The sequence below is a fragment of the Candidatus Sodalis endolongispinus genome, assembly GCF_018777395.1.
Taxonomy (GTDB): domain Bacteria; phylum Pseudomonadota; class Gammaproteobacteria; order Enterobacterales; family Enterobacteriaceae; genus Sodalis_B; species Sodalis_B endolongispinus.
The window spans coordinates 518437-633779 of record NZ_JAFJYC010000001.1 but is presented as its reverse complement, the minus strand read 5'-3'; the positions used below and the strand labels follow the sequence as shown (position 1 = coordinate 633779).

At 57.7% G+C, this 115343-nt stretch carries 85 protein-coding genes, 1 tRNA gene and 29 pseudogenes (1 of these 115 running past the window's edge); 74 read left to right on the top strand and 41 right to left on the bottom strand.

Features of this window, described 5'->3' with window-relative positions:
- Positions 1 to 1261: 1261 nt before the first annotated feature.
- Positions 1262 to 1657: a hypothetical protein gene (locus tag JZM24_RS03135; protein ID WP_215668530.1), complete on the top strand. Its 396-nt coding sequence runs from the start codon at positions 1262 to 1264 to the stop codon at positions 1655 to 1657.
- Between the two features lie 14 nt (positions 1658 to 1671).
- The gene (locus tag JZM24_RS03130) at positions 1672 to 2040 is read left to right on the top strand and encodes a hypothetical protein (RefSeq protein ID WP_215668529.1); all 369 of its coding nucleotides are present in this window, start codon (positions 1672 to 1674) and stop codon (positions 2038 to 2040) included.
- A gap of 206 nt (positions 2041 to 2246) precedes the next feature.
- On the opposite strand, the gene JZM24_RS03125 is transcribed toward JZM24_RS03130, so the two are convergent.
- On the bottom strand, positions 2247 to 3170 hold the full coding sequence (locus JZM24_RS03125) for a LysR family transcriptional regulator (RefSeq protein ID WP_215668528.1): 924 nt from the start codon (positions 3168 to 3170) through the stop codon (positions 2247 to 2249).
- Between the two features lie 153 nt (positions 3171 to 3323).
- On the opposite strand from JZM24_RS03125, the gene JZM24_RS03120 reads away from it, so the two are divergent.
- Entirely contained in the window at positions 3324 to 4082 is a 759-nt protein-coding gene (locus JZM24_RS03120; protein WP_215668527.1) for an SDR family NAD(P)-dependent oxidoreductase, read from the top strand.
- Between the two features lie 545 nt (positions 4083 to 4627).
- On the opposite strand, the gene JZM24_RS18310 is transcribed toward JZM24_RS03120, so the two are convergent.
- Complete coding sequence (locus JZM24_RS18310; RefSeq protein WP_246580053.1) at positions 4628 to 4786, bottom strand: hypothetical protein; 159 nt, start codon at positions 4784 to 4786, stop codon at positions 4628 to 4630.
- Here JZM24_RS18310 and JZM24_RS03115 point away from each other — a divergent pair.
- Positions 4758 to 6771: pseudogene (locus JZM24_RS03115) on the top strand (TonB-dependent receptor). The gene JZM24_RS18310 and the pseudogene JZM24_RS03115 overlap by 29 nt on opposite strands.
- A 250-nt stretch (positions 6772 to 7021) precedes the next feature.
- Positions 7022 to 8705, top strand: a pseudogene (locus JZM24_RS03110) (Na+/H+ antiporter).
- A 135-nt stretch (positions 8706 to 8840) separates the two neighbouring features.
- Here JZM24_RS03110 and JZM24_RS03105 read toward each other — a convergent pair.
- The gene (locus JZM24_RS03105) at positions 8841 to 9758 is read right to left on the bottom strand and encodes a LysR family transcriptional regulator (RefSeq protein ID WP_215668526.1); all 918 of its coding nucleotides are present in this window, start codon (positions 9756 to 9758) and stop codon (positions 8841 to 8843) included.
- Between the two features lie 104 nt (positions 9759 to 9862).
- Here JZM24_RS03105 and JZM24_RS03100 point away from each other — a divergent pair, with 104 nt between their 5' ends.
- Entirely contained in the window at positions 9863 to 10276 is a 414-nt protein-coding gene (locus JZM24_RS03100) for a CidA/LrgA family protein (protein WP_215668525.1), read from the top strand.
- A pseudogene (locus JZM24_RS03095) lies at positions 10266 to 10946 on the top strand (LrgB family protein). Before JZM24_RS03100 ends, JZM24_RS03095 begins: the two are co-directional and overlap by 11 nt.
- A 229-nt stretch (positions 10947 to 11175) precedes the next feature.
- Here JZM24_RS03095 and JZM24_RS03090 read toward each other — a convergent pair.
- The 3 genes and pseudogenes from JZM24_RS03090 to acs all read right to left on the bottom strand — a co-directional run bounded on the left by JZM24_RS03090 (position 11176) and on the right by acs (position 15137).
- Positions 11176 to 12834 (bottom strand): cation acetate symporter, encoded by a 1659-nt coding sequence (locus JZM24_RS03090; protein ID WP_215668524.1) that lies wholly within the window; start codon positions 12832 to 12834, stop codon positions 11176 to 11178.
- Positions 12824 to 13110, bottom strand: a pseudogene (locus tag JZM24_RS03085) (DUF485 domain-containing protein). The gene JZM24_RS03090 and the pseudogene JZM24_RS03085 overlap by 11 nt, the downstream one beginning before the upstream one ends.
- Before the next feature lie 62 nt (positions 13111 to 13172).
- Positions 13173 to 15137: an acetate--CoA ligase gene (acs, locus tag JZM24_RS03080; protein WP_215668523.1), complete on the bottom strand. Its 1965-nt coding sequence runs from the start codon at positions 15135 to 15137 to the stop codon at positions 13173 to 13175.
- Between the two features lie 533 nt (positions 15138 to 15670).
- Here acs and gltP point away from each other — a divergent pair.
- Complete coding sequence (gltP, locus tag JZM24_RS03075; protein ID WP_215669983.1) at positions 15671 to 16969, top strand: glutamate/aspartate:proton symporter GltP; 1299 nt, start codon at positions 15671 to 15673, stop codon at positions 16967 to 16969.
- 319 nt (positions 16970 to 17288) lie between these two features.
- Here gltP and JZM24_RS03070 read toward each other — a convergent pair.
- The 9 genes and pseudogenes from JZM24_RS03070 to JZM24_RS20020 form a co-directional block, all read right to left on the bottom strand.
- Positions 17289 to 20418 (bottom strand): annotated as a pseudogene (locus JZM24_RS03070) (efflux RND transporter permease subunit).
- Positions 20415 to 21926, bottom strand: a complete 1512-nt coding sequence (locus JZM24_RS03065) for an efflux RND transporter periplasmic adaptor subunit (protein WP_215668522.1) — start codon at positions 21924 to 21926, stop codon at positions 20415 to 20417. The pseudogene JZM24_RS03070 and the gene JZM24_RS03065 overlap by 4 nt, the downstream one beginning before the upstream one ends.
- On the bottom strand, positions 21923 to 23098 hold the full coding sequence (locus JZM24_RS03060; protein ID WP_246579982.1) for a TolC family protein: 1176 nt from the start codon (positions 23096 to 23098) through the stop codon (positions 21923 to 21925). The genes JZM24_RS03065 and JZM24_RS03060 overlap by 4 nt, the downstream gene beginning before the upstream one ends.
- 90 nt (positions 23099 to 23188) lie before the next feature.
- Complete coding sequence (locus JZM24_RS03055) at positions 23189 to 23590, bottom strand: copper-binding protein (RefSeq protein WP_246579860.1); 402 nt, start codon at positions 23588 to 23590, stop codon at positions 23189 to 23191.
- 189 nt (positions 23591 to 23779) lie between these two features.
- The gene (locus JZM24_RS03050) at positions 23780 to 24241 is read right to left on the bottom strand and encodes a hypothetical protein (protein WP_215668520.1); all 462 of its coding nucleotides are present in this window, start codon (positions 24239 to 24241) and stop codon (positions 23780 to 23782) included.
- Between the two features lie 161 nt (positions 24242 to 24402).
- Positions 24403 to 24739 (bottom strand): annotated as a pseudogene (locus JZM24_RS03045) (4Fe-4S cluster-binding domain-containing protein); the annotation flags it as partial.
- A 6-nt stretch (positions 24740 to 24745) separates the two neighbouring features.
- Positions 24746 to 26885: pseudogene (gene nrdD / locus JZM24_RS03040) on the bottom strand (anaerobic ribonucleoside-triphosphate reductase).
- Between the two features lie 716 nt (positions 26886 to 27601).
- Positions 27602 to 29113: a DNA methyltransferase family protein gene (locus tag JZM24_RS03035; RefSeq protein ID WP_215668519.1), complete on the bottom strand. Its 1512-nt coding sequence runs from the start codon at positions 29111 to 29113 to the stop codon at positions 27602 to 27604.
- Positions 29114 to 29115: 2 nt separating this feature from the next.
- Positions 29116 to 29652 (bottom strand): annotated as a pseudogene (locus JZM24_RS20020) (type II restriction-modification system restriction endonuclease); the annotation flags it as partial.
- A 398-nt stretch (positions 29653 to 30050) separates the two neighbouring features.
- Here JZM24_RS20020 and JZM24_RS03025 point away from each other — a divergent pair.
- On the top strand, positions 30051 to 30299 hold the full coding sequence (locus tag JZM24_RS03025) for a helix-turn-helix domain-containing protein (RefSeq protein WP_215668517.1): 249 nt from the start codon (positions 30051 to 30053) through the stop codon (positions 30297 to 30299).
- Here the strand turns inward: JZM24_RS03025 and ridA are convergent.
- From ridA to pyrB, 3 genes are all read right to left on the bottom strand, one after another.
- Positions 30280 to 30666, bottom strand: a complete 387-nt coding sequence (gene ridA, locus JZM24_RS03020) for a Rid family detoxifying hydrolase (RefSeq protein ID WP_215668516.1) — start codon at positions 30664 to 30666, stop codon at positions 30280 to 30282. The two genes, JZM24_RS03025 and ridA, sit on opposite strands and share 20 nt — an antisense overlap.
- Before the next feature lie 80 nt (positions 30667 to 30746).
- A complete protein-coding gene (gene pyrI, locus JZM24_RS03015) occupies positions 30747 to 31211 on the bottom strand; it encodes an aspartate carbamoyltransferase regulatory subunit (protein WP_215668515.1) in 465 nt (154 codons plus the stop codon).
- 219 nt (positions 31212 to 31430) lie between these two features.
- Positions 31431 to 32375 (bottom strand): aspartate carbamoyltransferase, encoded by a 945-nt coding sequence (gene pyrB / locus JZM24_RS03010; RefSeq protein WP_215668514.1) that lies wholly within the window; start codon positions 32373 to 32375, stop codon positions 31431 to 31433.
- A gap of 358 nt (positions 32376 to 32733) precedes the next feature.
- Between pyrB and JZM24_RS03005 the strand changes: the two genes are divergently transcribed.
- Positions 32734 to 33201, top strand: coding sequence for a NanQ anomerase/TabA/YiaL family protein (locus tag JZM24_RS03005; protein WP_215668513.1), 468 nt, complete (start codon positions 32734 to 32736; stop codon positions 33199 to 33201).
- A gap of 118 nt (positions 33202 to 33319) precedes the next feature.
- Here JZM24_RS03005 and argF read toward each other — a convergent pair whose 3' ends face one another.
- Positions 33320 to 34336, bottom strand: coding sequence for an ornithine carbamoyltransferase (gene argF / locus JZM24_RS03000; protein WP_215669981.1), 1017 nt, complete (start codon positions 34334 to 34336; stop codon positions 33320 to 33322).
- 172 nt (positions 34337 to 34508) lie between these two features.
- On the opposite strand from argF, the gene rraB reads away from it, so the two are divergent.
- Positions 34509 to 34949, top strand: coding sequence for a ribonuclease E inhibitor RraB (gene rraB, locus JZM24_RS02995; protein ID WP_215668512.1), 441 nt, complete (start codon positions 34509 to 34511; stop codon positions 34947 to 34949).
- Positions 34950 to 35035: 86 nt separating this feature from the next.
- Here the strand turns inward: rraB and JZM24_RS02990 are convergent.
- Positions 35036 to 35380 (bottom strand): annotated as a pseudogene (locus JZM24_RS02990) (GNAT family N-acetyltransferase); the annotation flags it as partial.
- Positions 35381 to 35718: 338 nt separating this feature from the next.
- Positions 35719 to 36716, bottom strand: a pseudogene (locus JZM24_RS02985) (IS3 family transposase); the annotation flags it as partial.
- A gap of 314 nt (positions 36717 to 37030) precedes the next feature.
- Between JZM24_RS02985 and JZM24_RS02980 the strand changes: the two are divergent.
- The 4 genes and pseudogenes from JZM24_RS02980 to JZM24_RS02965 all read left to right on the top strand — a co-directional run bounded on the left by JZM24_RS02980 (position 37031) and on the right by JZM24_RS02965 (position 41033).
- A pseudogene (locus tag JZM24_RS02980) lies at positions 37031 to 37786 on the top strand (DNA adenine methylase).
- A 108-nt stretch (positions 37787 to 37894) separates the two neighbouring features.
- Positions 37895 to 38395: pseudogene (locus JZM24_RS02975) on the top strand (NAD(P)-dependent oxidoreductase); the annotation flags it as partial.
- 211 nt (positions 38396 to 38606) lie between these two features.
- Complete coding sequence (locus JZM24_RS02970) at positions 38607 to 39608, top strand: AI-2E family transporter (protein ID WP_215668511.1); 1002 nt, start codon at positions 38607 to 38609, stop codon at positions 39606 to 39608.
- A gap of 226 nt (positions 39609 to 39834) precedes the next feature.
- Positions 39835 to 41033 (top strand): annotated as a pseudogene (locus tag JZM24_RS02965) (valine--pyruvate transaminase).
- A gap of 232 nt (positions 41034 to 41265) precedes the next feature.
- Here the strand turns inward: JZM24_RS02965 and ibpB are convergent.
- Both ibpB and ibpA read right to left on the bottom strand, forming a co-directional pair.
- A pseudogene (ibpB, locus tag JZM24_RS02960) lies at positions 41266 to 41722 on the bottom strand (small heat shock chaperone IbpB).
- Between the two features lie 105 nt (positions 41723 to 41827).
- Positions 41828 to 42217, bottom strand: a pseudogene (gene ibpA / locus JZM24_RS02955) (small heat shock chaperone IbpA).
- A gap of 331 nt (positions 42218 to 42548) precedes the next feature.
- On the opposite strand from ibpA, the gene JZM24_RS02950 reads away from it, so the two are divergent.
- Positions 42549 to 42863, top strand: coding sequence for a YceK/YidQ family lipoprotein (locus JZM24_RS02950; protein ID WP_215668510.1), 315 nt, complete (start codon positions 42549 to 42551; stop codon positions 42861 to 42863).
- Positions 42864 to 43043: 180 nt separating this feature from the next.
- Positions 43044 to 44996 (top strand): ankyrin repeat domain-containing protein, encoded by a 1953-nt coding sequence (locus tag JZM24_RS02945; protein WP_215668509.1) that lies wholly within the window; start codon positions 43044 to 43046, stop codon positions 44994 to 44996.
- Between the two features lie 390 nt (positions 44997 to 45386).
- Here JZM24_RS02945 and JZM24_RS02940 read toward each other — a convergent pair.
- Both JZM24_RS02940 and dgoD read right to left on the bottom strand, forming a co-directional pair.
- A pseudogene (locus JZM24_RS02940) lies at positions 45387 to 46682 on the bottom strand (MFS transporter).
- A gap of 135 nt (positions 46683 to 46817) precedes the next feature.
- Positions 46818 to 47950 (bottom strand): annotated as a pseudogene (dgoD, locus tag JZM24_RS02935) (galactonate dehydratase).
- Positions 47951 to 48460: 510 nt separating this feature from the next.
- Between dgoD and JZM24_RS02930 the strand changes: the two are divergent.
- Positions 48461 to 49659: pseudogene (locus JZM24_RS02930) on the top strand (IS3 family transposase).
- Positions 49660 to 49955: 296 nt separating this feature from the next.
- Here the strand turns inward: JZM24_RS02930 and JZM24_RS02925 are convergent.
- Together JZM24_RS02925 and JZM24_RS02920 are read right to left on the bottom strand one after the other, a co-directional pair.
- A pseudogene (locus JZM24_RS02925) lies at positions 49956 to 50168 on the bottom strand (hypothetical protein); the annotation flags it as partial.
- 167 nt (positions 50169 to 50335) lie between these two features.
- On the bottom strand, positions 50336 to 50935 hold the full coding sequence (locus JZM24_RS02920) for a DcrB/PsbP domain-containing protein (RefSeq protein WP_215668507.1): 600 nt from the start codon (positions 50933 to 50935) through the stop codon (positions 50336 to 50338).
- A gap of 224 nt (positions 50936 to 51159) precedes the next feature.
- On the opposite strand from JZM24_RS02920, the pseudogene fdhD reads away from it, so the two are divergent.
- Together fdhD and sodA are read left to right on the top strand one after the other, a co-directional pair.
- Positions 51160 to 51946 (top strand): annotated as a pseudogene (fdhD, locus tag JZM24_RS02915) (formate dehydrogenase accessory sulfurtransferase FdhD).
- A 116-nt stretch (positions 51947 to 52062) separates the two neighbouring features.
- Positions 52063 to 52680 (top strand): superoxide dismutase [Mn], encoded by a 618-nt coding sequence (sodA, locus tag JZM24_RS02910; protein ID WP_215668506.1) that lies wholly within the window; start codon positions 52063 to 52065, stop codon positions 52678 to 52680.
- Between the two features lie 268 nt (positions 52681 to 52948).
- Here the strand turns inward: sodA and JZM24_RS02905 are convergent, their stop codons facing one another.
- From JZM24_RS02905 to glyQ, 6 genes are all read right to left on the bottom strand, one after another.
- Positions 52949 to 53497: an MltR family transcriptional regulator gene (locus JZM24_RS02905; protein WP_215668505.1), complete on the bottom strand. Its 549-nt coding sequence runs from the start codon at positions 53495 to 53497 to the stop codon at positions 52949 to 52951.
- Between the two features lie 58 nt (positions 53498 to 53555).
- On the bottom strand, positions 53556 to 54704 hold the full coding sequence (locus tag JZM24_RS02900) for a mannitol-1-phosphate 5-dehydrogenase (protein ID WP_215668504.1): 1149 nt from the start codon (positions 54702 to 54704) through the stop codon (positions 53556 to 53558).
- 98 nt (positions 54705 to 54802) lie between these two features.
- On the bottom strand, positions 54803 to 56728 hold the full coding sequence (locus JZM24_RS02895) for a PTS mannitol transporter subunit IICBA (RefSeq protein ID WP_215668503.1): 1926 nt from the start codon (positions 56726 to 56728) through the stop codon (positions 54803 to 54805).
- Between the two features lie 763 nt (positions 56729 to 57491).
- Positions 57492 to 58217: a DUF3053 domain-containing protein gene (locus tag JZM24_RS02890; RefSeq protein WP_215668502.1), complete on the bottom strand. Its 726-nt coding sequence runs from the start codon at positions 58215 to 58217 to the stop codon at positions 57492 to 57494.
- 157 nt (positions 58218 to 58374) lie between these two features.
- Positions 58375 to 60444, bottom strand: a complete 2070-nt coding sequence (gene glyS / locus JZM24_RS02885; RefSeq protein ID WP_215668501.1) for a glycine--tRNA ligase subunit beta — start codon at positions 60442 to 60444, stop codon at positions 58375 to 58377.
- 9 nt (positions 60445 to 60453) lie between these two features.
- The gene (gene glyQ / locus JZM24_RS02880; protein WP_215668500.1) at positions 60454 to 61368 is read right to left on the bottom strand and encodes a glycine--tRNA ligase subunit alpha; all 915 of its coding nucleotides are present in this window, start codon (positions 61366 to 61368) and stop codon (positions 60454 to 60456) included.
- Between the two features lie 237 nt (positions 61369 to 61605).
- On the opposite strand from glyQ, the gene JZM24_RS02875 reads away from it, so the two are divergent.
- From JZM24_RS02875 to JZM24_RS02770, 25 genes and pseudogenes are all read left to right on the top strand, one after another.
- On the top strand, positions 61606 to 62058 hold the full coding sequence (locus JZM24_RS02875) for an N-acetyltransferase (RefSeq protein WP_215669979.1): 453 nt from the start codon (positions 61606 to 61608) through the stop codon (positions 62056 to 62058).
- 149 nt (positions 62059 to 62207) lie between these two features.
- A pseudogene (locus tag JZM24_RS02870) lies at positions 62208 to 62537 on the top strand (bifunctional glyoxylate/hydroxypyruvate reductase B); the annotation flags it as partial.
- Positions 62538 to 62677: 140 nt separating this feature from the next.
- Positions 62678 to 63160, top strand: coding sequence for a phage virion morphogenesis protein (locus JZM24_RS02865; RefSeq protein ID WP_215668499.1), 483 nt, complete (start codon positions 62678 to 62680; stop codon positions 63158 to 63160).
- A 248-nt stretch (positions 63161 to 63408) separates the two neighbouring features.
- A complete protein-coding gene (locus tag JZM24_RS19085; RefSeq protein WP_215668498.1) occupies positions 63409 to 64137 on the top strand; it encodes a phage protease in 729 nt (242 codons plus the stop codon).
- On the top strand, positions 64134 to 64499 hold the full coding sequence (locus JZM24_RS19080) for a phage protease (RefSeq protein ID WP_215668497.1): 366 nt from the start codon (positions 64134 to 64136) through the stop codon (positions 64497 to 64499). The genes JZM24_RS19085 and JZM24_RS19080 overlap by 4 nt, the downstream gene beginning before the upstream one ends.
- Positions 64496 to 64924 (top strand): hypothetical protein, encoded by a 429-nt coding sequence (locus tag JZM24_RS02850; RefSeq protein WP_215668496.1) that lies wholly within the window; start codon positions 64496 to 64498, stop codon positions 64922 to 64924. The genes JZM24_RS19080 and JZM24_RS02850 overlap by 4 nt, the downstream gene beginning before the upstream one ends.
- 13 nt (positions 64925 to 64937) lie before the next feature.
- Positions 64938 to 65834 carry a Mu-like prophage major head subunit gpT family protein gene (locus JZM24_RS02845; protein ID WP_215668495.1) on the top strand — a complete coding sequence of 299 codons (897 nt, stop codon included), beginning with the start codon at positions 64938 to 64940 and terminating at the stop codon, positions 65832 to 65834.
- Positions 65835 to 65836: 2 nt separating this feature from the next.
- Positions 65837 to 66265 carry a gp436 family protein gene (locus JZM24_RS02840; protein ID WP_215668494.1) on the top strand — a complete coding sequence of 143 codons (429 nt, stop codon included), beginning with the start codon at positions 65837 to 65839 and terminating at the stop codon, positions 66263 to 66265.
- Complete coding sequence (locus JZM24_RS02835; RefSeq protein WP_215668493.1) at positions 66265 to 66741, top strand: phage protein Gp37; 477 nt, start codon at positions 66265 to 66267, stop codon at positions 66739 to 66741. The genes JZM24_RS02840 and JZM24_RS02835 overlap by 1 nt, the downstream gene beginning before the upstream one ends.
- 191 nt (positions 66742 to 66932) lie before the next feature.
- A complete protein-coding gene (locus JZM24_RS18300) occupies positions 66933 to 67115 on the top strand; it encodes a hypothetical protein (RefSeq protein ID WP_246579859.1) in 183 nt (60 codons plus the stop codon).
- Entirely contained in the window at positions 67102 to 68376 is a 1275-nt protein-coding gene (locus JZM24_RS02830; protein WP_312884890.1) for a phage tail sheath subtilisin-like domain-containing protein, read from the top strand. Before JZM24_RS18300 ends, JZM24_RS02830 begins: the two co-directional genes overlap by 14 nt.
- Positions 68377 to 68387: 11 nt before the next feature.
- Positions 68388 to 68618, top strand: a complete 231-nt coding sequence (locus JZM24_RS18295; protein WP_246579858.1) for a hypothetical protein — start codon at positions 68388 to 68390, stop codon at positions 68616 to 68618.
- A 140-nt stretch (positions 68619 to 68758) separates the two neighbouring features.
- Entirely contained in the window at positions 68759 to 69139 is a 381-nt protein-coding gene (locus tag JZM24_RS02820) for a hypothetical protein (RefSeq protein ID WP_215668492.1), read from the top strand.
- A 633-nt stretch (positions 69140 to 69772) separates the two neighbouring features.
- Positions 69773 to 71116 (top strand): phage tail tape measure protein, encoded by a 1344-nt coding sequence (locus JZM24_RS02815; protein ID WP_215668491.1) that lies wholly within the window; start codon positions 69773 to 69775, stop codon positions 71114 to 71116.
- Between the two features lie 148 nt (positions 71117 to 71264).
- Positions 71265 to 71609 carry a DNA circularization N-terminal domain-containing protein gene (locus JZM24_RS18290; RefSeq protein ID WP_246579857.1) on the top strand — a complete coding sequence of 115 codons (345 nt, stop codon included), beginning with the start codon at positions 71265 to 71267 and terminating at the stop codon, positions 71607 to 71609.
- Positions 71552 to 72583, top strand: a complete 1032-nt coding sequence (locus tag JZM24_RS02810; protein WP_246579856.1) for a DNA circulation protein — start codon at positions 71552 to 71554, stop codon at positions 72581 to 72583. Before JZM24_RS18290 ends, JZM24_RS02810 begins: the two co-directional genes overlap by 58 nt.
- A 64-nt stretch (positions 72584 to 72647) precedes the next feature.
- The gene (locus JZM24_RS18285) at positions 72648 to 73022 is read left to right on the top strand and encodes a phage baseplate assembly protein (RefSeq protein WP_246579855.1); all 375 of its coding nucleotides are present in this window, start codon (positions 72648 to 72650) and stop codon (positions 73020 to 73022) included.
- A 66-nt stretch (positions 73023 to 73088) separates the two neighbouring features.
- Positions 73089 to 73678, top strand: a pseudogene (locus JZM24_RS18280) (hypothetical protein).
- A complete protein-coding gene (locus JZM24_RS02800; RefSeq protein ID WP_215668490.1) occupies positions 73671 to 74333 on the top strand; it encodes a phage baseplate assembly protein V in 663 nt (220 codons plus the stop codon). The pseudogene JZM24_RS18280 and the gene JZM24_RS02800 overlap by 8 nt, the downstream one beginning before the upstream one ends.
- Positions 74334 to 74474: 141 nt before the next feature.
- Positions 74475 to 74825 (top strand): phage GP46 family protein, encoded by a 351-nt coding sequence (locus tag JZM24_RS02795; protein WP_215668489.1) that lies wholly within the window; start codon positions 74475 to 74477, stop codon positions 74823 to 74825.
- Positions 74826 to 74838: 13 nt separating this feature from the next.
- Entirely contained in the window at positions 74839 to 75909 is a 1071-nt protein-coding gene (locus JZM24_RS02790; RefSeq protein WP_215668488.1) for a baseplate J/gp47 family protein, read from the top strand.
- Complete coding sequence (locus JZM24_RS02785; RefSeq protein ID WP_215668487.1) at positions 75906 to 76493, top strand: YmfQ family protein; 588 nt, start codon at positions 75906 to 75908, stop codon at positions 76491 to 76493. Before JZM24_RS02790 ends, JZM24_RS02785 begins: the two co-directional genes overlap by 4 nt.
- Positions 76490 to 76924, top strand: coding sequence for a hypothetical protein (locus JZM24_RS02780; protein ID WP_215668486.1), 435 nt, complete (start codon positions 76490 to 76492; stop codon positions 76922 to 76924). The genes JZM24_RS02785 and JZM24_RS02780 overlap by 4 nt, the downstream gene beginning before the upstream one ends.
- A 26-nt stretch (positions 76925 to 76950) precedes the next feature.
- A complete protein-coding gene (locus JZM24_RS02775; protein ID WP_215668485.1) occupies positions 76951 to 77712 on the top strand; it encodes a tail fiber domain-containing protein in 762 nt (253 codons plus the stop codon).
- On the top strand, positions 77713 to 78525 hold the full coding sequence (locus JZM24_RS02770) for a phage baseplate protein (protein WP_215668484.1): 813 nt from the start codon (positions 77713 to 77715) through the stop codon (positions 78523 to 78525).
- 179 nt (positions 78526 to 78704) lie between these two features.
- Here JZM24_RS02770 and JZM24_RS02765 read toward each other — a convergent pair.
- Positions 78705 to 79911: pseudogene (locus JZM24_RS02765) on the bottom strand (IS3 family transposase).
- A 366-nt stretch (positions 79912 to 80277) separates the two neighbouring features.
- On the bottom strand, positions 80278 to 80598 hold the full coding sequence (locus tag JZM24_RS02760) for a hypothetical protein (protein WP_215668483.1): 321 nt from the start codon (positions 80596 to 80598) through the stop codon (positions 80278 to 80280).
- Positions 80599 to 81289: 691 nt separating this feature from the next.
- Between JZM24_RS02760 and JZM24_RS02755 the strand changes: the two genes are divergently transcribed.
- On the top strand, positions 81290 to 81484 hold the full coding sequence (locus JZM24_RS02755; protein ID WP_215668482.1) for a hypothetical protein: 195 nt from the start codon (positions 81290 to 81292) through the stop codon (positions 81482 to 81484).
- Between the two features lie 16 nt (positions 81485 to 81500).
- On the opposite strand, the pseudogene fur reads toward JZM24_RS02755, so the two are convergent.
- Positions 81501 to 81967 (bottom strand): annotated as a pseudogene (gene fur, locus JZM24_RS02750) (ferric iron uptake transcriptional regulator).
- 252 nt (positions 81968 to 82219) lie between these two features.
- Between fur and JZM24_RS02745 the strand changes: the two are divergent.
- Positions 82220 to 83427, top strand: a pseudogene (locus tag JZM24_RS02745) (IS3 family transposase).
- A 211-nt stretch (positions 83428 to 83638) separates the two neighbouring features.
- Here the strand turns inward: JZM24_RS02745 and fldA are convergent.
- The 3 genes from fldA to JZM24_RS02730 form a co-directional block, all read right to left on the bottom strand.
- Positions 83639 to 84154, bottom strand: coding sequence for a flavodoxin FldA (gene fldA / locus JZM24_RS02740; RefSeq protein ID WP_215668481.1), 516 nt, complete (start codon positions 84152 to 84154; stop codon positions 83639 to 83641).
- A gap of 497 nt (positions 84155 to 84651) precedes the next feature.
- A complete protein-coding gene (gene ybfE, locus JZM24_RS02735; RefSeq protein WP_215668480.1) occupies positions 84652 to 84939 on the bottom strand; it encodes a LexA regulated protein in 288 nt (95 codons plus the stop codon).
- 169 nt (positions 84940 to 85108) lie between these two features.
- Positions 85109 to 85885, bottom strand: coding sequence for an alpha/beta fold hydrolase (locus JZM24_RS02730; RefSeq protein ID WP_215668479.1), 777 nt, complete (start codon positions 85883 to 85885; stop codon positions 85109 to 85111).
- Between the two features lie 212 nt (positions 85886 to 86097).
- Between JZM24_RS02730 and seqA the strand changes: the two genes are divergently transcribed.
- From seqA to pxpC, 7 genes and pseudogenes are all read left to right on the top strand, one after another.
- Complete coding sequence (gene seqA, locus JZM24_RS02725; RefSeq protein WP_215668478.1) at positions 86098 to 86652, top strand: replication initiation negative regulator SeqA; 555 nt, start codon at positions 86098 to 86100, stop codon at positions 86650 to 86652.
- A 20-nt stretch (positions 86653 to 86672) separates the two neighbouring features.
- A complete protein-coding gene (pgm, locus tag JZM24_RS02720; protein WP_215668477.1) occupies positions 86673 to 88316 on the top strand; it encodes a phosphoglucomutase (alpha-D-glucose-1,6-bisphosphate-dependent) in 1644 nt (547 codons plus the stop codon).
- 358 nt (positions 88317 to 88674) lie between these two features.
- Positions 88675 to 89634: a 2-thiouracil desulfurase family protein gene (locus JZM24_RS02715; RefSeq protein ID WP_215668476.1), complete on the top strand. Its 960-nt coding sequence runs from the start codon at positions 88675 to 88677 to the stop codon at positions 89632 to 89634.
- Between the two features lie 15 nt (positions 89635 to 89649).
- Positions 89650 to 91092: a deoxyribodipyrimidine photo-lyase gene (gene phrB / locus JZM24_RS02710; RefSeq protein WP_215668475.1), complete on the top strand. Its 1443-nt coding sequence runs from the start codon at positions 89650 to 89652 to the stop codon at positions 91090 to 91092.
- A 13-nt stretch (positions 91093 to 91105) separates the two neighbouring features.
- Positions 91106 to 91849 (top strand): type 2 GTP cyclohydrolase I, encoded by a 744-nt coding sequence (locus JZM24_RS02705; protein WP_215668474.1) that lies wholly within the window; start codon positions 91106 to 91108, stop codon positions 91847 to 91849.
- A gap of 115 nt (positions 91850 to 91964) precedes the next feature.
- Complete coding sequence (gene pxpB, locus JZM24_RS02700) at positions 91965 to 92621, top strand: 5-oxoprolinase subunit PxpB (protein WP_215668473.1); 657 nt, start codon at positions 91965 to 91967, stop codon at positions 92619 to 92621.
- Positions 92615 to 93536, top strand: a pseudogene (gene pxpC, locus JZM24_RS02695) (5-oxoprolinase subunit PxpC). Before pxpB ends, pxpC begins: the two are co-directional and overlap by 7 nt.
- Positions 93537 to 93564: 28 nt before the next feature.
- Here the strand turns inward: pxpC and JZM24_RS02690 are convergent.
- Positions 93565 to 94845, bottom strand: a complete 1281-nt coding sequence (locus tag JZM24_RS02690) for a citrate synthase (RefSeq protein ID WP_215668472.1) — start codon at positions 94843 to 94845, stop codon at positions 93565 to 93567.
- Between the two features lie 615 nt (positions 94846 to 95460).
- On the opposite strand from JZM24_RS02690, the gene sdhC reads away from it, so the two are divergent.
- From sdhC to JZM24_RS02590, 20 genes and pseudogenes are all read left to right on the top strand, one after another.
- Positions 95461 to 95850 (top strand): succinate dehydrogenase cytochrome b556 subunit, encoded by a 390-nt coding sequence (sdhC, locus tag JZM24_RS02685; RefSeq protein WP_215668471.1) that lies wholly within the window; start codon positions 95461 to 95463, stop codon positions 95848 to 95850.
- Positions 95844 to 96191, top strand: a complete 348-nt coding sequence (sdhD, locus tag JZM24_RS02680) for a succinate dehydrogenase membrane anchor subunit (RefSeq protein WP_215668470.1) — start codon at positions 95844 to 95846, stop codon at positions 96189 to 96191. The genes sdhC and sdhD overlap by 7 nt, the downstream gene beginning before the upstream one ends.
- Positions 96192 to 96194: 3 nt before the next feature.
- On the top strand, positions 96195 to 97961 hold the full coding sequence (sdhA, locus tag JZM24_RS02675) for a succinate dehydrogenase flavoprotein subunit (protein ID WP_215668469.1): 1767 nt from the start codon (positions 96195 to 96197) through the stop codon (positions 97959 to 97961).
- Positions 97962 to 97976: 15 nt separating this feature from the next.
- Positions 97977 to 98693 carry a succinate dehydrogenase iron-sulfur subunit gene (locus JZM24_RS02670; protein WP_215668468.1) on the top strand — a complete coding sequence of 239 codons (717 nt, stop codon included), beginning with the start codon at positions 97977 to 97979 and terminating at the stop codon, positions 98691 to 98693.
- Between the two features lie 215 nt (positions 98694 to 98908).
- A complete protein-coding gene (gene sucA, locus JZM24_RS02665; protein ID WP_215669977.1) occupies positions 98909 to 101716 on the top strand; it encodes a 2-oxoglutarate dehydrogenase E1 component in 2808 nt (935 codons plus the stop codon).
- Between the two features lie 15 nt (positions 101717 to 101731).
- Positions 101732 to 102952 (top strand): 2-oxoglutarate dehydrogenase complex dihydrolipoyllysine-residue succinyltransferase, encoded by a 1221-nt coding sequence (odhB, locus tag JZM24_RS02660; protein WP_215668467.1) that lies wholly within the window; start codon positions 101732 to 101734, stop codon positions 102950 to 102952.
- Positions 102953 to 103066: 114 nt separating this feature from the next.
- Positions 103067 to 104233, top strand: coding sequence for an ADP-forming succinate--CoA ligase subunit beta (gene sucC / locus JZM24_RS02655; RefSeq protein ID WP_215668466.1), 1167 nt, complete (start codon positions 103067 to 103069; stop codon positions 104231 to 104233).
- Entirely contained in the window at positions 104233 to 105105 is an 873-nt protein-coding gene (sucD, locus tag JZM24_RS02650; protein ID WP_215668465.1) for a succinate--CoA ligase subunit alpha, read from the top strand. Before sucC ends, sucD begins: the two co-directional genes overlap by 1 nt.
- 1129 nt (positions 105106 to 106234) lie before the next feature.
- A complete protein-coding gene (gene cydA / locus JZM24_RS02645; RefSeq protein WP_215668464.1) occupies positions 106235 to 107803 on the top strand; it encodes a cytochrome ubiquinol oxidase subunit I in 1569 nt (522 codons plus the stop codon).
- Between the two features lie 17 nt (positions 107804 to 107820).
- The gene (gene cydB, locus JZM24_RS02640; protein WP_215668463.1) at positions 107821 to 108960 is read left to right on the top strand and encodes a cytochrome d ubiquinol oxidase subunit II; all 1140 of its coding nucleotides are present in this window, start codon (positions 107821 to 107823) and stop codon (positions 108958 to 108960) included.
- A gap of 16 nt (positions 108961 to 108976) precedes the next feature.
- Positions 108977 to 109090, top strand: coding sequence for a cytochrome bd-I oxidase subunit CydX (gene cydX / locus JZM24_RS02635; RefSeq protein ID WP_070108744.1), 114 nt, complete (start codon positions 108977 to 108979; stop codon positions 109088 to 109090).
- Positions 109087 to 109385, top strand: a pseudogene (ybgE, locus tag JZM24_RS02630) (cyd operon protein YbgE). Before cydX ends, ybgE begins: the two are co-directional and overlap by 4 nt.
- A 132-nt stretch (positions 109386 to 109517) precedes the next feature.
- Complete coding sequence (ybgC, locus tag JZM24_RS02625; protein WP_215668462.1) at positions 109518 to 109922, top strand: tol-pal system-associated acyl-CoA thioesterase; 405 nt, start codon at positions 109518 to 109520, stop codon at positions 109920 to 109922.
- Complete coding sequence (tolQ, locus tag JZM24_RS02620; RefSeq protein ID WP_215668461.1) at positions 109919 to 110605, top strand: Tol-Pal system protein TolQ; 687 nt, start codon at positions 109919 to 109921, stop codon at positions 110603 to 110605. The genes ybgC and tolQ overlap by 4 nt, the downstream gene beginning before the upstream one ends.
- Positions 110606 to 110620: 15 nt before the next feature.
- Positions 110621 to 111043 (top strand): colicin uptake protein TolR, encoded by a 423-nt coding sequence (gene tolR, locus JZM24_RS02615; protein WP_215668460.1) that lies wholly within the window; start codon positions 110621 to 110623, stop codon positions 111041 to 111043.
- Between the two features lie 54 nt (positions 111044 to 111097).
- Positions 111098 to 112156 (top strand): cell envelope integrity protein TolA, encoded by a 1059-nt coding sequence (gene tolA, locus JZM24_RS02610; RefSeq protein ID WP_215668459.1) that lies wholly within the window; start codon positions 111098 to 111100, stop codon positions 112154 to 112156.
- Between the two features lie 158 nt (positions 112157 to 112314).
- Entirely contained in the window at positions 112315 to 113607 is a 1293-nt protein-coding gene (gene tolB / locus JZM24_RS02605) for a Tol-Pal system beta propeller repeat protein TolB (protein WP_215668458.1), read from the top strand.
- A gap of 43 nt (positions 113608 to 113650) precedes the next feature.
- A complete protein-coding gene (gene pal, locus JZM24_RS02600) occupies positions 113651 to 114169 on the top strand; it encodes a peptidoglycan-associated lipoprotein Pal (protein ID WP_215668457.1) in 519 nt (172 codons plus the stop codon).
- Between the two features lie 9 nt (positions 114170 to 114178).
- Positions 114179 to 114961 (top strand): annotated as a pseudogene (gene cpoB / locus JZM24_RS02595) (cell division protein CpoB).
- Positions 114962 to 115138: 177 nt separating this feature from the next.
- Positions 115139 to 115214: transfer RNA gene (locus tag JZM24_RS02590), tRNA-Lys, on the top strand.
- Positions 115215 to 115245: 31 nt separating this feature from the next.
- On the opposite strand, the pseudogene JZM24_RS02585 reads toward JZM24_RS02590, so the two are convergent.
- Positions 115246 to 115343, bottom strand: a pseudogene (locus JZM24_RS02585) (tyrosine-type recombinase/integrase); its annotated part runs 118 nt beyond the window's last position; the annotation flags it as partial.

The window sequence follows — 115343 nt, the reverse complement described above, 5'->3', positions numbered from 1 at the left end:
TAACTGAGCATCCGAATGTAATCGCTGGCGTTGATTCAGGTCACTGGCCTGAGGGGAAATGCGTCGTTCCTGCTTGGCTGTTCCTGCATCGTTAATGGTGGTAAGGGATCGCAAACAGGGGTGATGCTTCGATGTGTTACGAAGAGGATGTGTGGACCAATTGATGGGGGGCGGCGTTTCGTCAGTATTCAGCAACGTTTTGGCAAATTCAATGCTAGCTGCGGTGTTGGCAGTAAATCTAACCGTCGCTGGTGATGTTTATGCAGGAGGTTGGCTATTATGTTGGTGGGTATTTTTAGTCAGCGGAAAGGATTTATCTTGGCTAACAACCGAGCCTAGGTATTTGCGCGTTGGCGTTAAGATGTTCAATGTGCCGCTGGAGCGGTAAATAGCAGTTTTCAACACGGCATTCGCATTATTGTCGCACCTATAAGACTGAAATAATGTCCCGTGCCGATTGATTGATGGGGATGCTTTATTAACTTCCCGCTGGGTGCTGGTATGAGCGGAATGAAGCGTTTTGTGAAGAGAGGTTATGCATGTCATAAATTGCACCTTAATAAAATTTAACGAATTTATGGCTGGTAAAAAATAGCGCTGAAACTGGGTGACCCCTATATTGACACTGAGTCAGTAAATTCTCGTGGCCACAATTTTATTAGTTCTAATTTACCTTATATTCAGAAGGCATTCATGTAGTGATTCCCTGAAGTTCATTGGTTTTAGAGTGATGCTTTATATAATTTCGATGCCGTGTCGACTTCGCCTTTGCATCTCGAAATATTTTACACCTCTAGGCATTTGTCATGGTTTATAGTCATGCTCGTGTTAGATCCCTTAATGGATTCAAGATGATTAATGTGCTTGATCCCGCGAGTAATCCCCTAATTAATTATTGTGCGCAATATGAGATGATGAGTTGAATATTGACGATGTCATTTTCCCGGCCGCCGGCTGTAAACGGGCGTGGCGTAAGGTGATAAAGCGCAGGAGGTGACTGGCCTTCGTTTTCATCATGCCGCCACTACGGCGCTTATCGGGGCAAGGTTTATCGGTAACACATGGATTATCGGTAACAAAAGACAGCGTTACGCTAGCTGTCGCCCATGGCCGTCCTGCGTCATACTATGGCTTATGCCATCGCCGCTGCCGACCATCTTTAGCGGCAGTAAAAGCGCGCGCCGTCTGGCTGGTCGCGGCGTTGATCATTAACTTTATCTTCTGGATGGTTATGAACTCATGTATTAGGCCTGGTTGGCCGTTGATAGTATTAACGCTGGCATGGCCGGACGGTGCGCAGGACAGCCATGCTTCTCAAGAGACCGATGCCGCTGCGTGGCAGATTAGGATCGCTGAGGTGCAGACGCCGGCTGATGGCGCCGCCGCCGCGCTGGATTCAGATGTTGCGGCTGCAGTGCCACGCCTGGTCGCCGCCGTGCAACACCCCTCCTCAGTCGCGAACGTTGAGCCCGCGGCCGATGCGGTAATGGCACCGCCAACGGCCGCCGCGCCGAATGTCGCGGCGCAACCGTCCCATGAGGCGCTACAACGCTACCGCAAGACTCAAGGTCTGGCGCCCGATGCTCAGATGCCCCCGGGGGGGCGAACGAAGCGGCTCCCTCTGCCGCCCCCCAACGCCTCATGCCGCGCCCGCTGATGCCGGCGGCGCCGATGGATATGCCAATGCGTCAGGAAGTGGGGGATGAGGTTAGCGTGTACACCGGCCCTGACGGGATAGATGTCCTGGTGTTGCGCTATGGGCCGACACGGGTTAGTGAAGCGCTGGTGCAATTCAGCGGCAGCAAGCATGCTTGGGAGGGCAAGATCCAAAAGCTGGAGGTGAAGAAAACCGCCGCTGAAAACCTTTACTGGCTCAACTTGCAGGGCAAACGTTTTGTGGCGCTCACTGTTGCCAAAGACGGCTCAGGACGTATCACCCTGCCGGGTGGGGCAAAGGCCTATCCAGTCGCCTATGATGCGGCACTGTCGGCGCAGCTTAACCCGCACTATTTTCTGGCCGATTACCTGAGCCGCAATTAATCTTGCCTGTCAAGGCGGCAAGGCGGCAAGGCGGCAAGGCGGCAAGGCGGCAAGGCGGCAAGGCGGCAAGGCGGCAAGGTCAGGGCGTGACGCGATAGGGCCTGAGATACTCTGGTTCAGGGGCCACAGGCGCCGCGTTACGGTCTGGCTTGGCGCGACAAGCCAGAGAAAGTAGGCGTGTCGGGTAGACGGAGCGGTGCCGAAGATCACTGCGCTGCGTTGGGCGACGCTGAATAAACGCCCGGAGCAATCAGGTCCGCCAGCCAGTCCATAAACACTTTTACCCGCGGAGGCAGATGGTGACGGTGGGCATAGAGCAGGGTGATGTCCATGGGCGGCGGCAGGTAATCGGGCATAATTTCCACCAGTAGACCGCGGGTGAAAAGTTCTACGTAACGGGCGACGGGCACCTGAATAATCCCCAATCCGTTCAGGCAGGCCGCCTCATAAGCATCGGCATTATTCACCGTGACCCGGACGGGCATTTGGCGGCTGACCCGGCGGCCGTGGTGCTGATAAACGAAACCTTCCGATTGTGAGCCTAATATTTGGATGTAATCAATCAACACATGGCGGTCAAGGTCATCGGGGGTGTCGGGCACGCCATACCCCCGCAGGTAAGCCGGACTGGCGCAGTTGACCATGCGCAGTTTTCCCAGGCGGCGCGCGACCAGATTGTCGTCGTTTAATTGCCCGATACGTACCACGCAATCGAATCCCTCGCGCACCACATCGACCAGCCTGTCGGTGCAGCTTATCTCCACCTGAATCGCCGGATGCGCCTGTAAAAACTCGCCAAGGCGCGGGAACACCTCAATCCGGGCGAAGGCGGTTGGCATGTCGACGCGCAGCCTGCCGGCCAGTACCGGTCCTTGCTGACGGAATAAGCCGTCCAGTTCTTCCATGGAAGCGAGCACGTCTCGCGCCCGGTCATAGAGGACCAGACCATCCTGCGTCGGCGTCACCCGGCGGGTGGTACGATGCAGAAAGCGAGCGCCCAGCACACCTTCCAACGTTTGAATATGCTGGGACACGGTAGATTTAGGCAAACCAAGCGTGTTGCCCGCCTGAGTAAAACTTGCCAGTTCGACCACCCGCACAAAGCTTTGCAGCAGCGCCAGTTTGTTCATCGTTGCTCTCTTGATTGTTTGCTGATATTGAACAGTCTTTCCGGTTTAACGCTCTTTATCCCCTCCGCCCCGGTCAATATCCTTAGTAATACAGCGATCGTTCTGCGTCAACCGACGCAGTGTGTATCCATCACAAACCCCAGGAGTTTCGCTATGAGTCGTCCCATTGCGTTAATTACCGGCGCCAGCCGAGGGCTGGGCTATCACACCGCTATTCATCTTTCGACCGCCGGCTACGATATTATTGGCACTTATCACTCCCGCAAAGAGGAAGCGCAGGCGCTGGTGAAGGAGATCGAATGTAGCGGGGGCCGTGCGGCCATGCTGCAACTGGATACTGGCGATAGTCGCCGTTTTGCCGGTTTCGTTAGCGAACTGCAGCAGGTGTTGAGCGACACGTTCAACCAGACGCAGTTTCACCATCTGATAAACAATGCCGGAATTGGTATTCATGCCGCGTTCGCCGCGACCGACGAAGAGCAGTTTGACCAGTTGATGCGCATCAATTGCAAAGGCCCGTTTTTCCTGACCCAAGCGTTGCTGCCGCTGCTGGCCGATGGCGGCAGTATCTTGAATATGTCGAGCGGACTTACGCGATTCACCACGCCCGGTTTTGCCGCCTATGCGGCGACGAAAGGGGCCATGGAAGTGTTAACGCGTTATCAGGCCAAAGAGCTGGGCAGTCGCGGGATTCGGGTTAATATCTTGGCGCCCGGCGCGATTGAATCGGATTTCTCCGGTGGCACGGTACGGGATAACAAGCAGGTAAATCAGGTTATCGCTGACAATACTGTTCTCGGCCGGGTTGGGTTGCCCGATGATATTGGTGCGGCGATCGTTGCGCTGCTGAGCGATAATTGTCATTGGATGACCGCTCAGCGCGTTGAAGCGTCCGTCGGGATGTACCTGTAAGGCGGCCGTTAGCGCTGACGTGAGCGGCCAGGCCGCACGGCGCAGTCTGGGCGGTGCGGTGCTGGGGTCTTGGTAATGCACGCCCAGGCAATATCAGCCTCAATAAGACCAACTTTGGCGATACCCGCCGGCGCTCGCCCTCGACCAGCCCGGACCTGCGCTTACTCATTGAATGCCAGGCCGGTGCAGGTCGCTGTTGATATGTGCCCGCGCGCCTATCACTACGCGCGCCCGCAGGTGCTTTCACGATAGCACCCCGGCTCCCGCCGGGCGGGGGTTGATTCTCTATGCCCGCGTTACACTTTCTTAACGCCTGTTATTTTCCTTTAATAAAACTTTTCATTAAAAATAGTTAACAACCTCTTGCAATATTGACCTGAATTTACATAATCAATAACTCTTATAATAACTATTATCATTCACATTTAACCGAGTAATGATTATATGTGCACCGCGCGTCTCGTTTTCCCTGCGGCCAAGGTTTCTTCGCCGCGCCTGCTGGCGTTATTCATCAGCGCCTGCTGTGGTTCTATGGCCGTACCGGTTTATGCCGCGACCACCACAACCGCCACGACCACCGCCACCGCCGCTAACACCAGCACGACTGCCGCCCCGGCGGCGACCGGCGGCGGCGCTCCCGCTGCTGTAGTCGGTAACGGCACGGAAACCATTACCGTGGTAGCGAAACCGGACAACGTCTTCACGCCAGGTGGCGATCGGCTGGTGCCGGCTTATCTGGATGGTCAAATCGCCAACGGTGGCCGGTTGGGTCTGCTGGGTGAGCAGTCGGCGCAAGATGTGCCGTTCAACGTGGTCGGCTATTACCGCCAAGCTGATGCAGGATCAGCAGACGCGCTCCCTGACCGATGTGTTACGAAACGACGCCTCGGTGCAAACCACCTACGGCTACGGCAACACCCAAGAGTCGTTCCGGGTACGTTTATAGCGAAGATATTGCTTACGGCGGCCTCTATGCGTCCTGCCGCGCCAATTTGTCGCTACCGGCGTGGGGGGCACCGTTAATATTGAACCGAAACGGGCCGGCGACGAGCCGCTGAACCGTGTTTCTGTTGACTATACCTCTAAATCCCAGATCGGCGGCGCCTTTGACGTTGCGCGCCGTTTCGGCGACAACAACCAATGGGGCGTGTGGGTGAGTGGCGTGCATCGCGAGGGCGAGACGGCGGTCGACAATCAAAATCGCCGTTTGACGCTCGGTACCATTGGCCTGGATTACCGCGGCGACCGTTTCCGCGCCTCACTGGATGCGGGCGCCGAGAAACAAACGGTGCACGGTGCGCGTGGGGTGGTGTATACCTCCGGTATGGATAAAATTCTCAAGGCACCTTCCGCCACAACCAACTACGGTCAAAAGTGGGCGTTCACTGACACTGAAAGCCAGTTTGGCGCGCTGCGCGGCGAATACGACCTGACCGATGACTGGACGGTCTATGGCGCGGTCGGCGGCAACCATACCCATGAATACGGTTCCTATTCCAACGCCACGCCCTTTAACGATGATGGTGATGCCACCATGGGCCAGATGCGGGTACCTTACTTCTCCGACAGCATCTCCAGCCAGGCGGGCATTCGCGGTAAGTTTGACACCGGTTTTATCGACCACAGCGTCAATCTGGGTTATTCCAGCACCTACCGCCGCGTACGTACCGCCTATCAAATCTCGTCCAGCAGCCTCGCCACCAATATCTACGATCCGAGCTATTCCGATGAGCCGACGGACGCGACCTATGCGGGCGGTAAGATGGGCAACCCCGGCGTCACCAACCGTACTTATAACAGTGGCGTGAGTCTGTCGGATACCTTGTCGATGCTTGACGATCGCCTGAAGCTGATAGCCGGTCTGCGTCGCCAGAGCGTCAATGTGACCAACTACGCTTACACCGGCGAAGAGACCACTAAGTTTGAGCGTACCAGAGTAGTGACGCCGGCCTTCGGTCTGGTGGTCAAGCCTTGGGAGCACATCTCCTTGTACGCCAACCATATCGAAGCGCTGCAGGCCGGTGAAACCGCTGGCACGACCTATAATTCCGGCACCGTGGTCAACGGCGGCCAGGTTACCGGCGTCGAAACCTCGAAGCAAAATGAAGTGGGCGTGAAAGCGGATTACGGCCGTGTCGCCGGCTCGCTGGCGGTGTTTGAAATTAAAAAACCGGTGGCCGCCTATCGCTATTTGGGCACCAGCAACGGCAATGCGCAATATGAATACGGCAACTACGCCGAGGAACGCAACCGCGGCATTGAACTTAACCTGTTCGGTGAGCCGGTGGTCGGCGTGCGCCTGAACGGCAGCGCGACCTGGATGGATCCTGAGTTGACCAAAACCCAGGACGGCACCAATGACGGTAATGACGCCATCGGCGTGCCGCGCTATCAGTTCGTGCTGGTCGGCGAATGGGATCTGCCGGGGCTCAGCGGCTTCGCCGCCACCGGCCGTGTCATTCGCACCGGCGCCCAGTATGTTGACGAAGCCAACGATCTGAAGGCCAGCGGCTGGACCCGTCTGGATTTAGGCGTGCGTTACGATATGCAGTTGCCGAAAAACAACATCGTTTGGCGTGCCAACGTGGAAAACGTCACCAACGAGAACTACTGGGTGTCGGCCAGCGATGGCTACCTGACCCAGGGAGACCCGCGTTCGCTGAAACTTTCGATGACCGTGGATTTTTAAATCTCCCTCTGGCGCTTGCCGTCCAGGGGTAAAAAAGCACCGGCTTGCCGGTGCGTTTTTTTTCGCCTTATCAACTGCGAGTCGACGGCCGTTATTTATAACGGTTAAAAATTCTATTAGACAGGCCGATAGTTGATAACGGCTTTTTAACTGCCGGGAAAATGATCTACTATCATCGGGGTTCGCGTTTGCGGGGAGATTTTCTCGCGCGTCCCGCACATTGCCGCAAAAGCTAGAGACTAAGGAAAGCATGGAAATTTTTTTTACGATTCTTATCCTCACCCTTATCGTGTCTCTTTCCGGGGTAGTGACACGGATCCTACCGTTTCGAATTCCGCTGCCGCTGATGCAGATAGCACTCGGAGCGCTGCTTGCCTGGCCGAAATTCGGCTTGCACGTGGATTTCAACCCGGAGCTTTTCCTGGTGCTGTTCATCCCGCCGCTGTTGTTTTCCGATGGCTGGAAGACGCCAACGCGCGAATTTTTGCGCCACGGCGGCGAGATTGTGGCGCTGGCGTTAGTCTTGGTGATTATCACGGTGGTCGGTATCGGTTATCTGATTTACTGGATGGTGCCGGGTATCCCGCTGGTGGCGTCGCTGGCGCTGGCGGCGGTGCTATCGCCCACCGATGCGGTCGCGCTGTCGGGGATTGTCGGCGAAGGGCGCATCCCGAAGAAGTTGATGGACATTCTGCAGGGCGAGGCGCTGATGAACGACGCCTCCGGTCTGGTGTCGCTAAAATTTGCTATCGCGGTGGCAATGGGGACGATGGTGTTTTCCGTCGGCGGCGGCTTCGCTCGAGTTTGTCAAAGTGGCGGCGGGCGGTCTGCTGGCCGGCGTGGCGGTGACCTGGGGTTATAGCAAGTCCCTGCGGCTGATTACCCGTTGGAGCGGCGACGACGCGGCGACGCAGACGGTATTGCTGCTGCTGTTGCCGTTCGCCGCCTATCTGATTGCCGAGCATATCGGCGTTTCCGGCATCCTGGCCGCAGTGGCGTCCGGCATGACCATCGGTCAGTCGGGCATTATCCGCAATGCGCCGCTGGCAATGCGGCTGCGCGGCAACAGTGTCTGGGCGATGCTGGAGTTTGTCTTCAACGGTATGGTCTTTATCATGCTGTGACTACAACTGCCGGACATTCTGGAGACTTCCATTACCCAGGAGGAACTGGATCCCACCATCCAGAACTGGATGCTGTTTACCGATGTTATTCTTATCTACGCTGCGTTGATGGTGCTGCGTTTCGGCTGGCTGTGGCTGATGAAACGCATAAGTTTGCGTTTTATGACCAAGCGGCCGATGGTCTTCGGCGACTATAGCACGCGCGAAATTCTGATAGCCTCTTTCGCCGGCGTGCGCGGCGCCATTACGCTTGCGGGCGTGTTGTCGATTCCCTTGCTGCTCAGCGACGGTTCAGCGTTTCCCTCGCGTTACCAACTGGTGTTTATCGCCACCGGCGTGATTCTGTTCTCCCTTATCTGTGGCGTGATTGTTCTGCCGCTGCCGCTGCCGCTGCCGCTGCCGCTGCCGCTGCCGCTGCCGCTGCGCGGTATTCAAGTGTCCGACAAAACGCAGCACCGTCAGGAAGAACGTATGGCCCGTGCGGCGGCAGCGGAAGTGGCCATTGAAAGTCTGCATAAAATGGAAGAGCGGCTGGCCAATAGTCAGGAAGAGAATATCGACAGTCAAATTCTCAACGAAGTCAGCGCCCGGGTTATCGGCAATTTACGCCGCCGCATTGACGGCAACGACGACGCGTACAGCGCCCTGTTGATTGAGAATCTGGAGCGGCGCATGCGGCTTAACGCGCTGCGCGCCGAGCGCGGCGAATATTATCATTTGCGCGCGCAGCAAAAAATCAGCAATGAAACGCTGATGAAGTTACTGCACGATTTGGATTTGCTGGAAGCGCTGCTGGTCGAGCACGAATAGGCCGCGCTGCCGGCACGTGACTGGGGAGCGCTTCGAGCGGGGGATAAATCGCGTCCACGCGGCAGGGCGCGCCTGGCGCAATGGCCGCTTGCCGGGGGCAGCGCTCGCTGCTGGAGATGAACCGCGTCCAAGTAACTAGGGCGCGTCTGGCGCGATGGCTCGTGGCCGCTCGCCGGGGGGCCCGCGTTCGTGGCAGGCGACGATCCACGCCTGAGCGCCATGGGACAAATAGCTGTTCTGGCGCCAGATAAGCCCTAATTGCCACAGCATTTGCGGCATCAGCGGCAACCACAGCAGACGTTGGCTATCCAGCCGGCGGCAAAGCGGTTCCGGCAGCACGGCTATACCAATGCCCGCCGCCGCCATCGACGCCAGAAAATCCCACTGTCCGCTGCGCACCGCAATTTGCGGTTCAATCCCGGCCGCGTCGAAAGCGTTAAGCAATTGCCGGTACAGCGAAAAATCTTCGTTATATATTAATACCGGCCACTCGCCCAATGCCGTAAACGGGACCTGGCGCCGCGTCAACCAGGGCGCGCGCCGCGGCACGACTGCACACAACGGATGGCTAAATAGCGGCAGCGCGGCTAGATCGGGATCGACCTCGGCAGTCAGCGCGGTCAGCGCCAGATCCAAATCGCCGGCCAGCACCGCCTGTTGCATGGTGACGCCGCCAAATTCGGCTATCTCCAGCTCGATACCCGGGTAGCGCTGGCGGAAATCGCCGATAAGCTCCGCCATTTGCGTCCCCACCATCGGGGGGATGCCCAGCCGCAGCCGTCCCTTGCGCAGGGCGTTAACATCCTCGAGCTCCGCCTGTAATTGCCCGAACTCATTGAGGATCGTCAAACCGCGCTGATAAAGCGCCCGGCCGCTATCGGTCATCTTTAACGTGCGCCCTTCACTTACGATTAGCCGGCAATCCAGCTCATCTTCCAGATGTTTGAGCATTTTGCTGATGGTGGGTTGGGTGACATAGAGTTTGGCGGCCGCCCGGGTAAAGCTTTGTTGCCGGATTACCTCGACAAAATAGCGCAGCGTACGAATATCCATGAACTATTCCTACAGGGCATGATTCCCATGATATTAATTCATTTTCAGCAATATTTACCAGCCGCCTATACTGTGAGCAATCTCACATTGTTAAGGGTAGTGTTATGTCGCTGACCGGGCGCCTCGTTGCCCCACCGCGTTGGTCTCGCGTGCAGGTGCCGCTGCAGGTCGCGCTATACGTCGGACTATTTCTGCTGGCGCAGCAGCTGGTGCTGCGTTTTCATTTACCGCTGCCGGCCAATATCGTCGGCATGTTCCTGTTGCTGGCCTTGATTTTATTGCGCATTCTTCCCCTGGGGTGGGTGCGCGACGGCGCACGCTGGTTACTGGCGGAAATGTTGTTGTTCTTTGTGCCGGCGGTGGTGAATTACAGCCAATTATTGCGCGTGGAGGGCTGGCGTATCTTTCTGGTTATCGCGTTGAGCACCGCGCTGGTACTGGGGATCACCGCGCTGGTAGTGGACCGGGTCTACCGTTTTGAGCTGTGGCTGGCGCGCAGGAAACGGCATGAGCAGTGATTTTATGCTGGGCGCGCTGTGTCTGTTGGTGACGCTGCTGCTGTATTTCTTCAATAAACAATTGTATCGCCGTTTTCACCATTTACCGCTGATGCCGCTGATTTTTACCCCGGCGGTGCTGGCGTTGTTGCTGGTGCTGACCCATGTCTCATACCAGCACTATATGGGGGAGAACCGCTGGTTGCTATGGCTGTTGGGGCCGTCCACCATCGCTTTTGCGGTGCCGGTTTATGAAAATATGGCCATTATCCGCCGCCACTGGCTTTCGTTAAGCGCCGGCGTCATTACCTCAACCGTGGTGGCGGTGGCGAGCTCGGTCTGGCTGGCGCTGTCGGAAGTGGTGCAACGCAGTCTGTCGGTACGCTAGATTACCACGCCGTTTGCGCTGGCCGCGGCGGAGCAAGTGGGCGGTCAACCGGATCTGGTGGCGCGGTTCGTGGTGATAACCGGCGTATTCGGCATGGCGGTTGGCGATATCTTGTTTTTGCGTCTGGCGGTACGGGCAGACGTGGCGAGAGGAGCGGGGTTAGGTGCGTCGTCCCACGGCGCCGGCACCGCCCGCGCTTATGAGATGGTGCAACGGGAAGGGGTGGTGTCCAGCCTGGTAATGATGCTGGCCGGGGTGGTTACGGTGCTGTTTGCGCCGGTGATCGGCCATATCATGTGGTAGTGGTCAACTGAGTCATCCCGGTGCGGCTACCGTTACGCTACGGTGTTATCTATCATCCTCCAGCCCGTCACCCGCAGTGATCCCGGGCGAACCATCGCCCTCCATCCCGGCTCCCTCAACGAATGTTACCCTTACGCGGCTCCATCAGACAGAGTAAGCACTCCCAGGCTTCTTATCGAGGCCGCGCCATGACGGGCGCGACCAAAGCTGCGTGTTGCGGGATGAGCGGCTAATGGTCCGCGCCAGTGGAAATGCCGATACCGGTCTGGGAACGTATAAATTGCGGCATAAACAGCTCGCGCTCCCTGGCACCCTGCGCCGAATGATCGGTAATGGAAAACAGCCAAGTGCCGATAAATGCCACCAGCATCGAGAACAGTGCCGGGTATTCATAAGGGTAAATCGGTTTGGCGTGCCCCAACACATGCACCCAGATTGTCGGACCGATGATCATCAGCACCACCGCGGTGATGAGCCCCAGCCAGCCGCCGATCATTGCGCCGCGAGTCGTCAGGCGGCGCCAATACATTGACAGCAAAATGATGGGGAAATTACAGCTGGCGGCGATGGAAAACGCCAGACCGACCATAAAAGCGATATTTTGATTCTCAAACAAAATGCCGAGACCAATAGTCACAAAACCCAGCACCACGACGGTAATTTTCGACACCCGCAGCTCGTCGCGCCCCGTTGCTTTTCCCGCTTTTATCACGCTGGCGTACAGATCGTGCGACACCGCCGAGGCGCCGGCCAGCGTCAACCCCGCCACCACCGCCAGAATAGTGGCGAAAGCCACCGCCGAGATAAAGCCCAGGAAGAAATTGCCGCCGACGGCGTTAGCCAGATGCACCGCCGCCATATTGTTGCCGCCTAGCGGCGCGCCGACGCTGTCTTTGAAGGCGGGGTTAGCGCCCACCAACAAAATCGCACCGAAGCCGATGATGAAGGTCAGAAAGTAGAAATAGCCCATAAACCCGGTGGCATAAAACACGCTTTTACGCGCCTCGCGGGCATCACTGACGGTGAAAAAGCGCATCAGAATATGCGGCAGGCCCGCCGTGCCGAACATCAGCGCCAGACCCAGCGACAGCGCCGAGACGGGGTCGGCCACCAGGCCGCCGGGGCGCATAATTGCCGCGCCTTTGCCGTGTACCGCCATGGCGTCGGCAAACAGCCGGTTAAAGCTGAAACCGACGGTCTTCATCACCATCAGCGCCATGAAACTCGCCCCGGCCAGCAGCAGCACCGCCTTGATGATTTGTACCCAGGTCGTGGCCAGCATGCCGCCGAACAGGACATACAACACCATCAGGATGCCCACCAGGACCACGGCGATATGATAATTAAGGCCGAAAAACAGCTGTATCAGCTTGCCTGCGCCCACCATCTGGGCTATCAGGTACAGCGCCACCACCAGCGAGCCGCAGGCGGACAGGGTGCGGATCGGTTTTTGCTGCAACCGGTAAGAGGCGACGTCGGCGAAGGTATAACGCCCCAGATTGCGCAGCCGTTCGGCTATCAAAAATAAAATGATCGGCCAGCCCACGAGAAAACCGAGGGAATAAATCAGCCCGTCATAGCCCGACGTGTAGACCAGCGCCGAAATGCCGAGGAATGACGCGGCGGACATGAAATCGCCGGAGATGGCCAGGCCGTTTTGCAACCCGGTGATATTGCCGCCGGCGGTGTAATAATCTTTCCGCGAACGGGTGCGTTTCGACGCCCAATAGGTGATATACAGCGTGGCGGCGACGAACAATACAAACAGTATGATGGCCTGAATATTCAGCGGTTGGCGCTGGACCGCGCCATTAACCGTTTCTGCCTGAATCAGTAGCGGACAGGCCGCCAGCGGCAGCGCCAATGTCCAGCGGGCGTTATTGGTCATGCTGCACCTCGCGCAAAAGCTGTTGGGTCAGACGGTCGAACTCGCCGTTGGCGCGAATGAAATCAACCAGATGCCGAGCGGTATGCCGCGGGTTACGCTGGTGCCGGGGTGCAATGGCGTTCCCAGCCAATCTGGCGCGAAAGCAATAAGCAGGATGAAACCGTAATACAGCACCAGCATGATAAGGGCAAGCAACCAGGCGAAACGCTGGCGTTTGCTCACCAGTTCTTGAAAACGCGGATTGCTCTGTATCCGTTGATAAATGATCTCATTCATCAGGGATCCTCCAGTAGGGTCAGAGGTACGATAGAAAAAAGCCACCCGGAGGTGGCGGAGGGTTACGAAGGCAAGGTAAGACTATGTTTTTCTTCCAGCAGTTTTTCGACCACGCCAGGATCGGCCAGCGTTGAGGTGTCGCCCAGATTGCCGGTGTCGCCGGCGGCAATCTTACGCAAGATGCGGCGCATTATCTTTCCGGAGCGGGTTTTCGGCAGCGAATCGGTCCAATGCAGAACATCGGGGGTGGCGATCGCGCCGATTTCTTTACGCATCCAGGCGCGGACCTCGTTATACAGCTCAGGCGTCGGCGTTTCGCCCGCGTTGAGGGTGATATAAGCGTAAATCGCCTGGCCTTTAATGTTGTGCGGGATCCCCACCACCGCCGCTTCAGCAATTTTCGGATGTGCCACCAAAGCCGATTCGATCTCGGCGGTGCCGAGGCGGTGGCCGGAAACGTTCAGTACGTCATCGACGCGGCCGGTTATCCAATAATAACCGTCTTCATCGCGCCGGACGCCGTCCCCGCTGAAATACATGCCTTTGAAGGTGGAGAAATAGGTCTGCTCGAACCGATCGTGATCGCCATAGAGCGTACGCGCTTGACCGGGCCAGGCGTCGGTGATGACCAGATTGCCTTCCCCGGCGCCATCGACAGGCGTGCCGGCGTTATCTACCAGCGCGGGCTGGACGCCGAAAAACGGCACCGCCGCCGAGCCGGGTTTCAGCGCCATGGCGCCCGGTAGCGGGGTGATCATGAAGCCGCCCGTTTCGGTCTGCCACCAGGTATCAACAATCGGGCAGCGGCCGTTACCAATCTTATGGTAATACCACTCCCAGGCTTCAGGATTGATGGGTTCACCCACAGAACCCATGATCCGCAGCGACGAACGATGCGTACCGGTTATCGCCTTGTCACCTTCGGCCATCAGCGCGCGAATGGCGGTGGGCGCGGTATAGAGAATATTCACCTGATGTTTGTCCACCACCTGCGCCATGCGGCTGGCGTCAGGCCAGTTGGGCACGCCCTCGAACATCAGGGTAATAGCGCCGCAGGCCAGCGGGCCGTACAGCAGATAGCTATGCCCCGTTACCCAGCCGACGTCGGCGGTACACCAATAAACATCGCCGGGGTGATAGTCAAATACGTATTTAAAGGTCGTGGCGGCGTAAACCAGATAGCCGCCGGTAGTATGCAGCACCCCTTTCGGGGTGCCGGTGGAGCCGGAGGTATAGAGAATAAACAGCGGATCCTCCGCCCCCATCGCCTCGGGCGGGCAGGTATCGTCGGCGCCGTCGATGGCATCGTGCCACCACACATCCCGCTCGGGTTGCCAGTCAATCTCATTGCCGGTGCCGGTACGGTGGAAGACGATGACCCGGTTAACGCTTTTCACCGCCGGATGCTTTAACGCATCGTCGATGTTTTTCTTCAAGGGTATTTTCCGACCGGCGCGCAGCCCCTCGTCGGCGGTTACCACCAGTTTGGCGCTGGAATCGATGATGCGACCGGCGATCGCCTCCGGCGAAAAACCGGCGAAAATGACCGAGTGAACGGCGCCGATGCGCGCACAGGCAAGCATCGCCACCGCCGCTTCCGGCACCATTGGCATATAAAGGGCCACCACATCCCCTTTGCCGATCCCTTGCGCCTTTAAAACATTGGCGAAGCGGCACACCGCCTGATGTAATTGCCGATAGGTCAGGGTTTTGCTTTGACTGGCGTCATCCCCCTCCCAGATAATGGCGGTCTGGTCGCCCCGCTCCTGCAAATGCCGATCGAGACAGTTGGCGGCCACATTGAGTGTGCCGTCTTCAAACCAGCGAATATTGACATGGCCAGGATCGAAGGTGGTATTTTTCACCGTCCGAAAATGGGTTATCCATTCCACAATCTGGGCGTATTCCCGCCAAAAGGAATCGGGATCGTTGATAGACTGCTGATATAATTTCCGATATTGCTCCGCAGAGACCAGCGTACGTTCCGCGAGGCTGGCGGGAATCGGGTAACGATGGGGTTGGCTCATAGTTTCCTCCTTGTATTTGTTAATAATATGTCAACCCTTGGTTAATTAAACCTCCTTGAATTGGCTTTGTTTCTTTTTTGCGCGACAGATCACGCATCACCTGCAGGGTCACTGCGTCAGCAAAAAAAACATACCCCCGTCAGCACTGGGATAACAGGCGCTAATGACCTTCTCAAGGTAATTTCAGCGATATTTATCATTTTCTTCTGTTTAAAAAGCGTATATAAAGGCGGGTAGCGTGTCTGATAGCAGCAATTTCAGCGCGTTTTCTATTAATTAACCCTTTAATAACAGAGAGTTAAAGTTAATCTCTTGTAAAATGCAGGGAATAACGGAAAAAATTGTCGAAAGCTCTTATAAATCAAGTCTTAAGCAGACGCCCGCATGTACAATGTTTTTGAGATTTTCGATTTAGACCAACTTTTTAAAGCGCCCCCGCTTCATATGATCATAAGCGGTAAATAAGTGAAGCCGGTGACGGAGATGGACAGGTGTTCGTCACGGTGGGGCCTACTATGGAAAGCACTATTGTTATGAAAAAGTTAAAGATAACGCTCGCCTGGCAAATTCTTGTTGCCTTAATCCTCGGCATTCTCCTTGGTGCAGTACTTCATAACCAGGGCGAATTACGTGATTGGATGATAACCAACATACTTTCGCCGGCCGGGGATATTTTTATCCGCATGATTAAAATGATCGTGGTGCCCATCGTGGTGGCTACGCTGGTTGTCGGCATTGCCGGGATTGGCGATGCTAAAAAGCTCGGTAGCATCGGATTTAAGACTATCTTGTATTTCGAGATAATCACCACCCTGGCGATTATTCTGGGGATTACCCTTGCCAACGTGTTCCATCCCGGCCATGGGATCGACATGTCGACGCTGGCGGTAGTGGATATCTCAAAATATGAACAGACCACTGTCGCAGTGCAATCGGGTGGTCATAGTCTGGTGAGTACTCTCTTATCGCTTATTCCGGCAAATATTTTCGCCTCGATGGCGAAGGGTGATATGCTGCCGATCATCTTCTTCTCCGTATTATTCGGCCTGGGCCTGGCCTCACTGCCGGAAAATACCCGCGCGCCGTTACTTAATGTGTTTAATGCGGTGGCGGAAACAATGTTCAAAGTCACGCATATGGTGATGCGCTATGCGCCGGTAGGGGTATTTGCGCTGATTTCGGTCACCGTGGCGACCTTTGGTTTCGCCTCGCTACTGCCGTTGGCCAAACTGGTAGTGCTGGTGTATGGCGCGATTATCTTTTTTGCGCTGGTGGTGCTTGGGGCCGTGGCGCGGCTTTGCCGATTGCGTATCTGGACATTGATTTGCATTTTAAAGGAAGAGTTAATTCTGGCCTTTTCTACCGCCAGTTCGGAAAGCGTATTGCCACGTATTATCGAAAAAATGGAGGCCTACGGCGCGCCGGCGGCCATCACCGGCTTCGTGGTACCGACCGGTTATTCGTTCAATCTGGACGGTTCTACTCTATATCAGAGCATTGCCGCTATTTTCATCGCCCAGCTCTACGGCATTGAGCTGTCTCTGGGCCAGGAGGTGGTGCTGGTGCTGACGCTGATGGTCACTTCCAAAGGGATCGCGGGGGTACCGGGCGTGTCCTTTGTGGTGCTGCTGGCGACATTGGGTAGCGTTGGTATTCCGCTGGAGGGGCTGGCGTTTATCGCCGGTGTCGACCGTATTCTGGATATGGCGCGCACCGCGCTCAATGTGGTGGGGAATGCGCTAGCGGTATTGGTGATTTCCAAATGGGAAAATCAGTACGACAGCGTACAGGCGCTGGCATATGAAAAAGAGATGTTGGGAACCCGGGACTGACCTTTATGCTCCGGCAAACGACCCTTACGCTTTGGCAACGGGGGCAATGCTCGCCCCTGTCAGCCGGACGCGGAGCCGGGGCCTGCGTGAGAGCCCCCGTCGCGCGGCGCGGTGAAGTGCTAAGTTCGCGAAGCAGAAGCCTGCGGAAGAGGGGTTGTTGCGCTCGCCGGTCTGGCGACGCGAACGCGGAGCGGGGCACCTGCCAAGCCTGATGTTAATGACATCAGGCTTTTTTTGCTGCGCAACCAGTGAAGGTGAAGATGTACGGCAGTATGTGCTTTCACGGCGGACAGTTCACCCGCCGGCCCGCAAGCTTCCGTCACGTCTTTCGGCCATGGCGATGCAACAGCTTATACAGCGCGGGAATGACCAGCATCGACAGCAGCGGCGCGCTGACCATCCCACCGACCATCTGCGCGGCGATGCGCTGCATGACCTCCGAGCCCACGCCGCCGCCCCACATGATCGGTAGCAGACCGGCCATGATAGTCGCCACCGTCATCACTTTCGGCCGCACACGCAGTACCGCGCCATCGCGGATAGCCGCCAGCAAAGCCTGCTCGTCCAGCCGCCCGTTTTCATCGCGGTGCTTGACCAGCGCATGGTTGAGATACAGCACCATGATCACGCCAAATTCCGCCGCCACGCCCGCCAGCGCAATAAAGCCCACCGCGTCCGCCACCGACAGATTAGTGCAGCAGATAGAGCAACCACACGCCGCCTATCAGCGCAAACGGCAGCGTGCCCATGATAAGCAGCGCATCGCGCACTCGATTGAAAGTGATATACAGCAGAACAAAGATGATCGCCAAGGTGAAGGGCAGCACAATTTTCAGTTTGGCGCTGGCGCGCTCCAGATACTCAAATTGCCCGGACCAGCTTAGCGACACGCCATCGGTCAGCTTGACCTGTTGCGCCACCACCTTCTGCATCTCCAGAACGGCCGATTTCAAATCCCGGCCACGCAGATCCACATAGATCCAGTTCGAGAGCCGGGCATTCTCGCTTTTCAACATCGGCGGCCCGTCATTGACGCGGATAGAAGCCAAATCACCCAAGGTGACCTGTGCGCCGGCGGCGGTAATCACCGGAAGATCGCGCCGCTTTTGCACCGAATCCCGCAGCTCGCGCGGATAACGCACATTAATCGGATAACGCTCGCGCCCCTCGATCGTTTGGCCGATATTCTCGCCGCCGCCGACCGCGGCGACCAACGATTGCAGCGCCTGCACCGTCATGCCATAGCGTGCCGCGCTCACCCGGTCGATATCAACATCAATATAGCGGCCGCCCTTCAATTGTTCAGCCAGGGCTGAGGTGACGCCTGGCACCTGGCGCACTACCCGCTCGATTTGCTGTGCCACCGCTTCTATCTGGTCAATGTTATTGCCGTTAACCTTGATGCCGACCGGGCTCTTGATACCGGTGGCCAGCATGTCCAACCGGTTGCGGATGGGTGGCACCCACACGTTGGCAATGCCGGGCAGTGAGACGGTGTTATCCAACTCGCGCACCAGTTTTTCCATGGTCATTCCCGGTCGCCACTTAACTTTGGGTTTGAAATGGATCGTTGTTTCCAGCATGGTCAGCGGCGCCGGATCGGTGGCGGTGTCGGCCCGCCCCGCTTTGCCGAACACCGTCTCCACTTCCGGCACGGTTTTAATAAGCCGGTTGGTTTGCTGCAGAAGCCGCCGCGCGACTTCGCGCGCTGAGATGCCGGGTAGGGTCGAGGGCATATACAGCCGATCCCCTTCGTCCAGTGGCGGCATGAACTCGCTGCCGAGCCGGCTCAGTGGAAAGAGGGTAATGACCAGCAGCGCCAGCGACAGGCCAAGCGTGGCCCAGGGCCAGGCCAGCGCCAGATTGAGCAAGGGGCGATAAAGTGCGATTAGCCAGCGGTTGAGCGGATTGGCCCCCTCGTCGGGAATGCGGCCGCGGATAAAATACCCCATCAGTACCGGTACCAGCGTAATGCCGAGCCCAGCAGCGATCGCCATGGAGTAGGTTTTGGTGAACGCCAGCTGGCTGAACATCCGACCCTCTTGTGCCTCCAGCGAGAAAACCGGTATGAACGATAACGTGATGATAAGCAGACTACAGAACAACGCCGGACCCACTTCGGTCGCGGCGCGGGCGGAGATCCGCCAATAATCGTCGTTTGATGGCGTCTTACCGGGATGGTCATGGCGCCATTGTTCCAGCACCTTATGCATATTCTCGATCATCACGATGGCGGCGTCGACCATGGCGCCGATGGCAATGGCAATTCCGCCGAGCGACATGATATTGGCGTTAATCCCCTGATAGCGCATGACGATGAATGCGCCGAGTATGCCGAGCGGGAGCGTGATTATCGCTACCAGCGCCGAGCGGAAGTGGAACAGGAACAGGCTGCACACCAACGCCACAACGATGAACTCTTCCAGCAGTTTATGTGATAAAGAGTCAATCGCCTGCTCAATCAGGTGGGCTCGGTCATAGACCGGCACAATTTCGACGCCAGGCGGCAGGCTGCGGCGGATTTCCGCCAGCTTGTTTTTGACGCCGTTGATGGTATCGAGGGCATTTTTGCCATAGCGCATAACCACGATACCGCCGGCGACCTCTCCTTCGCCGTTCAGCTCCGCGACGCCGCGGCGCATCTCAGGCCCGAGCCGGACCTGCGCGACATCGGACAACAACACCGGCACACCGCCGCGGGCGTCGATGACAATGTGGTTAAAATCATTCAGCGTTTTGAGATAGCCGGAGGTGCGCACCATATACTCGGCTTCGCTCATCTCAAGCACCGAACCGCCGCCTTCCTGGTTGGCCTGCTGAACCGCCTCGATGATTTGCTGATGGCTGATATTCAGCGCGCGCATTCTGTCCGGCAACAACACGATTTGATATTGCCGCACCATCCCGCCCAGGCTGGCGACTTCCGCCACGTTGGGCACGGTTTTCAGCTCGAATTTGATTACCCAATCCTGTAATGCGCGCAGCTCCGCCAGATTATGCCGGCCGCTGCGATCTACCAGCGCGTATTCATAAACCCAGCCGACGCCCGTGGCATCAGGCCCCAGGCCGGCACGGGCTTCCGCCGGTAGCGTCGCTTGCGTCTGACTCAGATATTCCAGCACCCGCGAGCGCGCCCAGTAGGGGTCGGTGCCATCGGCGAATAGCACGTAGATATAGGCGTCGCCAAACATGGAAAAGCCGCGCACGGTGGTCGCGCCAGGCACCGACAGCATGGTGGTCGTCAACGGCCAGGTGACCTGATCCTCGACGACCTGCGGCGCTTTGCCGGGATAATTGACCCGGACGATGACCTGGACATCGGACAAGTCCGGCAGCGCGTCCATCGGTGTCAGTTGCAAAGACCAAATGCCCCAGACCGCCAGCAGTAGCGCCGCCAAGATGACCAACAGCCGATTTCGCAGTGACCAGCGAATGATAAAGGCGATCATTGGCCGCTCCTTACCGGAGCGATGTCGGTAAGCTGCGCGCCGTTGTCGTCTAGCGTAAACGCGAATTGCACCCGGCTACCGGTGTTGATCGCCGGCGGCATACCGCTCTTGAGCAAAATAAAATCCATGGTCATCGCCGGCCAACCCAGCGCCGCGATGGCGCCGTGGGCGAGGGTAACCCGTTGACCGTGACGCGCTTTCAGCGTGCCATCCCCGCGGTAGATTTGCGGCGTGGTTGTACCACCGCCGCCGGCGGACTCTGCTGGCGCCGCCGCGCCTGCCAACTGCGGTAAAGCGCCACGCAGACTGGCTTCGGAGTCAATCAGGAATTGTCCGGCGGTGACTACCTTATCGCCGGCATGCAGTCCGTTGATGATTTCCACCCGATCGCCCAAACTGCGCCCGGCGGTGACCTCAATAGGCCGGAAATAACCGTTACCCTCGGCCAGCAGCACGGTATTACGGCTGCCGGTTTGCACCAGCGCGTCTTGCGGAACCGTCAGCACGGTTTCACTCTGACCGCGGCCGTCGGCCCGCTGTACCCGCATGTACATCCACGGCTGCAGGCGAGCGTCATGATTATCGATGGCGATACGTGCCCGGTAGGTACGGGTACTGTTTTCTACCAGCGGCAGCAACTCCTCGACGCGTCCGTGAAAACGCCTGCCCGGCCAGCGCGCGCTGGTAGCGATAATTTCATCGCCCGCCGCGACGGCGCTGGCCTGCGCCTGCGGAAAATCGGCCACCAGCCACAGCGGATCTAACGACGCCAGCTCAAACATCGGCTGCGCGGCGGTGACCTGGCTGCCTTCGCGCACCGACAATTTGTTGATGAAGCCGCTGGCCGGCGAACGCAGCGTGAGGCGGGTCTGAGGTTGTCCGCTGCGCTCAACCGCGCGGACGACGTCTTCCGGCATTAACAGTAATTGCAGTTTCTGGCGTGCGGCGGCCGTTAATTGACGGTCTCCCAATTGCCTTATCGCCAAATATTCCTGCTGTGCGGCGCTCCATTCGGGGATCCACAATTGCGCCAGCGGCTGATTTTGTGTTACGCGCTGCTGTTCGGCGCGCACGTACAATTTATCCACCAGTCCGCCGGCGCGTGCCGGGATTATACGTAAGCTGCGCTCATCGATATTGACGGTACCGAAGGCGTCCAGGTCCTGCGACAACGTGCTTTGCTGCACCGCGGCCACGGCCACCCCCAGGTTTTGCTGCTGGCGGGCGCCAATGGTGATGCCGCCTTGGTCTGGTGTCTCGTCGGCATAGCGGGGCGTCAGCGGCATATCCATAAAGGGCGATTTGCCGGGTTGGTCGAAGCGTTGACCGGGCACCATGGGATCGTACCAGTACAGCACTTTGCGATTGCCGTCACGGGGGGCCTGTTGCGCAGTGGCGGCCTGTTCCGGCGCGGCCGGATGCAGCGCGTAACCGGCGGCGAATGCCGCCATTAGCCCGGCCACCGCCAGCGCGATGGCGCCGGTACGGCGGGTAACAGAGGGGGTCATAACCTGTTCTCCTCGGGAATCAAATAGCGGATGGCGGCCCAGTCCTGGGCCAATTGTCGGGCGGCGCGGTTTTCCTCCAGTTCGCTGCTTAAGAGCGCCTGTCGCGCCTCAAGTAGCTCCGCCAGACCGGCGCTACCGCTGCGATACTGCGCCTGGGTCAGCGCAACGCGCTGGCGCTGTAGCGGCAGAACGTCCTGGGTTTGCCGTCGCCAGCGGCTTTGTGACGCCTGGTAGCGGGCGACCAGCGCCTGTAATTGCGCGGTATGATCGCGGATGGCGAGCGCCAGCCGATCGTTGGCTTCAAAGGTGCGCGCCCGGTCGGCCGCATGGTCTTTATCCTGGCGCTGCGATTGGAATAGCGGCAGATCGACCGTGAACATGACGCCGGCCATATCGTCATAGCCGCTTGCGCGCTGGGCGTGATACACTTCAACACCGACATCGGGCAGCGCGGCCACGGCCGATTGGGCCGAGCGGGCCTGCGCGACGTCCGCTTCCCGGCGTGCCTGCAAAATTTCCGGGTGCGAAGAAATCCCCTGGGTGAGCACATTCAAATCCGCCGGCAGGCGCTCGAAGTGCGGCCATGCGCCCGCAGGTTGCACTTGAGTGACGCCGGTTAACTGCGTGAGACGCGCTTGCGCCAGCGCCACATCGCGCCGGGCATCGGTGACGGTATCGCGCATGGCGCTTAACGCCAGACGCGCATCCAGCACCGCGGCCGCATTCGCTCCGGCTGCTACGCCGGCGCGCCTGACGCTGAGTTGTCGCTCGCTTTCCGCCGCCAGCCGGACGGCGCTCTCCACGGCGCGCTGCGATAACGCCAGATCCAGCCAGGCTTGTGCGGTGTCGCGCTGGAGCTGCGCGCGCAGACGCTGATAATTGGCCGAGACGGCGTCCGCTTCGGCGCGAATGGCGTCTGATTTGCGATCGCGTTTGGTCTGGCTGATATAGTCTTGCATGATGCCCACGCGCTTCATGGTCATCCCTTCCCGAGTAAAGCGGCGATCGTTACTGCCGCCCACCGGGACATTTTCAATACCGAATTTGAGCTGCGGATCCGGCAATTGGCTGGCGGTGTCGGCCTGCTTCTCCAGCGCCTGACGTTGATAAACGGTGGCGGATAAATCCGCTGAGTAGCGTTCGGCACGGACCAGTGACTCAGACAATCCCATCTCTTCGGCGTTGGCAGCCGTCGAGAACAGGAGCGCGAGAACCAGCCATGCCCGAGAGTATCGGCACGGTAACAGCATGATTTTCCTCGCTCAGGGCTGGACGGGCTGAATATCGCTAACGGTATAGGTGCCGTCTTGCAGGCGGAAACTGAAGTTCACCGCGCTACCCTTGGCCAGCGGCCTGGACGCCAGCGCGTCCGGCAGCGCAAAGGTCATCGTCATCGGTGGCCATCTGAGGGCGGGGATCGCCTGGTGGGCGATGGCGACTTCGTGATCTCCCCAGCGCGCGATAGCGCCCTGGGCGCTATAGGTGGCTGTGGCGGTATCGACAGCGGCCTGCTGTATCTCCCGGGCGTCGGCGGTGGTCATGGGGGGAGTAGCGAGGGTAGCGGGGTGGATGTGCACCGTCTGCGCCATAGCGGCAGCATCCTCGGCGGTGGTCATGTGCGAGGTGGCGAGGGTAGCGGGGTGGTTGTACATCGTCTGCGCCATAGCGGCAGCATCGTCGGCGCAGGCGGGCGTTACGGCTGCGGCTGCGGTCAGCGGTGAGAAAACAAAAAATAAGCTTACAACAGCGCTAGCGCTGAGCAATAAAATACGCATGAGAATAATTCCTGAGCAAAAGTCATTTCCTGCCGGCGCAAAGTTTGCGACGGCAACCCGTGGCGTTTGGTCAGGTGGTTATTCCCGGTAACGGCAGAATTTCTCTTCCGCCGGCGGTCCCGCAATGGGGGGCATTAGCCAGGCAACGGTATGCAGCTGCGGCGGCTCATGCCGGTCGATAAGACTCAGTCTGGCGCTGTTCGGCAATGCGATCAGCGGGGCGTGTTGATTATCCTGCTGCACCGAATCCGGCACGCAGTGTTTATCACAGATCGGTTCGGAGGTCAGGGTGTGGCCCGGCTGCGGAATGACACTGTGTATCATGCCTTCGCTATGCTGAATGCTGGGCGGCAGCGAGATGGGTTTCAGATTGCAATCGTGGCTGGCCAGCGCCAGTTGCGCGTTCATCCACAGCCAGATAAACAGCATGCACTGCCAGGCAATCCGCCGGCGGCGGCTGCGAAGCCTGACAATGGCGGTTTCCGTCGCTTCGGTTGTTGCCCTCACCATGGCGGTTTCCGTCTCTTGGGCTACAGCCATCGCGGCGGTTGTTTCCGCCGCTTGGATTACTGCCTGGGGGCGGTGACGTCGCCCATGGCTGTGACGGTATTAATTTCTACAATGGCTATCTTCTCGACGGCGCTTGCTACGCTTGGCGCCGCATTGGGCGGTGCTTCGCCGCGTGCCGCGCGCAGCGTATTCAAATCGTGGATCACCTGATTGCTACTGCCGCGCCAGATAAGCGCAGGATCGTGCAGATCCTGCATAAACTTTCCGTCTACCAGCACATCGACCAGCGTAATTACCTGTTGCTGCGCCAGACTTAGTGTCCCGAGGGTGTAGCCGGTCCACATCCAGACATCTTTGCCGGGACATTCACGGCGCACGCGCTGCAATAACCGGCTGACCGGAATTAAGCCGCCAGGTGCTTTTGTTGTAGCACCCCGGACACTGATGTTCGCAACCAGAGACAAACAGCGTACAGCGAGTACCGGGGCCGTTGATGACATCCACCGGGTAGTACTGGTGATAATTCATCGCCGCTTAGCCAAGCTCGCCGGTCGAAAGATGCTTAACGCGCCGTTTGACTTCCTCCTGCTTACCGGCATTGAAGGGGCGCGCATCCGGGCTGCACAGATAGCCGCAGACCCGCCGGGTTACCGAAACGCGTGCCGGGTTATGGTTGCCGCATTTCGGACAGGTAAAGCCCTTGCTGGTGCAGGCAAATTCCCCGGTAAAGCCGCACTCGTAACATTCATCGATAGGGGTATTGGTACCGTAGTAAGGTACGCGCTGATAGCTGTAATCCCAGACATCTTCCAGCGCCAGCCAGATTGTGCTGCAAATTGGGATACTCGCCATAACAGATAAAACCGCCGCTCGCCAAAGGGGGATAGGGCGCCTCAAAGTCCAGTTTGTCATAAGGGTTGACATTCTTTTCCACATCTAAATGGAAACTGTTGGTGTAATACCCTTTATCGGTCACCCCGTCGATAATACCGAACTGGGCGGCGTCAAGCCGGCAGAAGCGGTCGCACAGGTTTTCGCTCGGGGTGCTGTACAGGCTGAAACCATAACCGGTTTCCTTCTTCCAGCTGTCGGTCGCCGCCTGCAACCGCGCGACGATCGCCAGCGCTTTCTCCCGTAGCTCAGCGCTGTCGTAAACGTGGGTCCGATTGCCAAACAGCGCATTAATAGTTTCATGAATGCCGATATAGCCCAGCGAAATGGTGGCGCGGCCGTGTTTGAAAATTTCGGCGATATTGTCATCCGCCCTCAGCCGCACACCGCAGGCCCCTTCCATGTAGAGGATCGGCGCAACACGCGCTTTTACTCCGTCCAGGCGGGCGATGCGGGTCATTAACGCTTTTTTGGCGAGTAGCAGCCGTTCGTCCAGCAATTGCCAGAAGCGCGCCTCGTCCCGGTTGGCCTCCAGCGCGATGCGCGGCAGATTGAGGCTGATGACGCCGAGATTGTTGCGGCCGTCATGGACCAACTGCCCCTGTTCTTCATATGGCCCCAGGAAACTGCGGCAGCCCATCGGCGTTTTAAACGAGCCGGTGACCTTCACAACCTGTTCATAGTTGAGAATATCGGGGTACATCCGCTTGCTGGCGCACTCCAGCGCCAGCTGTTTAATATCGTAATTAGGATCGCTGAATTTGTGATTTACGCCGTCGCGAATAGCGAACACCAGCTTCGGGAACACCGCGGTTTTGCGGTTTTTACCCAGTCCGGCGATACGGTTGCGCAGTATTGATTGTTGGATAAGCCGTGATTCCGCGCTGGTGCCCAAACCGAAGCCAAAGGTGACGAAAGGCGTCTGGCCGTTGGCGGTATGCAGCGTATTAACTTCATACTCCAGCGATTGGAAGGCATCGTAACACTCTTTCTCAGTGCGGGAGCGCGCGTAGCCTTCCGCGTCAGCAATATGCCATTCGCTGGCGATAGTACGGTGCTTGTCATAACTGGCGGCGACATAGGGCGCCAGTATCTCATCTATCCGGTTGATGGTGGTGCCGCCGTAAATATGGCTGGCGACCTGAGCGATAATTTGCGCGGTGACCGCGGTGGCGGTAGAAATAGAACGCGGCGGCTCTATTTCGGCATTGCCCATTTTAAATCCCTGGGTGAGCATGCCCTGTAAATCGATCAGCATGCAGTTGAACATCGGGAAAAATGGCGAGTAATCCAGGTCGTGATAATGAATTTCGCCGCTCTCGTGGGCCAGTACCACATCACGCGGCAGGATATGTTGGCGGGCGTAATGTTTGGCGACAATACCGGCCAACAAATCGCGCTGGGTAGGAATGACTTTGCTGTCTTTATTGGCGTTTTCGTTTAGAAGCGCCATATTGCTTTGTTCCACCAGCCCACGGATTTCCTGGTTTAATCTGCCGCGCTGCTCGCGGGCCACATCGCGATCATGACGGTATCCGATGTACAGCCGCGCCAGGGTTTTGTAGGGGCCCGCCATCAGCTGATTTTCCACGGCGTCTTGGATATCGCGGATGTCCACATGGGATCGGGGCGCCATTTGCTGCGCCACCAGCGCGGCGACGGTGGCGCAATAATCTGCGTCGTTTACGCCCGCCGCTTGCGCAGCGTGCAAAACCGCCTGGAAAATACGCTGTTCATCGAAATTGACCTGACATCCGTCCCGTTTGATCACTACCGGTTGCACGATGTGACTCCTTGTATGCCGAAAAAGGTTTAAGCGCCGCGCCTGCGGGCAACGCCTGAAAAAAACACGTGTTTCTGGTTGCCGATGACCGGCCAATCCCTGGGCGCATCAACGGCGCGCACACTGCGGGCCTCGGTCTGTCATTATTCATCACAGCGACGGCGGGACGATTGCCGGGGGCATGTCACTCACCGTCCGGCAGGCACCAAAACCGCAGGCTCCGGCCCGTCATTATCCATCACAGCAACGGCGGGCCGATTGCCGGTAGTATGTCACTTATCGCCCGGATGGCACTATATGTAGTCACTATGCTGTGATTCTGGCACAAGATGTAGAGAGGGGTCGTAACGATCGCACTAAAAATTGACCTTGCGCAATAAAGTTTATGTTCGGATGAATTGCTGGACAGCACGATTTTTACCCGCCTGCGCGGTAACGCTTGAAATTGCAGGAAAAAGGAGAGTAAGGCGGATTTTGCCCATTTCCCGGGCAAAAATTCGGACTTGACGGCGTGATTAACTGGCGCACCCCTACACAGCACAGCGTCATCCCACGTAATGCGGCAGAACACAGGACGACATGGGTATCAGCACCTAATACTGCGATGCAGCGCACCCAATGCCGTATAACGCCGTACGACGCGGCGCCAGGCAGTATGACCTTAAGCCATGGCGCTGCGCACGGGCAATGCAATGAGTCGCTTTACCGGTCAGCGATTACGACTGCGCGGCGGTTTGCTTAAGGTGATGGTGTGCCGGTAGCGGCTGTTGAGTATACGCGTAATATTCTTCGATTTTACCCAACTTGTCCGCCACCCGCTCAAGGGAGATGCGTTTTAACAGCTCAGCGGTGATGGGCCGTTTTTCGTCGTTGAAGACCATGGCGCCAAGCAGTTCCATGAAAGAGGGTGATCGCACCAGGCCCATAATGAAGTCCGCCTCCGCTTCATCCCGGCAAGGCAGGAAATAGAGGGTGTCGTCCAATACCACGGCCTTGCCATTCATCGGTTCCACTTTCATAAAATTGATCGGTTTATAGAAACCTGAGATGGCGACTTTCCATGGCGCGAAAGTATAAGCACCGACGCCAAATATCGAAAAGCGGGGCTTGCCCCGATAAATAACGCTGCCCCGGGCATCGAGTTTGTCCGCGTTGGCCAGAAGGTAGCGCCACGTTTTCGGCACGGTGTCGGCAAGTAAAGCGGTGTCCTCTCCAATTTGTTTTTGGGTGATAATCATGAAGCGATCCGCTCTTGACCTGCCTTTCGCCACATCCGAGCTTTTAAGCAGTGTAAACAGAAGCTCAGGTTCGAGGTACACCTGCTCCCCAAGCCCATTGGTCAGCCGGCCGTCAGTCGTTTCTGCCAGCTCCATGACTTTTGAACAATCGTGTTTTACTCCCGAGCGCCAAATGTAATGCGAGTTGCTGGCAATAAGATCGCGGTGACGGGTGTAGGACTGTACATCGGACACCAGGAAACCGTCGTGGAAACCAATGGTGGCATCAGGATCCGCAGCCTGCAGGCTGGCGAATACATCGCAGTCTTGCGATGAGGCACCCATGGCTACCGGCAGGATAAACAGGCAAGCCTCGACGGCCGCACCAAAATGCTGCATGGCGTCGATCTTGTAGATGGCGGCCCGACCGACCGGATCAGCCCGCCGCCACGCCTGGCGCAAAAGCTTGCGCGCCACCGACGTCTTGACGAGCATCGCGATCCAGCCGGCGCGTTCGCGCAGCCATTCGAGCTGATTGAGCAGCATCCATTCGGAAATGTCGAAATTCGCCTTACCGGTAAGCGCTTCCAGCCCCTTATGGCCTTGGAAATTGCATTTGATGGGCAGGTTGGTGCTCTTGAGCAGACCCAGTTCGGCGTTGGTAACCCAAGGCGGGTTGCCCAGCACCAACCAGGGTCCCGGACAGCCGGCCAATACCGCATCCCAGTCGACGCTGAAGAAGTCGCCTTGCTCCACCCGGGCGGCATTCTCCAGGCGCAGCAGGGCATCCATTACGTACGCCGCGTTAATCTCCACGCCCAGCAGATGCCGCGCTGCGGTGAAATGTTCGGCGGCAGCCTGCAGGAAAGTACCCTGTCCGCAAGTGGGTTCCACGATTGCACCCGGTGAGATACCGCGCCGAGTTAGAACGGCACAGACGTCACGCGCCAGGCCAAGCGGGGTTTGAAAATCCCCAAATTGCCAGACGTTTCGCTCTTTTCTCCCGGCCATCGTCAGCGCACCCGTTCCAGACCGTCTACGGCACCCGCCTGTAATATGACCCGGCTATACTGCAGCCGCCATTGCAGCGCGTTTGAAATGGTGAGATAGCCTTGCAGCGGCGGTTCGTGCAGTACCGCTTCCGCGATGTTGCGCGCCTCTATTTCGTCAACGGGCAGGTTCTTATCCTGAATGAAAGCAACGATATCGTCCGCATTACCGTCATTGTCTATGATTTGACGCAGGCCGCGCGTCATCTGAAAGTCCGCGGTACGGTTCTTATCGACGAAAATGGTGTGCATCATGTTCAGCCGGCCGGTGCGCGCGGCCGGATCATCCATTTTCTCATAAACAAACACAATGAGATGGTAGCCGAGCCCGTAAATTTTCTGCCGCGCTGACTTATAAGGGCAGGAGGATTGCGGTTGTCGGATACTCGTAACCTTAATGTCGACGTTCAGGCTCGGGAGATCGATACCGTTGGCGGAATTACCTGCCCCGAAGCGATAACGTTCCATTAGATGAGAGGTAAATTTGTGCTCAAGGTAAGTGCCGACCGACTTTCAGTCCGTCACTCCGAATAGCGCCGGTTCATCGTACTTGCTCTCAACCGCAGCGAAGTTGGCGGCTTCTGCCCACAAATGCTCAAGTGTTAGTTCTATTTTATCGGCGAACACGGCTTTTCCATCAATATTGTCACCTGTGGCGTTCAACCTACCACAGAGCGCGTTGCCGCTCCATCTCGTTTCAGGGGTTAACCGTGGCTGTTGTTAGGGCGCGTGGGAGGTGCGCGCCGCCTGACGCCCATCGTCTGGGCAAACGACCCGGATTATCCTGGCCGGGCACAGTGCAAAGCGGGGCGGCATTGACGGCATTGACGCCGTGGCGCCAATGCGCGTAGGTGCCCGGGTAAAGAAAGCGTGTATGGGCTGATGCTCGTCAAAGCAGTTTGTTAGCGCCGGGCAGATCAATACATGAGTACTTACCAACCCGACGTGTCAAGCGCGCCTGCGAACTGTTACGCGGTAGCAACAGCGTGGCGGCGGAGAACACCCGCCAGGCCGGTTTTGCCGACAGCCAATATGTCATTACCTGCTTTAAAAAGATGATGGGTCAGACGCCGCTTGCCTACCACATGAGCGGCCGTCATGCATGTAATCGCCCTGTCGGCGCTCTGCCTAGCGGCGTACGGCGATAGCTTCGATCTCGATTTTCACATCTTTCGGCAGACGGGCGACTTCCACGCATGAGCGGGCCGGAAACGGCGCGTTGTGTTCGGTAAAAAAGGCTTCATAGGTGGCGTTAACCGTTGCAAAATCATTGAGGTCTTTGACAAACACCGTCGTTTTTACGATGTCCGCTACCTGCAAGCCCGCCGCTTCGACGATGGCTTTAACATTTTCCAGGGATTGGCGCGCCTGATCGGCAATGGCTTCCGCGACCTGGCCGCTTTTCGGGCATACCGGGATTTGGCCGGAGGTGAGGACCATATTGCCCAGATCAACCGCCTGTACATAAGGACCGATGGCTGCCGGCGCGTTTTCCGTATTGATAATGCGGGTCATGGCTACTCCTGATGATAAGACATTCAACAAAATCACGGCGGCCGGTCAGTTTGGGAACGTGACCGGCCGCTGCACGGCGGTCAGGCGTTTTGAATCACCGCCTGGTGTTCAAATTCCTTCTCGCAATATTTGCACTGTAAATGCACCTGCTGACCGCGGACCTGCACGCGAAAACCGGACGCTACCGGCTCGCTGCGGCTGATACAGTTACTGTTGGGACAGGTAAGCACGCCGTCGATACGCTCCGGTAGCGAAAGCGTTTGTTTACGCACCACATCGTAATTGTCAATCCGGTTGACGGTGGCGAGCGGCGCATAAATGGCCAGCTGATTGGCCTGCTCTTCGGTCAGGAAAACATTTTCCAGCTTGATAAGATCCTTTTTGCCCTGCTGGTTGGAGGGCAAGTTAAGACCAATGGTGATCCGTTCATCGGTGGCGGTCAGTTTAAACAGGCTGAGCAGTTTCATGCCCACCTGTGTCGGGATATGGTCGATGACCGTGCCGCGGCGAATGGCTTCAACCTGTAATTTATTATCGTGCGTCATGGGTGGTTCCCCTCATGCGGCCTGTTGTTGTTCAGGCGGTTGACTCTTAGGCAGTATCGCGGCCGCTGGCCCGGCGCGGAAACGGCGATACGCGGCCGGATGGTGTCCGGGTGTCTATCGGCAATCGCGCTCTCGCAAGCGGCGCCGCCAGGCAAGGCAGAGCGGCGGCGGCGCAAGGCCGGCGAGAGCAAAAACGGCTGACCCTCTCACCGAGCTCCCTTACGACGTCGGTTGATCCGGATTGTGGCCCAGCACCGCGGCTAGCAGCGCCTGACGGGCGAAAATGCCGTTACCGGCCTGCTGGAAATAATAGGCGTAGGGCGTATGATCCACTTCAATGGCGATTTCATCCACCCGCGGCAGCGGATGCAGCACCTTCAGATTGGCGCGCGCTTGCAGCAAATCGCCGGCATGCAGAACAAATTGCGCTTTTACGTTGGCGTACTCCGACGGATCCAGCCGCTCTTTTCGCACCCGAGTCATATAGAGGATATCCAGCTCCGGGATCACGTCTTCAATGCTGGCGTGAAGACTGTACGCGATGCCCTTTTCCTCCAGCATATGCAGGATATGGGCCGGCATCGCCAGCGCCTGCGGGGCGATAAAATAGAAGCGGTTACCGTCGAATTTGGCCAGCGCCTGCGTCAGGGAATGGACGGTGCGGCCGTATTTCAAATCGCCCACCATGGCGACGCTGAGGTGATCCAAACGGCCCTGGGTTTCCTGAATAGTGAACAGATCCAACAGAGTCTGGGTCGGGTGTTGGTTAGCGCCATCGCCGGCGTTAAGAATCGGTACCTGCCCGGAAAATTCGGTGGCGAGGCGGGCCGCACCCTCTTGAGAATGACGCATAACGATGGCATCGACATAGGTGCTTATCACCGAGATGGTATCGTCCAGCGTCTCGCCTTTTTTGCCCAAAGAGGTATTGTCGGCATCGGGGAAGCCCACCACCGAGGCCCCCAAACGGTGAATGGCGGTTTCAAACGACAGGCGGGTCCGGGTCGATGCCTCGAAAAAACAACTGGCAATAACCTTGTGTTTGAGTAATTCCGGCTGCGGCCGGGCCTTGAGCGCCGCGGCGGTGGTTAATACCATCTCCAGCTCCTCGCGGCTCAGGTCGTTAATAGAAATGATATGCTTTTGATAAAGGGGATTGACCATCTTTCCTTCCTCCTTATGAGCGCCGGTCATGCCGCCGGATGCCGGGTTGCGTGCAAAAAAAAGCCCCTCATTGAGGGGCGATAATAACATTATATAACGAGAGCAGCCGCGGCGCCTGGCCGCCAGCGTGAAACGTTTGCAGCTGAATATAGGCCAACGTGCTGATGCTGTGCATGGTTCCTCCCGGCAAATTGCCCGGCATTATACGCCGGTGAATTTCTACTTCAAGCCTAAATAATGTCCAGCGACGTCGAAGGGGCCGTTTTGCCGCCGGAGTAAAATAACTGATGAATTGTGCTCACCGTTCACCCGTTTCTTGCTTTACACTAAAACGACTTTTCATTTTCAGGGAAATATCATGATCACCGGTAACGTCAATCATCTCGAATTCATTCCGTATCTGCCCGCCAAACTGCGCGCCGCCATCGATTACGTCAAACGCCACGTCAACGATGAGACGCCGGCGGGTAAACATGATATCGAGGGTAATGAAGTCTTTGTCATCGTTTCCAACGATGTGACGGAGCTGCGGCAGGCGCGCCGCGCCGAATATCATGCCAAATACCTAGATATCCAGATTTTGCTGCACGGTACCGAAGCACAGTGCTATAGCACGCTGACGGCGGGTAAACCGGAGACTGACAAGCTGGTGGAAAAAGATATTGCGTTTCTGCCGGCGGGCCAGCAGAAAAAACAGGTGGTGCTACAGGCGGGGGATTTTGTCGTGTATTTCCCGGGTGAAGTGCATACGCCGCTGTGCGCCGTGGGCGAGCCGGCGAATATTCGCAAGGCGGTGGTGAAGATTGATGCGGCGCGGGTGGTCTGAGCCGCGCGCGGCGTTAACTTCCGCGGTTGAAACCCTGGCCTGATAGCACGTTAAGCCTCGGCGGCGCAGGCGGTGGACGAGAATCTACTGGCGGCGGCCATCAAGCGCCGCGCGAACGTTACCCGGCTAACGGCGGTGCGAGCGTTGCCACCATCACCGCTTTGATGGTATGCAAGCGGTTTTCCGCCTGATAGAAGACCACGCTATGGGGGGATTCAAACACCTCATCGGTCACCTCCATGCCGCCAGACAGGCCATATTGCGCCGCCATCTGCTTGCCGAGCGTGGTCTGATCGTCATGAAGTGCGGGCAGACAGTGCAGGAATTTCACCTGTGGATTGCCGGTCTGATGCAGCAGGGCCATATTTACCTGATAGGCGCGCAGCAGCGTGATACGTTCCTGCCATACTCCTTTGTCCTCGCCCATGGATACCCACACATCGGTATAAATAAAATCCACCGCTTTCACGCCGGCGGCGATATCCTCGGTCAAGGTGATATTACCGCCGTTTTGCTGCGCCTGACGGCGGCAGGCGGTCACCAGCTCCTGATCGGGCCAACAGGCGCTGGGGGCGACAAGCCGCAGATCGAGGCCGGTCAGCGCCGCCGCTTCCAGCAGCGTATTGCCCATGTTATTGCGAGCATCGCCGACGTAGGCCAACTTCATTTGGTTAAAGGTTTTTTCCGGTAGACATTCCTGCATGGTCAGCAGATCGGCCAGCAGCTGGGTCGGATGGAACTCGGTTGTCAGCCCATTCCATACCGGCACGCCGGCATAGCGCGCCAACGTCTCGACGATCCCCTGTCCGTAACCGCGGTATTGAATGCCGTCATACATGCGGCCCAGCACCCGGGCGGTATCCTTAATGGATTCTTTATGGCCAATCTGGCTCCCGCTCGGCCCCAAATAGGTCACGCGGGCGCCCTGATCAAAGGCGGCAACCTCGAAAGAGCAGCTAGTACGGGTCGAATCTTTCTCGAAGATGAGCGCAATATTTTTACCGGCCAGCCGCGGCGTCTCGCCGCCAGCGCGCTTCTGCCGCTTGAGGTCGGCGGCCATCGCCAGCATCTGATTAATTTCGGCAGAGGTAAAATCCATTAACCGCAGGAAATTGCGTTGAAACAACTGATTCATCATCCATTTCTCCCTCAATACTCTGTCAAACTGGTTGAATTAAAATTCACTTTATATGTATGAATATTCAAATTAAAGTGATGGCGGCAAATCTTTTACCATTAAGCTGGAGCCGCACCCGCCGCTGTGTGAAAATAGCCGTCCTACAGGCCGACGTATTGAGGACAGGGGCATGGCACATTCATTTCTTGACGAGCAACGCGAAGAGACGCGTCTGATTATTGACGAGCTTCTAGAAGACGGCAGCGATCCCGAGGCGCTTTACACTATCGAACATCATCTCTCCGCCGACGATTTTGACACCCTGGAGAAAGTGGCGGTAGAGGCCTTTAAACTGGGTTATGAAGTTACCGATGCCGAAGAGTTGGAAGTTGAAGGCGGCGAAACGCTAATGTGCTGCGATGCAGTCAGTGAAATCGCGCTGCAGGCGGAGCTTATCGATGCGCAGGTCGAGCAGTTGTTCACCCTAGCGCAGCGCCTGGGGGTGAATTACGACGGCTGGGGCACCTACTTTGAAGATCCCGACGGCGAAGAGGAAGAGGGCGACGAGTTCGATCGAGATGACGAAGACGGCCCGGCGGACAGCGACGAGGTGCCAGCCACCCGCCATTGATTGCCCCCGCCGCTGACCGCAGCGGTCGGCTGAAGAATGAAGCGAATAGGACCGTTGCCGGCGCTATTCGCGTCCACCGCAGGCGGTTATAACGTCTTCAACATGGTGACTTCACAGTCAACATGGCCGGTATTGCCCATCGGGCCAGGGATATGGCAAAAACCCAGCTTTTAATACAGCGCGATAGCGAGATCCAGCGTGGCGGTGGTTTCCAGATGGCATTGGCGGAAACCCTGCTCACGGGCGAAGGTCAGCGCCCGCTGGGCCAGCTCCCACGCTACGCCTCGCCCGCGCAGTGCGGGCAGAAAATACATCTTCTGCAGTTCGCAGATTGCCTCCTTTTCGCCGCTTAACGGCGCGCAGCCGCCCCCGCCCACCAGTTATCCCCGCAGTTCGATAACACAATAGGCGCTGCGCGGCTGGCTGTAGAGTATAGAGAAGTAATTTATTTGATACTTACGGGAATTGGCGGGATCTGGCGGGAATTCGTGAGATTTCTTAGGCTTAGGGATGATTTATGTATTTGATACCGATGAACAAAAAAGAGCCTATAGGCAAAACATTTGATACTCACCACTACGGCCTTAAAACCGCTTTAATACTTAAAAAACCCAACTCTTTTGGGTTTAGCCAGTGCATCAAGCACTGGCCTAATACTTATAATTTACTTCCTTCGTAAGGGTACTACATTGCTTGATAGCATGTAAAATCTCTCTGACTCGATCAGCCGGTAGTTCCTGCAAACTTAAAGCAGCCGTCCGTTGTTCTCCGCTGTTGTGCAGGGCTCCAGATCCAGTTCTCTGGCGAACCTCTGCGTTTCATGCGCGGTATACGCTGAACCGTTGTCCGTCAACCACTGCACCGCTGTATCGGGTAACCTGTCGCCGAAGCGCTTTTCTACCGACATCAGCATCACATCCTGCACGGTCGAACTGTCGTAGCCTACAGTGCTCGCAGCCCAGTCTATGGCCTCTCTGTCGCAGCAGTCCAGTGCGAACGTGACCCGCAGTTTTTCACCGTTGTCGCAGCCGAACTCGAAGCCATCTGAACACCAGCGAATATCGCTTTCTGCCACCGCGATCCTGCCCTTATGCTCACGCCTCGGCCGCTCTGGTTTTCAATGTAATAACAGCAGGTTATGCTCACACATGATCCTGTAAAGTCGTTTCGCATTTACCGGCGTCAGTCCCTCTGCGCGACGTTGTTTACACAGGATGCCCCACACCCGCCGATAGCCGTAGCTGGGCATATCGCTGATGATGTCGAGGATGTCCGACAGTATTTCAGCGTCTGCTTCGTCATTACGCCGGTTACAGCGCCTGTCCTGCCAGTCGGCAGAACGCTTAATCCGCAGTGACAGCGGCGCACGCGACACGCTCATGGCGCGGCTGACCTGTGCTATTTCCCGGCCTTTGGCAACAAGGGCGCGTGCGCTATCCATTTTCGTGACTGGCCGTACTCCACGGCTTCTTTTAGGATCTCAACCTCCATCGTCTTCTTACCCAGAAGGCGCTGGAGCTCCCGGACCTGCTTCAATGCAGCTGCAAGCTCAGAGGCAGGAACAACGTCCTCCCCGGCAGCCACGGCGGTGAGGCTTCCTTCCTGATATTGCTTTTTCCACTTAAACAGCAGGCTGGGCTGGATACCGTGCAGTCGTGCGAGATGGGAGACATTCATGCCGGGCTCCATCCTCTGCTGAATAATGGCCATTTTTTCCTGAGGAGTTTTACGTTTACGGACTTCTTGACCTAACAGGATCCCGGTCATATCAAAATTGGCGTTAGTGTTAGACATATATTCAAGCCTATCTCTTATCTGGAGATACAGCTACTGTCTGGTGTTTCAGGGGGATAAATCATAGAGGTATTTTCGTGTATAACGTAAAAATCAATTATGGAATTATCATATCTATTGCATCAGTCGATGGGTTCTAATTCATTGATTTTATTTGTTATTTTTTCAGCACGGAATTTATAACCACTACGCTCCCGATAGTATCTATATGTTGCAGTCGCAGTAATAATTATTTTGACGATCAATAGCTGATTATTGATCGGTAAGATTTATAGTATTGCATAAGGATTGCATCAATGAGTACGCCAATCATACCATGGGTAGGAGGGAAGCGGCGTCTAGCTAAACGTCTTCTATCGTGCTTTCCTGAGCACGAATGTTACGTTGAACCATTCTGTGGGGGGGCTGCGCTGTTTTTCAGTAAGGATCCATCCACGGTCGAAGTGTTGAACGATATCAACGGGGATTTGATAAACCTCTATCGGGTAGTAAAACACCATTTGGAGGAGTTTGTACGCCAGTTCAAGTGGGCCTTTAGTAGCAGGCAGCTGTTTGATTGGCTGAAAGAAACACCTCCGCAAACGCTGACCGATATCCAGCGAGCCGCCCGGTTTTACTATCTTCAGCAGCTCACATTTGGTGGCAAAGTGAGCGGGCAGAGCTTTGGTACTTCCGCTGTACGATCACAAGCATTGAACCTCCTAAGAATCGAAGAACAGCTATCACAGGCTCACCTGCGTTTATCTGAGGCAACCATAGAGCATCTTGGGTGGTAGGCTTGTATCGAAAAATATGATAGGCCACACACATTGTTCTATCTTGATCCACCTTACTGGAAGACTCAAGGCTATGGTGTGGCGTTTACCCTGGAGAAATACAGCATCATCGATAGTCTGGCTCATTCGATATCAGGAAAAATGATTATTTCAATTAATGACATCCCAGAAATGAGGAAAATATTCAAAAATCTTCATATCGACGTTGTTGATCTAAAATACTCATTGGGCAGCAAGCGCGAGTTGATCGTCCGCAATTTCGCCTGATTCCCTTTTTGCAAACAATTTTGGACTGTCCAAAATGGCCATTTTTTAGGGTTTAAAGGAGTCCAGAATTGCTTGCAAATTAGTCCAAAATATTTTGCATCGCTACAGGCGCAGCGCGCCCACGCCGGTTTTGATATGGAGATACTTTATCATGCGCGCAGTCAGCACCATGAAGCCGAACAGCGCTACGACGCCCGCTATTGCGATCTCGATACCCTACTGGCGCAAGCGGATTTCGTCTGCCTGATCCTGCCGTTAACGGAACAGACGCATCATTTGATCGACGCCGCCAAGCTGGCGAAAATGAAGCCCGGTGCCATCCTCATCAATGCGGGCCGCGGTCCGGTGGTGGATGACGCGGCGCTGACAACGGCGCTGGAAAACCGCACCTTCCTTGGCGCCGGGCTCGATGTGTTCGAGCAGGAACCGCTGCCGGTAACGTCGCCGCTGCTGCGCCTGCCCAATGTGGTGGCACTGCCGCATATCGGCTCCGCCACCCATGAAACGCGCTACAATATGGCCGCCGACGCGGTGAATAATCTCATCACCGCCCTCACCGGTCGGGTAGAGAAAAACTGTGTCAACCCTGAGATCCTCCCCGGCCATTAGCGCAGTGGCACCTTACGGCGACGGCCAAAACCAGGCCTGGAGGCGCGACAACCGCCGCCGAGACGGCTGTCGTCCCGGCTAGCGCGACGTTTTTCTTACGCCTGGCTGGGGCGATGAGGCTGCGGTTTAGGCTGTCGGTGCTATGATTACCGCCTATGCTGTTTGCTATTCGCGCAACAAAGGAACCGTCCAGTAATGAAAGGAAAGAAGAATGAGCGTAAGTGAGACACAGCTGAAGGCGACCTCTTACCTGTTGATGTTTCTTTTTATCACCCTGATCATCCCGCTGCATCTGTTTCCCTGCTTCATCGCCGGCTTTCTGGCGTATGAGGTGATCATTTCCCTGACGCCGTGGTTTGAACGATTAGTCGGCAGCGGCCGCGCACGCTGGGTCGTGGTAACGCTGATTGCCGCATTTGTGGTGATTGCCATGACGCTGGGTATCGTGAGCCTGGTAAGCTTCCTGACCTCGGATATCCAGCGCGGTATCGACATTACCGCCGAAACCAACCGCATTTTTTCCGATGTGAAGAACAGCATCCCCGATTATCTCCCCTCGTTCCTGCCTGAAAGCGCGGAGGAGCTGAAAGATCAGCTCTTTGCCCTGGTGGAGTCCAATTTAATTATTATCCGCAATATGGGCCGCACTTTTCTGCACGGGCTGATTACCATTTTTATCGGCCTTATTATCGGCGCGGTGATTTCGCTGAATAAGCCGTCCGGTCGCAACACCTACTTTACGCAGCAGTTGCTGGAGCGCCTGCATTACCTCTCGCAGGCGTTTCGCAATATCGTCTTCGCCCAGATCAAAGTGTCGTTGGTCAATACCCTGCTGACGTCGATGATGATTCTGGTGCTGTTCCCGCTGTTCGGCGTGCATCTGCCGCTGGGTAAGACGCTGATCGTGGCCACCTTTATCTTCGGCCTGCTGCCGATTATCGGTAATCTTATTTCCAATTTCATGATTATCATTTCGGCGCTTTCCATCTCCTTGAGCGTGGGGGGCGTGATGGTGCTGTACCTGATCTTGATTCACAAGTTGGAGTATTTCCTTAATGCCGAGATCGTCGGCAGCCGCATCAATGCTAAATCCTGGGAGCTGCTGCTGGCGATGCTTATCTTTGAAGCGGCGTTTGGTCTGGAAGGGTTGGTGGCGGCGCCGATTTATTACGCTTACCTGAAAACCGAGTTGCGGGCGCGGGAGCTTATCTGACCGGTGACACCCTGCGCTCATGCGGGGCTGAGCGCAAGCGACGCCCGCCGCCACCTGACGGTCACGCTTGCGCGACGTCGCGCCGCCGTCAGGGTAAAAAGGGGGTTGCCAGCGGCGCGCCAGCAGGTAAGGTGTCAGTCTGGCCCCGCTACGAACTGCAGTTTAAAGCTATGACTTTTCCCGCTTAGGCAACAAATTTACCCGCCATTCCGGTATCGCCCAACTGATGGACGACATGAACGAAGGCCTGCGCACCCCCGGCGCCATTATGCTCGGCGGCGGCAACCCGGCGGCAATCCCCGCGATGGAGCACTACTTTGACGGCTTGTGGCGCGAAATGCTCGACGACGGCACCCTGAATGAGGCGCTATGCAACTATGACGGCACGCAAGGTAAAGATACGCTCCTGACCGCGCTGGCCGCACTGCTGCGCAAGGAATTCGACTGGCCTATCACGCAGCCAATATCGCATTGACCAATGGCAGCCAGAGCGCCTTTTTCTATTTATTTAATCTGTTTGCCGGCCGCGGTGAAGACGGTACGCTGCGCCGGATCTTGTTCCCGCTGGCCCCGGAATATTTAGGCTATAGCGATGCAGGGCTCGAGGAAAACATGTTCGTCGCGACGAAGCCGATAATTTCCCTGCTAGCCGACGGCCAGTTTAAATACCATGTCGATTTCGCGCATCTGAAGGTGGGTGAGGATATTGGTTTAATCTGCGTCTCACGGCCGACCAATCCGACCGGTAATGTGATTACCGATGAGGAACTGATGAAGCTGGACGCGCTGGCGCGGCAGCATCAGGTGCCGCTGCTGATTGATAACGCTTATGGCCTGCCGTTCCCGGGACTGATTTTCACCGACGCCCGACCGCTGTGGAATCCCAACATCATTTTGTGTATGAGCCTGTCCAAATTGGGGCTGCCTGGCGTGCGCGGCGGCATCGTCATCGCCGGTGAACCGGTGATAAGGGCGTTGAGCAATATCAACGGCATTATCAGCCTGGCGCCGGGCGGCATCGGCCCCGCCATGCTTAATAGCATGATTCGCCGGGGTGACTTGCTCCGCCTGTGTGAAGAGGTGATCCGCCCGTTTTATCGTCGCCGCGTCGATGAAGCCATCGCCTGTATACGCCGCTGGCTGCCGCCGGAGCGCTGCCTGATCCACAAACCGGAAGGCGCGATTTTTCTCTGGCTGTGGTTTCCCGATTTGCCCATTTCGACCGACGCCCTTTATCAGCGCCTGAAGCTGCGCGGCGTACTGATGGTCCCCGGCCACTACTTTTTCCCCGGGCTGGAACAAGAGTGGCATCACAGTCGTCAATGCCTGCGCATGAATTATGTACCGGAGGCTGAAAAAATCGAGCGCGGCATTGCCATTCTGGCGGAGGAAGTGGCGCGCGCCCACCGCGAAACGGTGGTCTAACGGCAAGCGGTACGGTGGCCGGACGGTAGGCGGTATGACGGCCCGACGGCAAGCGATACGCCGGCCTGATAGCCAGCGGTCACCAAAAAGCCCGTCGGGGAACTGACGGGCTTGTCGTTACGCGACCGGCGCGGGAGCCGGCAGAACGCGGTTTACCACTAGAACCGGCCGCGGTTTATCGCGCGGCGGTGCAGGCGGGGCGCCTGGGCTGCAATGGTGACCCCCGAGCGAGTTATTCGGCATCCAGGGTCCAGTACTGAAGCGCCGGCCGCTGGGCCGCGGTGCCAATGGCAATGTGCCGCGGCTGCTGAGATTCAGGAATGTGTCGTTTCAGGTCGATATTCAGCAGGCCGTGGGTGAAATCTGCGTGTTCCACCGTCATGTGCTCCGCCAGGGTAAAGCTGAGGGAAAATTCTTTGCACACTAGCCCTTGGTGCAGATATTGCACCGCTTTCTCCGCCAGCGCGGGCTTACCCTTGATGGTCAGGCGCGGGCCTTCCAATTCAATCGTCAGTTCTTGCTGGGTGAAACCGGCCAGCGCCAGGGTAATGCGATAATGGTTATCATCGCTTTTCTCGATATTGTATGGGGGGGTAACTTATCCGCTGATGATCGTCTTGTATATTGCTGGCTAATTTATCAAAACCGATCCACTGGCGAAATAAGGGAGAGAGATCATAATTACGCATGTTATTAACTCCTTCTGTGAAGCGAGATGATTCGCTCAACCCGCCAATCGGGTTGAGACCAGCCCCCCGGAACGGGCGGGCGTATGGGTTAGAGGCCGAAAGGCTTTATTTTATTTCAATGCGGCGTGGTTTAAGCGTTTCCGGTACCACGCGCGCCAAATCAATAAACAGCAGGCCGTTAGCCAATTGCGCGCCTTTTATTTGTATATGTTCAGCTAATTGGAATTTACGCTATAAATTGCGCTCGGCGATACCCTGGTATAAATAGTTGCGTTCATTTTGATCGCTGGCATGGGCGCCTTTTACCGTCAAGAGGTTATCATGAGCGGTGATTTCCAGCTCGCTTTCGGCGAAGCCGGCAACCGCAATGGCAAAGCGGTAGTGATTTTCGCTAACTAATTCAACGTTGTAGGGGGGATAACCGCCGTTGCCCTGGCTCTGGCCTGCTTCTAGCAGATTAACCAGACGATCGAAACCGATAGCGGAACGGTACAGCGGTGAAAAATCGAAATTACGCTTAGCTTAAAGCCTCCAAAATTCAGCGAGGGTGCAATAACCTTCCCGTTGGACAGGTCAGTAACCGGAATACCCTTACGGCGTATCCATTTCTGGTCACCTAAATAAAATGGTACCGCCGTCAGGTTTTTCAAGAGGCGATAAGAAAAAAATATCAGGATAGCGGTAAAATTTAGCTTGGTTTTATTCAACCTTTACTACACTAACTATTACAGCTTGCGTCAGCCGGAGGGTTCAAGCACAATTTCGAGCGGTCCTGAGAGCAGGTTTTGCTGCGCAAGAAGTTAAACCAACGGATGCGGAACAGGTTATGTTAAGAAAAGTCTTGTTTGTCGTAACAGCAGGATGCACCGTGCTGGGCACCACCGGCTGCTCGAGCGTCATGACGCATACAGGCCCCTATCAGGGCTACTACCCCGGCACCCGCGCCAGTATGCAGGTTTTACGCGACAAAGACAGTAATTGGTGCATCCGTCCTCTGGCGGCCATTGACTTACCCTTCTCTGCGGTAATGGATACGGTGTTGTTACATTATGACTATTTCCGCCGCGATAGCAATACCGATGAGGATTCCCCCCGCTCGCGGATGCTGCACCACCATGAGCATGCGCCCGCGCACGATTAAGCCGGCTTAGGCCGGGGCTTTGCGCCGCCACCTCCCTTACTTGTCTGCTAATATTATCCCATCTTCCTTCACCATTTCGTTTAGCGCGGCGGCAGGCGCACGGGAATAGCGGCAGTCCCTCCGGCGTCGACGGCTGACTGGCACCCTGCGCGCCCGCTGCGCCAAGCGCCGGGATAGGTTATGGACACTGCTTCGGTTGTTAGCGGACGGTTTGGCGCACGGGGGACCGCGACCTCCGACGCCACCTCGTCACCGGCGCCTTTATCCCTGGCGGCCGAGCTGCAAGGCTGCACTAATGATCCTGAATCTCCCTCCCCGTTGCTGACCTTGCCGCCAGAGATTTTAAGTCTCACTTTTGCCAAACTTGATCTCGGCAGTCTGCTTGCGGTGTCCCAGGCGCATCCACGCCTGCAGGATCATGCCCGCCGCGCCTGCCGAAACTATCGGCATAGGCGTTTAGCGGACATCCTCGCCACACTCATCGACAGTCATGGTTTGCCGCTGCTGCGCTTTTGCCAGCGCAGCGGGCTGAATATCAACCCGGGCGTAGAGCCGGATGCCGGCATCCGGCGCCTGATAACCCTGCTGATGTATAACGGCGAGGATGACCTGCTGGCTACCCTATTGCGAATGCCGGGAGCCACTACCTGCGCACGCTTGCCCGGGGTTATTGGCGATGAGCTGCTACTGGAACTTCTGGACTGTCTGACGCCGCTGACCAACAGCATCCTGGCGCTATTGACTGATCCGCCACTGGATGTGAATGTCTCCGATCGCAGCGGCGAAACGCCGCTGGTAAAAGTCATCCGCCAAGGTCATTTGCCGCTGGCTCACGCGCTGCTGGCACGCCCGGATCTCAGGTTAACGGACGCCACGGATAACGAGGGTCGTACGCTGCTGATACAGGCGGCATCGAAAGGCGACAGCGCATGGGTTGCCGCGTTCCTGCGCCATCCCGATTGCGCAATTAACGCGGCGTGTCGTCAGGGCAACAATGCACTGATGACGGCGGCGGCGCATGGACACGTCAGCGTGGTCAGAACCATGATGCAAGACTACCGCCAGTGCGTCAATCAAATTAACCGTCAGGGCTTATCCGCGCTCTGGCTGGCGCTGGCGGCCAATCATGAGCTTACGGTCGAGTTACTGCTGCAACATCCCGCTATCGTCATAGCGGCACCGAACCGGCACGGGTATACGCTGTTACAACAGGCGGTCATCAATGGCCAGTGCCGGATGGTGCATGTGCTGCTCGCGCATCCCCGTATGCCGGTGGCGCAACGGGACGCCAGGGGCGCTACTCTGCTGCATCTGGCGGCAATGCATGACCATGCTGCGATCATAAAGATACTGCTGACGCGTACTCGGCTGGATAGGAACAGCCGGGATCGCCAGGGCCAGACCGCGCTGACTCTGGCGGCGGCAGGCAATCGAAGCGGTGCGCTCACAGCACTTTTGCCCTGCCCGCAGACCACACTCAACGCCAGGGATAATCGGGGGCGGACTGCGCTGCTGCAGGCGGCGGCCGGCGACGCACAGCAAACCCTGTGCCGGCTGCTTACCGTTGCAGGCGTCGATGTCACCGCTGCGGATATCTTTGGCTCCACCGCCTTGATACTGGCCGCCGGCGCGGGGCATACCGGGGTGGCTCGCCTGTTGCTGGCGCACCCGGCAACCCCCGTCGACGCCCGGGATAACAATGGCGCTTGCGCATTGCTGTGGGCCGCACGCAGCGGCTGTTTGGCGCTGGTACGGCTATTACTGGCGCACCCTGACATCATGCCCAACGCCGCCACCGCATGGGGCACCACCCCATTGCTAGCCGCCTGCGAACAGGGGCAGCGCAAAACGGTCGCCTTACTGCTTGACCACCGGCTGCTGGAGATTAACGCCGCCGATTGTCAAGGTAAAACCGCACTGATGGCGGCGGCGGAGAACGGCCATCGCCACATTGTCCGACAATTACTGCGCCATGAGGATATCGCCACTGACCTCATCGATAGGACGGGCTTAAACGCAATCGATTATGCCCTGCGCGGCGGTCATTACACTATCGCCGGCCTGGTGCGCAAACGCGGCGCGCTGGGCGGGGTCACGCTGCTCTGGGCCATCAGTTATTTTCTGCTTAACTGACCACCGGATAGGCAAATAAGCCAGCGCGCGCCTTAGTCGATGCGGGGGATGGTACCCGGCGTTTGCCGCCCTGCCCGTGTCGGCGCCGCGAATAAAAAAGGGCGTGGCCAAACGACTGTTCTCGTCGCCGGCCACGCCGTTAATTTATGTTAGTGCTCACAGCAAACGTTGACGCCGATGGCGAAGTCATGACGGTCAAGCCGTTACTTTACCCGACGGCGAGGCCATGACTGCCACGCCGCCGGTCAAGCCGTTACTCTACCCGAGGGCGAGGCCATAACTGCCACGCCGCCGGTCAAGCCTTACTTTACCCGAGGGCGAGGCCATAACTGCCACGCCACCGGTCAAGCCGTTACTCTACCCTGAGGTCATGCCGGCGTCCTGGGTATCTCAGGCTTCCCCTACGCGTTTCACTTCCCCCACCAGCAGTAGATAGGAAAGCGCGCCCAAGAACGCCACCACGGCGATATAAATCAGCGCCGGCGCGAAACCATAATCCTGCGCCAGATAACCCACCACCAGCGGAACGGTAATGCCGCCCAGACCACCAACGAAATTGAACACCCCGCCGGTCAGCCCAATCAAACGTAACGGTGCCAAAGACGAAACCAGCGACCAGGTAATAGACGCGAAGCCATTGCCAAAGAATGCCAGCGCCATCAGCACCATAATCCACATCGGATCGTTGGTATAGTTCGCCCCCATGATGCAGGTTGAAAGCAGCAGCCCGCAGATGATCGGCGTTTTACGGGCAAACCCCAGCGATTTGCCAGCACGCACCATGCGATCGGCAAAGTAACCGGATAAAATCACACCAAAAAAGGCGGCCAGGAACGGCACGGTGGTCATGAAACCTGCCGTCAGGGCGGCGATATGCTTTGCCTGCGTCAAATAATTAGGAAACCAGGTCAGAAAAAACCACAAGGTAGAGGTCACGGCAAACTGGCCTAAATACACCCCCACCAGTTTGCGATTGAACACCAGCTTCCAATCGCTGCCGCTCATCCGCACACGGTTCTTTTTCTCCACCGGCGCATCACCGTCCACCAAACCGCCGCCGGCCTTGATATATTCCAACTCGGCGGCATTGATACCCCGGCTTTTGCGCGGCGATTGATATACCACGAACCAGATCAGCGCCCATATAATGCCGATACCGCCGGTCAGGATAAAGACCCAGTGCCAACTCAACACTTCCTGTACCCAAATCAAAAGCGGCGTCAGGAACGCCAGACCCACAAACTGACCGGAAGTGAACAGACCTACCGCCGAGGCGCGCTCCCGTTCGGGGAACCAGCTGGTAACCATCCGGTTGTTGGTCGGGAACGCCGGTGCTTCAAACAGGCCAGTGAGCGCACGCAAGCCAAGTAAACTGCCCAGCCCGGAGGCGAAACCTTGCGCGAGGGTGGCAACCGACCAGCCGAAGATGGCGATAAAATACGTTAACTTTGAACCCACCCGGTCCAGGAACCAGCCGCCGGGAATTTGGCAAATGGTATAGGTTCAGGCAAAAGCGGAAAAGATATAACCCATTTGCGCTTTATCAATACCAAACTCTTGTTGAATATGGGCAGAGGCTACCGCCAAATTAGCGCGGTCGACATAACAAATAACCACGGTAATAAAAATCATTAACAGCGTAAGATAGCGCCTCCGGGTGGGGCGCGCGGTGATGACAGTGTCCATCTTATTTTATTCCGGTTAAATTATAACAGGGTATGGAGAAACACCGGTTGGGATAAATTATTGATCAGGATCCACGCCGTGATATTAACGGCGGGTTTATGACTTTTTATGGCTCAATTACCATTCAGCCACCGATCAATCAGGATAGCGCCATACCGGGTTACGCCAATCTGGGGTATTCTTACTGCGCTCAATGACCAGCTCCTCATTAATTTCTACGCCTAGTCCAGGTTTATTTGGCGGATAAAAATAACCATCATTCATGGCGAAATCCTCTTTATTGTTAACATAGTCCAATAATTCGGCGCCCTGATTATAATGAATCCCCATACTTTGCTCCTGCAGTACCGCATTATAAGAGGCAAAGTCAACATGCAAGCAAGACGCGAGCGCAATAGGCCCCAGCGGACAATGCGGCGCCAGGGTCACATCATAATCCTCCGCCATGGAGGCAATCTTCATACACCCGGTAATCCCACCCGCGTGGGACAGATCGGGCTGTGCGATCGCCAGACCGCCATTGGCCAGCACCCGTTTAAACTCAAAGCGTGAAAACATCCGTTCGCCGGCGGCGATGGGGATGGATGTCTGTGCCGCCAGCATAGGATAATATTCCGCTTTCTCTGCCAGGACTGGCTCCTCGATAAATAACGGCCGATAAGGCTCCAATTCTTTTATTAGCACTTTTGCCATCGGCGCATTCACCCGGCCGTGGAAATCTATACCAAATTCAATATCGTTGCCTAGGGCCTCACGGACCTGAGCCGCCACCGCCACCGCCGCATCCACTTTACGTGAATTATCCAGCAGCCCCATTTCCTCACAGCCGTTAATCTTGAAGGTGTCAAAGCCAATCTTGGTCAATTTCTTCATGCCGGCGACAACGTCCGACGGCCGGTCGCCGCCGACCCAGCTATAGGCTTTAATACTATCGCGCACCAGGCCGCCCAACAGTTGGTAAACCGGCACTCCCAACGCTTTACCTTTAATATCCCATAGTGCCTGATCAATAGCGGCGATGGCGCTCATTAAAATGGGACCGCCGCGGTAAAAACCCGCGCGGTATATAAGGTCTGCCAAATATCGTTGATGCGGGCAGGATCCTTGCCGATAACATATTCGCCCAGCTCATGGACCGCGGCTTCAACGCTCTTCGCGCGGCCTTCAATAACGGGCTCGCCCCAGCCGACGATCCCTTCATCCGTCTCTATTTTCAAAAACATCCAGCGCGGCGGCAGCCGGTAGGTAGTCAATTTGGTCACTTTCATGGTATGTGGTTCCTTATCAAGCCAAATCAATCTGTTGCCACAGACGACGCGCACAAACCCGGCAAATCGCTAAGGGCAAGCCTCTCTTTATGGGGCAGATTGTAGCACCACAAATGTTTATTGTACTACAATGTAGATCACACTTTAGACAATCCATTACTGATGGCATCTCCTCCTTTTGCCAGCGTCCGAGCGTGCCCGCACGGTCCAGGATACAGCGGCATCAGCCATTGCAGGACACATGCGCTCAAAGACCGTTTCCACTTTGTAAAAGCGTCACTTTGGTAAACAATTTTCCTGAAGGAGAAACCGGCGCTCCCCCGTTAATGCTAATCCTAAAAGCTTGACGATACTGCCCAATGACCTTTTCCAGCTTTCACCCGCCGCGCAGCCCTGTTCTGATGGCATCCCCCTGTGCTTGATTTAGCCCCCTGAAACACCAGACAGTAGCTGTATCTCCAGATAAGAGATAGGCTTGAATATATGTCTAACACTAACGCCAATTTTGATATGACCGGGATCCTGTTAGGTCAAGAAGTCCGTAAACGTAAAACTCCTCAGGAAAAAATGGCCATTATTCAGCAGAGGATGGAGCCCGGCATGAATGTCTCCCATCTCGCACGACTGCACGGTATCCAGCCCAGCCTGCTGTTTAAGTGGAAAAAGCAATATCAGGAAGGCAGCCTCACTGCCGGGGAGGACGTTGTTCCTGCCTCTGAGCTTGCAGCTGCATTGAAGCAGGTCCGGGAGCTCCAGCGCCTTCTGGGTAAGAAGACGATGGAGGTTGAGATCCTAAAAGAAGCCGTGGAGTACGGCCAGTCACGAAAATGGATAGCGCACGCGCCCTTGTTGCCAAAGGCCGGGGAATAGCACAGGTCAGCCGCGCCATGAGCGTGTCGCGTGCGCCGCTGTCACTGCGGATTAAGCGTTCTGCCGACTGGCAGGACAGGCGCTGTAACCGGCGTAATGACGAAGCAGACGCTGAAATACTGTCGGACATCCTCGACATCATCAGCGATATGCCCAGCTACGGCTATCGGCGGGTGTGGGGCATCCTGTGTAAACAACGTCGCGCAGAGGGACTGCCGCCGGTAAATGCGAAACGACTTTACAGGATCATGTGTGAGCATAACCTGCTGTTATTACATTGAAAACCAGAGCGGCCGAGGCGTGAGCATAAGGGCAGGATCGCGGTGGCAGAAAGCGATATGCGCTGGTGTTCAGATGGCTTCGAGTTCGGCTGCGACAACGGTGAAAAACTGCGGGTCACCTTCGCACTGGACTGCTGCGACAGAGAGGCCATAGACTGGGCTGCGAGCACTGTAGGCTACGACAGTTCGACCGTGCAGGATGTGATGCTGAGGTCGGTAGAAAAGCGCTTCGGCGACAGGTTACCCGATACAGCGGTGCAGTGGTTGACGGACAACGGTTCAGCGTATACCGCGCATGAAACGCAGAGGTTCGCCAGAGAACTGGATCTGGAGCCCTGCACAACAGCGGTGAGCAGCCCGCAGAGCAATGGCATGGCCGAACGGTTCGTGAAGACGATGAAGGAAGACTATATCGAGTTCATGCCAAAACCGGATGCGAGAACAGCCCTGCGAAACCTTGCAGCAGCTTTCACGCATTACAATGAAAACCATCCGCACAGCGCGCTGGGATATCACTCTCCGAGAGAATACCGGCGGCAGCGGGCTTCGTTAACTTAAGATACAAAAGCTGTACGGAGATGGCGGGGCAAGATCACCGCCGATAAAATTTGCATAACGTGTTTTAAGCTGAAAAGGATACCCGTATTCGCCGGGAATCAGGCTTGTGATAGGGGGATGGTGCGCCATGGCTCTCTCCTTCACGCTGGTTGCTTTACCGGTCGATTGACCGATGTCAGCGAACAACATCGACACGCGGCGATAAGCGGTCTGTACGCTCTATCTGTAACGTTAACGCCGCACCAGGGCGATGAACAGGCCCGGCGGGAAGGAAAATCGCGGTTATCAGAGCGGCTTCACACTCTGGCGGCGAGAGTTTCATCGCTATACAAGCCAGCTGTCGCCGGCGGCAGAGTACGGGCAAAACTCTGCCGACTGAACAGCCGGTCAGCCATTGCCACCAGAGCAGGACGGTCGACACACCAGTTGGGCATGATGCGGCGAACATTGATAAAACCCAGCATGCAGGCGACGGCGATATCCGCCTGCGACAGGGAGGAGGCATTTAGCCAGCGGCTCATCCGGCGGCATCATCGGCCGGGTGTCGGTGCTTATCACCAGCACGGGCTGGCGGTTAAAGGCCTAACGGCTCACCCGGCGGCTAAACCGGCCGGGTGCCGGCGCGGGCTATTTGGCGGGCATGGGCACTGCAACCGATGCCGGCCGCGGTCTGGTGTTAGTGAAACGCGACCGTGCCCAGCACTTGCTTCACCAGCAGATTGTGCTGCGGCTGGTTTTTTGCCGGCGTGAGTACCTGAAGGGTCAGTACATTACCGGCGTAAGGCGTGGTGATGGTGGAGCCAAGCATGGCATTGCCCTCTACCGTCTGGCGGGTATCCAGTCGCAGGAATTTATGACCATCGACGGTCTCGACGCTTTGGCCGATTTTCTGCACGTCTTTATACTGGGTTTTCAGTCCGGACAGGCTGCCTTGGGCCATTTTGTTGAAAGCATCCGTGCTGGTATCGTTGGCATCGCCGGCCGCAGTCGGCACTTCGCTCACCCCGATCACCTGCTGGCGTTGCCGGTCGGTGAATACCTGAATTTTCACACCGGGATTTTGCCCAGCGGAATCCTCGCGGGTTTGATTAACGAAAGCGCCAGGCACCTGCAGCGTCACTTTGCCGCTCAGCGCAGCGACGTCAATGCCTTTCGCAGACGGTGCGGACGCGTTACCCGTCCCGCTGTCCGCCGCCGACGCCATGCCGGACGTGCCTGCCAGCCCGGCGGCCGCTATCATGAGGAATAGTGCGATTTTGATATTATGCCTGGTCATAGCCCTCAACCCTTTTCCGCAATGGTGTTTCCTTAAACGTAGCAAGAGTCTCTGAATTACGCAACTTACTGAAAAAGAGAACTGTTTAGCTAAAGTCAACCGCTTGCCCGCCTTGAGGGTTTGCATCGCTCGCCAGAGCAGAGAATAATAACGCCCTATTAGCATTGCGAGAGAACACCATCGTGAAACACACCGCTTTCCACGCCGAGGACGCCAGGCCCGGCATGCGTCAATCCAGCGTCCGCCGGCGCGGGCAGCTCGATCGCACGGAGCCGGACTGGCTGGCCGAAGAAGTGCCGGTCGCGCTGGTGTACAACGGGATCTCCCACGTGGTGATGATGGCGTCGCCAAAAGAACTGGACGTCTTCGCCCTCGGCTTCTCATTATCCGAAGGCATTATCGCTTCGCCGGCGGATATCTACGGGATCGACATCGTCTCGGCCCCTCAGGGTCTACAGGTTCAGGTTGAGCTTTCCAGCCGTCGCTTCATGGCGCTGAAAGCGCAGCGACGGGCGTTGGCCGGACGCACCGGCTGCGGGGTCTGCGGGGTGGAGCAACTGGACAACATCGGCAAACCCTTGCCGCCGCTCCCTTTCACGCAACGCTGGCCGCTGGCGCGGCTTGATCGGGCGCTGGATCGATTGCAAGAGATGCAGCCCATCGGCCGGCTCACGGGCTGCACCCACGCCGCGGCCTGGATCTCGCCGGAAGGGGAACTGTGCTATGGCGCCGAGGACGTCGGCCGCCACGTGGCGCTGGATAAACTGCTGGGCATGCGGGCGCGGCGGGGGGGGATCACCGGGTGCAGTCCTGGTTTCCAGCCGCGCCAGTTATGAAATGGTACAAAAGGCCGCCATGTGCGGCGTGGAAATTCTGTTCGCCGTTTCCGCCGCCACGTCGCTGGCGGTGGAGGTTGCCGAACGCTGCGGCTTGACGTTGGTGGCGTTTAGTAAACCGGGACGCGCCATGGTCTTTACCCATTCGACGCGGATCGTTGAAGACGTAAGTTAACCTTGTTCTTTTTAAAGTCACCGATAAACGTTTAATTAACTATAATGATCGGATTGCTTACGCGACCCTAACATGCTTTTAAAGGGGGCCGGTTCAACTAAAATGGAGAGATTGATATGAGCTTTACGCTACCTTCCCTGCCTTATGGCTATGACGCCCTGGAACCGCATTTTGACAAAGAAACGATGGAAATTCATCACACTAAACACCATCAGACCTATGTCAACAATGCCAATGTCGCCCTGGAAAGCCTACCGGAATTTGCCAATATGCCCGTCGACGACCTGATCCAAAAACTGGACCAGCTGCCGGCGGACAAAAAGACCGTGCTGCGCAACAACGCCGGCGGCCATGCCAATCACAGCCTGTTCTGGAAGGGTTTGAAACAAGGCACGACCCTGCAGGGCGAACTGAAAAGCGCTATCGAGCGTGATTTCGGCAGCGTTGACGCGTTTAAAGAAGCGTTCGAGAAGGCCGCCGCCACCCGCTTCGGTTCCGGCTGGGCCTGGCTTGTGAAAAAAGACGGCAAACTGGCCGTCGTGTCCACCGCCAACCAGGACAACCCGCTGATGGGTGAAGCGATTTCCGGGACCTCCGGCTACCCGATTCTGGGTTTGGACGTCTGGGAGCACGCTTACTACCTGAAATACCAGAACCGCCGCCCGGACTACATCAAGTCATTCTGGAACGTGGTGAACTGGGATGAAGCGGCTGCACGTTTCAGCCACGCCTGATTCGGCCCCGCGGCGCACACCGACACCGGCTCGCGCCCGCCCGTCTCCGCCCCGGCGGGGATTTTTTTGCCCGCGCGCCAGCGAATTAATGCGCGGACATGCCAGCGTCAATGCCTTGACGACAACCGTGACGCAAGTGCAGCCGCTCATTCGCGGCGGTGGTAGGCCTTAGGTGCGGACGACCGCCGGTCTGCAGACCCAGCGATCGCCAATCCTGAGGCGCCGCGACCGCAGGGCTATCGTGCCGATGTGAAATCCTACGCGGTAGCTATTTCAGCAACAGCCGATCGGAGAACGCTTTTTTGGCGCTGATTCGCACCAGATATTCAGTGGCGGAGAGGACCATCGTGGAGCGCACCATTTGCTGGTAGCGCTGCCGTTGCATCTTCGCCAGCGCCTCATCCTCCGGCGCGGGCGAGATTTGCGGCGATGGCGGAAAGGCGGCGACACAATGCAACTCGCCAAACGGCCCCAGAATTTCATCGTCGGTAAAGCGATAATCGCCCGGATCCTGCTGCAGTTCTTCATGCAGCGCCATCAGTAGTTCGGCGTCTTCATACTCCTGGCGGCTTATCACCCCCAGCGCATACACCAATTTCAGACGCACCGACAGCTCCGCCAGCGGCCCGTCGCCCACCAGCAGCGGCTCCACGGCGTATTTGACCGCATAGTCATCCTTGCGGAACACCTGCGTCACCAAAATGGCGACGGCTTCCGCCAGCAGCGTAATCGCCGCCCGCAAAAACTCCCGCACCGTGATCCCGGCATTCAGGCGTTCGAGCACGCTGTTTTCCAGCAGCTGAGTGTTTTCCGTCATGTTGCACACCATGTAGCGGGCCAGGGGGCGATTTCGCGTCCGCCCCCGGTTCTGTCGGTTACTGCATGGCGTTATAGGCATTCACCACTTGCGCGACAACTTCACTGTCTTCTTCAAGGCCGGAGACGTTGGCCAGCGCCGTCTGCGGACCGACCTCGGCCAGCAATGCCGCCCACTCTTTCGCCTGCGGATCCTGGTCGCTGTGATAGTGCATTGCCGCGGCGATGCCGGTCACCAAATTGACATGGCCAAGGCCGTATTCCAACGTACCGCGCAAGGGCTTGATTAACCGATCGCCGGCGCCTAGTTTGCGCAACGGCTGCCGGCCAACGCGTTCCACGTCGTCATGCAGATAGGGATTTTCAAAGCGGTGGAGAATTTTATTGATATAGGCGGCATGCTTTTGCGCATTAAAACCATAACGGTTGATAAGCACCGCTCCGCTCTCCTCCATCGCGCCTTTCACCGTCTGGCGTACGGCCGGATCGAGAATGGCATCGCGGATGGTCTGATGGCCGGCGAGCTGGCCCAGATAGGCGGTGATAGCGTGGCCCGTGTTCAGGGTGAACAGCTTACGCTCCACAAACGCCATCAGATTGTCGGTCAGTTCCATGCCGGCGAGAGCGGGTGGGACGCCTTTAAATTGGGTTTTATCCACAATCCACTCGCTAAAACTTTCGACCGTCACCGCCAGCGGGTCGTCGCTGCCCGCTTCAGCCGGCGGCACAATGCGGTCCACGGCGGAATCGACAAAGCCGACCTGCTGCTCGACCCAGGCATGATAGCGCGGCTCCAGCGCATTAAGCACATGCTGCTTAAGCTGGCTGGTGCCGCGCACCATGTTCTCACAGGCGATAATGTTCAGCGGCTGCGTGCTGCCGCCATCGTGCCGTTTGACCAGACCGCGGGCAATGGCCGGCGCAATGCGTTCAAGGATCTGCGGACCGACCGCCGTCGTCACCAAATCCACGCTGGCGATAAGCGCCACGACGTCGTCTCTGCCGCTGTGCACCGCACTGACCCCGCGCACGGTCTCTACCTGAGCCTGTTCACCCACCACCCGCACCGCGTATTGGTGGCGCTGGTTCAGCGCGTCGAGAACCTGCTGGTTCACATCGGCGAAAACCACCTCAACGCCGGCATCGGCCAATAGTTTACCGATGAACCCGCGGCCGATATTACCTGCTCCGAAATGTAATGCTTTCATAACGTTAACCTTGACTTATCTCAGCAAAAATCTAAGCAAAAAAGGGGCCATGGCAGGCCCCTTGGTTTCTTGCGTCAGTGACCCGCCCGCATGCCTGGTCAGGACGCTTTGCCGCTCGCCAGCAGTTCCAGGACTTCCTGCACGTCGGTGGTGTGGCTTAACCGTGCAATCACCGATTCATCGTCCAACGCGTTGGTCAAACTGGTGATGACCTGAATGTGCTCATTATTACGGGCGGCGATCCCGATCACCAGTCGGGCAATATCCTCTTCCTCATCGCCAAAGCGAACGCCGTCAGGGTACTGGCAGAATACGACGCCGGTACGCAGGACGCGGTCCTTCGCCTCGATAGTGCCATGGGGCACCGCGATGGACTCACCCAGGTAAGTCGACGTCAGCTTTTCACGATCCAGCATCGCATGAACGTATTCGGGCTGGACATAGCCCCCTTTCACCAGCTGTTCGCCGGCGAAGCGGATAGCCTGCTCTTTGTGGTCTGCATGTTGACCGAGGAAAACGTTGTCCGCAGTGAGGCGGAACAGGTTTTGTTCACCGTCTTCAAAGTTGTCGTCCAACGTGGTCATTACTCTGTGCTGATTATCCCCGCTTCTTTGTACTGCGACCAGACGCGCGGTCAAATCGCTGTAAAGCTGGCTGTCGAGGAAGTTATTCAGCGAAATATGCTGCGCCTGAGGCGCATGACGCATTGCACGTTCGGTCAGATCGCGATGGGTTATCACCAGATCGACATCGTCGGGTAAATTATTGATGGCGCTATTGGTCACGCTGATGTTCTTCAGCCCGGCCTCGTTCACCTTTTTACGCAAGACGCCGGCGCCCATCGCGCTCGACCCCATGCCGGCGTCGCAGGCCACGATAATTTTCCGAACCGAACTTAAATCACCAGAAGCACCTGCATTGACGGGAGCGGCCACGCCTTTGGACTGGGCTTTCATATCCTGCACACGGCGTGAAGCGTCGGCTAAATTGTCTTCATCGCCGGTGGCGCGTGAGCTTTTGAGCAAAATGGACGAGATGACGAACGAAACGGCGAAAGCGGCAACAATAGCGGCCAGGTTGGCGAAATAGGTGCCTTTAGGCGTCATGGCTAATACGGCCAGGATAGAGCCCGGGGAAGCCGGCGAAACCAGACCGCCGCCCAGTAGATTCAGCGTGAATACGCCGGTCATACCGCCGAGAATAACCGCGATCAGTAAACGCGGATTCATCAGCACATAAGGGAAATAAATTTCGTGGATACCGCCCAGGAAATGGATGATGGCTGCACCGCCGGCGGATTGCTTGGCATTACCACGGCCAAATATCATATATGCCATCAGGACACCCATGCCCGGGCCAGGGTTGGCTTCAATCAGGAAGAATATCGATTTACCGGTCTCGGTTGCCTGCTGAATGCCCAGCGGCGAGAAGATGCCGTGGTTGATGGCATTATTCAGGAACAGAATTTTGGCCGGCTCGACGAAAATGGACGTCAGCGGCAGCATGTTATAGGTCACCATCAGGTGAACACCAGCCGCCAGCCCTTTTGACAACATTCCTACCAGCGGACCGATGGCCAGAAAGGCCAACACCGCCAGCAGCATACCGATAATACCGGCCGAGAAGTTGTTGACCAGCATCTCGAAACCGCTTTTGATTTTGCCATCCACGGCGCGGTCGAAGCGTTTGATAGCCCAGCCGCCGAGAGGACCGGCAATCATTGAGCCGAGGAACATCGGCATATCGGCACCGGCGATGACCCCCATGGTGGTAATCGCGCCGACGACGCCACCGCGTTCGCCACCCACCATACGGCCGCCGGTATAGCCAATCAGCAGCGGTAGCAGATAGGTGATCATCGGGCCGACCAATTTGGCCAGCGTCGCGTTGGGTGTCCAGCCGGTAGGAATAAACAGCGCGGTGATAATCCCCCAGGCGATGAAGGCGCCAATATTGGGCATCACCATATTGCTGAGGGAGCGGCCAAAGTTCTGCACTCTGACCTTGATATGCGATGAAGACATAAAACTCACCCCTATTGAAACGCGCTATACAATAAGAGCGCGTGAAATTTGTTGCGGCAGTGTTGCACCATCCGCCGGTATTACTATTGGCAGCGCGACTCTACCACGCTCTTTTGCGATAGCGTAGCGAGGTCAATTATTATGATGCTAATCACGAGGACACCCCCCTAAATAGGGCCATTTGCGTGATATTAATCACAAAACCACTCTGAAATAAAAGCACATTCAGGCGTTATCGACCGATTCAAGCCTCCTATTGTGATATGAATCACATAATTCGATGACTAATTTGTAATAAAACGTGATTTAAATCACAAAAAATATGATACCCGACCACGAGCGCTGGCGATGTTGTAAGCCAGCACCGCACGCAGCGTGGCTATGCTTTGGAGATCTAAGGGAAAGGTGTAACAAAGTTACCGCTTAAAGCGGGAAAGCAGCAACGTCGCATGCGCATAGCAAGACAGAATTAACGTGATACCCGGCGCCAGTGCCAACGAGGGCCAGCAGAGACCTCTCGCAGTGGCCTACATGGCATCGGCAGCGCACCGGCCACCTGGAGATGCATCGCCGTCGCGAGAGGTGTCAGCGCTACGCCACCCCGGGCGCTATCAGCACGGCCATTTACCGGCCAACGAAGGCACCTTGCTGTCGCCGGGAGCGCCTAACTCAGGCCACCGGGGCGGCTATCAGGCCAGCCGTGCGCCGGCCTTTCAAAGTCACGCCGCTAGCGGCGAGGGGGTAATTGCCCCCAGCGATATCGTCAAGGCAACAGCGCGCCTGCGCCGCTTTGCGCCTGCAGCAACTGCTGGTGCTGATTTTGCAGCCCGGTCATGAGCTCATTATACTGCGTCACCTGCAGCTGCGTGGGGAAGCTCACCGACCCGCCATCATAGCTCGGCTGACCTTGCGCCGTCTGCATGGCGAGAAATTCCCCCACGTGAACCAGCTGTTCCGCCAGGGAAGATGCAGCGCCAATGACCGGCGTGACTTTCTGCACCGGCCAGGTCACCAGCTTGTCGTACGCCTGCGCGTAAACCTTCTGCAGATCCTCCGGCTGCTTAAGCGCGGCACGGGCATCGTCCGCCTGTTTCCTGGCGCGCGCCAGATCGGGCGCCAGCATATTCAGCGCGCCTGCCGCCTGTGCGAGGTTCTGCCGATGGGACACGTAATCCTGCGGCACACGGATTTGGCTGATTTCATCTAGCATCGGTACCAGCGAACCGTTGACCGAGCTAAGGAATTTATCGCTGAAGGTTTGCAAAACCTGGTAATCATTAGCGTACGGGCCAAACTGCTCCTTTTGCGCCGCGCTCAGGGTGGGGATCCGTTCTCCGCCGGGCAAAATCGTGTTTTGCAGAAATTGCATAAAGGCTTGGCGCTGTTCCGGCTCTTTATCGCCGCAGCCGGTCATCTGAAAGACGCCCAGCAATACGACAAGCATTGCCAGCAGTGGCCGGTAGAGGCCCATGCGCTCCCTTAAGGTCATAACCTTTACTCCTGTAAATGAAGGACTTATTTTCCCGGTTTAGGTGTTCACTTCGCCTTCCCTGACGCATTAACAATAATAGTGCAGTTTCACGACAGGCAAACACCACCGGCGCGGCGCCCGACAGACGGCGACGTTCCGGCGGCCAGCGTGCGACCTATTGCAGCAGCGAAATATCCGCGACCTGCAAAAACAGCGTGCGCAGCTGCGCGAGCAGCGTCAGTCGGTTACTCCGCACCTGAGGGTCGTCCGCCATCACCATAACGCTATCAAAGAAAGCGCCCACCGGCTCACGCAGCGCCGCCAGTTCAACCAGCGCATCCTGATAGCGACCGGCCTCGAATAACGGCTGCAGTTTTTCGCGCAACACCACTAAATGGGTCGCCAGCGTGATTTCCGCCGGATCCTTAAGCACCGAGGCCTGCAAGTCCTCGTGGACCGGATCGTCAGCTTTGGCCAGTATGTTAGATACCCGCTTATTGGCCGCCGCCAGGGACATGGCTTCCTCCAAGGTGCGGAAATAGCTCACCGCGCGTACCCGGGCGTCGAAATCCGCCGGCCGGGTCGGCCGACGCGCCAGTACCGCCTGAATAGTATCGACGCTGTGCCCCTGCTCTTGATACCAGGCGCGGAAACGGCCGAGCATAAAATCGATGACATCATTCACCACGGCGTCATTGGTCAACTTCTCGCCGTAGAGGCGCACCGCCTCTTCCGTCAGCGTCTGCAGGTCGAGCGGCAGCCGTTTTTCCACAATAATGCGCAGCACGCCGAGCGCGGCACGGCGCAGGGCGAAAGGATCTTTATCCCCTTTAGGATGCTGGCCGATGCCGAAAATGCCGGCCAGGGTATCCATTTTGTCGGCAATGGCCACCGCGCAGGACACCAGCGTCGTGGGCAGCGCATCGCCGGCAAATCGCGGCTGATACTGCTCTTTTTGTGCCAGCGCCACCGCTTCCGGCTCGCCGTCGTGGCGGGCGTAATGCATCCCCATCACGCCTTGGGTGTCGGTAAATTCAAACACCATATTGGTCATCAGGTCGCATTTGGACAATAGCCCGGCGCGCGCGGCCTGGGGCACATCCGCACCAATCCGCCCGGCGATCCAGGCCGCCAGAGCTTCGATCCGGTCGCTTTTGTCGCGCAGCGTGCCGAGCTGTTTTTGAAACAGCACCTTATCTAGCCGTGGCAGACGATCTTCCAGCCGCTGTTTGCGGTCGGTGTTAAAGAAGAACTCCGCATCAGCCAGGCGTGGACGCACCACCTTTTCATTGCCGTCGATGATCTGCTGGGGGTCTTTCGACTCGATATTCGCCACGAAAATAAAGTGCGGCAGCAGGTTGCCCGCGGCATCGTAAACCGGGAAATATTTCTGGTCGCCTTTCATGGTGTAGACCAGCGCCTCCGCCGGCACCGCCAGAAACTTCTCTTCAAAGCGGGCGGTGAGCACCACCGGCCCTTCCACCAGCGAGGTAACCTCTTCCAGCAGGCTGTCGCTCAGATCGGCCACGCCGCCTAACCGTTTGGCCGCCGCTTCCGCATCTTTGCGAATGGTCTCTTTACGCTGCAGATAGTTCGCCATTACCCGGCCGCGATCCAACAGCACTTGCGGATACTGGTCGGCGTGCTCCAGGCTGATTTCCCGCTCGCCCATAAAACGATGACCGCGCACGATACGATCGGCATCAATGCCGAGCACATTGCCCGCAATGACGCCGTCATCCAGCAGCAGCGTCACGGTATGGACCGGGCGGATGAACTGGGTTTCACTGTCGCCCCAGCGCATCATTTTCGGGATCGGCAGTTTGCCCAGCGCTCGGATGACCATAGCGCACAGCAGCTCTTGCACCGGCTGCCCCTTCACGCGGGCGCGATAGACCAGCCATTCCCCTTTATCGGTCACGAGACGTTCGGCCTGGCTGACCGTAATGCCGCAGCCGCGCGCCCAGCCTTCGGCTGCTTTAGTGGGATTGCCGTCGGCGTCAAACGCCTGTGCGATGGCGGGACCGCGCTTCTCAACGTCGCTGTCGGCCTGTGCGCCGCCGAGCGCGGCGACCTTGACCGCCAGCCGGCGCGGCGCGGCAAACCAGCTGACTTCGCCGTGGTGGACGTTGGCTGCATCAAGTTCGCCGCTGATGTGGGTGGCAAAGGCTTCAGCCAAAGCGCGCAGCGCCTTTGGCGGCAGCTCTTCCGTGCCGATTTCCACCAGAAAAGTGTGTTGCGTCATGGCTGCCTCTTAGTTCTCATTCTTCTTGCACATCGGGAAACCCAGCGCTTCGCGTGAAGCGTAGTAGGCTTCCGCCACGGCCTTAGTCAACGTGCGGATCCGCAGGATATAGCGCTGGCGCTCCGTCACCGAAATGGCTTTGCGGGCATCGAGCAAATTGAAGCTGTGCGCCGCCTTCAGAATGCGCTCATAGGCCGGAAGCGGCAGCGGTTTTTCCAGGGCCAGCAGGCTTTGTGCCTCTTTTTCATACTGTTCAAAGCAGGTGAACAGAAAATCCACATCGGCATACTCGAAATTGTAGGTGGATTGCTCAACTTCGTTTTGGTGGAACACGTCGCCATAGGTGGTACGGCCCAGCGGCCCATCGCTCCATACCAAATCATAAACGCTGTCGACGCCCTGCAAATACATTGCCAAACGCTCAAGCCCGTAGGTGATTTCCCCCGTGACCGGCCGGCATTCCATCCCACCCACCTGCTGAAAATAGGTGAATTGCGTCACTTCCATACCGTTCAGCCAGACTTCCCAGCCCAACCCCCAGGCACCCAGTGTCTGGTTTTCCCAGTTGTCCTCCACGAAACGAATATCGTGAATAGTGGGATCCAGGCCAACTTCCCTCAGCGAACCGAGATATAATTCCTGGATATTCTCCGGCGAAGGTTTGATGATGACCTGGAACTGGTAGTAATGCTGCAGCCGGTTGGGGTTTTCACCGTAGCGGCCATCCGTCGGACGGCGTGAAGGCTGCACGTAAGCGGCGGCGATGGGCTCCGGGCCAAGCGCCCGCAGACAGGTCATGGGATGGGAGGTCCCCGCGCCGACTTCCATATCCAGCGGCTGGATGATAGTACAGCCCTGACGCGCCCAGTAATCCTGGAGCGTCAGGATCAGGCCCTGAAAGGTCTTGGGATCAAACTTTTGCATGTTGAATTCGCACGCGTTGCAAGTGGATGTAATGAGAAGGCGCCAGTATACCCTCTGGCGTTAAGATATACAGCCCGGATCCGGTAACAACTGCGAATGCGCGCCGCAGATTTAACCAGAACAGTCAGCGTCGCGCTTAATCGCCGAACGGCAGGAAGGCCTATGCAACCTCACTGGCACCGTGACATCGCCCACCGGCGACAGGTCACGCAAGCGGAGGTCCCATGGTGATCCCCGCTGCGCCATGAGGATTCGCCGACGGTGCTCGCGCTGCGGCTTGAGAGCACCACCCGCGCGCATCCTTTCATTTCGCCTGCCTATTGGCTGGAGAGCTTGCCGTCGGTACGCGACGAGTATCTGCCCGCCGCCCGGACCTGGGTGGCGGAACAGGACGCCTCACTCGCCGGCTTTATCAGCGTGTTACGCGGTAAGGTGGTGGGGGCGCTGTTCGTGGCGCCGGCCTATCAGCACCGCGGCGTAGGGTTGGCGCTGATGACCGTGGCGCAGCAGGCTTATCCCGCGCTGACGATGGAAGTCTACCGGCTGAACCGCAACGCCTGCCGGTTTTATCATCATCGCGGCTTCTTCCCTATCGCACAGCGGTTCAACGACGAAACCGGCCATCTCATCCTTCAACTGCACTGGTATGCCGATGGTATAATGCACGCCGCCCCCGCGCCCTCATCATAACCGCCAGACCGGAACCGCTATCCCTTTAACGCCGACGCCCGCGCTGGCCCCACCGGCCCGACAACCCGCCCGCACGCCTGTTACCCGCGGTAAAAAGTGGTATGCTCATTAATAATGAACCTAGTAATCAATGATTAATGGAGATTTCGATGAAGCCTGCTGTGATTTTGTATAAAGCCATCCCGGAAGATTTACGCCGACGTTTGGACGACCATTTCAGCGTAACGGCGTTTGACGGGCTTACCGACGACAATCTGCAGCAACATGCGCAGGCCCTGACGAAAGCGGTGGGTCTTATCGGCGCCGGTGGGAAGGTCGATGAGGCTCTGCTTGAGCGTATGCCGGCGCTAAAAGTCGCCTCGACAATCTCCGTGGGTTACGACAATTTCGCTGTGCAGGCGTTGAGTGCGCGCGGCGTGCTTCTGATGCATACCCCAACCGTATTAACCGATACCGTGACGGATACAACGATTCCGATTTCATCCGATCACTGATTCCGGTCGCCCGACCAGCGATTCTGGTTTCCCCCGATCACTGATTCGCATGTGTCACTACCAATTGAAATCTGGCCCACCCTGCCAAAGTAACACTGACCCAGGCCGTCAGAAGAGGTATCACCATGATAGATGTGACGATCACCGTGCCCGATACGCTGCGTCAGGCCCTTGAGCGCTTGGCGCAGTCCTTGAGCCATCGCCAGCCGTTAATGCGCGCCCTCAGTGAAGATCTGTATGACGCGGTAATGGAGAATTTCGAGCAGGAAGGCCGCAAGCGCTGGATGCCCATTGACCGCGTCGGCAAAATCCTGCAGCAGTCGGGGCGGTTGGCCGCCTCCATTGACAGCGACGCCGATAACGACCAGGCCGTGGTCGGAACCAATGTGGTGTACGCGCGTATTCACCAGCAGGGCGGCACTACCCGGCCCCATGTCATTCGCCCACGCTATAAGAAAGCGCTGGCTTTTAACGGTCGGGTAGTAAAAAACGTCAATCACCCCGGCTCGACGATACCGGCGCGGCCTTTTCTCAGTTTGACCGACCAGGATTATCAGGCCCTGGCGCACACCGTCAATGATTACCTTCAGCGTGCGCTGGACGAGTGACGCCCTGTAAAGGCCGTGGCGCGTTTTTTGATAGTCAGGCAGGCGATGATGCGGGTGAAACCGCGTTAAGCGATTCTGGCGCGATTTAAACGGGATATCGCCACACGCGTCAGCGGTGTAGTCTGACGGCAGCCCGTTATTACGATGTTCTCCTCTCACCATTACCCTCTACACCCCCGTCACGACGAGATACCCGACGCGCCGGTTAGGCTGTTTTCCATGAAGACACTTTCTGGGACCGCCACCGCGTGAACAACACCGTCCGCCTTGCCGCACTGACCGTGGCGCTGGAGAGCGCCGGCACCCGTGTCCAGCTGTTTCCGGCCGGCACCTTTCGCTCGCAGGATACGCGCCCCACCGACGTGGCGCACTGGCGGCTGGAGGCCCCCCAGGCCCAGCGTTTAATTGACGCCGCCCAGGCGCGCCAGACCCCGTACTGCTTTGACTATGAGCACCAGGCTATCCATGCCCGGGAGAACGGCCAGCCGGCCCCGGCTGCCGGCTGGTATTCGCAGCTGGAATGGGTCGAGGGCCAGGGGCTGTTTGCAGTCGATGTCGAATGGACCGAGCGCGCCCGCGCCCTGATTGCCGCCGGGGAGTACCGTTTTGTCTCCCCACTGTTTCAGTACGACAGGCAGGGCAATGTGACCTGCCTGGTGAATGCCGCGCTGACCAACGTGCCGGCGCTTGACGGTATGGCGGCGCTGCTGGCGGCGGCGTCACAACAACTCACGGGAGAAAATAACGTGGATGAACTGTTAGAACAACTGCGCTGGATGCTGAATCTGCCGCTGTCGGCCACGGCTGACGAGGTGACGGTTGAGCTAAAAAACTCACTGATCGCCTGTCGGGCGGACAAGGGACGGCGGCCGCCCGCATCAATCTGCTGTCGCTGCTTGGCGAGAAGGATAACCAGATTGCCGCGCTGTCACAGCAGACCAGCACACCACCCGATCCGGCGGCCTATGCCCCGGTGAGCGTGGTCAATGAGCTGCGCGAGCAGGTGGCGGCACTCGGTCGTCAGCTGAGCGGCAACGAAGTCACTACCCTGCTGACCGCGGCCCTCAATGATGGCCGCGTGCTCAAGGGGGCGGATGAGGACTGGGCGCGGCGGCTGGGTGAAAAAGACGTGGCACTGCTGCGTGAGCACCTGGCCACCCGTCAGCCGATTGCCGCGCTGTCCGGGCTGCAGACCGGCGGCAACGCGCCGCAGGGTATCGAGGCGCGGCCATCGCCCCTGGGCGCACTGGATGCACCGGCGCTGGCTGCCTGTCACGCCTTTGGCCACAGCGCCGAGACCATTGCCACCATGATGAAAGAGGAGGGGCAGCCATCATGACCGCCACCACGCAAGACCGCAATACCCCGTACCGGGACGGCGAGCTGACGCCCTATCCGGTGGCGGCGAAAGAAAATATCCCGGCCGGCGTTATCGTCTGCCTTAAGGACGGCTATGCCGTCAACGGACAGGGCGGTGAAACCCTGGTGTATGCCGGGCGGGCTGATGAGGCTATCGATAACCGCCAGGGCGGCAACGGCGACCAGCACATTCTGGTGCGCCGCCACAAGGCGTTTTTGTGGGAGAACGACGGCTCGGTGAAGCAGGCGCATGTCGGCAAGCCGGCCTATGTGGTGGATAACCAGACGGTCTCTGCCAGCGACTGCGGTACGCCCGCGCAGGAAGGCAAGCCCGGGAAACCCGCCAGCCGGTCAGCCGCAGGCACCATCATTATGCTTGACGCGGCGGGCGTCTGGGTCGAATAAGGAGACACTGCACATGTTAGTGAATGCTGCAAATTTAAGGGTGATTTTCTGCAACATTAAACTCACCTTTAACCAGGCGTTTGACGCCGCACCCACCCAGTGGGACAAGGTGGCCACCCTGGTGCCGTCCACCGGCAAGGAGAACACTTACGCCTGGTTAAGCCGCTTCCCACGGATGCGCAAATGGATAGGCGACAAGCAGGTCAAGGCACTAGCAGCGTCAACCTATACCCTGGTCAATTATGAGGCCACGGTGGAAGTCGATCGCAACGATATCCAGGATGACCAGCTGGGTGTTTACCAGCCCCAAGCGCAGGATGCGGGCTTTGCCGCCAAACAGTGGCCGGACGAGATGGTGTTTGAGCTGCTCAATAAAGGCTTTAGCGAAAAAGGCTATGACGGCCAGCCGTTTTTCAGCGACACGCACAGTATGGGCAAAACCAGCTACTCCAATCTCGGCAAAAAGCCGTTATCGGCGGCGTCACTGGCCGAGGCGCAGGCCTCCTACGGTGAAGCGCGCAAGCAGCTGCGCCAGATGAAGGACGAAGAGGGACGGCCGCTGAATATCATGCCCAACCTGCTGGTCGTGCCGCCGGCGCTGGACGATGTGGCGCGTACCCTTATCACCGCCGAGCGTCTCGATGATGGCAAGGCCAATATCTACAAAGGCACCGCCGAGGTGCTGGTCGTGCCCTGGCTGACCTCAGACAGCGCCTGGTTCCTGATGGATACCAGCCGCCCGCTCAAGCCGCTGATTTTCCAGCAGCGCCAGGCCCCGCTGTTTGTCGCCATGACCGATATCAACAGCCCGGACGTGTTTATGCGCAAGCAGTTCAAGTTTGGCGCAGAGGCGCGCGGCCAGGCCGGGTTTGGCTTCTGGCAGATGGCCTACGGCTCAACGGGTAAATAAGCGTGTACGCCAGCCTTGAGGACATGGTGTTGCGCTTCGGCGAGCGGGAGGTGCGCACCCTGACCGACCGCGACAACACCGGCGAGATTGACGCTGCCGTGCTGGCCGGCGGGTTGCAGGCGGCAGTCGATGAGATTAACGGCTATATCGGCGGGCGCTATACCCTGCCGCTGCCGGTGGTGCCCTCCAACCTGCGCGGCATCGCCTGCGATATTGCCCGCTATCGCCTCACCGGCACCGAGCGGGTCTGCACCGACGAAATCCGTGACCGCTACCGCGACGCCATCCGCTATCTGGAAAACGTCGCCAATGGGCGGGTTACGCTGGCCACCACCCAGAACGGTGGCACGCTGCAGGGCAATGCCGGGGCGGCGTTCTTTTCCGGTCGCCGCATCTGGGGCCGCAACCAGACCGGCGGAGGGGGATTTTAATGATAAGCGAAATTGAAAACGCCATGATGGCGCGGCTTAAAGACGGGCTGGGTCGCATGGTGTCTAGCGTCGGCAGCTATGGTGGCGAGCTGGAGGAGGTGGTGGCTATCGCCCGCGTGCTGCCCGCCTGCTGGGAGGCCTTTGTCGGCGTGCAGCAGACCCACCCGGTCAGTACCCATAAACAGCGGTTTTACACCACCGGGCGTTTCTCGGTGCTGCTGGCGGCCTATTCGGTGCGTGAGGAAGCCGCCCAGCGCAAGGGCGGCCCGGCCCGCGATGAAGTGGGCTGTAACCGGCTGATTCGCGCCGTGCGACGTTTAATGAGCCGGCAGGATATGGGGCTGCCTGTCGAGCCCCTGCTGCCGGGCCGGGTGCGTTCGCTGTTCAGCACCCGCCTGAACAGTGATGCCCTGGCGGCCTATTCTTGCGAGTTCGACACGGTCTGGGTTGAAGAGGCGCTGGATAACGGCCGCTGACCCGCGCCGGAAGGCGACAATGATCCTGACCGGCTGTTTGCTGACTATCAGGGGCGACTCGATACGCCGTGGCCGATGCATGAGCGCACCGGGCTGGCGTATCACCTGGATGGCCAGCCAGCGGTTGTTGCGCAGGATCTGGTGACCATGAGGACAAAAGACCATAATTGACGTGATAGCAAGGGGGACACATGAGCATTGATGCCGTGATACCGACGCCAACCTATAAACCCGGCTATTACTTCGGGTTTAACACCACGCTGGCGTCACGGGCGCTGGCCACCAACGACCAGAAGCTGGTCATTCTAGCCCAGCGCACCACCCACCACGCCGGACACCGATACGCTGACGCCGGTCAATGTGTTCAGCGATGAGGCCGCCGCCAGCCTGTTTGGCCGCGGCTCCCAGGCGCACCGCATGGAGCGGGCCGCCATCCGCGTCAATGACACCCTGCAGCTGGCGGTGGTGGGGATACCGGACAGCGAGGCCGGCGTGGCGGCCACCGGCACGCTGGTACTCAAGGGAAGCGCCAGCGGCACCGGGCAGGTGCGCCTTGGCGTCTGCGGCGAAACCGTCGCCATTGCTGTCGCCAGTGGCGATAGCACCGGGGCGCTGATGGTGAGCCTGGTCGAGGCCATCAACACCCTGGACGCGCTACCGGTGACGGCGGCGATGGCGGATATCCCGCCGCCGTCATCCGGCGGTAAAAGCCCCGGCAAGCAGCTGGTGCTGACGGCACGCAACAAAGGCGCTTGCGGTAACCAGATTGGCGTGGCCGTCACACTCAGCGCGCCGGGTATCACCGCTACACTGACGCCGATGCGCGGCGGTGAGGGTGACCACGCACTGGATGCGGCGCTGGCGGCGATATTCAGCGCCGGGCATACCCTGGTGATGTCGCCGTACGCCAGCAAAACCGCGCTTACCACCCTTGCCACCTGGCTGGACAAGGTGTCCTGGCCGCTGGAGCAGCGTGGCGCACTGGGGGTGGTCGGCTGGAACGGTACGCTGGCAGGGGGCACCACGCTCACGACAGACGTCAACGCGGCGCGCATCACGATAGGCTGGTACCCCGGCTCAATGCTGCCGGGCGGCGAGCTGGCAGCGATATATGCCGCCATTATCGCCAGCGAGTCCGACCCGGCGCGCCCGCTCAATACCCTGGCGTTACCCGGCGCGGATATCACGCCGCAGGACCAATGGCCCGGGCGCAGCGAGCAGGAAAACGCGCTGGCCAACGGCCTGACGCCGTTTGAAGTGAACGGCAGTCAGGTGCAGATTGTGCGGGCAGTGAGTACATCTGTGAAAAACAGCATGGGCGTGACCGACCGTTCGTTAATGGATATCACGATATTGCGCTCGCTGGACTATGTGCGCCTGGCCTGCCGTGCCCGTATCACCCAGCGCTTCCCGCGCGAAAAGCTCAACGCTATCCGCCTGCAGCGCATCCGCTCCGAGCTGCTCGATGTGCTCTATGCCCTGGAGCAGCTGGAAATCGTTGAAAATGTGGACGCGCACAAGGACCAGCTGAAGGTCACACGCAGTCAGCAGGACGACAGCCGCGCCGATGCCATTATCCCGGCGGCGGTGGTGCGCGGGCTGCATGTGTTTGCCGCCACCATTTATCTTTTGTAAAGGGGGCCTGTATGGCACTGGAATACACCGGCGCGGTGGTGCTGGAGGTCAACAGCACCGATGTTGAGGTGACGGAGTTTAGTCCGCGCGAGAACACCGGCAAGCAGCTGGTCAAGACCATGAACTCCACCTGGCGCGCCAAAGGCTACACCCAGGGGATTGCTACCTGGGAGCTGTCCATCACCGCCGTGGTGCCGGTCGACAAGACCCTGCACTGGGAAAAATTTCGGGCGCAAAACTGACGCAATACCCGCTGACCGGCGGCAAGCGCATCACCTATCAGGATGTGTTTGTTACCGAGGTGGGCGAACAGTATACCGTTGACAATGAGGCCCGTATCACCATTAGCGCCTTTGCACTGAACAAGGTTGAGGAGTAACCCATGGCATTTACCCATAGCACCACCCTGCCGGTGGGCATTTACCACGACGGCGTACTGCACCGTGAGGTGACGGTCCGCCTGGCCACCGTGGGCGATGAAATCGCCGTTATCGAGGCCGGTATTCCCGAATCCGGCACCGCGGTGGGTATTCTGGCCCGCTACCTGACCCGGCTGGGCACCCTGGCACCGGAAGACATGACCTATTCGCTTTTGTGCGACACACTGGTGCCGGAATATTATGCCGTGCTGCATGCCGCCCAGCTTGAGGCGAAAAAAAAGCTCAGCGCGCTGAAGCCCGCCTGCGCGACTACCGTTTCGCCCTTGTCCGACTCGGACAGTACGGCATCAGCGCCGCCCGCGCCGGCCGCCTTGACGCTGTAGCCCTGGGCGGGCTGCTCGACGCTATCGGGCGTCTGGAAAACCCTAAAGGCTGGCGGAAAAACAGGACCATCAAAAGCCTGCGCCGCCGCCCTCCCTCAGCCAAACGGACGTAACCCATGGCCCGTGAATTTGATACCCAGCTACGCTTTGGCGTCAAGGACAGCGCGACGCCGGGCATTCGCCGTCTGTCGGCGGAATTTCGCCGCCTGAGTCAGGCGCGGGAAACCCTGGGGCTACGCGGTGAGCGTCACCTGCAGCGGGAAATCCAGCGTACCCAGGCGGCCTATCAGCGCCTGGCGCGCAGCGGCACCCTGTCGGCCAGCGAGCAGGTGCGCGCCGATGATAAGATGCAGGCGAGTATTGCCCGGCTGTGTCAGGAGATGGCCGGGGCCGAACGCCAGCAACGTAGCTGGCTTAAGGGGACGCTGTCCATCGGCTCCGGGCTGGTTGCCGGGGCGATGACCCTGCGCCAGCCCATTACCCGCCAGATGGACTACGATGCGCACCTGCGCAAGCTGGCCAATTTTGCCTACCGCAATGATAACGCGACCGTGCGCGAGACGGTCCTTAAGGTCATTGACCAGCACATTCGCGCCGCCACGCGCGCCGGCGGCGTCACCCCCGGCCCCGGCCATGGAAGCGCTGGAAATCATGCTGCGCTCCCTGCCGAAGGAAAAAGCCTTTTCCTATTTGCCGGAGGTGATGAAAAACGCCACGGCCACCGGGGCGGAGCCCAAAGAGATGGCGCTGCTGCAAAATGCGGCGGTCAATTTTAATCTCAGCGAACGCGACAGCCGCATCGCCCTGAGCGGGGCCACCACGGCGGCGCAACACGGTCTGGTGGACGTGCCGCTGCTGGCCTCGGCGGTGCCGCGCGCACTCGAGGCCGCCAAGTCGGCCGGCTTCCATGGCCGGCGGGGCTATGCCCAGACCCTGGCGCTGTTTGAAGCCGCCGGCTCGGTTGCCGGTGAGCCGGGTGAGGCGGCCACCAACGCCAACGACTTACTGGCCGAGCTGTCCTCCACCAACCTGAAGAACAACGCGAAAAATCTGCTTATCCGGGGCAAGGGCGTCGATATCCAGGCGCTGATGACCCAGGATGCGAAAGCCGGCCTGACGCCACTCGATACCCTGGACCGGGTGATACAACTGGCGGACAGGCACGATGCGCAAACGAAAAAACTGCGCGCTGAGCTCGCCAACACACGTGATCCGGAGAAGCGCGCCAATCTGGAAGCGGCGATTGAAGGGCGTCACGGTGCCCATGTCTCGACCCTGCTGACCAATCAGCAATCGCGCAATGCGTTTTATGGCTATGAGCGCAGCCGGGCGATGTTCCGACAGCTGACCGATGAGGTGGTTAAACAGTTTGAGACGCCGGAAGGGGCGCGTTCGGCCGATTTGGATTTTAGCCTGGTGAGTAAAGGCAGCCAGTTTCGCGTTCAGCAGGCGGAGAATGAAAAGCTCTTTGCCACCAACGACGCCGTGGCCACTGTCTCTCACGTGCTGGGCGACATTGCCGAGAGCGGGGCCAGACTGGCCCAGGAATTCCCTGGTCTCACCACAGCAGCGACCCAGGCGTCACTGGCCATTACCGCGCTGGGGGCGGCAGCGGCCGTCAAGACCGGCGCTGATATATTGCTGGGGAAAGGGGCGGGTGCGACGGGCATCGGTACCATTTTGAAAAAATCCGGAGGCAAAGTCATCTCAGCCGGTAAAAGCCTGGTGAGCGTAGGTCTATTGTGCACACAGGTCGGCAAAAAAGTCCTTTCTGCTGGAAAAGGGGTTCTCACTGAGGGGTTACTAAGCGCACGTGGAGCGGCTTTGATAAATCCTGTGACAGCCGGAATGATAGCGATGACACCGGCAAATACCGTGGGACAGGCTGCTGAAATGGCTGAGTTGGCGCGCCTGAAGCGGGCTAACCGACAAAACAGGATGCGCTGGCCGCACAGGCTGAAATTCGCCGCTTTATGATCCCTGACGTCCAGAATGACAGGAGCAGCGCGACAGCGATTAAAGAAACGCCTTCCCTTCCAGATATCAATGTCAGCGTCACGCTGGACGGGCGCGAGATTGCCACCGCCGTGGAGACGCGGCTGGCGCGTGACGGGAGACGACACTGATGGCGGATACGCTTTATCAACTGGCCGGGCAGCTGGGTGTCGATATGCTGCTGCCGGCGTCATTTCGGGGTATTGCCTTCGATTGCCTCTACACCCGCGAGGTGCTGGCCCGCGATACAGTAGTGTATGAATACCCCTGGCGCGACGGCGCTGAGGTGGAAGACCATGGGCTGAAGGCGCTGAACCTGCGACTGTCGGCGCTGTTCTGGGGCAACGGCTACCAGACGCGCCTCAAGGCATTCCTGGCGGCGCTAAAAGCCCCGGCCCTGGTGAGCTGGTCCACCCGGTGTATGGCTCACTGCCACGCGTGCAGCTGCTGGAGGCGGGCGTCGAGCACGAGGTAAAGCCGCTTAACGCGGTGACTGTTGAACTGGTGTTTGTCGAGGCCAGCACCGAAAAGGCCCTGTTTGCGCCGGTCAGCACCACCCCACGCACCGGCGGCCTGTTGGACAGCGTGACCGCCGGGCTGTCGGACGCATTGGCAGCCATCCGTCGCGGCAATGAAGGCATCGCGCGCATCAGTAATCTGGTGGCCTCGGCGGAGTATGTGGTGCAGCGGCTTGCCGACGAAGTACAGACTACCCTGGGCGGGGTGATGAACTCCCTGGATATGCCCACGGCGTTTGTTTCTGACCTGAAAGGGCTATTATCTGCTTTCAGTGACCGGTTGAATTTTAGCGAGGTGACGCGACTGTCGGACTGGCTGGCGGTGCGCAGTCAGGGCGAGCGGCTGCCCGGGTTTGCTGACCGGCGGATGACGGCGAACGCTTCCCCTAACCCGGACGGCGTTTTTGCCTCCACCCTGAACCGGGCCAGCATTATGCCGCCGGCCGACCGTGAGCTGATTAACCAGACCGTGCGCCTGGTGACGATAGCGGAATGGGTTGACGTGGCGGCGGATATCTTTCAGGCGGAAGCGGCGACACCGACGCTTTCCGGCAGCGATATTGAACGCCTGTGTGAGGAGGTGCGTGGGTTAATCGTCACCGCCATCGTGACCCAGCGCACCGTGATGGACACCCGGCAGCGCACGGCGCACCAGGCTCGCGACGTCATACCGGACGCCCGCCACGACAGCCAGCTTATCGCTGCGTTGCAGCAGCTGGCTTACCAGCTGCAGAGCCAGGCCCGCACCCTGATAGTGCGCCGGCCGCCGCGCGCTTTGCGGCAGGTCACCCGGGCGTGCAATCTGCATCTGCTGGCCTTTGAATGGTACGGCGACGCCACGCGCGGCCGCGAACTGGCCCGATTAAATCCCACCCTGCGCAACCCTAACGCGCTGCAACCCGGAGACCGTCTGTATGCCTTAGCCCGTTAACCCTACCGAGCGCATCGCCCTGCAGATTGGCGGGGTAGCCCATGATGACTGGCTGGACATTGAAGTGTACGCTGACCTGCTGACCACGGCGGCGGGCTGGGCGATCACCGTCGGACTGAGTCAGGCCCGTCTGCCGCCGGAGGTCAGAGTGGGCGCACGGGCCGAACTGCGTGCCGGTGACGCGCTTATCATGACCGGTCAGGTGGATGAACTGCGCCACGAGGTGGCGCGCGGGCAGCATACGCTGAGCGTCTATGGCCGCGATGCGGCCGCCGTGCTGGTTGACTGCTCGTCCACGCTGTTCAGTGCTCGCGACATGAGTCTGCAGGAAGTGGTCACCCAGATAGTGCGGCCGCTGGGGGTTACCAAAATTCGCTTGCAGGCCACCTCGCCGCTGGCTGCCAAAAAAGTCAGCATTGACCCCGGTGATACCGCTTGAGAGGCGCTACGCAAGGCAGCGGAAACCAGCGGGCTGTGGCCCTGGGTGAGCGCTGACGGCACCCTGATGGTGGGCGGCCCGGACTACAGCACCCCTCCGGTCGATGCGCTGGTCATGCGGCGCGACGGTCAGGGCAATAACCTGCTGCGCCTGGCGGTGAGTGACACTATCAGCAGCCGCTACTCCGAGGTCACGGTGCTGGCCCAGGGGCACGGCAGTGCACAGGCCGACGGCCGCCATGACCGCCGCAGTCAGGTGAAAGATACGCGCGTTCGGCTCTACCGCCCCCTGGTGGTTGTGGTGGGCGATACGGATAGCGACGAGGAAGTGCATTTTCGCGCGCGCAAGCTGATGGCGGACGCCAGGCTTAACGGCCTGCTTATCACCGCCGTGGTGCGCGGACTGCATACCGCCGAGGGACTGCTGTGGGCACCGGGCCAGCGGGTACGGATAAAGAGCGAGCCACACGGCCTTGACGGCATTTTTACCTGATGCACCGACGCTTCAGTGGCGGGCGCGGCCAGCCGCTGCAGACCCTGCTGACGCTGCGCGAGGATGGCGTCTGGCTGCCGGATGCGTTGCCGAACAGCAAGCGGGTGAGCAAGGTTAATGGCGCGAAAGCCCTATGGCAAAGCTGGGAGCAGATAGATGGCTGACCTGATAGCACACATCGACCAGCGTATTCGCCGTGCCCTGAGCGGCCTGCGGCTGGCCTACCGCGCGGTATTGCGCCGCGTGACGCCCACCGGCGGTGTGCAGACCGCACAGGTATCGGGGCTGGCCGGGGAGAGCACGCCGGACGTGGAGCTGTTCCAGCACTACGGTCTGACCTCGGTGCCGCCGGCGGGCACCATGGCGGTGGTGTTACCGGTGGGTGGCTGTACCCGCCACAGTATCGTGATTGCCACCGAGCACAGCACCTACCGGATGCAGGGGCTGGCAAACGGCGAGGTGGCGCTCTACAGTGACGAAGGCGCGAAAATCGTCATCCGGCGCGAGAAAATTATCGAGGTGGAGTGCGACGAGTACCGGGTTAAATGCAAACGCTATCAGGTTGAGGCCGAAGAGCGCGCCGGCTTTGAGAAGCCAATGCTGTCAACGTCACAGGCACTGACGGCCGAGGGGCCTATCAGCGGCCACGGCGGTATGACGATTGAGGGCGGCGACGGCGCGGTAGCGCGCTTTGCGGGGGATATCGAGCACCAGGGCGGCACCCTGCGCAGTGCCGAGGTGGAAATCAACGGCATCCGGCAAAGTGGCCACAGGCACCCGACACCGTCCGGGCTGTCCGACGGCCCGGTTAACGGGTAAGATAGCGTCGCCTGTCTGACGACAATTAAACGCCTTCGCATTACGCCGCATTTTTAATTGTCGCGACGCACACCACTCCTCCAGTTACTCTCTACGCCCGCGTCACTCCTCTCCTACAGCATCCTGCCTTACCCTGACGCCATGGACGCACTGATTGACAGCCTGACCGGCGATTACACCGGCACCCGCCCCACTGACCTGCATAACGCGGTCTACCTGCGCTTAATGACGCCGCTCGGGCAGTATTGGGCTGACCCGCAGCTGGGGTCGCGCCTGCATGAGCTGGCGCGGGCCAAGTACTCGGCCACCAACCGCCGACTGGCGCAGCAATATGCCGAGCAGGCACTGCAACCGCTGCTGGCCGATAACCGCGCCCGTCGTATTGACGTCAGCGTCAGCCGTCCGGCACAAGGCGACCTGCGGCTGCATATCGACGTCGCGGCCGCCAACGGCAATTTGCAGACCTTTAGCCACCCGGTAAAGGTCATTTAAACGGAATATCACCATGGCGCACAGCACCCCCACCCATACCGAGATTGCCGACACGCTCTTGCGCGATATCTGCAACCAGTTGCCGGACGCCGATACCGGCCCCGACAGTGACTATGCGGTGCGTGCAAACGCCATTGCCAGCGCGCTGCAGGGGTTGTACCAGCACCAGCTGTGGATAGTGCGGCAGATGTTCCCCGACACCGCAGACCATGACTATCTGGTGATGCACGCCCGCACGCGCAACCTGACGCCGAAAGCGGCGACGCCGGCCGGCGGCGAAGTGCGCCTGACCGGCAACCCTGGGGCAAAGATCACCGGCCTGCTGCAATTGCGTCCTACCGGCCAGCGTCAGCGCTACCAGACCACCGCGCCGGGCACAATAGACGCCACCGGCAGTCTGACCTTGCCCGCCCGTGCACTCGAAAACGGTACCCAGGGCAATCTGGCGGACAACACGCCGGGGACGCTGCTGATGGCCCCAGCCGGTGTTGACAGCGACGTCACTATTACCCGCATGGTCGGCGGCAGCGAGGCCGAATCCGACGCCGCCCTGCTGGCACGTCTGCTGGAGGTGATACGCCGTCCGCCGGCGGGCGGCAACCAATATGATTACCACCGCTGGGCGGTGTCCCTGCCCGGCGTCACCGAAGCCTATGTCTACCCGCTGCGCCGGGGCTACGGCACGGTGGATGTGGTGATAGTCACCCATAACGACTTACCGTCGCCGGAGACGATTAAATCAGTTCAGAGCTACATTGACGAGATGCGCCCGGTCACCGCGAAAGACTGCCTGGTGCTGGCCCCCGTGGTGGTGAAAGCCGATATCACGGTCCAGGTCAGCCTGAACAACCTGACGCTGGACGCGGCCCGTAAACAGATTACGAGCGCGCTTAGCGACTACTTTAACCGCCTGGCCCCCGGCGAGGTGGCGGTCAGAACCCAGCTGGGGGCGCTGATATCGGAAGTGGTCGGCGTGGTGGACTACCAGCTGCTTGCCCCCAGCGCCAATGTGGTGCCGGTGGTGAACAAACAGACCGTGCAGTGGATACGAGCAGGCACCATCACCGTGGAGACAATGCCATGAACGGCCGCGACTACGCGCAGTTGCTCAGTGCGCTGCTGCCACCGAAAAGCTACGCGCTGACCGGTGAGCGCCTGACGGCTGAACTGCAGGCCGAAGGGCAGAGCCTGGTACAGCTGGAAATCCGCGCAGGGGAAGTGGCGGACGGTATCACGCCCTTTCTGGCGGTGGGTCTGCTGGCGGACTGGGAACGGATGTTAAGTCTTTCCCCCGACAGCGGCATGACGCTACAGCAGCGTCGTCAGCAGGTGCTGGCTAGAATCAACGCCACCGGCGGCCTGAGCCGCAAATATTTTATCACGCTCGCCAAATCGCTGGGCTACCGCGTCACCATTGACGAGCCGGAGCCGTTCCGCGCCGGCATTGGCCTGGCCGGCGAGCGTATCTGGGTACCGGAGATTATCTGGCTATGGATAGTCAATATCGATGACGCGCAGGTGCCGGTCTACCGCTTTCGCGCCGGCAGCTCGCTGGCCGGGGAAAAGCTGCTGACCTTCGGGCAGAACCTGATTGAAGGCCTGTTTAAGGACCTGAAACCCGCGCACACCCAGGTGGTGTTTAACTACCGGGAGAAAACGCGCCCATGAAGGACATTATCGCGCCGATTGACAGCGAGGACGGGCTGTTTCATGACGGCGACCCGACCGGCGACGTCAGGGGCACCGTGCTCTATGCACAGTGGCTGAACGCCATGCAGGGTGCGGTCATCGATACCCAGACCGAGCATAAAAATATTCTGGCGGCCGCCGGGATGCAGCCTAATCCGGCACAAAATAGCCAGCTGGCCGAAGCCATCAAGGGGCTGATTCAACAATCGCAGGAAGAGAATAGCAGCCAGAGCCTGCTTAAGCGAAACAACGGTGCGGACATCCCGGATAAAGCGGCGTTCGTGGCCCATCTGGGGCTGAAAGAGACCGTTGAACAGGCAACTCGCTGGATAAACGTACCGGTGGCACGGTTAACGGCCGTCTGCAGATCACCCATTCGGTCAATGTCGGCGACAGCGATTCAGGGCTGATTGCCAATGGCAAAGGCAGCGTCGCGTTGTACGCCGACAATGTCAAAACCGGCGAGTGGAATACCCAGCACCTGCATTGGGTACAAGACCTTGAGGTCGGGGGTAATCTCACGGCAAGCGGGGCGACGTTTGGTAAAGCCGTCTCCCTATCCGGTGGTGGCCATCTTACGGATATTCTGCATTTTTATGGTCGGGGGCGAAGCGGCAACGAGACACGTTCAGGTGAATGCCGGTATTACCCTTATCCTGGGCAGCCCATGAGCACCGAATTTTACGGTGCTGATGTGGTGGGCAGTCACTATGAACATCGCCTTATTATTAATCGCGGTGGCGGTAATATGAAGTGGTTCGTTTTTAAGGACGATGGCAGTGCTTACGCCGCGCAGGGTCACTGGCAAAATAACTCTGACCGGCGGATAAAAAGCGATATTGAGAAAATAGAACATGGCCTTGAAAAGGTCGAAACGCTGACGGGCTACACGTATGTCCTTGCCGAACATCGCCAGGCGGGTGTGATGGCCGATGAGCTGGAAAAGGTCCTGCCTGAGGCTGTAGGTAGCTCGGGTGATTACCATGAGAGTGATGGCACCGTTGTCAAGAATGTGAAATCCGTTGCCTATGGCAGCATATCCGCCTTGCTGATTGAAGCAATAAAAGACCTGTCCGCGAAAGTGAAAGCGCAGCAGGCAGAGATTGACGCGCTGAAAACTTTACTGCGTTCAGCGCAGGACGTGGCGGGATCACCGGCACAGACTCAATACATGGATAATGACGGGGAGACACCATAAATGAAAGAGATTATTTCGCCGGTCGAGACCGCCGATGGCCTGTTCCACGATGGTGACCCGTCTACCGGTGCCGAAGGGACGGTGGTGCACGCCAAATGGCTGAATGCTATGCAGGGTGCGATGATTGATACCCAGACAGAGCATAAGAATATTCTGGCTGAGGTGGGCATGAAGCCCGATGGCAGCCAGTCAGCACAGCTGCTTGCGGCAATTAAGGCTATTGCCGCCGCCTCATTATCTCACGCGGTCAGCGGCGTTTATCCTGTGGGCGTGGTTATCTGGTTTGCCGAAAATAAAGATCCAAACACCTTATTTCCGGGGACGAAATGGGACTATATTGGCGAAAACAGGACTATCCGGCTGGCTAAAAAAGACGGCAGTGATGTAAAAAATACGGGCGGCTCTGATACCGTAAAATTGGCCATTGAGAACTTACCGCCACATGCTCATATCTTCTCGGCAAATACCAGCACATTTGATCATGGGAGTAAAGAAACCAGCTGGTTTGATTATGGTAACAAGGGGACAGATGTACAGGGAGAGCACACCCACACGATAGAGGGTAAAAATGCAGAAGGGAGAGATACTCAGCTTTCTTTTATGTCAGCCACTAATGCTATGACGGCATCAAAATCTACTTCAGGGGCTGGGGCGCATTCACATACGGTTTCTATTGGTGGGCATAAACATGCTGTGGGAATAGGCGCACATTCTCATTCTATCTCAGGTAAAACAGCCAATGCTGGGTCAGGTGTAGCAATGACTGTGACGAATGCTTACATTAATCTAATGGCGTGGTATCGCAGTGCATAATCTATTTAAGAACTGTTAATATACTCAACGTACTTCAAGATGCATCCACCTATCCAGCAGAAGGCACGTACGGTAAGCCTTTCGCTTAGCCTTCCTGTGCATCTTGAAGTTTATTGAGTATGGATGTTTTAGATCTTTCATTTGATCTTGCCCCACCATCTCCGTACAGCTTTTGTATCTTAAGTTAACGAAGCCCGCTGCCGCCGGTATTCTCTCGGAGAGTGATATCCCAGCGCGCTGTACGGATGGTTTTCATTGTAATACGTGAACGCTGCTGCAAGGTTTCGCAGGGCTGTTCTCGCATCCGGTTTTGGCATGAACTCGATATAGTCTTCCTTCATCGTCTTCACGAACCGTTCGGCCATGCCATTGCTCTGCGGGCTGCTCACCGCTGTTGTGCAGGGCTCCAGATCCAGTTCTCTGGCGAACCTCTGCGTTTCATGCGCGGTATACGCTGAACCGTTGTCCGTCAACCACTGCACCGCTGTATCGGGTAACCTGTCGCCGAAGCGCTTTTCTACCGACATCAGCATCACATCCTGCACGGTCGAACTGTCGTAGCCTACAGTGCTCGCAGACCAGTCTATGGCCTCTCTGTCGCAGCAGTCCAGTGCGAACGTGACCCGCAGTTTTTCACCGTTGTCGCAGCCGAACTCGAAGCCATCTGAACACCAGCGCATATCGCTTTCTGCCACCGCGATCCTGCCCTTATGCTCACGCCTCGGCCGCTCTGGTTTTCAATGTAATAACAGCAGGTTATGCTCACACATGATCCTGTAAAGTCGTTTCGCATTTACCGGCGGCAGTCCCTCTGCGCGACGTTGTTTACACAGGATGCCCCACACCCGCCGATAGCCGTAGCTGGGCATATCGCTGATGATGTCGAGGATGTCCGACAGTATTTCAGCGTCTGCTTCGTCATTACGCCGGTTACAGCGCCTGTCCTGCCAGTCGGCAGAACGCTTAATCCGCAGTGACAGCGGCGCACGCGACCCGCTCATGGCGCGGCTGACCTGTGCTATTCCCCGGCCTTTGGCAACAAGGGCGCGTGCGCTATCCATTTTCGTGACTGGCCGTACTCCACGGCTTCTTTTAGGATCTCAACCTCCATCGTCTTCTTACCCAGAAGGCGCTGGAGCTCCCGGACCTGCTTCAATGCAGCTGCAAGCTCAGAGGCAGGAACAACGTCCTCCCCGGCAGCCACGGCGGTGAGGCTGCCTTCCTGATATTGCTTTTCCACTTAAACAGCAGGCTGGGCTGGATACCGTGCAGTCGTGCGAGATGGGAGACATTCATGCCGGGCTCCATCGTCTGCTGAATAATGGCCATTTTTTCCTGAGGAGTTTTACGTTTACGGACTTCTTGACCTAACGGGATCCCGGTCATATCAAAATTGGCGTTAGTGTTAGACATATATTCAAGCCTATCTCTTATCTGGAGATACAGCTACTGTCTGGTGTTTCAGGGGGATAAATCACTCGGTGCCGAAATCGTACCAGGAGAGCACCCTCTCTTGCGGTGCCCTGGAGACGGCGGTATCCGTTGGCGCCGGATTTTGTAACGTGGCATACAGGGTTTTTTCATAGGAGGTGAATGCGCTATTCGCGGATTGAAACGTGGGCAAGCTCGCCACATCAATCTGTGCATAAACCAAAGACGCCGGGTCGCGTGTTTTTGCCGGTAAAGGCAATGGTCTGGGGGGGCGTGTCGGAGGCTGATGAGTCACCGTTGCGCCACCATGCCGCAGGCGCTTTAGTCCTTCAGTGGGTGAGAGCGGCAGCGCGCTTTCGTGTTCACCGGGCGTAGCGCCATCACGCAGGCTGAGGCTGGGAAGCGGCTGCGAGGAAGGTTGTGCGGCGTGTCGCCCGCCGTCGGCATCGTGCAGGTGGCTGCGGTTGGGTAGCTGCGGTGCGGCAGGTTGTGCGGCTTTTCGCCCGCCGGCGACATCGTGTAGGTGGCTGCGGTTGGGTAGCTGCGGCGCGGCCGGTTGTGCGGCTTTTCGCCCGCCGGCGGCATCGTGCAGGTGGCTTTAGTTGGGTAGCTGCGGCGCGGCCGGTTGTGCTTTCTGATCAAGTTGGTTTGCCCCCGCTTTGGCGGGCAAATGCGGTGAGGATTCCCGCAGGGCAACGTCGTTGGCAAGCGCCGTATTTATGCGTAAGGAGCGTGGCGGCACCGGCGGTGAGGACCTTCCTGGTGTGGCAGGGATTAGCCATTTTGCCTGTCTTACGTTGATAGTTGCAGACCTGAACGGCGCTGGTTTGGTTGGATGCGCTTCCAGCGATTCCACAGACGCTCGTGGCGGGAGATTGTCTTGCAGGATAGTTTTAATCATCATGATACCTGTAGGTTGACCTAAAATGATAAGAAAAGCGTTACCGGTTACAAGGTTGGGCTTGAATTGACGGTAAACGCGACGGAGGGTTTCCTGTGCCGAGTTTTGTTGCTGGCGCAAAACCGAGCCAGGGGCTGTGAATATTTATCGACCTATAGACTCACTGCTCGATAGATTAGGAAGTTACTTTCCCGCCAGGCATCAGGTGAAAGGCTGATTCAGAACCAAGGAATGGCGGAGCAGTGAAAGAGGGGAAGGGGGGGCGCGTTAAGTGTACAACGACCAAAACGACCAAAAACGATGAAAGGGTATGGCGATGATGGCGTAACAGCGAGGTGGTGCTAAGAGGAACGAATAAAACGGTCATAGGCCAGGCGGTGGAAAGAGGAACGGTGAGACGGGTACAGGGTCAGGCGATAGAAAGAGGAACGAATGAAACGGTCACAGGGTCAGGCGGTGAAAAGAGGAACGAATGAAACGGCCATAGGCCAGGCGGTGAAAAGAAGAACAGTGAAACAGCACAGGCTTTTCATTACGATGAAACAAGCGGTTATTAAACGTTATCACAGCGGTAACGGGAAAAAAAAACCGCCGGCGGCGGTTTCACTCTTTACGGTAGCGATCTGACGACGTTGGCCGGACGTCAGAATTTTACCACGCGCGGATCATCTATATCATGCAGGGTTTCATCTTCACGGCAGTCGCCTTCCGCGCAATGGCCATAAAGATAAAGACTGTGGTTGGTCAGTTTAATGTTGTGCTTTTTCGCGATGTCACGCTGGCGCGCTTCAATAAACTCATCGCGAAATTCGATGACCTTGCCGCAATCCAGGCAAATCAGGTGATCGTGGTGGTGTTGCTGGGTGAGCTCGAAAACCGATTTGCCACCCTCGAAATTGTGGCGGGTGACAATACCGGCGTCATCGAACTGGTTAAGTACGCGGTAAACCGTGGCCAGCCCGATTTCCTCACCCATGTCGATCAGCTTTTTATACAGATCTTCCGCACTGACGTGGTGGCATTCCGGATCTTGCAACACTTCCAGGATCTTCAGCCTGGGAAGGTCACTTTCAGGCCGGCCTTCTTTAATGCGATATTATTGTCAGTCATGCGGGTTTGGTCCTGTTACTTGATAATCAAGCTATAAGCTAACACAGCCTATAGCAATCGTCGGCCCGAAAAATGGTTCACTGTCTCATTATATAACTCGCGGTAAGGAATGAAAAAGAGACTCATTTTCATTATAGCCCACTCAGCGAGTAAGGACTATGTGATTTAGCCCCCTGAAACACCAGACAGTAGCTGTATCTCCAGATAAGAGATAGGCTTGAATATATGTCTAACACTAACGCCAATTTTGATATGACCGGGATCCTGTTAGGTCAAGAAGTCCGTAAACGTAAAACTCCTCAGGAAAAAATGGCCATTATTCAGCAGAGGATGGAGCCCGGCATGAATGTCTCCCATCTCGCACGACTGCACGGTATCCAGCCCAGCCTGCTGTTTAAGTGGAAAAAGCAATATCAGGAAGGCAACCTCACCGCCGTGGCTGCCGGGGAGGACGTTGTTCCTGCCTCTGAGCTTGCAGCTGCATTGAAGCAGGTCCGGGAGCTCCAGCGCCTTCTGGGTAAGAAGACGATGGAGATTGAGATCCTAAAAGAAGCCGTGGAGTACGGCCAGTCACGAAAATGGATAGCGCACGCGCCCTTGTTGCCAAAGGCCGGGGAATAGCACAGGTCAGCCGCGCCATGAGCGGGTCGCGTGCGCCGCTGTCACTGCGGATTAAGCGTTCTGCCGACTGGCAGGACAGGCGCTGTAACCGGCGTAATGACGAAGCAGACGCTGAAATACTGTCGGACATCCTCGACATCATCAGCGATATGCCCAGCTACGGCTATCGGCGGGTGTGGGGAATCCTGCGTAAACAACGTCGCGCAGAGGGACTGCCGCCGGTAAATGCGAAACGACTTTACAGGATCATGTGTGAGCATAACCTGCTGTTATTACATTGAAAACCAGAGCGGCCGAGGCGTGAGCATAAGGGCAGGATCGCGGTGGCAGAAAGCGATATGCGCTGGTGTTCAGATGGCTTCGAGTTCGGCTGCGACAACGGTGAAAAACTGCGGGTCACGTTCGCACTGGACTGCTGCGACAGAGAGGCCATAGACTGGGCTGCGAGCACTGTAGGCTACGACAGTTCGACCGTGCAGGATGTGATGCTGAGGTCGGTAGAAAAGCGCTTCGGCGACAGGTTACCCGATACAGCGGTGCAGTGGTTGACGGACAATGGTTCAGCGTATACCGCGCATGAAACGCAGAGGTTCGCCAGAGAACTGGATCTGGAGCCCTGCACAACAGCGGTGAGCAGCCCGCAGAGCAATGGCATGGCCGAACGGTTCGTGAAGACGATGAAGGAAGACTATATCGAGTTCATGCCAAAACCGGATGCGAGAACAGCCCTGCGAAACCTTGCAGCAGCGTTCACGCATTACAATGAAAACCATCCGCACAGCGCGCTGGGATATCACTCTCCGAGAGAATACCGGCGGCAGCGGGCTTCGTTAACTTAAGATACAAAAGCTGTACGGAGATGGCGGGGCAAGATCACGAGTAAGGACTATGTTACCTCTTTAGGTTCAAAAAATCACACAAAGTGCGGTGCCATTGTACTGCTTTGGCGGAAAAAGTTACAAAATTGTAGCTATCAATTTGAAAGTAATTATTTATCAAGCCTGAAAGCGGCATCCTGCCGTCCGGGGAGGCCGGACGGCGGCAAAGCGATTAGCCCAGATTCATCTCCGCGCTGACTTGTTTAACCCAGCCATCGACGCGCTCGGCGGTAAGCTCCGGCTGCCGATCTTCATCAATGGCCAGACCTAAAAAGTGATCGTCGTCGGCGAGCCCCTTGGACGCCTCGAAATGATAACCGGCGGTAGGCCAGTGGCCGACCAGGGTAGCGCCGTTGGGTTCAATAATATCCCGCAGGGTGCCCATCGCATCGCAGAAATACTCTGCGTAGTCTTCCTGATCGCCGCAGCCGAACAGGGCAACGATCTTGCCGTTGAAATCGACCTCTTCCAGCGTAGGAAAAAAATCATCCCAGTCGCACTGCGCTTCACCGTAATACCAGGTCGGGATACCCAACAGCAGACGGTCGTACTGTTCCAGATCTTCTTTGCTGCTTTTGGCGATGTCAAAAACATCATCAACGTCGGTACCCAGTTGCTTCCGGATCATCTTGGCAATATTTTCGGTATTGCCGGTGTCACTGCCAAAAAAAATGCCTATACTCGCCATGAATATCAAAACCTCATAAATATTAAGGATATGCTAAATCGTCAACCTTAAGCTGATGAAGGTAATAATAGCAGACCCTCACTGAAGGAGATACCTGCCGGCGGGGGGTTTTTGCCGCCAATCCTCCCGCGGCCGGTTAGCGCGCCCGCTGCGCCGGGAGGGCCGGCAATAATCACGCGCAGGCAGGATGTTTCTCCCGCAACCAGCGGCTGCCCGGTAGGACGCTTGAGCCGCGGCGCGCCGGTATGATTTCAAACCGTATTCCGCTGCCGCCCGCCAGGACACTTTCCCGGAGGCGACGGAACGCTGTTAGAATGCCTGTCTCGCCATCAACTGCCGCCCGCCAGGACATTTTCCCGGAGGTGACGGAACGCTGATAGAATGCCTGTCTCGCCATCAACTGCCGCCCGCCAGGACACTTTCCCGGAGGTGACGGAACGCTGTTAGGATTCCCGTCACGCCGTCAACTGCCTGCCGGCAGTTTGCCCGTTGTGCATTCATCCGGCAGGCTGCTGGCGCTCAAGCTCTGCCAGCAAAATAAGTTCGATAAGCTCACTGCGGGATATCGCACGCTTATCGGCTAATCTGTTCAGCGCATCTACCGCCTGCGCATTAATTTTCAACTCCACCCGGCGCAGCCCGCGTACTTTGTCGCGCCGCAGCTGGTTACGCTTGTTGATTCTAAGCTGTTCATCCCGGGAAAGGGGGCTGGTTTTCGGCCGTCCCGGACGGCGTTCATCCGTAAATAAATCCAGCGTGGTGCGGTCCGTTTGTTCTTTTGCCATAGTTGATGAAAAGAATATGCAACCGTAAGCGGCAGGGTCGCCGGCGGGTGGCCTGAGCCCTGGCCGGCGTCTTCCGTAGCGTTATCTTTACCGGTCCCTGGAGACAGCCGGCATCCAAAAACCCGTCATCTTACCCCAGCGACGCGGGCGGCGACAATGGCTAACTGCCTCAGCTTTCCTCTCCCTCCGCCAAAAAACGAACGACGGCGCGCAGCACCCCCTCGGGCTTTTCGGCATGCACCCAATGGCCCGCGCCGGCCACCACGTAAGCGTGAGCGTGGGGAAATTGCTTGCGAATCTGGTCGCGGTAGCGGTCATCCAGATACGGGGAGTTGCCGCCGCGAATAAACAGCACTGGTCCGGGCCAGGGGGCCTGCGTCCGCCAGCCGATAATGTCGGCGTAATTGCGCTCGATGCTTTCAAGGTCAAAACGCCAGTGTCCTTGATAAAACGATTTCAACAAGAACTGCACGGTGCCGGCATCCTCGATATCCTGCGCCATCATCTGCGCCGCCTCGCTGCGCTGGATGACCACGGCATCGCTGACGCGCGCCAAAGCGGTGAAAATGGCGTCGTTCCGGCGGACCTCATAGGCGACAGGGGCCATGTCGATAACCACCGCCCGCGCGATGCGCTCCGGCGCCTGCGCACATAGCGTCATTGCCACTTTGCCGCCCATGGAATGACCGATGACGATGCAGCGCTCAATAACTAGCGCGTCCAGCAACGCCAGTACATCCTGCGCCATCTCGTCATAACGCATGGTGGGTGCATGGGGGGAGAGTCCGTGGTTGCGTAAATCGATTTGCAGGGTGCGATGGTTTTCCCCCAGCGGACGGGCCAGTACACCAAGATTATCCAAACTGCCGAACAGGCCGTGAATCAACACCACCGGCAGGCCCTGTTCCGGCTGGCGCGCCGCCTGCAGCCGATAGTTCAATTTCATAGCGCTCCTTTTGCTACGGATAAAAGCAGTAGCCTATCATAGGTTTAGCGTGACATACGCCGCGGCGGGAAAAAAACGACGCCTGGTCGGGCGGGAGGGTGGTCATGGCAGATTCCGACTTTTTCATTCCAAGGGCGGTTGGTGATGTTCGTTGCCGGGGTTTAACTTGTATAATCGGGACGATTGATTTAAGTGGAAAATAACGTATTACAATGAAAACTATTGAAGTCGATGAAGATCTCTACCGCTATATTGCCGGCCATACCTTGCATATTGGCGAAAGCGCCTCCGACATCTTGCGCCGTCTGTTGAAGTTCTCCCCTGGCGTTGATAAGGCCGCAAGCCCCGCACCGGCGGTGACAACAACGGCAAAACCATCGGAAAAATCGGAATCTGTTCGTCCACTACCCGAGAGAGTTCGCGCAATGCGTGAATTATTGCTCTCAGACGACTATGCTTTGCAGCGCAAGGTAGTGGATCGCTTCATGTTGGTGCTGACCACCCTGCATACCCTGTCGCCGCAGGCTTTTGCCGAAGCGACCGAAACACTGCATGGCCGTACCCGCACCTATTTTGCCGTCGACAGGCAAACGCTGCTGCAAAGCGGCCACCAGACCAAACCGAAACAGGTGCCCGGTACGCCTTATTGGGTCATTACCAATACCAACAGCGACCGCAAACGGAGCATGATTGAGCATATTATGCTGGCGATGCAGTTCCCTACGGAACTGATTGAAAAAGTTTGCGGCACGCTTAAATTTCATTGACTAGCAACGGAGAAGCGCCGATGGCCAATCACCCCCGCGCCGGGCAGCCCGCCCGCCAGAGTGATTTGATTAATGTGGCACAATTAACGTCGCAGTATTATGTATTGCGGCCGGAGCCGGGCAATAGTGCCCAGGCGGTGAAGTTCGGCACCTCGGGGCACCGCGGCAGCGCCGGACGCCATAGCTTTAACGAAGCCCACATTTTGGCCATCAGTCAGGCTATCGCCGAAGAGCGCGCCAAGCAAGGGATTGTGGGGCCGTGCTATGTCGGCAAAGATACCCATGCGCTCTCCGAGCCGGCGTTTATCTCGGTGCTGGAAGTGCTGACCGCCAACGGCGTTGACGTTGTGGTGCAGGCGGATAACGGCTATACGCCGACGCCGGCGATTTCCAACGCCATCCTGACCCATAATCGCGGTGGCGGCGCGCTGGCCGACGGTATCGTCATCACCCCTTCCCACAATCCGCCTGAAGACGGCGGCATCAAATATAATCCGCCCAACGGCGGGCCGGTGGATACCAACGTAACCCGCGTCATTGAAGAGCGCGCCAATGCGCTGCTGGCGGAGGATCTGCGCGGCGTGAAACGCCTGACGCTGGATCAGGCCTGGCAGAGTGGTCATCTCCACGCCCGGGATCTGGTGCAGCCCTATGTCGAAGGGCTGGCAAGCGTCGTGGATATGCCGGCAATACAACGCGCCGGGCTGACACTCGGCGTCGACCCGCTGGGCGGTTCCGGTATTGCCTATTGGCAGCGCATTGCCGAGCATTACCGGTTGGATCTGACGCTGGTGAATGAAGCAGTGGACCAGACGTTCCGCTTCATGCATCTCGATCATGACGGCATTATCCGCATGGACTGTTCATCAGAATCGGCAATGGCCGGGCTGTTGGCGCTGCGCGATAAATTTGATTTGGCGTTCGCCAACGATCCTGACTATGACCGCCACGGTATCGTCACGCCGGCGGGCTTGATGAACCCGAATCATTATCTGGCGGCCTCGATTAACTATCTGTTCCAGCACCGTCCCCAGTGGGGCGATGAGGTCGGCGTGGGCAAAACGTTGGTGTCCAGCGCCATGATTGACCGGGTGGTCGACAGCCTGGGCCGCCGGTTGGTGGAAGTACCGGTAGGCTTCAAGTGGTTTGTCGATGGCCTGTATGACGGCAGTTTGGGTTTTGGCGGCGAAGAGAGCGCCGGCGCGTCATTCCTGTGCTTTGACCGCCAACCTTGGTCCACCGATAAAGACGGTATCATCATGTGCCTGCTGGCGGCGGAAATTACCGCCGTGACCGGCAAAAATACCCAGCAGCATTATGATGAACTAGCTCAGCGCTTTGGCGCCCCCAGCTATAACCGCATCCAGGCGCCAGCCAGCCATGCGCAAAAAGCGATTTTGTCGAAGCTTTCCCCTGAACAGGTCAGCGCCAGTACGCTGGCGGGCGATCCGATTACCGCGCGCTTGACCGCAGCGCCGGGCAATGGCGCATCTATTGGCGGATTGAAGGTGATGACGCAAAACGGCTGGTTCGCCGCCCGTCCTTCGGGAACCGAGGAAGCGTACAAAATCTATTGCGAAAGCTTCCTCGGCACAGAGCACCGCCAGCAGATCGAGAAAGAGGCGGTGGATATCGTCAGCGATGTGCTGACCGGCGCGAAGTAAGCCGCCTGTCGGCGGTCGGTGCCGCCCGCTATTAAATGCCGCGCACCACTGGGCGGCGCCCGGAGAGTTTTGCGGCGGAGGTATCGGGCAGCCTGTGGCGCCGGGAGAGTTCTGCGGCGGAGGTATCGGGCAGCCTGTGGCGACCGAATAAGTCTGCGGCTTAAGGATCGGTCATCCCGTGTCGCCAGCAATCATTGTAACACGCCAATCGGCCATCTTCTGATGGCCTTTTTTATGTCTGCCGTTTGCTAAGCGTCGGCGTCGCATGCCTGTTGCCGGCAACATATTATTGCCTGCCTGCGCAAGAGGCGAAAATCGGCTACGCTTTTCCTACCGTCACCGTCCGCAGGAGCCGAGTATGAGCAGTAGGATCCCCGTCGGTATCAGCGCCTGTCTGATGGGGGAAAATGTTCGCTTTGACGGTGGTCATAAACGTCTGGCGTTTGCCATGGATGACCTGGCGCCGTTTGTCGCTTTCACCGCGGTCTGCCAGGAAATGGCTATCGGACTGCCGGCGCCGCGTCCGGCGCTCAGGTTGGTAAAAAATCCCCACGGCCAAGTTGTTTTGCGTACCAGCAAAGAGGAAAGCGCCATCGACCACACCGCCAGCATGGAGGCCTTCGCGCGCGACAGGGTGCGTCAGCTCGTCGATATCTGCGGTTATATTGTCTGCGCCAAATCGCCCAGCTGCGGAATGGAACGGGTACGGGTGTATGCCGCCCAGGGCGTACAGAAGACCGGAACAGGGCTGTTTACCCGCGTACTGCAACAGCAAATGCCCTGGCTGCCGGTTGAGGAAGATGGCCGGCTGCAGGACTCGCAACTGCGGGAAAATTTCGTGGCACGTGTCTTTACGCTGTGGGAATTCAACCAGCTTATGCGCCATCCGCTCACCCGCGGCGGGCTGATGGCCTTTCATCGCCGTTACAAACTGTTGCTGCTGGCGCATTCCCAGCCGGAGTATCGGCAGATTGGCCCCTTTGTCGCCAGTATGGATCGCTGGCCGTCGCTGGAGGCCTTCGCTTTGGCCTATCGCGACCGGCTAATGGCGCTGCTACGCCATCCGGCGACCCGCTGCAACCATACTAATGTACTGATGCATGCCCAGGGGTATTTCTATCGTTATCTGACCCGGACCCGCGCGCAGCGTAGCGAACTCACCGGATTGATTGACAGTTATCGCCGGGGACTGCAGCCGCTGCTGGCGCCCATCACGCTGCTGAAACATTACATGGCCGAATACCCCGACGCTTGGCTGGCACAGCAGCGCTATTTTGAACCCTATCCCGAAGCGCTACGGCTGCGTTACGGACATTGATTCTACGGATATGTTATGACAACCCATCTGGTCTGGCTGCGCAACGATTTGCGCCTGCACGATAATACCGCTCTGCACGCCGCCTGTCAGGATACGCAGGCCAGGGTGGTGGCGGTGTTTATCGCCACGCCTCAGCAGTGGCGGGATCACCATATGAGCCCGCGACAAGCGGCCTTTATTCAGCAAAATTTGCGTCATCTGGCCGAGGAACTGGCGGCGCGTGGCATCGCGCTACACTATCATCAATGCCCTGATTTCGCAGCGCAGGTGGACTGGCTGGCGTCATTTTGCCCACGCGAAAGGGTAGATAAGCTGTTTTACAACTATCAATATGAACTCAACGAACGGGAGCGTGACCGGCAGTTGGAGCAGCGCCTCGGCGGTCAGACGATCTGCCAGGGTTTCGACGACAGTGTGCTACTGACGCCGGGCAGCGTCCACACCGGCAACCAGCAGATGTTTAAAGTCTACACCCCGTTTCGCAATGCGTTTTTGGGCCGGCTTGAAGAGCAGGATCCAGCCTGCCTGCCGGCGCCGTCGCCACGCGAGGGGGCGCCTTGCGCCAAGGTTTGCGACATTGCGCCGTTTGACTACCCCATGACGCCGCCTGGGGAGGCGTACCCCGCCGGCGAAGCGGCAGCACTCTCCCTTCTGCGCACTTTTTGCCATCAGCAATTGCAGGATTATCGTCGCGGTCGCGATATCCCGGCGCTGGACGCCACCAGCCGGCTTTCCGCCTGGCTGACTGTCGGCGTGCTGTCGCCGCGCCAATGTTATCAGCGGCTGCGCAAAGCTTACCCCCGCGCGTTGACGCCGGGTCAGGACGGCGCGTTCACCTGGCTGAATGAACTGATATGGCGGGATTCCTACCGCCATCTGCTGGTGGCCTGGCCGGCGCTGTGTCGTCATCAGCCGTTTATTCCCTGGACGCGCCACGTCGCCTGGCGACAGGATGATGATCTGTTCGACGCCTGGTGCGCAGGGCGTACCGGTTATCTTATCGTGGATGCCGCCATGCGGCAATTGGCACAGACCGTCTGGATGCACAATCGGCTGCGGATGATAAGCGCCAGTTTTCTGGTCAAGGATCTGCTTATCGACTGGCGCAGCGGCGAGCGGTATTTCATGTCGCAGCTCATTGACGGCGACCTAGCGGCCAATAACGGCGGCTGGCAGTGGGCGGCTTCTACCGGTACCGATGCTGCGCCTTATTTCCGCATCTTCAACCCGACCACCCAGGGAGAGCGTTTCGATGCCGACGGCGCGTTTATCCGTCGCTGGCTGCCGGCGCTGAAATCGGTGCCGGATGCTTATGTGCATCAGCCGCATCGTTGGCCCGACGCGCAGCGCGCCGGGCTGGATTATCCAGCGCCGATCGTTGATCATGGTAAAGCGCGCGCGCTGGGCGCCTATGAGGCGGCCAAATACCGGGCCGCGGCGCGGGACGAATCACGATGAAAGAGGCGAACCGATGCGCAATACCGAACTCGAATACATTATCAATCAAAAGCTTAACAGCAACGCAGTGGAGGATTATGCCCCTAACGGCCTGCAGGTGGAGGGGCGTCAGGAGGTACAGCGTATCGTCACCGGCGTTACCGCCTGTCAGGCGCTGCTGGATAGCGCTCTGGCCCACGGCGCCGATGCGGCCATCGTCCACCACGGTTATTTCTGGAAAAACGAAGCGCCGGTTATCGACGGCATGAAGCGCCGGCGGCTGAAAACGCTGCTGGCTAACGATATCAATCTGTACGCCTGGCATCTGCCGCTGGATGCCCACCCGGTACTGGGCAACAACGCGCAGCTGGCGGCGGCGCTGGACATTCGGGTGACCGGCGCCCTGGAACCGCTGCTGCCGCAAGGTGAACTCGCGACGCCGCTTAGCGGCGATGCGCTGCGCCGGCGCCTTGAGCAGACGCTGGGGCGTAGCGTGCTGCACTGCGGCGACGGCGGGCCGGCGCAGATCTCGCGGTTGGCCTGGTGTACCGGCGGCGGTCAGGGGTTTATCGAGCAGGCGGCGCAGGCGGGCGTGGACGCTTTTATTACCGGCGAAGTTTCCGAACAGACCATCCATGTCGCCCGTGAACAGGGCCTGCATTTCTATGCCGGCGGCCACCACGCCACCGAACGCGGCGGGATCTGCGCCTTGGGTGAGTGGCTGGCCCAACAGTATGATTTGGATGTGACTTTTATCGATATCCCCAATCCGGCCTAGCGCCTTTGCCCGCCCATTCTCTGATTGACAGCGCCTCCTGGGTTGCGCATGCTCATGGACTATTAATGAGCAAGGTAATGAATCCGGCATCTGGCCGGTTTTTCAGGAGGCGGAATTGCAACGGGCGCGATGTTATTTGTTGGGGGAGCGGGCGGTGGTGCTGGAGCTGGAGCCGCCGATCAGTCTGATGAGCCAGCGCCGTATCTGGGGATTGGCGCAGCGTATCGCCTCGCACCCGGATGTGCGCGAAGCGATTCCCGGCATGAACAATTTGACGGTGCTGCTGACCCACCCGCAGCTCACGGCGCTGGATGCGATAGAACGCCTGCAGCGCTGGTGGGAGGAGAGCGAATCGGTATTGCCCGAAGCGCGGCAAATAGCCATCCCGGTTATCTATGGCGGCGATGCCGGTCCCGACCTGGCGCAGGTGGCGGAACATACCGGCATGACGCCACGCCAAGTGGTGGAATGCCACGCCGGCGCTGACTATATTGTCTATTTCCTCTGCTTTCAGCCGGGGTTTCCCTATCTCGGCGGCTTGCCGGAGGCGCTTAACACCCCGCGTCGCGCCGAGCCGCGTCTGCAGGTTGCCGCCGGATCGGTCGGTATCGGCGGGCGGCAGACCGGCATCTATCCCCTGAGCAGTCACGGCGGTTGGCAGTTAATCGGCCACACTCCCGTGGCGCTGTTCACACCCCATGCGGCGTCGCCCACGCTGTTGCGCCCCGGTGATAACGTGCGCTTTGTGCCGCAAAAGGAGGGGGTATGCTGAACGTCATTCGCGCCGGCATGATGACCGCGGTGCAAGACGGCGGCCGCAGCGGTTATCGCCACCTCGGTATCAGCCAGGGCGGGGTGCTGGACCAGCCAGCCATGAAGATGGCAAATTTACTGGTGGGCAACGCGCCCGATGCCGCGGTGCTGGAAATTACCCTGGGACAGTTTTGCGCCGAGATTACCCGTCCGGGCTGGTTGGCGCTGACCGGCGCGGATTGTCACGCCCGGCTGGACGGTAAACCTCTCTGGACCGGCTGGCGCTTTGCGGTACGGCCGGGGCAGCAGGTGAAATTGGCCCTGCCGAAACACGGCATGCGCAGCTATCTTGCGCTGTCCGGCGGCTTTGACGTCCCGCCGGTGCTGCAATCGCGCAGTACCGATATTCAAAGCGGCGATGGGCGGTCTGGAGGGCAGATGGGTGCGCGACGGCGACAGTCTGGCGGACGGGCGGCCGCAACGGCTGCCGACGCGGCAAATGGGGATTAAACAGTTGCTGTTCGGCAACCGCGTACGGGCGCTGCCGGGGCCGGAGTATCAGGAATTCAGCGCCGAGGCGCGCGATGCGTTCTGGCGTGTCGCCTGGCAATTGAGTCCACAAAGTAACCGCATGGGCTATCGGCTGCTGGGCAGCGCCCTACAGCGCACCGCCGAGCGGGAGCTCTTGTCCCACGGCGTATTGCAGGTGCCCCCCGGCGGCCAGCCTATTGTACTGATGGCCGATGCCCAGACCACCGGCGGTTATCCGCGTATCGCCTGTATCATCGAGGCCGATTTGTATCATCTGGCGCAGATCCGTCTGGGCGAGCCCGTTCATTTCATTCCTTGCTCGCTGGATGAGGCGCATGCGGCTTGGCAACAGCAAAACCGCTATTTGGAGCAGTTGGCCTGGCGGCAGGCGCAGAGCGACTGACATGGCGCAGGTCCCCGACGGGGCAGGCTTATTTGCGCTGGCTGTGGAAGTCGCGCTGGGCATAGCCGGTGTAGAGCTGGCGCGGGCGGGCGATTTTCAGACCATCGTCGTGCATTTCTTTCCAGTGAGCTATCCAGCCGACGGTGCGCGCCATGGCGAAAATCACCGTGAACATGGTGGACGGGATGCCCATGGCTTTCAGAATGATGCCGGAGTAGAAATCGACGTTGGGATAGAGTTTGCGCTCTTTAAAGTAGGGGTCGTGCAGCGCGATGTGTTCAAGCTCCATGGCCACCGCCAGCAGGTCATCGGAAAGCTTAAGCTCTTTCAACACTTCATGGCAGGTCTCGCGCATCACGGTTGCGCGCGGATCGTAATTCTTGTACACGCGGTGGCCGAAGCCCATCAGGCGGAACGAATCGTTTTTATCCTTGGCGCGTTTGATGAACTCGGGGATATGCTCCACCTTATTGATCTCCTCAAGCATCCGCAGACAGGCTTCGTTGGCGCCGCCGTGTGCAGGTCCCCACAGCGAGGCAATCCCTGCCGCGATACAGGCGAACGGGTTGGCGCCCGAAGAGCCTGCGGTGCGCACCGTGGAGGTAGACGCGTTCTGTTCGTGATCGGCGTGCAGAATGAGGATGCGGTCCATGGCGCGTTCCAGCACCGGATTGACCTCATAGGTTTCGCATGGCGTGGCGAACATCATATGCAGGAAGTTGCCGGCATAGGACAAATCGTTGCGCGGGTAAATAAACGGCTGGCCGAGCGAGTACTTGTAGCACATGGCGGCCACGGTAGGCATCTTCGACAGCAGGCGGAACGCGGCGATTTCGCGGTGGCGTTCGACATTGACATCCAGCGAGTCATGATAGAAGGCCGCCAGCGCGCCGGTCACGCCGCACATGACCGCCATCGGGTGGGAGTCGCGCCGAAAACCGTGGAACAGACGGGTGATCTGTTCATGAATCATGGTATGGCGCGTGACGATAGTGCGAAATTCGTCAAATTGCTCACGGTTAGGCGCTTCGCCGTTCAGCAGGATATAGCAGACCTCCAGATAGTTCGACTCCAGTGCCAACTGGTCGATGGGGAAGCCGCGGTGCAGCAAGACGCCATTGTCGCCGTCGATATAGGTGATCTTTGATTCACAGGAGGCGGTGGAGGTGAAGCCGGGATCAAAGGTGAAATACCCCTGGCTGCCCAGGCTGCGGATATCGATTTCTTTTTCGCCCATGGTGCCCGTTAGCATATCCATGGCGATAGGGTCATGCCCCTCAGGGGTAAAAGTCGCTTTACTTTCAGCCATTATATTCTCCTTAGCGCGTATAAACTCAATCTTTCACCACGGGCAGCTTATTGACCACGGCGTTGTTTTACCGTCCGTCCCGCGCATGGCGGTAAGTCGGGCGCAAAGCGCAGCTTGACGCTTCACCTGAAAAGGTTGAACGAACGGTTTGCCTTGGTTGGTGAAGATTTATCGAAAATAGTATTAGCTATTAATGGGCATCTTAACCTGTGGGTCAAGGCGCTTTTCACACTGTTGCATAAACTTAATCACGGAGGAAGTGTGCCGTCTCTAGATAAGCGAGTTATAGCATAGAAGCGGGATGGTTTGTAATCAAAATGTTGCTTTATTGTCAATGTGGATGTATACCCTTATAGGAAATGTGAGAATCGTGACGGTGCTCACTAAATCGTCCAAATGTTAACAAACTATTTGTATAGTAATTGTAATCATAATGTGAAAGCCATATACTTCAACAAGGTCTCCGGAACTCCCTGTAGTAGGAGCACCCAGCGTTATTTAACGCGTCATTTACGCACAAGGAATTGTGGTTTTAGCACATGACGTCGCATGGTTTATCCCGTTAACGCTGTCTGATCCAGCCAGGACCGGAGGAAGGAATATAATAACAGCTGTGTGGGCAAAACCGTGAATAAACAAAGGCCTGTCAACCTGGATCTGCAAACGATCCGGTTCCCCGTAACTGCAATAGCATCCATTCTTCATCGCGTTTCCGGCGTCATCATGTTTGTGGCTATCGGCATCCTGCTGTGGGTTCTCGGATTATCCCTCTCTTCCCCCGAAGGCTTCATTCGAGCGGCCGCCATGATGGACAGCTTTATCGTCAAGTTCATCTTTTGGGGGATTTTGACCGCGCTGGCCTATCACACCCTGGGCGGTATCCGTCACATGCTGATGGATTTTGGCTATCTGGAAGAAACGTTGGCGATGGGTAAAACCACCGCAAATGTTACATTTTTGCTAACTGTCGTGCTATCTATATTGGCTGGAGTCCTCGTATGGTAAGCAATGCTTCGGCATTAGGACGTAACGGAGTACATGAGTGGTTATTGGTTCGTGCATCCGCCATCGTAATTTGCCTTTACATTATTTATCTGCTCGGTTTTATCCTGTTTGCAGATACTCTCACCTATGACGTCTGGCGCGGTTTTTTCGCCACCCCCATGACGAAAGTCTTTACCCTACTGACCCTGTTTTCCATCCTGGTGCACACCTGGATCGGCATGTGGCAGGTATTAACGGATTACATCAAGCTCCTGGCACTGCGGCGGCTGCTGCAATTGGCCATCGTTATCGTGCTCATGGTGTATTTACTTTATGGAACTGTTGTGGTGTGGGGGGCGTAGTCAATGTCATTGCCGGTGAGAGAGTTTGACGCCGTAGTAATCGGCGCAGGAGGCGCAGGTATGCGCGCCGCGCTGCAGATTTCCCAGATGGGGCTCTCGTGCGCGTTAATTTCCAAAGTTTTTCCTACGCGTTCCCATACGGTGTCGGCGCAGGGCGGTATCACCGTCGCGCTCGGCAACAACCATGAAGACGACTGGCAGTGGCATATGTACGATACGGTCAAAGGGTCTGACTACATCGGCGACCAGGATGCTATCGAATACATGTGCAAAACTGGTCCGGAAGCGGTGCTGGAGCTGGAGCATATGGGGCTGCCGTTTTCCCGCCTTGACGACGGGCGCATCTACCAGCGTCCGTTCGGCGGCCAGTCGCTTAACTACGGCGGCGAACAGGCCGCACGTACCGCCGCTGCCGCCGACCGCACCGGGCATGCGCTGCTGCATACGCTTTATCAGCAAAACCTGAAAAACCACACCACCATTTTTTCCGAATGGTATTCCATTGATCTGGTGAAAAACCAGGATGGCGGCATCGTGGGCTGCACCGCGCTGTGTATTGAAACCGGTGAAGTGGTGTATTTCAAGGCGCGGTCGACCATTCTCGCCACCGGCGGCGCCGGACGCATTTATCAATCCACGACCAATGCCCACATCAATACCGGCGACGGCGTCGGCATGGCGCTGCGCGCCGGGGTGCCGGTTCAGGATATGGAAATGTGGCAGTTCCACCCCACCGGCATCGCTGGTGCCGGGGTACTGGTCACCGAGGGCTGCCGCGGTGAGGGCGGTTATCTGCTGAATAAGCACGGCGAGCGCTTTATGGAACGTTACGCGCCGAACGCCAAAGATCTGGCGGGCCGCGATATGGTCGCCCGCTCGATTATGATTGAAATCCGCGAAGGCCGCGGTTGCGACGGCCCGTGGGGGCCACACGTGAAACTGAAGCTGGACCATTTAGGCAAAGAGGTACTGGAATCGCGTCTGCCGGGGATCCTGGAATTGTCGCGCACCTTCGCCCATGTGGATCCGGTGAAGGAGCCGATTCCGGTCATTCCCACCTGCCATTACATGATGGGAGGGATCCCGACCAAAGTGAGCGGCCAGGCGATCACCGTCAACGCCCAGGGTGAAGACGTGGTTATCCACGGCCTGTTCGCGGTGGGGGAAATCGCCTGCGTCTCGGTGCACGGCGCTAACCGCCTAGGCGGCAATTCGCTGCTGGATTTGGTGGTGTTCGGCCGCGCGGCGGGGATGCATCTGCAGGAATCGTTGACAGAGCAAGGGCCGACGCGGGATGCCAGCAACGACGATATTGAGGCGTCGCTGAGCCGCTATCACCGCTGGAACAATAATCGCAGCGGGGAGGATCCGGTCGAGATCCGCAAAGCGCTACAGGCCTGTATGCAAAACAACTTCTCGGTGTTCCGCGAAGGGGACGCCATGGCCAAAGGGCTGGCGGAACTTAGGGAAATCCGAGAGCGTTTACATCATGCCCGTCTTGACGACACCTCGACGGAATTCAACACCCAACGCGTAGAGTGCCTGGAGCTGGATAACCTGATGGAAACCGCTTACTCCACCGCGCTGTCGGCAAATTTCCGCACCGAAAGCCGCGGCGCCCATAGCCGTTTCGATTTCCCGGACCGCGACGATGAAAACTGGCTGTGCCACTCGCTGTATTTACCCGACAGCGACAGCATGACGCGTCGTAAGGTCAACATGCAACCGACATTACGCCCGGCGTTCCCGCCGAAAGTGCGTACCTACTAGGGTGGAGGATGAATCATGAAGGTTGAATTTTCCATCTATCGCTACAATCCCGATGTCGACGATAAGCCGCGCATGCAGGACTACACCCTCACTGTGGAGGAGGGGCGCGATATGATGCTGCTGGATGCCTTAATCCAGCTTAAAGAGCAGGACTCGAGCCTGTCGTTTCGCCGCTCCTGCCGTGAAGGGGTGTGCGGCTCGGACGGTGTCAACATGAACGGTAAAAACGGTTTGGCGTGCGTTACGCCGCTGTCGATGCTGAGCAAGGGCGACCATAAAGTCGTTATTCGCCCGCTGCCCGGCCTGCCGGTCATCCGCGATTTGGTGGTGGATATGGGGCAGTTCTATGCCCAGTACGAGAAGATCAAACCCTTCTTGATAAACGACGGCCGCAATCCGCCGGCGCGAGAGCATCTGCAATCGCCGGAACAGCGCGCCAAGCTGGACGGTCTGTATGAATGTATTCTCTGTGCCTGCTGCTCTACCTCTTGTCCGTCTTTCTGGTGGAACCCCGATAAATTCATCGGTCCGGCGGGGCTTCTGGCTTCCTATCGTTTCCTTATCGACAACCGTGACACCCATCAGCAGGCGCGGTTGGATGATCTGAACGACGCTTTCAGCGTTTTCCGCTGTCACAGCATTATGAATTGTGTCAGCGTATGCCCCAAAGGGCTTAACCCTACCAAGGCTATCGGTCATATCAAAAGTATGCTGGTGAACTACAGCGCCTGATAGGCGCTGCTGTCCCCCGAGCGCCGCGGCGACCGGGGGACAGCGCAGGAAGCCTTTGAAAACCGGTTAACGGCCATGCGGCCAGTCGCTTTTCAAAGGTTCCTTCGGCAAAGATGACCTCGCAGGGGTAATCCGCTGGCTGAACCGCTTATATGTGACTCGATTACGGGTTAACCATGGCGAAAACTGAAGCTTAATAAGCTTAAGGGATCATGATGCAGAACGGCGCAATGAAGGCCTGGCTGGATTCCTCCTATCTGGCGGGCGCAAACCAGTCCTACATAGAGCAGCTCTATGAAGATTTTTTGACGGATCCTGACTCTGTCGATGCGAGCTGGGGTGCAATTTTTAAACAGCTACCGACCGCGGGTGTCAGCCCCGATCAACTCCACTCCAAAACGCGGGAATATTTCCGCCGTCTGGCGAAGGATGCGACACGCTATACCGCCTCGGTCAACGATCCGGATATCGACTCGAAGCAGGTGAAAGTCCTGCAGCTCATCAATGCTTTCCGTTTTCGCGGGCATCAGCATGCCAATCTGGATCCCCTGGAGCTGTGGAAACAGGAAACGGTTCCCGATCTTGATCCCGCCTTCCATCACCTTACCGAGGCTGATTTTCAGGAAACCTTTAACGTGGGGTCGTTTGCCATTGGCCGCGACACCATGAAATTGGCGGATTTGTACGAGGCGCTGAAAAAAACCTATTGCGGCGCCATCGGCGCCGAATATATGCACATCACCAATACCGAAGAAAAACGCTGGATCCAACAACGTATCGAGTCGGTGGTGGGCCAGCCGAGTTTCACTCGCGACGAGAAAACGCGTTTTCTTGCTGAGCTGACCGCGGCGGAAGGGATTGAGCGTTATCTGGGCGCCAAGTTCCCGGGCGCCAAGCGTTTCTCGCTGGAAGGCGGCGATGCGCTGATTCCGATGCTAAAAGAAATGGTCCGTTATGCCGGCAGCAACGGTACACGGGAAGTGGTGCTGGGCATGGCGCATCGCGGCCGCCTGAACGTGCTGGTCAATGTGCTGGGCAAAAAGCCGCAAGACTTGTTTGACGAGTTCGCCGGCAAACATAAAGAGCATTTAGGCACCGGCGATGTGAAGTACCATCAGGGCTTCTCTTCCGACATAAAAACTGAAGGCGGGTTGGTGCACCTGGCATTGGCGTTCAACCCCTCTCATCTGGAGATCGTAAGCCCGGTGGTCATGGGCTCGGTTCGCGCACGTATCGACCGGATGGATGAACAGAGCAGCACGATGGTGTTGCCGATTACGCTGCACGGCGATGCCGCTATCAGCGGCCAGGGCGTGGTGCAGGAAACGCTGAACATGTCCAAGGCGCGCGGTTACGACGTGGGCGGGACGGTGCGTGTCGTTATCAATAATCAGGTGGGTTTCACCACCTCCAATCCCCACGACGCGCGCTCTACCCAGTACTGTACCGATATCGCCAAAATGGTGCAGGCGCCGATTTTCCACGTCAACGCCGACGATCCCGAAGCGGTAGCGTTTGTCACCCGGGTGGCGTTTGATTTCCGCAATACCTTTAAACGTGACGTGATGATCGATTTGGTGTGCTATCGCCGCCACGGCCATAACGAGGCCGATGAGCCGAGCGCCACACAGCCGCTGATGTATCAGAAAATTAAAAAGCACCCGACGCCGCGCAAAATCTACGCCGACCGCCTGAAGCGCGACGGCCTTATCACCCTCGCCGACGCCACCGAACAGGTCAATGTGTTCCGCGACGCGCTGGATCAGGGTGAGTGCGTGGTGAAAGAGTGGCGGCAGATGAATATGCATTCCTTCGCCTGGCAGCGCTATCTCAATCATGACTGGGACGAAGGGTACCCGATCCAGGTGGAAAGTAAGCGTTTGCAGGCGCTGGCGCACCGCATCAGCGAGGTGCCGGCCGGCGTCGAAATGCAACCGCGGATAGCCAAGATTTATCACGACCGCGCCGCGATGGCGCGCGGTGAAAAGCCTTTCGATTGGGGCGGCGCCGAAACGCTGGCCTACGCCACGCTGGTGGACGAGGGGGTCCCCATCCGCCTGTCGGGAGAGGACACCGCCCGTGGCACCTTCTTCCATCGCCACGCGGTGGTGCATAACCAGAAGAATGGCTCAAGCTATACCCCGCTCGGCCACGTGAACAATGGCCAAGGCAGCTTCCGCGTCTGGGACTCGGTGTTGTCGGAGGAAGCGGTGCTGGCGTTTGAATACGGTTACGCCACCGCCGAGCCGCGGACCTTGGTTATCTGGGAAGCACAGTTCGGCGATTTCGCCAACGGCGCCCAGGTGGTCATCGATCAATTTATCAGTTCCGGCGAGCAAAAGTGGGGACGGATGTGCGGGTTGGTAATGCTGCTGCCCCACGGCTATGAAGGGCAGGGACCGGAGCACTCTTCCGCCCGCCTGGAGCGCTATCTCCAGCTGTGCGCGGAACAAAATATGCAAGTCTGCGTCCCGTCAACGCCGGCGCAGGTCTATCATATGCTGCGGCGCCAGGCGCTGCGCAATATGCGCCGGCCGCTGATTGTCATGTCGCCCAAGTCGCTGCTGCGCCATCCGCTGGCGATCTCGTCCCTTGAGGAGCTGGCCAGCGGCACCTTCCAGCCCGCCATTGGTGAGGTGGACGATCTCGACCCGCAGGGCGTTAAACGCGTCGTGATGTGTTCCGGCAAAGTCTATTATGATCTTTTAGAGCAGCGGCGCAAAAACGGGCAGCAGGACGTGGCCATCGTGCGTATTGAACAGCTCTACCCGTTCCCGCTGCAGGCGGTCCGGGAGGCGCTGGCGCCGTATGCGCATGTAGAGGATTTCGTTTGGTGCCAGGAAGAGCCACAAAATCAGGGCGCCTGGTATTGCAGCCAACACCATTTCCGCGAAGTGATATCCGCAGGCGCCACGCTGAATTATGCGGGCCGTCCGGCTTCCGCCTCGCCGGCGGTAGGGTATTTGTCCGTACACCAGACCCAGCAAAAAAATCTGGTCAACGACGCGCTGAACGTTAATTAACAATAAGGATAGAGAATGAGTAGCGTAGATATTCTGGTTCCTGACCTGCCTGAATCGGTCGCGGATGCCACCGTCGCCACCTGGCATAAAAAGCCCGGTGACAGTGTTCAGCGTGATGAAGTGCTGGTCGAGATTGAAACCGACAAAGTGGTGCTGGAAGTTCCCGCCCCTGAAGCCGGCGTTCTGGAAGCATTGTTGGAAGACGAAGGCGCTACCGTGACCGCCCGTCAAGTGCTTGGGCGTCTGCGCCCGGGCGACAGTACCGGCCAGGCGACCACCGAGAAGTCCCAGAGCCAGGAGTCCACGCCGGCCCAGCGCCACACCGCGGGCCTGGAAGAGGGAAGCAACGACGCGCTGAGCCCGGCCATTCGCCGCCTTATCGCCGAGCACAATCTCAATCCCGAAGCCATTAAAGGCAGCGGCGTAGGCGGACGCCTGACCCGCGAAGATGTGGAAAAACATATCGCCGGCCGGCAGAACGCCGCCCAGGCCACGGCCGCCACCCAGGAAGACGCCCCGGCGCCTGCGCTCGGCAACCGCAGCGAAAAACGCGTGCCAATGACCCGCCTGCGCAAGCGCGTGGCCGAACGTCTGCTGGAAGCGAAAAACAGCACCGCCATGTTGGCCACCTTTAATGAGGTGAACATGCAGCCGGTGATGGATCTGCGCAAGCACTACGGCGATGCGTTTGAAAAGCGCCACGGTATCCGTCTGGGCTTCATGTCCTTCTATATCAAAGCGGTACTGGAAGCGTTAAAACGTTTCCCGGAAGTGAACGCGTCTATCGATGGCGAAGATGTGGTTTACCATAACTACTTTGATGTCAGCATCGCGGTATCCACGCCTCGCGGCCTGGTGACGCCGGTACTTAAGGATATCGATGCGCTGGGCATGGCCGATATCGAGAAGAAAATCAAGGAGTTGGCTGTTAAGGGCCGCGATGGCAAACTGAAAGTCGAGGAGCTGACCGGCGGTAACTTTACCATTACCAACGGCGGCGTCTTCGGTTCGTTGATGTCGACGCCCATCATCAACCCGCCGCAAAGCGCGATCCTGGGCATGCATGCCATCAAGGATCGGCCGATGGCGGTGGGCGGGCAGGTGGTTATCCTACCGATGATGTATTTAGCGCTGTCTTATGACCACCGGATTATCGACGGCAAAGAATCCGTCAGTTTCCTGGTGACGGTGAAAGAGATGCTCGAAGATCCTACTCGCCTGCTGCTGGACGTTTAGCGCATGACGGCGGCGGCCCGGAGCCGCCGCCCGAGGTCAACGGCTTTGATGCCCCATTACGGCGACGCGACCGAGCGCCGCTGACACTCTCCAGACGAAGATGGAAACAACATCATGAATTTACATGAATATCAGGCAAAACAGCTGTTTGCTCGGTATGGTCTTCCTGCCCCGACCGGTTACGCCTGCAATACGCCGCGTGAAGCGGAAGAGTCCGCCTCGAAAATCGGCGCCGGCCCTTTGGTGGTGAAATGCCAGGTGCATGCGGGCGGCCGCGGTAAATCCGGCGGCGTGAAAGTGGTGAAATCGAAAGAAGAAATCCGCGCCTTCGCGGAGCAGTGGCTGGGTAAGCGTCTGGTGACCTATCAGACGGACGCCCTGGGCCAGCCGGTCAATCAGATTCTGGTGGAGGCGGCCACCGACATCGCCAAGGAGCTCTATCTGGGCGCGGTCGTCGATCGCGGCACGCGCCGCGTGTTGTTTATGGCATCCACCGAAGGGGGCGTGGAGATTGAGAAGGTGGCGGAAGAGACGCCGCACCTGATTCATAAAGTGGCACTGGACCCGCTCACCGGCCCGCAGCCGTATCAGGGCCGCGAGCTGGCGTTTAAACTGGGCCTGAGCGGCAAGCAGGTCTCTCAGTTCAGTAAAATCTTCATGGGCCTGGCGACGCTGTTTTTAGAGCGCGATTTGGCGCTGGTGGAAATCAACCCGCTGGTGATTACCGGTGCCGGCGATCTTATCTGCCTTGACGGCAAATTGAGCGCCGACGGTAACGCGTTGTTCCGCCAGCCGGAGCTGCGTGAGATGCGCGATCACAGCCAGAAAGACGAACGCGAAGCGCACGCCACCCAATGGGAGCTGAACTATGTGGCGCTGGACGGCAATATCGGTTGTATGGTGAACGGGGCCGGCCTGGCGATGGGGACGATGGATATCGTCAAATTGCACGGTGGCGAACCGGCCAACTTCCTTGACGTAGGCGGCGGCGCCACCAAGGAGCGCGTCACCGAGGCGTTCAAAATCATTTTGTCGGATGAGAAGGTGAAAGCGGTGCTGGTCAATATCTTCGGCGGCATCGTCCGCTGCGATTTGATAGCCGATGGCATCATCGGCGCGGTATCCGAGGTGGGCGTCAGCGTCCCCGTGGTGGTCCGTCTGGAAGGGAATAACGCCGAACTGGGCGCCAAGCGATTGGCGGATAGCGGGCTGAACATCATCGCCGCCACAAGTCTGACTGACGCGGCTCAACAGGTTGTCGCCGCGGTAGAGGGTAAGTAATGTCTATTTTGATTGATAAAAACACCAAAGTCATTTGCCAGGGTTTTACCGGCAGCCAGGGGACCTTTCACTCCGAACAGGCGCTGGCCTACGGTACCCAAATGGTCGGCGGCGTCACGCCCGGCAAAGGGGGCACCGAGCATCTCGGTTTGCCGGTGTTTAATACCGTTCGCGAGGCGGTTGACAAAACCGGCGCAACGGCATCGGTAATCTATGTGCCGGCGCCGTTTTGCAAGGACTCGGTACTTGAAGCCATCGATGCCGGCATTGAGCTGATTATCTGCATCACCGAAGGCATCCCAACGCTGGATATGCTGACGGTGAAAGCCAAGCTTGAGCAAAGCCGCGCGCGCATGATCGGGCCTAACTGCCCGGGCGTGATTACCCCGGGGGAATGTAAAATCGGCATTATGCCGGGGCATATCCATCAGCCCGGCCGGGTGGGTATTGTCTCCCGCTCCGGCACCCTGACCTATGAAGCGGTGAAGCAAACCACCGATACTGGCCTGGGTCAGTCCAGCTGCGTGGGTATCGGCGGTGACCCGATCCCTGGCTCAAACTTTATCGACATCCTCAAGCTGTTTGAAGAGGATCCGCAGACGGAAGCCATCGTGATGATCGGCGAAATCGGCGGTAGCGCGGAAGAAGAAGCCGCCGCCTATATCAAGAGTCACGTCACCAAACCGGTGGTCGGCTATATCGCCGGTGTCACGGCGCCGAAGGGGAAACGGATGGGCCATGCCGGCGCGATTATCGCGGGCGGCAAGGGCGCCGCGGATGAAAAATTCGCCGCGCTGGAAGCCGCGGGCGTTAAGACCGTGCGCAGCCTGGCCGATATCGGCGAAGCGCTGAAGTTCATTTTGCCGAACTGAGTCGACGCCCCCGAACCAGAGTGGACGAAGCCGCGCGCCCGAGGCCGTGGCTATTCAAATGTTGCATGGCTGCCTGCGGGCAGCTTTTTTTTGCCATAACGGCACCATGGCGGCGGTTGTTTCGCCCATTGCCCGTCAAGGAAGGGCTTATGCTTTTACTGATGCTGATGCTCAGTGTGATGCGACGAAGAGGCTTAAGCTTATGTTGAGGCTTATTTTGCCCGACAAAGAAGGGCTTATGCTGAGACAGGGTGAGGTGGGGTGAGGAGTAATAGGAAGGGATGATGGGATGAAGGACGGTTAAGCCAGAGCTGAAACCTCAATCTCACCTGCTGATGGCGCCAGAAGCTTCAGCGCGGTCAGCGCACAGCGTGGCGAAAGCCGTTCGTGTGCGGCGAGGCAATGTCTCAATGACAAATAGCGGTCGCTGGGTCTGATGGCGCAAGATGATGTTAGTGGTGTCCGCCTTAAGCCAAGGGACCGGGCGCGAGGTGAGCAACAGGTCGTGTGCCAAATGTCGGAAATAACGTCAAGTGACAATAATGACGGTATGATGACCGTTATGGAGGCGATATTAATAAACATGCATTATCGCGCGATGAGCATATTAAATAATGCTACCCTGCAGAAACGAATATTCCACATTATAATTTTCATTTATTTTTAACACCGTATTTTATTAATCACACTTTAGCAACATTTCGCCGAAATGGCTTTTTTGGCTACCAATATTTAACAAAAAGCGCAAAACATTGCGTTAAATCAATATTTGCCCGCGCGTGGCGTGCGAGGGCGGCGGCAGTTTTGCGCCAGCGCAATTTCAGCGAAGGCGCGGCGCGGCATCTTAATTGATCATTATGCGGTTTTATTACCTCCGCCACTAAAAAATATATTTATCCAGAGGAAGTTGAGGGGTACTATACGGGCATTCCCAACCGGGTCTGTTGGTATTTCTTTCATCCGTCTGCGGCGCCGATGCCCTTCATCCCCGCTAAGGTTAGAGGCGGCTGGCGGTTAATGATAACTATAAAGTCTTTGTTATTAACCGCGCCTATCCGGCTGCCCTTAGCAAGAGGGACGGCTGTACCGGCGCATGTGTGATCCTTCCTGCGAGGAGCAAGGAGTCATCATGTTTGATGTCGTCGAACTATCACGATTACAGTTTGCTTTAACGGCGATGTACCATTTCCTGTTTGTGCCGCTGACGCTGGGTATGGCGTTTTTTCTGGCCATCATGGAAACGGTTTATGTGCTGTCGGGTAAACAGATCTATAAAGATATGACCAAGTTCTGGGGCAAGTTGTTCGCTATCAACTTCGCCCTCGGCGTGGCTACCGGTCTTACCATGGAGTTCCAGTTCGGTACCAACTGGTCATACTTCTCCCACTATGTCGGCGATATTTTCGGCGCACCGCTGGCCATTGAAGGGCTGATGGCCTTCTTCCTAGAATCCACCTTCGTCGGCCTGTTCTTCTTCGGCTGGGACCGCTTGGGCAAAGTGCAGCATATGGCGGTGACCTGGCTGGTGGCGTTGGGCTCCAACCTGTCCGCGCTGTGGATCCTGGTGGCCAACGGCTGGATGCAAAATCCCATCGCGGCGGATTTCAACTACGAAACCATGCGTATGGAGATGGTCAGCTTCGCCGACCTGGTCCTTAACCCGGTCGCGCAGGTGAAATTTGTGCATACCGTGGCCGCCGGCTACTGCACCGGCGCGATGTTTGTCCTCGGCATCAGCTCCTATTACCTGTTAAAAGGGCGCGACATCGCTTTCGCCAAACGCTCCTTCGCCATCGCCGCCTCCTTCGGCATGGCGGCGGTGCTGTCGGTCATCGTGCTGGGGGATGAATCCGGTTACGAAATGGGCGATGTGCAAAAAACCAAGCTGGCGGCTATCGAGGCGGAATGGAACACCGAGCCGGCGCCGGCCTCCTTTACCCTGTTCGGTCTGCCGAACCAGGAAGACCAGACCAACCATTTCGCGGTGCGTATCCCCTATGCGCTGGGCATTATCGCCACCCGTTCCACCGATCGCCAGGTTACCGGCCTGAAAGATCTGATGGCGCAGCATGAGGTGCGCATTCGTAACGGGATAAAAGCCTATAGCCTGCTGCAACAGCTACGCGAAGGCAGCACCGATCCTGCGGTGCGCGAAGCGTTTAACAGTAGCAAGCAGGATTTGGGGTATGGGCTGCTGCTCAAACGCTACACAGACGACATCACCCAGGCCAACGAGCAGCAGATTCGTCAGGCGACCAGCGATTCTATCCCGCGCGTGGCGCCGCTGTATTTCTCCTTCCGTATCATGGTGGGCTGCGGCGTGTTGATGCTGCTGCTGATTGCCGCCTGTTTCTGGACTGTGCTGCGTAACCGTATCGGTCAGCCGCGCTGGCTGCACCGTGCTATGCTCTATGGGATCCCGCTGCCGTGGATCGCCATCGAGTCTGGCTGGTTTATCGCCGAATATGGCCGCCAGCCCTGGGCTATCGGTGAAATCCTGCCGACCGCTGTCGCCAACTCGACCCTGACCGCCGGCGACATCTTGTTCTCGATGGGGCTGATTTGCGGACTGTACACGCTGTTTTTGGTGGCGGAAATGTATCTGATGTTCAAATTCGCGCGCCTGGGGCCAAGCAGTCTGAAAACCGGCAACTACCATTTTGAACAATCGTCCGTTTCCTCGGTGGGCGCACGGTAATACAGGAGCGAATGACTATGTTTGATTATGAAGTATTGCGTGTTATCTGGTGGGTACTGATTGGCGTGCTGCTCATCGGTTTCGCCGTCACCGACGGGTTTGATATGGGCGTCGGCATGCTGATGCGACTGTTTGGCCGCGGTGATGTTGAACGCCGGGTCATGATCAATACCATCGCGCCACACTGGGACGGTAACCAGGTGTGGCTCATCACCGCCGGCGGCGCGCTGTTCGCCGCCTGGCCCATGGTGTATGCCGCGGCGTTCTCCGGCTTTTATATCGCCATGATCCTGGTGTTGGCCTCGCTGTTCTTCCGCCCGGTCGGTTTCGACTACCGCTCGAAAATCGACGACGCCCGCTGGCGCAATCTGTGGGACTGGGGGATCTTCATCGGCAGCTTCATTTCACCGGTGGTGATAGGGGTCGCCTTCGGCAACCTGCTGCAGGGCGTGCCGTTCTACGTGGACGAGTACCTGCGCCTGTATTACACCGGCAATTTCTTCCAGTTGCTCAACCCGTTTGGCCTGCTGGCGGGCATTGTCAGTCTGGCGATGTTCCTGACCCATGGCGGCACTTATCTGCAAATGCGCACCGGCGGCGATTTGCAGGTGCGGATGTGCGGCATCACCCAGCTTACCGCGCTGGTGACGATGATAACCTTCCTATTGGCCGGTATTTGGGTCGTCAATGGCATCGACGGCTATACCATTACCTCCGTCATCGACCGGGCCGCACAGTCCAACCCGCTGCACAAAGAAGTTGCGCATCAGGCCGGGGCATGGCTGGCTAATTACCACGCTTATCCGGGACTTTGGATCGTGCCGGCGCTGGGTGTAGTGCTGCCGCTGCTAACAATTGTCTTCAGCCGGGCGGGGCGCAGCGCCTGGGCCTTTATTTTCTCCTCGCTGACCGTGGCCTGTGTGATCTTGACCGCGGGGATTACGCTGTTCCCGTTCATCATGCCGTCGAGCACGATGCCTAACGCCAGCCTGACGATGTGGGATACGACCTCGAGCCTGGGGACGCTGAAAGTCATGACCGTGGTGGCAATCATTTTCGTGCCGATTGTGTTGCTCTATACCATTTGGTGTTACTACAAAATGTTCGGTCGCATCACGAAAGAACATATTGAACAAAACACGCATTCGCTGTACTGAGTTAAGGAGCTTAATTATGTGGTATTTCGCCTGGATTTTAGGAACGCTGCTGGCCTGTGCCTTCGGCATCATTACCGCGCTGGCCCTTGAGCATCTGGAAGATACCCGCGGTGAGGATGCCATGAAGTGACAGGGCGGGTTATCTCGTTTTTGTACGGTTTGACGGACAAGCGCCCCCTGAGGGCGCTTTCCCTCATCATGGCGCTGACGCTTGCGGCCTGCGTGTTCTGGTCGCCGTCCCGCTTCGCCGCCCGGACCAGTACGCTGTCATGGTGGCAGGGGATTGTGTCATTGTTTGGGCGGTTTGTGCCGGCGTGGTTCACGGCACCGGCTTTCGTCCGCGGCGGCTGCGCTGGCGTCTGGTTTTTCTGCCGTTGCCGGCGATGTTGGTGATGATCGCCGCCTTGCTTTACAGATTCTCTTAATAACTTTACGGTCCTTTAATCCCACAATGTAAGGGACCTAAAATATTTTCTTTCCCCCCGGCTTACCCATTTCCAACGTGTTAGGTCTTGCGTATAGTAATCACCGTTGTTTTTGCGTTGTTGGACGGTGGAGTGAGTATTTCTTTTTTCCAATGGCCGGTTCGCGTCTATTACGAAGATACCGACGCCGGTGGCGTGGTTTACCATGCCAGATATGTCGCCTTCTATGAACGCGCGCGCACAGAAATGCTTCGTCAGCATAATTTCCATCAGCACGCGCTCATGCAGGCGAACGTGGCTTTCGTGGTGCGGCGCATGGCGGTGGAGTATTTTGCGCCTGCGCGCCTGGACGATTTACTGCAAGTGGAAAGCGAAATCGTCTCCCTCAAGCGCGCCTCTCTGACCTTTGCACAACGCATCCTGAATGCTGACGGACAGTTGCTCAGCCAGGCGGATGTCGTGATCGCATGTGTCGATCTACAGCAATTGAAGCCGATTGCGCTTCCTACGTCTTTTGTCGCGGAGTTCAAGCAGTGACTGACATGAATATCTTTGATCTGTTCCTGAAAGCGGGCTTTCTGGTCAAACTGATCATGCTGATTTTGATAGGCTTTTCCATTGCGTCCTGGGCGATCATTATCCAGCGTTCCCGTATCCTGAGCTCCGCCGCGCGTGAAGCGGAAGCCTTTGAGGATAAATTCTGGTCCGGTATTGAATTATCGCGCCTGTATCAGGAAAGCCTGACGCGCCGCGACAACCTGAGCGGCTCTGAGCAAATTTTTTACGCCGGCTTTAAAGAGTTCGCGCGCCTGCACCGCGCCAATAACCACGCTCCTGAAGCGGTGGTAGAGGGCGCCTCGCGCGCTATGCGTATCTCAATGAATCGAGAACTGGAAGCGCTGGAAACCCATATCCCGTTTCTTGGCACCGTGGGCTCTATCAGCCCGTACATCGGCCTATTCGGTACCGTGTGGGGCATCATGCACGCGTTCATCGGACTGGGTGCCGTGAAGCAGGCTACGCTGCAGATGGTCGCGCCGGGGATAGCCGAAGCGCTTATCGCCACCGCGATCGGTCTGTTTGCCGCCATTCCCGCGGTCATGGCCTTCAATCGCCTGAGCCTGCGGGTCAACAAGCTTGAGCAGAACTACGACAACTTTACCGAAGAGTTCATCGCCATCCTGCACCGTCAGGCTTTCGCCAGCGATAGCGCCAAGTAAGCAGGAGGGGTAATCATGGCCAGAAGACGCTCGCGCAGAGAAATAAAGTCCGAGATTAACATTGTCCCCTTGCTCGATGTGCTGCTGGTGCTGGTGTTAATCTTTATGGCGACGGCGCCGATTATTACCCAGAGCGTCGAGGTGGATTTGCCCGACGCGACCGACTTCAAAACCGTCGGCATCGATGATAATCTACCGGTAATCGTCGAGGTTTCCGGCATCGGCCAGTACAGTCTGGTGGCCGATCATCAACGTCAGGAGCAGTTGCCATCCGAACAGGTAGTTTCTGAAGCGCGCGCCCGCATCACCGCCAATCCCAAGACGGTGTTTCTGATAGGCGGCGCCAAGGACGTGCCTTATGATGAGATAATCAAGGCGCTGAACTTATTGCATCAGGCCGGCGTGAAGTCGGTCGGTCTGATGACGCAGCCTATCTGACGGTCGGCTCGTGATGCGTACTATTTCCGGTCAACCCCATTTTGGGAATCGATTGTGTTGAAGGTTACCGAACATAACGACAAGCTTAAACGTGCCATTATTCTGTCGATTGCGCTGCATTGCGTTCTGATCGCCGTATTGATCTGGAGCTCGATCCATCAGCCGCAAGAGACCAGCGCGGGCGGCGGCGGGTCGTCTATTGATGCCGTGATGGTCGACCCCGGCGCCGTGGTGCAACAATATAACCGTCAGCAGCAGCAAACCGATGCGCAGCGGGCGCAGCAGCAGCGCGATAAGCAGGCCCAACAGCAGGCAGAAGAGCTTCAGCAAAAGCAAGTGGCTGAGCAGCAGCGCCTGAAAGCGCTGGAGAAACAGCGGTTAGAGGCGCAGGAAGCAGCCGAAGCGCAACAGCGCCAGCAGGCTGAGCAGCAAAAACAGGCCCAAGAGGCGGCTAAACAGGCCCAAGCGCAGCAAAAACAAGCTGAGGCCGCTGCGGCACAGGCCAAAGCGGAAGCGGCGGCGCAGGTGAAAGCCGCGGCCGCGGCGAAACAGCAGGCGGAAGCGGAGGCGAAGAAGGCCGCAGCTGACGCGAAGAAACAGGCGGAGGCGGAGGCGAAGCAGGCCGCCGCGGCGGCGCAGGCTAAAGCCGAAGCCGATGCGAAAGCCAAGGCCGATCAGGCGGCCAAAGAGAAAGCCGCCGCCGAGGCAAAGCAAAAAGCCGCCGCCGCCGCCAAACAATCCAGCGAGGTGGACGATTTGCTGGGTGGGCTGACCGACGCTAAAAACGCGCCCAAATCCGGCGGCGCCCCCGCCGGGACTGGCAACAGTAAGCTGAGCGGCGCCACCGGTTCGGAAATCAATGGCTATCTGGCTCAGGTGCGCCAGGCTATCAGCAATAAGTTTTACGATGCGTCTAACTACAGCGGTAAAACCTGCATTTTGCGCATCAAACTGGCGCCAGATGGCATGCTGATTTCGGTCAGTTCTGACGGTGGCGATCCGGCGCTGTGTCAGGCGGCGGTCTCCGCGGCGAAGCTGGCGGCGATCCCCCGGCCGCCCAGTCCGAAGGTGTATGATGCAGTGAAAAACGCGACGCTTGACTTTAAACCTTAGTAAAGCCATTTAGCGAAATGCAATGGTTATCAAATAGTCCTGTTTGGGTTTAAGATTTATACTATGTTGTCTAATGGGAAGATGTAGTGTTGTTTAACCCGACAAGTTTACAATTCTGCAATTGCGACCGGCGCCCTGGCGTCGGTTTGGGAGATGAAATGAAGCAGGCATTTCGAGTAGCGTTAGGTTTTTTCCTTTTATGGGCTTCCGTGCTGCATGCGGAAGTGCGTATTGAAATCACCCAAGGGGTGGATACGGCCCGGCCGATAGGCGTAGTACCGTTTAAATGGGCGGGACCGGGTGCCGCGCCTGAATATATTGGCGGCATAGTCGCCGCCGACCTGCGTAACAGCGGCAAATTTAACCCGCTAGACACCTCTCGCTTGCCGCAGCAGCCGACCACTGCCTCGGAAGTGACGCCGGCTGCCTGGACGGCGCTTGGCATCGACGCCGTGGTGGTGGGGCAGGTACAGCCGAGCGCCGACGGCAGCTACGTGGTGTCTTATCAATTGGTGGACACCTCCGGCAACCCGGGCGCTGTCCTGGCGCAAAATCAGGTCAAGGTGGCGCGCAAATGGCTGCGTTATGCCGCCCACACCGCCAGCGATGAAACCTTTGAAAAGCTCACGGGCATCAAGGGCGCCTTCCGTACCCGTATTGCCTACGTCGTGCAGACCAACGGCGGTCAGTACCCATATGAACTGCGCGTCGCGGATTATGACGGCTTTAATCAGACGCCGGTACACCGTTCGCCGCAGCCGCTGATGTCGCCGGCCTGGTCCCCCGACGGCAGCAAGCTTGCCTATGTCACCTTTGATAGCGGCCGCTCGGCGCTGGTCATTCAGACGCTGGACAGCGGCGCTATTCGCCAGGTTGCCAGTTTCCCGCAGCACAACGGCGCGCCGGCATTTTCGCCGGACGGCAGCAAACTGGCCTTTGTACTGTCGAAGACCGGCAACATGAATTTGTACGTGATGGACTTAGGCTCGGGCCAAGTGCGTCAGGTGACCGAAGGTCGCAGCAATAATACGGAACCGAGCTGGTTCCCGGACAGTCAGACGCTGGCGTATACTTCCGACCAGGGCGGTCGTCCCCAAGTGTATAAAACTAATATTAATGGCGGTACGCCGCAGCGCCTGTCCTGGGAGGGTTCCCAGAACCAGAATGCGGACGTTAGCCCGGACGGCAAGTTCCTGGTTATGGTCAGCACCAACAACGGCGCGCAGCATATCGCTAAACTGGATCTGGCAACGAACGCCGTCCAAGTATTGACGGACACGTTCCTGGATGAGACGCCTAGCGTCGCTCCCAATGGCACAATGGTTATCTACAGCGCTACGCAAGGGCTGGGTTCCGTGTTACAGCTGGTCTCGACTGATGGGCGTTTCAAAGCGCGTCTTCCGGCAACTGATGGACAGGTCAAGAATCCTGCCTGGTCGCCGTATCTGTGATGCATGTGTAAATATGTATGGCAAACTATAAAAGGAATATGAGATGCAACTGAACAAAGTGCTGAAAGGGCTGATGTTGGCGGTGCCGGTGATAGCGATCGCCGCATGTAGTTCTCACAAAAGCGCCAATAATGGCGACGAATCTGCCATGGGCGCCGGTGCTGGCACTGGCATGGACATGAACGACAACAACGGCTCTTCCGACGAGCAGGCTCGTCTGCAGATGCAGGAGCTCCAGCGCAACAATATCGTTTACTTCGATTTGGACAAGTACGATATCCGCTCTGATTTCGCTCATATGCTTGACGCACACGCTAATTTCCTGCGCAGCAACCCGTCTTACAAAGTGACCGTTGAAGGCCATGCAGACGAACGCGGTACGCCGGAATACAACATCGCCCTGGGCGAACGCCGTGCCAATGCCGTGAAGATGTATCTTCAGGGTAAAGGTGTTTCCGCCGATCAAATCGCTATCGTATCTTACGGTAAAGAGAAACCGGCCGTACTGGGCCACGACGAATCGGCTTACGCCAAAAACCGTCGTGCCGTACTGGTATACTAAGAGACTGGTATGAGCAATAACTTCAGGCCTTATCTGTTGAGTCTGTCGTTATTGGTTGGCGTAGCGGCCCCATGGGTCGCTACCGCCCAAGCGCCAATCAGTAATGCCGGCTCCGGCTCGGTGGAAGACCGGGTCACTCAACTTGAGCGTATTTCCAATGCGCACAGCCAGCTGCTAACCCAGCTTCAGCAACAGCTCGCCGATAATCAGCGCGATATCGACTCGCTGCGCGGCCAGATTCAGGAAAACCAATACCAACTGTCGCAGGTCGTCGAGCGACAGAAACAGATTTATCAGCAGATGGACAGCCTTTCCAGTCAGACGCCAGCTGCGGCTGCCGACGGCCAACCTCAGGCGTCCACCTCCGCCGGCGGTGCTCAGAGCGCGGCGCCTGCCGCCAATGCCACGACCAGCGGCTCAGACGCCAACACCGACTATAACCAAGCGGTGGCGCTGGTGCTGGAAAAAACAGTACGACCAGGCGATTAGCGCATTCCAAAGCTTTGTGAAGCGTTACCCCGATTCGACCTATCAGCCCAACGCCAATTATTGGCTGGGGCAGCTTAATTATAATCAGGGTAAAAAAGACGATGCGGCCTATTATTTCGCTCTGGTGGTGAAAAAACATCCAAAATCACCCAAAGCCCCCGCGATGAGCTGCTCAAGGTGGGCGTCATCATGCAGGAAAAAGGCCAGAAAGATAAAGCCCGGGCGGTTTATCAGCAGGTGGGCAAACTGTACCCCAGCGCCGAGGCGGCTAAACAGGCGCAAAAACGGCTCGCCGGGCTGTAATAGCGACGCGTTTGAACGGGGCAGGAGGGCGTGAAATGGGCCAGAATGCTCGAAGATCAGGCAGTTGGCCGCGTTTGGACTAATTAAAGGTTGCGTCAAACTTTTTAATAAGTAATATATTCCGCCGTTGCCCGGGGAAAGCTGATTTCCTCTGGCTGCGGGTGTAAACGGGTATCGGGGTCGTTAGCTTAGTTGGTAGAGCAGTTGACTTTTAATCAATTGGTCACAGGTTCGAATCCTGTACGACCCACCAATTAAAACAAGGAGTTACAGTTGATGACATCTTATGTAACTTCCTTAAGCGTCATATTAGTGACATGAAATCCGAGTATGACATTAATGTTTTTAGCGTGTTTCTTCAATTGTGCAGGGGATAAGTGAG

Bases quoted from the DNA above. Each gene is read 5' to 3' on its own strand.
- JZM24_RS03130 (WP_215668529.1), top strand. From the start codon at position 1,672: ATGGATATGCCAATGCGTCAGGAAGTGGGGGATGAGGTTAGCGTGTAC.
- JZM24_RS03125 (WP_215668528.1), bottom strand. From the start codon at position 3,170: ATGAACAAACTGGCGCTGCTGCAAAGCTTTGTGCGGGTGGTCGAACTG.
- JZM24_RS03120 (WP_215668527.1), top strand. From the start codon at position 3,324: ATGAGTCGTCCCATTGCGTTAATTACCGGCGCCAGCCGAGGGCTGGGC.
- JZM24_RS03105 (WP_215668526.1), bottom strand. From the start codon at position 9,758: ATGGATATTCGTACGCTGCGCTATTTTGTCGAGGTAATCCGGCAACAA.
- JZM24_RS03100 (WP_215668525.1), top strand. From the start codon at position 9,863: ATGTCGCTGACCGGGCGCCTCGTTGCCCCACCGCGTTGGTCTCGCGTG.
- JZM24_RS03090 (WP_215668524.1), bottom strand. From the start codon at position 12,834: ATGACCAATAACGCCCGCTGGACATTGGCGCTGCCGCTGGCGGCCTGT.
- acs (WP_215668523.1), bottom strand. From the start codon at position 15,137: ATGAGCCAACCCCATCGTTACCCGATTCCCGCCAGCCTCGCGGAACGT.
- gltP (WP_215669983.1), top strand. From the start codon at position 15,671: ATGAAAAAGTTAAAGATAACGCTCGCCTGGCAAATTCTTGTTGCCTTA.
- JZM24_RS03065 (WP_215668522.1), bottom strand. From the start codon at position 21,926: ATGACCCCCTCTGTTACCCGCCGTACCGGCGCCATCGCGCTGGCGGTG.
- JZM24_RS03060 (WP_246579982.1), bottom strand. From the start codon at position 23,098: ATGGGATTGTCTGAGTCACTGGTCCGTGCCGAACGCTACTCAGCGGAT.
- JZM24_RS03055 (WP_246579860.1), bottom strand. From the start codon at position 23,590: ATGGCGCAGACGATGTACAACCACCCCGCTACCCTCGCCACCTCGCAC.
- JZM24_RS03050 (WP_215668520.1), bottom strand. From the start codon at position 24,241: ATGGCTGTAGCCCAAGAGACGGAAACCGCCATGGTGAGGGCAACAACC.
- JZM24_RS03035 (WP_215668519.1), bottom strand. From the start codon at position 29,113: ATGGCCGGGAGAAAAGAGCGAAACGTCTGGCAATTTGGGGATTTTCAA.
- ridA (WP_215668516.1), bottom strand. From the start codon at position 30,666: ATGACCCGCATTATCAATACGGAAAACGCGCCGGCAGCCATCGGTCCT.
- pyrI (WP_215668515.1), bottom strand. From the start codon at position 31,211: ATGACGCACGATAATAAATTACAGGTTGAAGCCATTCGCCGCGGCACG.
- pyrB (WP_215668514.1), bottom strand. From the start codon at position 32,375: ATGGTCAATCCCCTTTATCAAAAGCATATCATTTCTATTAACGACCTG.
- JZM24_RS03005 (WP_215668513.1), top strand. From the start codon at position 32,734: ATGATCACCGGTAACGTCAATCATCTCGAATTCATTCCGTATCTGCCC.
- argF (WP_215669981.1), bottom strand. From the start codon at position 34,336: ATGAATCAGTTGTTTCAACGCAATTTCCTGCGGTTAATGGATTTTACC.
- rraB (WP_215668512.1), top strand. From the start codon at position 34,509: ATGGCACATTCATTTCTTGACGAGCAACGCGAAGAGACGCGTCTGATT.
- JZM24_RS02970 (WP_215668511.1), top strand. From the start codon at position 38,607: ATGAGCGTAAGTGAGACACAGCTGAAGGCGACCTCTTACCTGTTGATG.
- JZM24_RS02950 (WP_215668510.1), top strand. From the start codon at position 42,549: ATGTTAAGAAAAGTCTTGTTTGTCGTAACAGCAGGATGCACCGTGCTG.
- JZM24_RS02945 (WP_215668509.1), top strand. From the start codon at position 43,044: ATGGACACTGCTTCGGTTGTTAGCGGACGGTTTGGCGCACGGGGGACC.
- JZM24_RS02920 (WP_215668507.1), bottom strand. From the start codon at position 50,935: ATGACCAGGCATAATATCAAAATCGCACTATTCCTCATGATAGCGGCC.
- sodA (WP_215668506.1), top strand. From the start codon at position 52,063: ATGAGCTTTACGCTACCTTCCCTGCCTTATGGCTATGACGCCCTGGAA.
- JZM24_RS02905 (WP_215668505.1), bottom strand. From the start codon at position 53,497: ATGACGGAAAACACTCAGCTGCTGGAAAACAGCGTGCTCGAACGCCTG.
- JZM24_RS02900 (WP_215668504.1), bottom strand. From the start codon at position 54,704: ATGAAAGCATTACATTTCGGAGCAGGTAATATCGGCCGCGGGTTCATC.
- JZM24_RS02895 (WP_215668503.1), bottom strand. From the start codon at position 56,728: ATGTCTTCATCGCATATCAAGGTCAGAGTGCAGAACTTTGGCCGCTCC.
- JZM24_RS02890 (WP_215668502.1), bottom strand. From the start codon at position 58,217: ATGACCTTAAGGGAGCGCATGGGCCTCTACCGGCCACTGCTGGCAATG.
- glyS (WP_215668501.1), bottom strand. From the start codon at position 60,444: ATGACGCAACACACTTTTCTGGTGGAAATCGGCACGGAAGAGCTGCCG.
- glyQ (WP_215668500.1), bottom strand. From the start codon at position 61,368: ATGCAAAAGTTTGATCCCAAGACCTTTCAGGGCCTGATCCTGACGCTC.
- JZM24_RS02865 (WP_215668499.1), top strand. From the start codon at position 62,678: ATGATAGATGTGACGATCACCGTGCCCGATACGCTGCGTCAGGCCCTT.
- JZM24_RS02850 (WP_215668496.1), top strand. From the start codon at position 64,496: ATGACCGCCACCACGCAAGACCGCAATACCCCGTACCGGGACGGCGAG.
- JZM24_RS02845 (WP_215668495.1), top strand. From the start codon at position 64,938: ATGTTAGTGAATGCTGCAAATTTAAGGGTGATTTTCTGCAACATTAAA.
- JZM24_RS02835 (WP_215668493.1), top strand. From the start codon at position 66,265: ATGATAAGCGAAATTGAAAACGCCATGATGGCGCGGCTTAAAGACGGG.
- JZM24_RS18300 (WP_246579859.1), top strand. From the start codon at position 66,933: ATGAGCATTGATGCCGTGATACCGACGCCAACCTATAAACCCGGCTAT.
- JZM24_RS18295 (WP_246579858.1), top strand. From the start codon at position 68,388: ATGGCACTGGAATACACCGGCGCGGTGGTGCTGGAGGTCAACAGCACC.
- JZM24_RS02820 (WP_215668492.1), top strand. From the start codon at position 68,759: ATGGCATTTACCCATAGCACCACCCTGCCGGTGGGCATTTACCACGAC.
- JZM24_RS02815 (WP_215668491.1), top strand. From the start codon at position 69,773: ATGGAAGCGCTGGAAATCATGCTGCGCTCCCTGCCGAAGGAAAAAGCC.
- JZM24_RS18290 (WP_246579857.1), top strand. From the start codon at position 71,265: ATGGCGGATACGCTTTATCAACTGGCCGGGCAGCTGGGTGTCGATATG.
- JZM24_RS02800 (WP_215668490.1), top strand. From the start codon at position 73,671: ATGGCTGACCTGATAGCACACATCGACCAGCGTATTCGCCGTGCCCTG.
- JZM24_RS02795 (WP_215668489.1), top strand. From the start codon at position 74,475: ATGGACGCACTGATTGACAGCCTGACCGGCGATTACACCGGCACCCGC.
- JZM24_RS02790 (WP_215668488.1), top strand. From the start codon at position 74,839: ATGGCGCACAGCACCCCCACCCATACCGAGATTGCCGACACGCTCTTG.
- JZM24_RS02785 (WP_215668487.1), top strand. From the start codon at position 75,906: ATGAACGGCCGCGACTACGCGCAGTTGCTCAGTGCGCTGCTGCCACCG.
- JZM24_RS02780 (WP_215668486.1), top strand. From the start codon at position 76,490: ATGAAGGACATTATCGCGCCGATTGACAGCGAGGACGGGCTGTTTCAT.
- JZM24_RS02770 (WP_215668484.1), top strand. From the start codon at position 77,713: ATGAAAGAGATTATTTCGCCGGTCGAGACCGCCGATGGCCTGTTCCAC.
- JZM24_RS02755 (WP_215668482.1), top strand. From the start codon at position 81,290: ATGAAACGGTCACAGGGTCAGGCGGTGAAAAGAGGAACGAATGAAACG.
- fldA (WP_215668481.1), bottom strand. From the start codon at position 84,154: ATGGCGAGTATAGGCATTTTTTTTGGCAGTGACACCGGCAATACCGAA.
- ybfE (WP_215668480.1), bottom strand. From the start codon at position 84,939: ATGGCAAAAGAACAAACGGACCGCACCACGCTGGATTTATTTACGGAT.
- JZM24_RS02730 (WP_215668479.1), bottom strand. From the start codon at position 85,885: ATGAAATTGAACTATCGGCTGCAGGCGGCGCGCCAGCCGGAACAGGGC.
- seqA (WP_215668478.1), top strand. From the start codon at position 86,098: ATGAAAACTATTGAAGTCGATGAAGATCTCTACCGCTATATTGCCGGC.
- pgm (WP_215668477.1), top strand. From the start codon at position 86,673: ATGGCCAATCACCCCCGCGCCGGGCAGCCCGCCCGCCAGAGTGATTTG.
- JZM24_RS02715 (WP_215668476.1), top strand. From the start codon at position 88,675: ATGAGCAGTAGGATCCCCGTCGGTATCAGCGCCTGTCTGATGGGGGAA.
- phrB (WP_215668475.1), top strand. From the start codon at position 89,650: ATGACAACCCATCTGGTCTGGCTGCGCAACGATTTGCGCCTGCACGAT.
- JZM24_RS02705 (WP_215668474.1), top strand. From the start codon at position 91,106: ATGCGCAATACCGAACTCGAATACATTATCAATCAAAAGCTTAACAGC.
- JZM24_RS02690 (WP_215668472.1), bottom strand. From the start codon at position 94,845: ATGGCTGAAAGTAAAGCGACTTTTACCCCTGAGGGGCATGACCCTATC.
- sdhD (WP_215668470.1), top strand. From the start codon at position 95,844: ATGGTAAGCAATGCTTCGGCATTAGGACGTAACGGAGTACATGAGTGG.
- sdhA (WP_215668469.1), top strand. From the start codon at position 96,195: ATGTCATTGCCGGTGAGAGAGTTTGACGCCGTAGTAATCGGCGCAGGA.
- JZM24_RS02670 (WP_215668468.1), top strand. From the start codon at position 97,977: ATGAAGGTTGAATTTTCCATCTATCGCTACAATCCCGATGTCGACGAT.
- sucA (WP_215669977.1), top strand. From the start codon at position 98,909: ATGCAGAACGGCGCAATGAAGGCCTGGCTGGATTCCTCCTATCTGGCG.
- odhB (WP_215668467.1), top strand. From the start codon at position 101,732: ATGAGTAGCGTAGATATTCTGGTTCCTGACCTGCCTGAATCGGTCGCG.
- sucC (WP_215668466.1), top strand. From the start codon at position 103,067: ATGAATTTACATGAATATCAGGCAAAACAGCTGTTTGCTCGGTATGGT.
- sucD (WP_215668465.1), top strand. From the start codon at position 104,233: ATGTCTATTTTGATTGATAAAAACACCAAAGTCATTTGCCAGGGTTTT.
- cydA (WP_215668464.1), top strand. From the start codon at position 106,235: ATGTTTGATGTCGTCGAACTATCACGATTACAGTTTGCTTTAACGGCG.
- cydB (WP_215668463.1), top strand. From the start codon at position 107,821: ATGTTTGATTATGAAGTATTGCGTGTTATCTGGTGGGTACTGATTGGC.
- cydX (WP_070108744.1), top strand. From the start codon at position 108,977: ATGTGGTATTTCGCCTGGATTTTAGGAACGCTGCTGGCCTGTGCCTTC.
- tolR (WP_215668460.1), top strand. From the start codon at position 110,621: ATGGCCAGAAGACGCTCGCGCAGAGAAATAAAGTCCGAGATTAACATT.
- tolB (WP_215668458.1), top strand. From the start codon at position 112,315: ATGAAGCAGGCATTTCGAGTAGCGTTAGGTTTTTTCCTTTTATGGGCT.
- pal (WP_215668457.1), top strand. From the start codon at position 113,651: ATGCAACTGAACAAAGTGCTGAAAGGGCTGATGTTGGCGGTGCCGGTG.